General features: G+C 44.2%; 119 protein-coding genes, 2 tRNA genes and 3 rRNA genes (1 of these 124 only partly in view). 85 read left to right on the top strand and 39 right to left on the bottom strand.

Annotation, left to right across the window (positions count from 1 at the left end; translation table 11 throughout):
* Positions 1-30: 30 nt before the first annotated feature.
* Both GO620_RS10260 and GO620_RS10255 read right to left on the bottom strand, forming a co-directional pair.
* The gene (locus GO620_RS10260) at positions 31-432 is read right to left on the bottom strand and encodes a hypothetical protein (protein WP_157525178.1); all 402 of its coding nucleotides are present in this window, start codon (positions 430-432) and stop codon (positions 31-33) included.
* 11 nt (positions 433-443) lie between these two features.
* Positions 444-1001, bottom strand: coding sequence for an RNA polymerase sigma factor (locus tag GO620_RS10255; RefSeq protein ID WP_157525177.1), 558 nt, complete (start codon positions 999-1001; stop codon positions 444-446).
* Positions 1002-1172: 171 nt separating this feature from the next.
* Here GO620_RS10255 and GO620_RS10250 point away from each other — a divergent pair, with 171 nt between their 5' ends.
* A complete protein-coding gene (locus GO620_RS10250; RefSeq protein WP_157525176.1) occupies positions 1173-1538 on the top strand; it encodes a CoA-binding protein in 366 nt (121 codons plus the stop codon).
* Positions 1539-1649: 111 nt separating this feature from the next.
* Here the strand turns inward: GO620_RS10250 and GO620_RS10245 are convergent, their stop codons facing one another.
* Both GO620_RS10245 and GO620_RS10240 read right to left on the bottom strand, forming a co-directional pair.
* Positions 1650-2231: a C40 family peptidase gene (locus GO620_RS10245; protein WP_157525174.1), complete on the bottom strand. Its 582-nt coding sequence runs from the start codon at positions 2229-2231 to the stop codon at positions 1650-1652.
* The gene (locus tag GO620_RS10240) at positions 2228-3628 is read right to left on the bottom strand and encodes a methyltransferase RsmF C-terminal domain-like protein (protein WP_157525172.1); all 1401 of its coding nucleotides are present in this window, start codon (positions 3626-3628) and stop codon (positions 2228-2230) included. The genes GO620_RS10245 and GO620_RS10240 overlap by 4 nt, the downstream gene beginning before the upstream one ends.
* 652 nt (positions 3629-4280) lie before the next feature.
* Between GO620_RS10240 and GO620_RS10235 the strand changes: the two genes are divergently transcribed.
* From GO620_RS10235 to rrf, 5 genes are all read left to right on the top strand, one after another.
* Positions 4281-5802: ribosomal RNA gene (locus GO620_RS10235) — 16S ribosomal RNA — on the top strand.
* 402 nt (positions 5803-6204) lie between these two features.
* A tRNA-Ile gene (locus tag GO620_RS10230) sits at positions 6205-6279 on the top strand.
* Between the two features lie 104 nt (positions 6280-6383).
* Positions 6384-6457 (top strand) — tRNA-Ala (locus GO620_RS10225).
* Between the two features lie 287 nt (positions 6458-6744).
* Positions 6745-9631: ribosomal RNA gene (locus tag GO620_RS10220) — 23S ribosomal RNA — on the top strand.
* A gap of 193 nt (positions 9632-9824) precedes the next feature.
* Positions 9825-9936 (top strand): 5S ribosomal RNA (gene rrf, locus GO620_RS10215).
* Together the 16S, 23S and 5S rRNA genes with 2 tRNA genes alongside form the textbook arrangement of a ribosomal RNA operon.
* Positions 9937-10541: 605 nt before the next feature.
* Here the strand turns inward: rrf and GO620_RS10210 are convergent.
* Positions 10542-12584, bottom strand: a complete 2043-nt coding sequence (locus tag GO620_RS10210; protein WP_157526267.1) for a cellulose biosynthesis cyclic di-GMP-binding regulatory protein BcsB — start codon at positions 12582-12584, stop codon at positions 10542-10544.
* Between the two features lie 308 nt (positions 12585-12892).
* Here GO620_RS10210 and GO620_RS10205 point away from each other — a divergent pair, with 308 nt between their 5' ends.
* Complete coding sequence (locus GO620_RS10205) at positions 12893-13873, top strand: acyl-ACP desaturase (protein WP_157526266.1); 981 nt, start codon at positions 12893-12895, stop codon at positions 13871-13873.
* Here the strand turns inward: GO620_RS10205 and GO620_RS10200 are convergent.
* Positions 13870-14199 carry a hypothetical protein gene (locus tag GO620_RS10200; RefSeq protein WP_157526265.1) on the bottom strand — a complete coding sequence of 110 codons (330 nt, stop codon included), beginning with the start codon at positions 14197-14199 and terminating at the stop codon, positions 13870-13872. The two genes, GO620_RS10205 and GO620_RS10200, sit on opposite strands and share 4 nt — an antisense overlap.
* 89 nt (positions 14200-14288) lie before the next feature.
* Here GO620_RS10200 and GO620_RS10195 point away from each other — a divergent pair, with 89 nt between their 5' ends.
* A complete protein-coding gene (locus tag GO620_RS10195; protein ID WP_157526264.1) occupies positions 14289-15308 on the top strand; it encodes an aldo/keto reductase in 1020 nt (339 codons plus the stop codon).
* Between the two features lie 80 nt (positions 15309-15388).
* Here the strand turns inward: GO620_RS10195 and GO620_RS10190 are convergent, their stop codons facing one another.
* Both GO620_RS10190 and GO620_RS17230 read right to left on the bottom strand, forming a co-directional pair.
* The gene (locus GO620_RS10190) at positions 15389-15952 is read right to left on the bottom strand and encodes a pentapeptide repeat-containing protein (RefSeq protein ID WP_157526263.1); all 564 of its coding nucleotides are present in this window, start codon (positions 15950-15952) and stop codon (positions 15389-15391) included.
* Between the two features lie 121 nt (positions 15953-16073).
* Positions 16074-20117, bottom strand: a complete 4044-nt coding sequence (locus GO620_RS17230) for a methylmalonyl-CoA mutase family protein (RefSeq protein ID WP_244139398.1) — start codon at positions 20115-20117, stop codon at positions 16074-16076.
* A gap of 237 nt (positions 20118-20354) precedes the next feature.
* On the opposite strand from GO620_RS17230, the gene GO620_RS10170 reads away from it, so the two are divergent.
* Both GO620_RS10170 and GO620_RS10165 read left to right on the top strand, forming a co-directional pair.
* Complete coding sequence (locus GO620_RS10170; protein ID WP_244139397.1) at positions 20355-21308, top strand: TIGR01212 family radical SAM protein; 954 nt, start codon at positions 20355-20357, stop codon at positions 21306-21308.
* Positions 21309-21317: 9 nt separating this feature from the next.
* Positions 21318-22595 (top strand): acyltransferase family protein, encoded by a 1278-nt coding sequence (locus GO620_RS10165; protein WP_157526262.1) that lies wholly within the window; start codon positions 21318-21320, stop codon positions 22593-22595.
* Here the strand turns inward: GO620_RS10165 and GO620_RS10160 are convergent.
* The 3 genes from GO620_RS10160 to ettA form a co-directional block, all read right to left on the bottom strand.
* Positions 22588-23061: an SRPBCC family protein gene (locus GO620_RS10160; RefSeq protein WP_200229832.1), complete on the bottom strand. Its 474-nt coding sequence runs from the start codon at positions 23059-23061 to the stop codon at positions 22588-22590. The two genes, GO620_RS10165 and GO620_RS10160, sit on opposite strands and share 8 nt — an antisense overlap.
* Positions 23062-23107: 46 nt before the next feature.
* Complete coding sequence (locus tag GO620_RS10155) at positions 23108-23581, bottom strand: ribonuclease H-like YkuK family protein (protein ID WP_157526261.1); 474 nt, start codon at positions 23579-23581, stop codon at positions 23108-23110.
* Positions 23582-23813: 232 nt separating this feature from the next.
* Entirely contained in the window at positions 23814-25496 is a 1683-nt protein-coding gene (ettA, locus tag GO620_RS10150; protein WP_157526260.1) for an energy-dependent translational throttle protein EttA, read from the bottom strand.
* Between the two features lie 502 nt (positions 25497-25998).
* Between ettA and GO620_RS10145 the strand changes: the two genes are divergently transcribed.
* Complete coding sequence (locus GO620_RS10145) at positions 25999-27114, top strand: AAA family ATPase (RefSeq protein WP_157526259.1); 1116 nt, start codon at positions 25999-26001, stop codon at positions 27112-27114.
* A gap of 25 nt (positions 27115-27139) precedes the next feature.
* Here GO620_RS10145 and GO620_RS10140 read toward each other — a convergent pair whose 3' ends face one another.
* The 5 genes from GO620_RS10140 to GO620_RS17330 all read right to left on the bottom strand — a co-directional run bounded on the left by GO620_RS10140 (position 27140) and on the right by GO620_RS17330 (position 33087).
* The gene (locus tag GO620_RS10140) at positions 27140-29119 is read right to left on the bottom strand and encodes a gliding motility-associated C-terminal domain-containing protein (RefSeq protein WP_198173594.1); all 1980 of its coding nucleotides are present in this window, start codon (positions 29117-29119) and stop codon (positions 27140-27142) included.
* An 89-nt stretch (positions 29120-29208) separates the two neighbouring features.
* Positions 29209-31110 (bottom strand): gliding motility-associated C-terminal domain-containing protein, encoded by a 1902-nt coding sequence (locus GO620_RS10135; RefSeq protein ID WP_198173593.1) that lies wholly within the window; start codon positions 31108-31110, stop codon positions 29209-29211.
* A gap of 213 nt (positions 31111-31323) precedes the next feature.
* Positions 31324-31815 carry a hypothetical protein gene (locus tag GO620_RS10130; protein WP_157526256.1) on the bottom strand — a complete coding sequence of 164 codons (492 nt, stop codon included), beginning with the start codon at positions 31813-31815 and terminating at the stop codon, positions 31324-31326.
* 31 nt (positions 31816-31846) lie between these two features.
* Positions 31847-32692, bottom strand: a complete 846-nt coding sequence (locus GO620_RS10125) for a sulfurtransferase (protein WP_157526255.1) — start codon at positions 32690-32692, stop codon at positions 31847-31849.
* A gap of 266 nt (positions 32693-32958) precedes the next feature.
* Positions 32959-33087, bottom strand: a complete 129-nt coding sequence (locus tag GO620_RS17330; protein WP_262895007.1) for a hypothetical protein — start codon at positions 33085-33087, stop codon at positions 32959-32961.
* A gap of 271 nt (positions 33088-33358) precedes the next feature.
* Here GO620_RS17330 and rpsL point away from each other — a divergent pair, with 271 nt between their 5' ends.
* From rpsL to GO620_RS10100, 5 genes are all read left to right on the top strand, one after another.
* The gene (gene rpsL / locus GO620_RS10120) at positions 33359-33772 is read left to right on the top strand and encodes a 30S ribosomal protein S12 (RefSeq protein WP_128769576.1); all 414 of its coding nucleotides are present in this window, start codon (positions 33359-33361) and stop codon (positions 33770-33772) included.
* A gap of 21 nt (positions 33773-33793) precedes the next feature.
* Complete coding sequence (rpsG, locus tag GO620_RS10115; RefSeq protein WP_157526254.1) at positions 33794-34261, top strand: 30S ribosomal protein S7; 468 nt, start codon at positions 33794-33796, stop codon at positions 34259-34261.
* A 103-nt stretch (positions 34262-34364) separates the two neighbouring features.
* Entirely contained in the window at positions 34365-36476 is a 2112-nt protein-coding gene (gene fusA, locus GO620_RS10110) for an elongation factor G (RefSeq protein WP_157526253.1), read from the top strand.
* A 156-nt stretch (positions 36477-36632) separates the two neighbouring features.
* Entirely contained in the window at positions 36633-36938 is a 306-nt protein-coding gene (gene rpsJ / locus GO620_RS10105; protein WP_022830652.1) for a 30S ribosomal protein S10, read from the top strand.
* A gap of 300 nt (positions 36939-37238) precedes the next feature.
* A complete protein-coding gene (locus GO620_RS10100) occupies positions 37239-37457 on the top strand; it encodes a hypothetical protein (RefSeq protein WP_157526252.1) in 219 nt (72 codons plus the stop codon).
* 187 nt (positions 37458-37644) lie between these two features.
* On the opposite strand, the gene GO620_RS10095 is transcribed toward GO620_RS10100, so the two are convergent.
* From GO620_RS10095 to GO620_RS10085, 3 genes are all read right to left on the bottom strand, one after another.
* Positions 37645-37794: a hypothetical protein gene (locus tag GO620_RS10095; RefSeq protein WP_157526251.1), complete on the bottom strand. Its 150-nt coding sequence runs from the start codon at positions 37792-37794 to the stop codon at positions 37645-37647.
* A 62-nt stretch (positions 37795-37856) separates the two neighbouring features.
* Entirely contained in the window at positions 37857-38309 is a 453-nt protein-coding gene (locus GO620_RS10090) for a hypothetical protein (RefSeq protein WP_157526250.1), read from the bottom strand.
* Positions 38310-38318: 9 nt separating this feature from the next.
* Positions 38319-39083 carry a hypothetical protein gene (locus GO620_RS10085; RefSeq protein ID WP_157526249.1) on the bottom strand — a complete coding sequence of 255 codons (765 nt, stop codon included), beginning with the start codon at positions 39081-39083 and terminating at the stop codon, positions 38319-38321.
* A gap of 120 nt (positions 39084-39203) precedes the next feature.
* Here GO620_RS10085 and GO620_RS10080 point away from each other — a divergent pair, with 120 nt between their 5' ends.
* The 3 genes from GO620_RS10080 to GO620_RS10070 are packed head-to-tail and all read left to right on the top strand — an operon-like array spanning position 39204 to position 41029.
* Positions 39204-40463, top strand: a complete 1260-nt coding sequence (locus GO620_RS10080) for a prephenate dehydrogenase (RefSeq protein ID WP_157526248.1) — start codon at positions 39204-39206, stop codon at positions 40461-40463.
* Positions 40464-40494: 31 nt separating this feature from the next.
* Entirely contained in the window at positions 40495-40716 is a 222-nt protein-coding gene (locus tag GO620_RS10075; protein WP_157526247.1) for a hypothetical protein, read from the top strand.
* Complete coding sequence (locus tag GO620_RS10070) at positions 40706-41029, top strand: type II toxin-antitoxin system RelE/ParE family toxin (protein ID WP_157526246.1); 324 nt, start codon at positions 40706-40708, stop codon at positions 41027-41029. The genes GO620_RS10075 and GO620_RS10070 overlap by 11 nt, the downstream gene beginning before the upstream one ends.
* A gap of 19 nt (positions 41030-41048) precedes the next feature.
* On the opposite strand, the gene GO620_RS10065 is transcribed toward GO620_RS10070, so the two are convergent.
* Positions 41049-42923 (bottom strand): M1 family metallopeptidase, encoded by a 1875-nt coding sequence (locus tag GO620_RS10065; RefSeq protein WP_157526245.1) that lies wholly within the window; start codon positions 42921-42923, stop codon positions 41049-41051.
* Between the two features lie 278 nt (positions 42924-43201).
* Here GO620_RS10065 and rplC point away from each other — a divergent pair, with 278 nt between their 5' ends.
* The 29 genes from rplC to rplQ all read left to right on the top strand — a co-directional run bounded on the left by rplC (position 43202) and on the right by rplQ (position 58455).
* Complete coding sequence (gene rplC / locus GO620_RS10060) at positions 43202-43819, top strand: 50S ribosomal protein L3 (protein ID WP_157526244.1); 618 nt, start codon at positions 43202-43204, stop codon at positions 43817-43819.
* A gap of 1 nt (position 43820) precedes the next feature.
* Positions 43821-44450 (top strand): 50S ribosomal protein L4, encoded by a 630-nt coding sequence (gene rplD, locus GO620_RS10055; protein WP_157526243.1) that lies wholly within the window; start codon positions 43821-43823, stop codon positions 44448-44450.
* Between the two features lies 1 nt (position 44451).
* Positions 44452-44742, top strand: a complete 291-nt coding sequence (rplW, locus tag GO620_RS10050) for a 50S ribosomal protein L23 (protein WP_157526242.1) — start codon at positions 44452-44454, stop codon at positions 44740-44742.
* 6 nt (positions 44743-44748) lie between these two features.
* The gene (gene rplB, locus GO620_RS10045; protein WP_157526241.1) at positions 44749-45573 is read left to right on the top strand and encodes a 50S ribosomal protein L2; all 825 of its coding nucleotides are present in this window, start codon (positions 44749-44751) and stop codon (positions 45571-45573) included.
* A gap of 2 nt (positions 45574-45575) precedes the next feature.
* Entirely contained in the window at positions 45576-45842 is a 267-nt protein-coding gene (rpsS, locus tag GO620_RS10040) for a 30S ribosomal protein S19 (protein ID WP_066006044.1), read from the top strand.
* 3 nt (positions 45843-45845) lie between these two features.
* Entirely contained in the window at positions 45846-46274 is a 429-nt protein-coding gene (gene rplV / locus GO620_RS10035) for a 50S ribosomal protein L22 (RefSeq protein ID WP_157526240.1), read from the top strand.
* A 7-nt stretch (positions 46275-46281) separates the two neighbouring features.
* A complete protein-coding gene (rpsC, locus tag GO620_RS10030) occupies positions 46282-47124 on the top strand; it encodes a 30S ribosomal protein S3 (protein ID WP_157526239.1) in 843 nt (280 codons plus the stop codon).
* 43 nt (positions 47125-47167) lie between these two features.
* Complete coding sequence (gene rplP / locus GO620_RS10025) at positions 47168-47590, top strand: 50S ribosomal protein L16 (RefSeq protein ID WP_157526238.1); 423 nt, start codon at positions 47168-47170, stop codon at positions 47588-47590.
* A 94-nt stretch (positions 47591-47684) separates the two neighbouring features.
* A complete protein-coding gene (rpmC, locus tag GO620_RS10020) occupies positions 47685-47894 on the top strand; it encodes a 50S ribosomal protein L29 (protein ID WP_157526237.1) in 210 nt (69 codons plus the stop codon).
* Between the two features lie 20 nt (positions 47895-47914).
* Positions 47915-48169, top strand: a complete 255-nt coding sequence (gene rpsQ / locus GO620_RS10015) for a 30S ribosomal protein S17 (RefSeq protein WP_157526236.1) — start codon at positions 47915-47917, stop codon at positions 48167-48169.
* Between the two features lies 1 nt (position 48170).
* The gene (gene rplN, locus GO620_RS10010; RefSeq protein ID WP_157526235.1) at positions 48171-48539 is read left to right on the top strand and encodes a 50S ribosomal protein L14; all 369 of its coding nucleotides are present in this window, start codon (positions 48171-48173) and stop codon (positions 48537-48539) included.
* Between the two features lies 1 nt (position 48540).
* Positions 48541-48882 (top strand): 50S ribosomal protein L24, encoded by a 342-nt coding sequence (gene rplX / locus GO620_RS10005; RefSeq protein WP_157526234.1) that lies wholly within the window; start codon positions 48541-48543, stop codon positions 48880-48882.
* Positions 48882-49451: a 50S ribosomal protein L5 gene (gene rplE, locus GO620_RS10000; RefSeq protein ID WP_157526233.1), complete on the top strand. Its 570-nt coding sequence runs from the start codon at positions 48882-48884 to the stop codon at positions 49449-49451. The genes rplX and rplE overlap by 1 nt, the downstream gene beginning before the upstream one ends.
* Entirely contained in the window at positions 49444-49713 is a 270-nt protein-coding gene (gene rpsN / locus GO620_RS09995; RefSeq protein WP_157526232.1) for a 30S ribosomal protein S14, read from the top strand. The genes rplE and rpsN overlap by 8 nt, the downstream gene beginning before the upstream one ends.
* A 152-nt stretch (positions 49714-49865) precedes the next feature.
* A complete protein-coding gene (gene rpsH / locus GO620_RS09990) occupies positions 49866-50264 on the top strand; it encodes a 30S ribosomal protein S8 (protein ID WP_157526231.1) in 399 nt (132 codons plus the stop codon).
* Between the two features lie 20 nt (positions 50265-50284).
* A complete protein-coding gene (gene rplF, locus GO620_RS09985; RefSeq protein ID WP_157526230.1) occupies positions 50285-50842 on the top strand; it encodes a 50S ribosomal protein L6 in 558 nt (185 codons plus the stop codon).
* Between the two features lie 5 nt (positions 50843-50847).
* Entirely contained in the window at positions 50848-51198 is a 351-nt protein-coding gene (gene rplR, locus GO620_RS09980) for a 50S ribosomal protein L18 (RefSeq protein WP_157526229.1), read from the top strand.
* A 13-nt stretch (positions 51199-51211) separates the two neighbouring features.
* The gene (gene rpsE / locus GO620_RS09975; RefSeq protein WP_157526228.1) at positions 51212-51730 is read left to right on the top strand and encodes a 30S ribosomal protein S5; all 519 of its coding nucleotides are present in this window, start codon (positions 51212-51214) and stop codon (positions 51728-51730) included.
* 6 nt (positions 51731-51736) lie between these two features.
* On the top strand, positions 51737-51916 hold the full coding sequence (rpmD, locus tag GO620_RS09970) for a 50S ribosomal protein L30 (protein ID WP_157526227.1): 180 nt from the start codon (positions 51737-51739) through the stop codon (positions 51914-51916).
* A 2-nt stretch (positions 51917-51918) separates the two neighbouring features.
* A complete protein-coding gene (gene rplO, locus GO620_RS09965; RefSeq protein WP_157526226.1) occupies positions 51919-52365 on the top strand; it encodes a 50S ribosomal protein L15 in 447 nt (148 codons plus the stop codon).
* 6 nt (positions 52366-52371) lie between these two features.
* Positions 52372-53727 (top strand): preprotein translocase subunit SecY, encoded by a 1356-nt coding sequence (gene secY / locus GO620_RS09960; protein ID WP_157526225.1) that lies wholly within the window; start codon positions 52372-52374, stop codon positions 53725-53727.
* Between the two features lie 4 nt (positions 53728-53731).
* Positions 53732-54520, top strand: coding sequence for a type I methionyl aminopeptidase (gene map, locus GO620_RS09955; protein WP_157526224.1), 789 nt, complete (start codon positions 53732-53734; stop codon positions 54518-54520).
* A 91-nt stretch (positions 54521-54611) separates the two neighbouring features.
* On the top strand, positions 54612-54830 hold the full coding sequence (infA, locus tag GO620_RS09950) for a translation initiation factor IF-1 (RefSeq protein WP_074487406.1): 219 nt from the start codon (positions 54612-54614) through the stop codon (positions 54828-54830).
* A gap of 9 nt (positions 54831-54839) precedes the next feature.
* Entirely contained in the window at positions 54840-54956 is a 117-nt protein-coding gene (gene ykgO, locus GO620_RS09945; protein WP_022833269.1) for a type B 50S ribosomal protein L36, read from the top strand.
* Positions 54957-55023: 67 nt separating this feature from the next.
* Entirely contained in the window at positions 55024-55401 is a 378-nt protein-coding gene (gene rpsM, locus GO620_RS09940) for a 30S ribosomal protein S13 (protein WP_157526286.1), read from the top strand.
* A gap of 138 nt (positions 55402-55539) precedes the next feature.
* Positions 55540-55929, top strand: a complete 390-nt coding sequence (rpsK, locus tag GO620_RS09935; RefSeq protein ID WP_157526223.1) for a 30S ribosomal protein S11 — start codon at positions 55540-55542, stop codon at positions 55927-55929.
* A gap of 64 nt (positions 55930-55993) precedes the next feature.
* Positions 55994-56602: a 30S ribosomal protein S4 gene (rpsD, locus tag GO620_RS09930; protein WP_157526222.1), complete on the top strand. Its 609-nt coding sequence runs from the start codon at positions 55994-55996 to the stop codon at positions 56600-56602.
* 113 nt (positions 56603-56715) lie between these two features.
* Complete coding sequence (locus GO620_RS09925; RefSeq protein WP_157526221.1) at positions 56716-57708, top strand: DNA-directed RNA polymerase subunit alpha; 993 nt, start codon at positions 56716-56718, stop codon at positions 57706-57708.
* Positions 57709-57801: 93 nt separating this feature from the next.
* Positions 57802-58455, top strand: a complete 654-nt coding sequence (gene rplQ, locus GO620_RS09920; RefSeq protein ID WP_157526220.1) for a 50S ribosomal protein L17 — start codon at positions 57802-57804, stop codon at positions 58453-58455.
* 61 nt (positions 58456-58516) lie between these two features.
* Here the strand turns inward: rplQ and GO620_RS09915 are convergent, their stop codons facing one another.
* The 11 genes from GO620_RS09915 to GO620_RS09865 all read right to left on the bottom strand — a co-directional run bounded on the left by GO620_RS09915 (position 58517) and on the right by GO620_RS09865 (position 69381).
* Complete coding sequence (locus tag GO620_RS09915) at positions 58517-59299, bottom strand: FkbM family methyltransferase (RefSeq protein WP_157526219.1); 783 nt, start codon at positions 59297-59299, stop codon at positions 58517-58519.
* 77 nt (positions 59300-59376) lie between these two features.
* Positions 59377-60387 carry a glycosyltransferase family 4 protein gene (locus GO620_RS09910; RefSeq protein ID WP_157526218.1) on the bottom strand — a complete coding sequence of 337 codons (1011 nt, stop codon included), beginning with the start codon at positions 60385-60387 and terminating at the stop codon, positions 59377-59379.
* The gene (locus GO620_RS09905; protein WP_157526217.1) at positions 60388-62664 is read right to left on the bottom strand and encodes a glycosyltransferase family 4 protein; all 2277 of its coding nucleotides are present in this window, start codon (positions 62662-62664) and stop codon (positions 60388-60390) included.
* A 204-nt stretch (positions 62665-62868) separates the two neighbouring features.
* Positions 62869-64056 carry an aspartate aminotransferase family protein gene (locus tag GO620_RS09900; RefSeq protein ID WP_157526216.1) on the bottom strand — a complete coding sequence of 396 codons (1188 nt, stop codon included), beginning with the start codon at positions 64054-64056 and terminating at the stop codon, positions 62869-62871.
* 48 nt (positions 64057-64104) lie between these two features.
* Positions 64105-64611 carry a hypothetical protein gene (locus tag GO620_RS09895; RefSeq protein WP_157526215.1) on the bottom strand — a complete coding sequence of 169 codons (507 nt, stop codon included), beginning with the start codon at positions 64609-64611 and terminating at the stop codon, positions 64105-64107.
* 15 nt (positions 64612-64626) lie between these two features.
* Positions 64627-65346: a hypothetical protein gene (locus GO620_RS09890; RefSeq protein WP_157526214.1), complete on the bottom strand. Its 720-nt coding sequence runs from the start codon at positions 65344-65346 to the stop codon at positions 64627-64629.
* Between the two features lie 51 nt (positions 65347-65397).
* Positions 65398-65952, bottom strand: coding sequence for an RNA polymerase sigma factor (locus tag GO620_RS09885; RefSeq protein WP_157526213.1), 555 nt, complete (start codon positions 65950-65952; stop codon positions 65398-65400).
* Between the two features lie 50 nt (positions 65953-66002).
* The gene (bcp, locus tag GO620_RS09880) at positions 66003-66464 is read right to left on the bottom strand and encodes a thioredoxin-dependent thiol peroxidase (protein WP_157526212.1); all 462 of its coding nucleotides are present in this window, start codon (positions 66462-66464) and stop codon (positions 66003-66005) included.
* Entirely contained in the window at positions 66464-68185 is a 1722-nt protein-coding gene (locus GO620_RS09875) for a M23 family metallopeptidase (RefSeq protein WP_157526210.1), read from the bottom strand. Before GO620_RS09875 ends, bcp begins: the two co-directional genes overlap by 1 nt.
* Positions 68185-68796 (bottom strand): fumarylacetoacetate hydrolase family protein, encoded by a 612-nt coding sequence (locus GO620_RS09870; protein WP_157526208.1) that lies wholly within the window; start codon positions 68794-68796, stop codon positions 68185-68187. The genes GO620_RS09875 and GO620_RS09870 overlap by 1 nt, the downstream gene beginning before the upstream one ends.
* 81 nt (positions 68797-68877) lie before the next feature.
* Complete coding sequence (locus tag GO620_RS09865; RefSeq protein WP_157526206.1) at positions 68878-69381, bottom strand: T9SS type A sorting domain-containing protein; 504 nt, start codon at positions 69379-69381, stop codon at positions 68878-68880.
* Positions 69382-69573: 192 nt separating this feature from the next.
* Between GO620_RS09865 and GO620_RS09860 the strand changes: the two genes are divergently transcribed.
* Entirely contained in the window at positions 69574-71544 is a 1971-nt protein-coding gene (locus tag GO620_RS09860; RefSeq protein ID WP_200229824.1) for a KUP/HAK/KT family potassium transporter, read from the top strand.
* On the opposite strand, the gene GO620_RS09855 is transcribed toward GO620_RS09860, so the two are convergent.
* On the bottom strand, positions 71541-72029 hold the full coding sequence (locus tag GO620_RS09855; protein ID WP_157526204.1) for a VOC family protein: 489 nt from the start codon (positions 72027-72029) through the stop codon (positions 71541-71543). The genes GO620_RS09860 and GO620_RS09855 overlap by 4 nt on opposite strands.
* Before the next feature lie 111 nt (positions 72030-72140).
* On the opposite strand from GO620_RS09855, the gene yihA reads away from it, so the two are divergent.
* From yihA to GO620_RS09830, 5 genes are all read left to right on the top strand, one after another.
* On the top strand, positions 72141-72782 hold the full coding sequence (yihA, locus tag GO620_RS09850) for a ribosome biogenesis GTP-binding protein YihA/YsxC (protein ID WP_157526202.1): 642 nt from the start codon (positions 72141-72143) through the stop codon (positions 72780-72782).
* 532 nt (positions 72783-73314) lie between these two features.
* Positions 73315-73578: an endonuclease domain-containing protein gene (locus GO620_RS17480; protein WP_200231127.1), complete on the top strand. Its 264-nt coding sequence runs from the start codon at positions 73315-73317 to the stop codon at positions 73576-73578.
* Entirely contained in the window at positions 73575-74429 is an 855-nt protein-coding gene (locus GO620_RS09840) for a UbiA-like polyprenyltransferase (protein WP_157526200.1), read from the top strand. The genes GO620_RS17480 and GO620_RS09840 overlap by 4 nt, the downstream gene beginning before the upstream one ends.
* 114 nt (positions 74430-74543) lie before the next feature.
* Positions 74544-76250 carry a M3 family oligoendopeptidase gene (locus GO620_RS09835; protein ID WP_157526198.1) on the top strand — a complete coding sequence of 569 codons (1707 nt, stop codon included), beginning with the start codon at positions 74544-74546 and terminating at the stop codon, positions 76248-76250.
* Between the two features lie 341 nt (positions 76251-76591).
* Entirely contained in the window at positions 76592-77251 is a 660-nt protein-coding gene (locus tag GO620_RS09830) for a hypothetical protein (RefSeq protein WP_157526196.1), read from the top strand.
* Here the strand turns inward: GO620_RS09830 and GO620_RS09825 are convergent.
* A complete protein-coding gene (locus GO620_RS09825) occupies positions 77248-77904 on the bottom strand; it encodes a phosphatase PAP2 family protein (protein WP_157526194.1) in 657 nt (218 codons plus the stop codon). The genes GO620_RS09830 and GO620_RS09825 overlap by 4 nt on opposite strands.
* A 72-nt stretch (positions 77905-77976) precedes the next feature.
* On the opposite strand from GO620_RS09825, the gene GO620_RS09820 reads away from it, so the two are divergent.
* The 24 genes from GO620_RS09820 (at position 77977) to GO620_RS09705 (ending at position 102346) form a co-directional block, all read left to right on the top strand.
* Positions 77977-79692 carry an amino acid permease gene (locus GO620_RS09820; protein ID WP_157526192.1) on the top strand — a complete coding sequence of 572 codons (1716 nt, stop codon included), beginning with the start codon at positions 77977-77979 and terminating at the stop codon, positions 79690-79692.
* 113 nt (positions 79693-79805) lie between these two features.
* Entirely contained in the window at positions 79806-80537 is a 732-nt protein-coding gene (ubiE, locus tag GO620_RS09815) for a bifunctional demethylmenaquinone methyltransferase/2-methoxy-6-polyprenyl-1,4-benzoquinol methylase UbiE (protein WP_157526190.1), read from the top strand.
* The gene (porT, locus tag GO620_RS09810) at positions 80534-81271 is read left to right on the top strand and encodes a type IX secretion/gliding motility protein PorT/SprT (RefSeq protein ID WP_157526188.1); all 738 of its coding nucleotides are present in this window, start codon (positions 80534-80536) and stop codon (positions 81269-81271) included. Before ubiE ends, porT begins: the two co-directional genes overlap by 4 nt.
* Positions 81272-81313: 42 nt before the next feature.
* Complete coding sequence (locus GO620_RS09805) at positions 81314-82072, top strand: SDR family NAD(P)-dependent oxidoreductase (RefSeq protein WP_157526186.1); 759 nt, start codon at positions 81314-81316, stop codon at positions 82070-82072.
* Between the two features lie 87 nt (positions 82073-82159).
* Entirely contained in the window at positions 82160-82609 is a 450-nt protein-coding gene (locus GO620_RS09800; RefSeq protein WP_157526184.1) for a GatB/YqeY domain-containing protein, read from the top strand.
* Positions 82610-82718: 109 nt separating this feature from the next.
* Positions 82719-83477 carry an alpha/beta fold hydrolase gene (locus GO620_RS09795; protein WP_157526182.1) on the top strand — a complete coding sequence of 253 codons (759 nt, stop codon included), beginning with the start codon at positions 82719-82721 and terminating at the stop codon, positions 83475-83477.
* Positions 83478-83489: 12 nt separating this feature from the next.
* The gene (locus GO620_RS09790; protein ID WP_157526180.1) at positions 83490-84149 is read left to right on the top strand and encodes a CBS domain-containing protein; all 660 of its coding nucleotides are present in this window, start codon (positions 83490-83492) and stop codon (positions 84147-84149) included.
* 2 nt (positions 84150-84151) lie between these two features.
* Positions 84152-85030, top strand: a complete 879-nt coding sequence (locus GO620_RS09785; protein ID WP_157526177.1) for an NAD kinase — start codon at positions 84152-84154, stop codon at positions 85028-85030.
* Positions 85031-85039: 9 nt separating this feature from the next.
* A complete protein-coding gene (gene porG / locus GO620_RS09780) occupies positions 85040-85834 on the top strand; it encodes a type IX secretion system protein PorG (RefSeq protein WP_157526175.1) in 795 nt (264 codons plus the stop codon).
* A gap of 202 nt (positions 85835-86036) precedes the next feature.
* Positions 86037-86285 (top strand): hypothetical protein, encoded by a 249-nt coding sequence (locus GO620_RS09775; RefSeq protein WP_157526173.1) that lies wholly within the window; start codon positions 86037-86039, stop codon positions 86283-86285.
* On the top strand, positions 86282-86698 hold the full coding sequence (locus GO620_RS09770; RefSeq protein ID WP_157526171.1) for a hypothetical protein: 417 nt from the start codon (positions 86282-86284) through the stop codon (positions 86696-86698). Before GO620_RS09775 ends, GO620_RS09770 begins: the two co-directional genes overlap by 4 nt.
* A 288-nt stretch (positions 86699-86986) precedes the next feature.
* Complete coding sequence (locus GO620_RS09765; protein ID WP_157526169.1) at positions 86987-87727, top strand: isoprenyl transferase; 741 nt, start codon at positions 86987-86989, stop codon at positions 87725-87727.
* A 61-nt stretch (positions 87728-87788) separates the two neighbouring features.
* On the top strand, positions 87789-90341 hold the full coding sequence (bamA, locus tag GO620_RS09760) for an outer membrane protein assembly factor BamA (RefSeq protein WP_157526168.1): 2553 nt from the start codon (positions 87789-87791) through the stop codon (positions 90339-90341).
* Positions 90341-90871, top strand: coding sequence for an OmpH family outer membrane protein (locus tag GO620_RS09755; RefSeq protein ID WP_157526166.1), 531 nt, complete (start codon positions 90341-90343; stop codon positions 90869-90871). The genes bamA and GO620_RS09755 overlap by 1 nt, the downstream gene beginning before the upstream one ends.
* Before the next feature lie 49 nt (positions 90872-90920).
* Positions 90921-91433 (top strand): OmpH family outer membrane protein, encoded by a 513-nt coding sequence (locus GO620_RS09750; protein WP_157526164.1) that lies wholly within the window; start codon positions 90921-90923, stop codon positions 91431-91433.
* A 63-nt stretch (positions 91434-91496) separates the two neighbouring features.
* Positions 91497-92330 (top strand): glutamate racemase, encoded by an 834-nt coding sequence (gene murI / locus GO620_RS09745; protein ID WP_157526162.1) that lies wholly within the window; start codon positions 91497-91499, stop codon positions 92328-92330.
* A 128-nt stretch (positions 92331-92458) separates the two neighbouring features.
* Positions 92459-93532 (top strand): complex I subunit 1/NuoH family protein, encoded by a 1074-nt coding sequence (locus GO620_RS09740; protein ID WP_157526160.1) that lies wholly within the window; start codon positions 92459-92461, stop codon positions 93530-93532.
* Complete coding sequence (locus tag GO620_RS09735) at positions 93508-94116, top strand: 4Fe-4S binding protein (protein WP_244139395.1); 609 nt, start codon at positions 93508-93510, stop codon at positions 94114-94116. The genes GO620_RS09740 and GO620_RS09735 overlap by 25 nt, the downstream gene beginning before the upstream one ends.
* Entirely contained in the window at positions 94113-94664 is a 552-nt protein-coding gene (locus GO620_RS09730) for an NADH-quinone oxidoreductase subunit J family protein (RefSeq protein ID WP_157526158.1), read from the top strand. The genes GO620_RS09735 and GO620_RS09730 overlap by 4 nt, the downstream gene beginning before the upstream one ends.
* Positions 94661-94966, top strand: coding sequence for an NADH-quinone oxidoreductase subunit NuoK (nuoK, locus tag GO620_RS09725; protein ID WP_157526156.1), 306 nt, complete (start codon positions 94661-94663; stop codon positions 94964-94966). Before GO620_RS09730 ends, nuoK begins: the two co-directional genes overlap by 4 nt.
* A 2-nt stretch (positions 94967-94968) precedes the next feature.
* Entirely contained in the window at positions 94969-96993 is a 2025-nt protein-coding gene (gene nuoL, locus GO620_RS09720) for an NADH-quinone oxidoreductase subunit L (protein WP_244139394.1), read from the top strand.
* Entirely contained in the window at positions 96993-98591 is a 1599-nt protein-coding gene (locus GO620_RS09715) for a complex I subunit 4 family protein (protein WP_157526154.1), read from the top strand. Before nuoL ends, GO620_RS09715 begins: the two co-directional genes overlap by 1 nt.
* A 3-nt stretch (positions 98592-98594) precedes the next feature.
* A complete protein-coding gene (locus tag GO620_RS09710; protein ID WP_157526152.1) occupies positions 98595-100094 on the top strand; it encodes an NADH-quinone oxidoreductase subunit N in 1500 nt (499 codons plus the stop codon).
* A gap of 344 nt (positions 100095-100438) precedes the next feature.
* Complete coding sequence (locus GO620_RS09705; protein ID WP_157526150.1) at positions 100439-102346, top strand: amidophosphoribosyltransferase; 1908 nt, start codon at positions 100439-100441, stop codon at positions 102344-102346.
* An 82-nt stretch (positions 102347-102428) separates the two neighbouring features.
* Here GO620_RS09705 and GO620_RS09700 read toward each other — a convergent pair whose 3' ends face one another.
* Positions 102429-103088 carry a LysE family translocator gene (locus tag GO620_RS09700; RefSeq protein ID WP_157526148.1) on the bottom strand — a complete coding sequence of 220 codons (660 nt, stop codon included), beginning with the start codon at positions 103086-103088 and terminating at the stop codon, positions 102429-102431.
* A gap of 160 nt (positions 103089-103248) precedes the next feature.
* On the opposite strand from GO620_RS09700, the gene GO620_RS09695 reads away from it, so the two are divergent.
* Positions 103249-104883, top strand: coding sequence for an MFS transporter (locus GO620_RS09695; RefSeq protein ID WP_157526146.1), 1635 nt, complete (start codon positions 103249-103251; stop codon positions 104881-104883).
* Positions 104884-104960: 77 nt separating this feature from the next.
* Positions 104961-105428 carry a deoxycytidylate deaminase gene (locus GO620_RS09690; protein ID WP_157526144.1) on the top strand — a complete coding sequence of 156 codons (468 nt, stop codon included), beginning with the start codon at positions 104961-104963 and terminating at the stop codon, positions 105426-105428.
* A gap of 57 nt (positions 105429-105485) precedes the next feature.
* Here GO620_RS09690 and cmk read toward each other — a convergent pair whose 3' ends face one another.
* The gene (gene cmk, locus GO620_RS09685) at positions 105486-106160 is read right to left on the bottom strand and encodes a (d)CMP kinase (RefSeq protein WP_157526142.1); all 675 of its coding nucleotides are present in this window, start codon (positions 106158-106160) and stop codon (positions 105486-105488) included.
* Between the two features lie 106 nt (positions 106161-106266).
* Between cmk and arfB the strand changes: the two genes are divergently transcribed.
* Positions 106267-106677: an alternative ribosome rescue aminoacyl-tRNA hydrolase ArfB gene (gene arfB, locus GO620_RS09680; RefSeq protein WP_157526140.1), complete on the top strand. Its 411-nt coding sequence runs from the start codon at positions 106267-106269 to the stop codon at positions 106675-106677.
* On the opposite strand, the gene GO620_RS09675 is transcribed toward arfB, so the two are convergent.
* Both GO620_RS09675 and lon read right to left on the bottom strand, forming a co-directional pair.
* Entirely contained in the window at positions 106674-107636 is a 963-nt protein-coding gene (locus GO620_RS09675; protein ID WP_157526138.1) for a lipid A deacylase LpxR family protein, read from the bottom strand. The genes arfB and GO620_RS09675 overlap by 4 nt on opposite strands.
* A gap of 78 nt (positions 107637-107714) precedes the next feature.
* Positions 107715-110189 (bottom strand): endopeptidase La, encoded by a 2475-nt coding sequence (gene lon, locus GO620_RS09670; protein WP_157526136.1) that lies wholly within the window; start codon positions 110187-110189, stop codon positions 107715-107717.
* 344 nt (positions 110190-110533) lie between these two features.
* On the opposite strand from lon, the gene GO620_RS09665 reads away from it, so the two are divergent.
* Positions 110534-111154 (top strand): tetratricopeptide repeat protein, encoded by a 621-nt coding sequence (locus tag GO620_RS09665; RefSeq protein ID WP_157526134.1) that lies wholly within the window; start codon positions 110534-110536, stop codon positions 111152-111154.
* 36 nt (positions 111155-111190) lie between these two features.
* On the opposite strand, the gene GO620_RS09660 is transcribed toward GO620_RS09665, so the two are convergent.
* The gene (locus GO620_RS09660; protein ID WP_157526132.1) at positions 111191-111730 is read right to left on the bottom strand and encodes a hypothetical protein; all 540 of its coding nucleotides are present in this window, start codon (positions 111728-111730) and stop codon (positions 111191-111193) included.
* Positions 111717-113240, bottom strand: coding sequence for a 2,3-bisphosphoglycerate-independent phosphoglycerate mutase (gpmI, locus tag GO620_RS09655; RefSeq protein WP_200229821.1), 1524 nt, complete (start codon positions 113238-113240; stop codon positions 111717-111719). Before gpmI ends, GO620_RS09660 begins: the two co-directional genes overlap by 14 nt.
* Before the next feature lie 133 nt (positions 113241-113373).
* On the opposite strand from gpmI, the gene nadC reads away from it, so the two are divergent.
* The 3 genes in view from nadC to GO620_RS09640 are tightly spaced (at most 44 nt apart) and all read left to right on the top strand, a layout consistent with a single transcriptional unit that may run on beyond the window.
* Complete coding sequence (gene nadC, locus GO620_RS09650; protein WP_200229818.1) at positions 113374-114222, top strand: carboxylating nicotinate-nucleotide diphosphorylase; 849 nt, start codon at positions 113374-113376, stop codon at positions 114220-114222.
* Between the two features lie 44 nt (positions 114223-114266).
* Complete coding sequence (gene plsY, locus GO620_RS09645; RefSeq protein WP_157526128.1) at positions 114267-114914, top strand: glycerol-3-phosphate 1-O-acyltransferase PlsY; 648 nt, start codon at positions 114267-114269, stop codon at positions 114912-114914.
* Between the two features lie 5 nt (positions 114915-114919).
* Positions 114920-115343, top strand: the 5' portion of a protein-coding gene (locus tag GO620_RS09640) for a M48 family metallopeptidase (protein ID WP_157526127.1). Its footprint extends 377 nt past the window's final position; 424 of the gene's 801 nt are visible here — the first part of the coding sequence; it begins with the start codon at positions 114920-114922; its stop codon lies beyond the right edge, outside the window.

The following is a 115343-nucleotide window of genomic DNA, read 5'->3' as shown; positions in this document are numbered from 1 at the left end:
AGTTCGGCATGACGGTTAGCGGATAATCAATTACTGCGGATTCTGGGTTTCTGCGGCAGGTTTGTCATCACCCCAATCATAAGTTTTCCATCCGCGACCGCGGGGACCGCACATACGCTCTTTCATCTGCGCTTTAAAACGCTCACGCTCTTCGGGTGTCATGTTTTGCATTTTGTGCTGCATTTTCTGGCGCACCCATTCCTGTTTGCGTCGGCCACCGCCAAAGCCGCCGCCACCGCGGCCAAAGCCAAATAGTATTTTACACAGTACAAAAATGCCCAGGGCTTGCCAGAATGTAATGATGCCTACGTGCAGTATGCCGGGTAATAGAGCGTTCCAAAGGTTTTGCACTACAAAACCGGTTATCGTTAAAGCCGCTATGGCTATCAAAGGCACAAAAATGAAGCGCCTTTTATAAAATATTCTTTTCATTTTCTTTCTTCTTAAACGTTATTGATCTCGTCATACAACTGTTTCAACCGTTTGCGCAGATGCACAACCGCGTACCGTTTACGTGATACCAGCGTTTGCTCAGGCGCGCCGGTGATCTCGGCAATGTCTTTAAAAGATAGGCCATCCAGCTCATGCCAAATGAAAACCTGTTTCTGCTCATCCGGCAAGTCGTCTAAAGCCATGTAAAGTTCGTCCCAGAACAACTTGCGCAGGTATTCAGTCTCGGGCGTAGTGTTATCAGGCATCATAAATGCCGATAGGTCTACCTCTTCACCTTCCTCATCATCAGATACAACAAGATCATCAAGCAGCCACTCTGTGTGTTTTTTATGCTTGTCAGATATTTTGTTGCGGGCAACTTTATATAGCCATGCGCCGGTTTGCTCAATAGGTTCGGCATTTACCACTGAACTAAACTGGTACCAGACATCCTGCAGAATGTCTTCGGCATCGGCGTCGTTCTTTACCCGCTTGCGGATAAAAGACAACAAACTTTTACCATACGCCTTAATTGTGCTAAGCGTATCGTTGTGTTTGGTATCTGGCATCAGTGTCGCGGTGATCAATTGTATAGTTATATACCTTGAAGACGATTGTGGTTAAATAACATTTTAAAAAAAATGAAAATAATTTTTAAGATTTATTTTTGACGGCGCTGTTACACCAATTAGTAAACAATTTAAGCTATTTGCAGGTTAAAATACTACCAATTAAACACCATGGCCGATAAGAAGACATTAGTTTTAGGCGCCACTCCGGATACAAGCCGTTACGCTTATTTAGCCGCCAACCGTTTGGTACGCAGCGGCCACAGTATAGTGAACGTAGGTATCAAAACCGGCGAAGTAGCAGGGGTACAGATCGAGAAGCCGGAAACTATTCATGATGATATCGATACCATCACCTTATACGTTGGCCGACAAAACCAGGAGCCGCTTTATGACTATATTTTAGATACCCACCCGCGACGGATCATTTTCAACCCCGGCACCGAAAACAGCGAACTACGCAGAAAAGCCCATGAAAAAGGTATTGAAACGATATCTGCCTGCACTTTAGTGATGTTGAGCACTGGGGAGTATTGAAGACCTAACGAAAGAGCGTGTCATATTGAGGCTCTCGAAATATTACGCGCTCGATCATAAAACGCTTTATGCTTCGAGTGCCTCAGCATGACAGCGTTTTATCTGAGGATATTACCTAAACACCCTCACCACTTTCACAAATCTTTGCTGATAACCTTTAGTAAAGCCGGAAATAGTTACCCCGTTTGCCTTTCCGGATGTGGAGTGGATAAACTGCAGTGAATCTTTATAACCAGTAACCACAATACCCATATGCCCCACGGTACGAATGGTGCTATCCGTACCAGTAAATAAGATCAGGTCGCCCGGTAAAGCAGCGTTTATTGGCACCGCATGTTTCACGTTTGTAAAATCGGCAGAGGTTCTTGGTACGGCTATGCCGAAGTGATTGAACACATAAGTAATAAACCCCGAGCAATCAAAACCCGCCATCGGGTCAGATGAAGCGTATTTGTAAGGGATGCCATAAGCTGTTCGCGCAAAGTCTACCAGTTGTTTGGGTGTTGTTGTGCCGACATTGATAGTGTCCATTTGCGCCGTGCCATCGGTAGGTGCGATTATAACAGTTTTTATTCCCTTTGCATCGGTCACTGTGTCCTTTGGCGTAAAAACATAAGCGGGCTTTTCTGCAGGTCCGCAAGCCAGTAGAGAAATGTATAATCCAATCAATCCTATAAACCGGGATTTAATCATTGTCTTGGTTCTTGGCTCTTGATTCTTGCTTCTGTCGACAATATCCTCAACTCCTTCGGGTAGTAATTATTAACTCTGTTCGGCAATAGTTTTGCCCATCCTAAGATATGATTCTCAAAGGTCATCAAGCTCCACCCGGGTTTGGCAGTATTCAAGTTGTTAATATTATCGCGCCTTAAGTAAGCTATAGCCTGCTCCTTGTCTAAAGCTACGCTATTAAACTGATCCTCATTGATCAGCAAACTCATGGCCAGTTCATGGTCGGGCAGTAGGTCTTTACCGGCCATACGCCCAATGCGCACCCCCGACTTTTTAATATACAGCGCTTGTTGCAATGCTATCATGCTGTCGCGATGTACCTCCGGGATTGCTAGCCAGTCGTCCCCAACCTTAAAATAATGCAAACTATCGCTATCTAATAAATACTTTTTCAGCGGTTCTATCTCCTTAGGGTTCAGCTTCTGGAATTTGCTTTTATAGGTTGATGCGTTCAGTGCAGGTTCGCGTTTTATTAAACAGGCTGCAAAAAGGCCTTCGCCCTGTACCTTATCAGGATAGAAGCGATAGCCCCATGCTTTGTGCCGTTCGCTTTGTGTTTCAACAATACCCCATGACGGATCGATAGCTACGCGAACGCTCTCAATGTTATAGGTTTCGCAAAGCCAATCCAGGATCTGCTCGTTTTCTTCGGCAGAGTAAGAGCATGTGCTGTATATAAGGTGCCCGTCTTCCTTTAAAGTGGTATAAACATCAGCTAAAATTCTTTCTTGGCGCTGGTGACAAAGGGAAACGTTATTTTCAGACCATTCGTCCATCGCCGCGGTGTCTTTTCTAAACATACCGGAGCCCGAGCATGGCGCGTCAACAACCATTACATCAAAAAAACCGGGCAGCCTGCCAAAATCTTTTGGATCATTATTGGTGACCACAACGTTTGCATTGCCCCAGCGCGTAAGGTTGTCGGTTAGTATAGGTACACGTGTTTTAATGATCTCGTTTGCTACGAGCAGATCATTATTATTAATAGCCGATGCCAGCAGTGTACTCTTACCGCCGGGGGCCGCGCACAGATCGAGTACCTTTACAGGCGCGTCATAATCCCTTTTGATCTGACGAAAAATGGTATCAAGAAACATAGATGATGCTTCTTGTACGTAATAGCACCCGGCGTGAAACGCGGGGTCGAAGGTGAATGACGGGCGTTCGGTTAAATAATAACCTTCCTTGCACCAGGGTATGGGCTGGGTATTGGCGAAACCGGTTTTTTTATTCGGATTGATGCGGACAGATGTAGGCGGATTATTTTTTTTATGTACTTCGGTAAATTTTAACTCGTCAAAACCAGGCTGATCTTTTAAGCTTTCAATAAAATGTTCGGGAAATTTTAATTCGCTCATCTGCATCAAATATAGCTAATCGATGTGCATCCCTAAATTGTTTGCGTTAACCAGAAAAATATTTCAGCATATTTTGATTTGATAATCAATGGCTTATAACCCGTCCAAAAAATCTTTTATGAAATGGTTTGCAGATGTACGTTCTCTGTGTATATTTGCAGCCCCTTAGCGATTGAGGGACGTTTTTAGAAAGGTTGAAAGAAGAAAAATAAAATTCAAAATAATTTGGATTGATAGAAAACCTTCTTACCTTTGCACTCCCGAAACGGGATAAAATATCCAAAGCGATTTTGGATGACACAAATTGAAAGTTTAATCATCGCAATGATGAATAAATATACGAGCCACCCTGAGAAGCAAGTGGCGATAAAGTTCTTTTTTTAAGATAACATGTAGCGTAGCGGGAGGGTTTATCTACGGATAAGCTCACCACCGGAAGAGACCTTGAGGAAAAGGTAAAGAGATCAGCGATGATCACCAATAAAGATTCTGGGGATACTGTATAAAGATAATATGATGAGTGAATGGAGAGCGGTGAGTGGAGAATGGTTTTAGGACCAGGAACTACTTAACAACTCACAATGAACCACTCACCAACAAATACAGATTTCTATTTTGAGTGAATAGGGTCTGGATACAAACAAAACATTTTACAATGGAGAGTTTGATCCTGGCTCAGGATGAACGCTAGCGGCAGGCCTAATACATGCAAGTCGGACGGGATTCAGGAGCTTGCTTCTGATGAGAGTGGCGCACGGGTGCGTAACACGTATGTAACCTACCTTTATCAGGGGGATAGCCTCTCGAAAGAGAGATTAAGCCCGCATAAAATCACAGTACAGCATTGTACAATGATCAAATATTTATAGGATAAAGATGGGCATGCGGAACATTAGCTAGATGGCGGGGTAACGGCCCACCATGGCGACGATGTTTAGGGGATCTGAGAGGATGGCCCCCCACACTGGTACTGAGACACGGACCAGACTCCTACGGGAGGCAGCAGTAAGGAATATTGGTCAATGGGCGGAAGCCTGAACCAGCCATGCCGCGTGCAGGAAGACGGCCCTACGGGTTGTAAACTGCTTTTGTACCGGAATAAACCTCTTTTCGTGAAAGGAGCTGAATGTACGGTAAGAATAAGGATCGGCTAACTCCGTGCCAGCAGCCGCGGTAATACGGAGGATCCGAGCGTTATCCGGATTTATTGGGTTTAAAGGGTGCGTAGGCGGCCTGTTAAGTCAGAGGTGAAAGGCGGTAGCTTAACTATCGGAGTGCCTTTGATACTGACGGGCTTGAATACAGCTGAGGTAGGCGGAATGTGACAAGTAGCGGTGAAATGCATAGATATGTCACAGAACACCGATTGCGAAGGCAGCTTACTAAAGTGTGATTGACGCTGAGGCACGAAAGCGTGGGGATCAAACAGGATTAGATACCCTGGTAGTCCACGCCCTAAACGATGAATACTCGATGTTGGCGATATACGGTCAGCGTCTAAGCGAAAGCGTTAAGTATTCCACCTGGGGAGTACGCCCGCAAGGGTGAAACTCAAAGGAATTGACGGGGGCCCGCACAAGCGGAGGAGCATGTGGTTTAATTCGATGATACGCGAGGAACCTTACCCGGGCTTGAAAGTTAGTGAATGAGACAGAGACGTCTCAGTCCTTCGGGACACGAAACTAGGTGCTGCATGGCTGTCGTCAGCTCGTGCCGTGAGGTGTTGGGTTAAGTCCCGCAACGAGCGCAACCCCTATGTTTAGTTGCCAGCATGTAATGGTGGGGACTCTAAACAGACTGCCTATGCAAATAGAGAGGAAGGAGGGGACGACGTCAAGTCATCATGGCCCTTACGTCCGGGGCTACACACGTGCTACAATGGATGGTACAGAGGGCAGCTACCTGGCAACAGGATGCCAATCTCAAAAAGCCATTCACAGTTCGGATCGGGGTCTGCAACTCGACCCCGTGAAGTTGGATTCGCTAGTAATCGCGTATCAGCAATGACGCGGTGAATACGTTCCCGGGCCTTGTACACACCGCCCGTCAAGCCATGGAAGCTGGGGGTGCCTGAAGTGCGTAACCGCAAGGAGCGTCCTAGGGTAAAACCGGTAACTGGGGCTAAGTCGTAACAAGGTAGCCGTACCGGAAGGTGTGGCTGGAATACCTCCTTTCTGGAGCAGTATCCCAAACAGAATTACGCCTTAAGACAAGGTTATAAAGAAGGTAAAGAGCTGCGCCGCATGTTATACTTAAAAAGATATTAAAGTTTGGTAAATGGCCAAAGGTTAAAAGTGGAAAGGTAAACGCCAAACGGCGGTACCCATGAACTAATGACCAATGAACCAATAAACCAAACAAAAAGGAAACCCGGAAGATGAAGCCATCAGAGGGTGCTTGTGCAGACCATAGCCGATGGACGATAGATCATAGGATATACTGCATAATTAAACAAAGCACAAGACAATGATTGGCAGAAAGTAGTCGTAAAGTCAACGGTCAATAGTCGGTAGTCGGAAACAACATCGGGCTATGGGCTATAAGCTATGGACTATGGACTGCGAAGCAAAAGAAACAGTCTCGTAGCTCAGTTTGGTTAGAGCACTACACTGATAATGTAGGGGTCAGCAGTTCAAATCTGCTCGAGACTACAGCGAATGACAGAATGGGGTAATGATAGAATGATAGAATGGGCACTACGTAAGTAACCATTCACACATTCACTCATTATAACATTCACTCATTAATCTAACACGGGGGATTAGCTCAGCTGGCTAGAGCACCTGCCTTGCACGCAGGGGGTCAACGGTTCGAATCCGTTATTCTCCACTAGCCCAATGTGCGAATGAGGGAATGTGAAATGTGCGAATGATAATTCATTTACACATCTGCACATCATCAGATATGCACATCGGCGAACGTTCTTTGACATATTGGAAGAAGTAATTGAAGAAAAAACTGAGAAACAACAGTAGGGAAGTTGTTTAGTAGGTATCAAGTACTGAGTATCAAGTAGCAAGACTTCGGTCTTGATTCTTGTATCTTGATTCTTGACTCTGAAAAACGACCGAACAAATAATAAAGACATACCATAGCGAGCAAAAGCGTTATAGGTAGAAGAAAGTAAGAAAGGGTACACGGGGGATGCCTTGGCTCTCAGAGGCGATGAAGGACGTGATAAGCTGCGATAAGCTCGGGGGATTAGCAAATATGAATTGATCCCGAGATTTCCGAATGGGGAAACCTATCCATTTGAAGAATGGATGCATAAATGCGCGAACCTGCTGAACTGAAACATCTAAGTAAGCAGAGGAAGAGAAAACAATAGTGATTTCCTGAGTAGTGGCGAGCGAAAGGGAAGAAGCCCAAACCGTTGTTGTTACGGCAATAGCGGGGTTGTAGGACTGTGACATGGTACATTAACGTGAAGCTGAAGAGGTTGGGAAACCTTGCCAGAGAGCATGAGAGCTGCGTAAGCGTAAGCAATAATGACCTAACAGGATCCTGAGTACCGCGAGGTTGGAGACGCCTTGTGGGAATCAGCCGGCACCATCCGGTAAGGCTAAATACTACTGAGAGACCGATAGTGAACCAGTACCGTGAGGGAAAGGTGAAAAGAACCCCGAACAGGGGAGTGAAATAGAACCTGAAACCGTGTACTTACAAGCGGTCGGAGCCCGTAAGGGGTGACGGCGTGCCTTTTGCATAATGAGCCTACGAGTTACTCTTCTCTGGCAAGGTTAAGTGTTTAAGGCACGAAGCCGAAGCGAAAGCGAGTCTGAACAGGGCGTGCAGTCAGAGGAGGTAGACGCGAAACCTTGTGATCTACCCATGACCAGGTTGAAGGTGCGGTAACACGTACTGGAGGACCGAACCGATAAACGTTGAAAAGTTTCCGGATGAGTTGTGGGTAGGGGTGAAAGGCTAATCAAACTGGGAAATAGCTCGTACTCCCCGAAATGTTTTTAGGAACAGCGTGGCGGTAAAGTTATTAAGAGGTAGAGCTACTAATTGGGTGCGGGGGAGTCAAATCCTACCAAATCCAGATAAACTCCGAATGCTTGATAATATACGCTGCAGTGAGGCTCTGGGTGCTAAGGTCCAGGGCCGAGAGGGAAAGAACCCAGACCATCAGCTAAGGTCCCAAAATTACCATTAAGTTGAACTAACGAGGTCCGGCTGCACAGACAGCTAGGATGTTGGCTTGGAAGCAGCCATTCATTTAAAGAGTGCGTAACAGCTCACTAGTCGAGCGGCCGGGCATGGATAATAATCGGGCATTAAATGGTATACCGAAGCTATGGATTTGTACTTTACAGTACATCTGGTAGGGGAGCATTCTGTTGGCGGTGAAGCATGACACGACAAGTGCATGTGGAGCTTACAGAAAAGCAAATGTAGGCATAAGTAACGATAAGGCGGGAGAGAAACCCGCCCACCGAAAGACTAAGGTTTCCTGATCAACGCTAATCGGATCAGGGTTAGTCGGGGCCTAAGGATAACCCGGGTGGGGATTCCGATGGACAACTGGTTAATATTCCAGTACTTTTTACAACTGCGATGCAGTGACGGAGTAGTGACACATCCGCGTGCTGACGGAATAGCACGTTAAAGGCAGTAGGTATAGGTTTCATTGTAAAGTACGTGAGACTTGCTGAAAGCTGATAGTACCGCGAACCTTCGGGGGAGTGGATAGTGATGGTAATCAGACTTCCAAGAAAACCTGCTAAGCTTCAGGTTGTAAAAACCCGTACCGTAAACCGACACAGGTAGTCGAGGAGAGAATCCTAAGGTGCTCGAGTGAATCATGGCTAAGGAACTCGGCAAAATGGCCCTGTAACTTCGGGAGAAGGGGCGCTTGTAGCAATACAAGCCGCAGTGAAAAGGCCCAGGCGACTGTTTAACAAAAACACATGGCTTTGCAAAATCGAAAGATGACGTATAAGGCCTGACACCTGCCCGGTGCCGGAAGGTTAAGAGGGGATGTTAGTTAGCAATAGCGAAGCATTGAATCGAAGCCCCGGTAAACGGCGGCCGTAACTATAACGGTCCTAAGGTAGCGAAATTCCTTGTCGGGTAAGTTCCGACCTGCACGAATGGTGTAACGATCTGGGCGCTGTCTCAGCCATGAGCTCGGTGAAATTGTGGTATCGGTGAAGACGCCGGTTACCCGCAACGGGACGGAAAGACCCCATGCACCTTCACTACAACTTAACATTGATATCGGCTACAGGATGTGTAGGATAGGTGGGAGACTGTGATCTTGCTTCGCCAGGAGTAAGTTAGTCAACGTTGAAATACCACCCTTTCTGTATCTGGTGTCTAATCCTGCAAAGCGGGAGACATTGTTTGGCGGGTAGTTTGACTGGGGTGGTCGCCTCCAAAAAGGTAACGGAGGCTTTCAAAGGTAAGCTCAGTACGCTTGGTAACCGTACGCGGAGTGCAATAGCATAAGCTTGCTTGACAGTGAGACAGACAAGTCGAGCTGGGTCGAAAGACGGATATAGTGATCCGGTGGTTCTGCATGGAAGGGCCATCGCTCAAAGGATAAAAGGTACGCTGGGGATAACAGGCTGATCTCCCCCAAGAGCTCATATCGACGGGGAGGTTTGGCACCTCGATGTCGGCTCGTCACATCCTGGGGCTGGAGAAGGTCCCAAGGGTTGAGCTGTTCGCTCATTAAAGTGGCACGCGAGCTGGGTTCAGAACGTCGCGAGACAGTTCGGTCCCTATCTGTTGTGGGCGTTGGAAGTTTGAGTGGGGCTGACCTTAGTACGAGAGGACCGGGTTGGACTAACCTCTGGTGAATCTGTTATGCCGCCAGGTGTACTGCAGAGTAGCTACGTTGGGAATAGATAAGCGCTGAAAGCATCTAAGTGCGAAACTAGCCACAAGATGAGACTTCCATTGAGGGTCGTAGCAGACTACTACGTTGATAGGTCACAGGTGTAAAGGTGGTGACACCATAGCCGAGTGATACTAATTGCCCGAAGCTTTCTTCGACAACAGATAAGTGGTGCGGGTTTCCGCCCGCACCACCCAATCAAAAACAACAAGACTGTTGTTTACTCAGTACTTCAAGTACTTCTTTCAATTATTGTCATTGTTTGTGATAGTGAATAGTGAGCAGAGAATAGAGAGTGGTTGTAAACTACTTAACTACTCACCACTTAACCACTCACCAACTATAAAATATTCAGGTGCCTATATCGGCGGTGTCCACCTCTTCCCATTCCGAACAGAGAAGTTAAGCCCGCCAGAGCCGATGGTACTGCGGTAATACGTGGAAGAGTAGGTCGGCGCCAAATCTTATCTCCTTTATTGGAGCTACTTAAAGCCTCATCGTTCATTCGGTGAGGCTTTTTTGTTTGCCTTAGCTTCACTTATCACAGCAATCAGAAGATCTCCGACCAACAACCGGGCCTTAGACCTCTCCCGCCAACACTCCCTAATCAAGTTCGGGATAGGTCGCCGAAAGAGAGGAAGCCATGAAGCACCGAAATCGGATTAATCCTCTCGAGAATCGAATGAACAAGTTTTGATTTTGTCTATACCCCGACTTCCTATCAAATCTTTTTCAGAAACTAACACCTCTCCAATCATTCCTTTGATGATCTGCAATATTCCATCACTCGTGGATAAGCCGCGTTAGCGATTGCAGCGGTTACCGACATGGCCGAAGGCTATGGAGTATGAGCGTAAAGCGCGGGCCGTGAAGCGGCAACACCCTACCAATTGAACACAATTCCGTCGTAAAGCTGGATACCCGGTTAATTAGTCATGAATTCTTATTTTCAACTCGGGAGTGCATATGGTTCGTTATACAAGAAATGAGCGACGCCCTTAATTACATGTTGACACTAAGCGTACCAAAAAAAGGGCTGACGCCCCTTCTCTCATAAATTTTGTGACTTTAGTCGTCTGCGAATTTGGTGTTCTTTTTAACACGGGACCGGATAAAGAAAAATCCGCCGAGGATAAGTACAAGAAGAGCTCCTAATATATAAGCAGTATAATCTTCCCAGAATACCAGTATTGCATTTTTTGTATTCATAAACGCCGACTGTTCTGAGACACTATTAATATTAAACTGGTGTTTGTTTCCATACATATCGGCGATGCATACGTTATTGCTGGCAATACCTGACTGGTCTGTAATGGCTTTTGCAATTGACAGCAGGGACGCCTCGACATTCTTGCCTGCAACAGAGAGAAACAAGCAAGCATTGTCATTACGGGCTTTGAATATCTGGCCTAACCCGGTTGAAACGGTATCAGAAACGATATAAACGACCTGATTATTTTTGTTGTTATAAAGCCGGTACTTATTGTCGAACCTCACCGGTGCGTCCGGGAACTCGCCCATTAGCTGGTCTTTGCGTGAAACCAAGCCGATAATATTATACTTATCCAGGTTACTTTCGTCGCTTAAGAACTGATCGGCGTATACAAAAAATGGAAAATTATAAGCGTTGTTACCATTAAGCGCACTCAAAATCTCGCCCATTGCGGGCACAGCATAGTTTGCATAGTCGCGGCTTACGACAATACACGTCGTTCCCGAATTAAATACTTCGGGGTATTGGTAAAAATTAACCTCATTACCATACATGGAATTTTTAGCTTCGAGATATGACTTGTCTACGTCGATCTCAGAGAAAAAGCTCGAGAAATTTTTATCACAATTGTTGCCGGCCGGATAGAATTTAAATTCGGCAACCAGGTCATTATATTTTAAGTGTTGAAACCTGTCGACCGTAAAAGCGATATTTAATTTCCCGGTACCGTCAAGTTTTTCCGTTTGTTTTAAAACGCCGTTTAAGTAAATATTACAAAAACCTCTTTCATCAGGTTTTATCGGACTGTAGTTTCCTGCAAGATGGATGCGTATGTCGCGCGGTGTAGCGCTAAAATCTGCGTTTTTAAAACTGAATATACTTTTAGCCGTACCAACGCCCGATTGATAATTAGGCAGGCCACCCACCTGGCGTAGGGTAAGTTTGGCCCGGTCCTCATCGGTACGTTTAAAGAAACTGTTAGAAGCCGTATTAACGATCAGGAACTGGCCATACGCTGAATTCAGCATGCTGCTGTTGCTAAGGGTGGTTATTACCTTTTCGTAACCTACATCATCGCCGCCGGTAATAAACAATATCTGCTGAGGAACCTGGTGAGTGCCTGTAGCATCGGTAATGTTCACCATAGACTTTGCCAGGTAAAGCATCCCCTGGGTTGTGCCAATGTTAGTCTTTATGAGCGCGCGTTTATCTGCAGGTAACTGACCCAACGTGCCCACCATAACATAATCTGTAACAGAATCTGGCAACTGGTCTGCCTGGTATACTTTAATGTCCCTTACGCCTGCATCTTTTAACCTGGCATACATCCATGCCGAAGCCTTAAGGTCATGTATCGACGGCTTGGCAGGAAAGACTATTACATGCTTTGAATCATATGAATTTGCGATATTAACGCCATTAGTAAAATTGGAACCGCTGAAATTGTAAGCAAGCGATGACGTATTCTTGATCTTTATCCAAAGGGCGGGGTTATCAATGTCCTTACACTTATCGCCTGAAAGTGATAATAATGTGCGTATCTCTACTTTTAGCGTTTTATGATCGGCACTCAGATCGGCTTTGCTTAGTGTTGCGGTTATAGCCTGCAAACTGTCTGCGGTTAAAGAGCCACTGTAGTTTTGCTTACCGTTAATCAACAGGTTTATGTACGACCTGTCTTTTAATAATGCCTGCGACGGCTTGAAATTAATGGTTAAGCGGGCGCCATTGATCTCGGCCTGTGGGGGCATCCTTAAGTTGTAAGTTACGGCACCGCTCATGCCGGTGATGTCATAATCATTATGCCCTAATGATTTAAAGGTTTGAACGGTTTGCTGGGCATAACAAAGGTTACTGATAAGTACAATTAACAACAGTAATCTTAAAACTCTTCTCATCAATTTAAATTTTATGAAGCGTGTAGCAAATATAAATACCACACATTAAAAAGTCTCTTAAATATGTGCGTCGTTTACAACGCCGGGGCTTACAGGTTGCTGTCAATATAAATCAAAAAATTAAATTATTATAGTTTAAGAGTAGCACTAGGGCCAATTTGTGTATGTCATTTTCTTTAAAGTGATACAGTTGTTGTCTAAGTTTAATAGGTGGTGATAGTTGTGATTAATCCGCTTCGACCCATCCTTACTTTAAGGTAATTAAAAGCAGTTTAAAACTACTACCTTTGCAACCTGTTATAAACCATATGAAGTTTTACGCCGAGCAACGAAGAGAAGTTATGATGCATGTAGAAAAATACATGCTCGAAAAAATGTTCGACTTTTTGAAGCCGGTGGAAGAAAGCTGGCAGCCGTCTGATCTGCTGCCCGATTCTACCCGTGATTCTTTTTTTACTGAAATAAGAGAATTGCAGGAAAGCGCTAAGGGGTTATCGTATGACCTTGTTGCGGTGCTGATAGGCGATACCATAACAGAAGAAGCGCTGCCAACCTATGAATCATGGTTGACCATGGTTGAAGGTGTTGACAAAAGCGAAGATAACGGCTGGATGAAATGGACACGTTGGTGGACCGCCGAAGAAAACCGCCATGGCGACCTGCTGAATAAATATTTATATCTGTCGGGCAGGGTAGATATGCGGGCTATGGAGTTCTCTACCCAATATTTATTAGCTGATGGTTTCGACATTGGCACCGGTACAGATCCATACCGCAACTTTATTTATACCTCATTCCAGGAGTTAGCTACAAATGTATCTCACAGGCGTGTTGCTGCACTTGCAAAGAAAGATGGCGATACTTTGCTTGCCAAAATGTGCGGTGTTATCGCATCTGACGAAGCACGTCACGCGAAGGCTTATAAGCACTTTATGAGTAAAATATTTGAAGTGGACGCCAGCGAAGCCATGGTAGCCTTTGAAGATATGATGCGCCAGAAAATTGTGATGCCTGCACACTTTTTACGCGAGGTTGGGTTAAAGATCGGTCAGACATTTGGCCATTTTACAGATGCTGCGCAACGCTTAGGGGTTTATACCGCCTTGGATTACGTTGACATATTGAAAGGTTTGATAGAAGAGTGGCGTATTGAAAGTATGACAGACCTTAATGAAGCAGGTGAAAAAGCGCGTGACTATGTGGTAAGGCTTCCGGACCGCTTGATCAAGATAGCCGAGCGTATGAAAAATCCGGGGCTGGAATACAAGTTCAGCTGGATAGCAGGTTAAGAGCCTTCCTCAATTTCTTTGATCCTTCCCCTTCCCGGAAATTCCAGGAACAAGTTGTTCATGATGTCTTCGAGTGTAAGTACATTAACGTCGTCTGTATAATGTTCTGACTTAATAACGTGCATTTCTAATCCTTTTATCTCTATCCGGAACAAGAAACTATCGTAGTTTTCATCATTGCTGATTTCGACAGCGTAGCCATCCTGACGGATGTCGAACTTGAGGACCAATTGCCTTTGTTTTTCGAAAAGCGCATTAAGGTTTTCATCTAAAAACTTCTTTAGTTCTTCAGCTGTAACTGCCCTTGTAGTTTTAATGATCTTCATGGTGCTGATATTACATCTGCCAAAGTGAATTTGTTTGTGAAGATTAGCATTGGTAAAAACCACCGTCTGATATTCATTGTTGACAAGTTATGAAATACAAATTGCTTGGCCGCAGCGGCCTAAAGGTCTCGGAGTTATGCTTAGGCACCATGGGGTTTGGCACAGAAGGCGGCTGGGGTGCTGATAAAGACATCAGCTTTAAGATCATGGATGATTTTGCCAACGCGGGCGGAAACTTTCTGGATACGGCAAATATCTATAAACTAGGCACCAGTGAAAAGATCATAGGTGAATACTTGAGCAATCAGGACCGAGATTATTTTGTATTAGCGACAAAGTATACACTCAAAGATAACACTACCAACCCGAACGCGTCCGGTAACAACCGAAAAAATATGATGCGCAGCGTAGAGGAGAGCCTGAAAAGATTAAAGACAGATTTTATTGACGTGTTGTACTTGCACATTTGGGATGACGTTACCCCGATTGATGAGGTGTTGCGCGGACTAGATGACCTAATCCGCCAGGGGAAGGTAAATTATGCCGCGATAAGCGATACCCCGGCATGGGTAGTTGCCAAAGGCAATACATTAGCCGAATTAATGGGCTGGAGCCAGTTTATTGCTTTGCAGGTAGAATACAGTTTGATACAACGCACACCCGAGCGCGAACTAATACCCATGGCCAAACATTTTGGGATGACGGTTACACCATGGGCGCCTTTGGCCGGTGGCGCGTTGACCGGGAAATATCTGCGCGGCGAACAGGGCCGCATAAAAGCAGAAAGTGTGCGGCGTGACGAGAATAGCGAAAAGATCACTAAAGTTGTTATCGAAATAGCCGACGAACTTGGTGTCACACCTGCGCATGTGGCGTTAAAGTGGACTATGCAGCAAGGCTTTTCATGCATTCCAATTGTTGGCGCGACAAAGGTTGAACAGCTGCACGATAACCTGAAAACGGTAGACGTTAAACTTTCTGATGATCAGCTAAAACGCCTTGATGAAGTAAGTGCCATTAAACTGGGTTTCCCGGGCGATTTCCTTAAGGAAGAAGCCGTACGAACCAATTCATTTGGCGGATTTTATGACAGGGTAGAGAAACGATAAACTATGACTACACCGATTTTTGTAAGAGATTGCGCCGATTTTTTTCATAAATCGGTGTAATCGATCATGAATCAGTGAAATCATTTAACTACAATATCATACTTAGTCAACAGCCCAGGCAATCCATGGACTGAAAATTTGGTTTTCTTTAGCATGTTAGCATCCGGGTCGATGGTGAAATTATAGGAAGTAGTGAAGTCGGCATCTTTAAGGATTGTATTACCGAAAAACGCGCGATGCAGATTGCAATTGTCAAACAATGTTCCCGTTAGATCAGCATCTGTAAAGTCTGTTTCTGTACAAGAGCAATTTATAAACTTCCCGTTTTTGTTTTTCTTTCGGTAAAAGATCGCATTATCAAGCAGGCAATCCGCAAACCGTACTTTGAACAAAAAATCCCTTGTTTTGCTGAAATCCACACCGCTTAGTTTGCAGTGTGTGAACACTACATTTTGCAAACCAGTGTTCTTGAAGTCGCACAGCGCTATGTTGCAATCCTGAAATTCACAATCTATAAATACCAGGTTAGACAGGTAAGCGCCTTGAAAGTCGCAGTTAATGAACTTACAATGCTCAAATTCACTACCATGCTGCTTTAGATCGTCTGCTGAAAGGCGGTTAAATGTCTGATCTTCCGTGGGCATGTACAAATATAAGCGTCATGCCGAACTTGTTTCGGCATCCCATCCTAAAATTGACACTTGGCAAGTGATCCTGAAACAAGTTCAGGATGACGTATACCGTTGACCGTTGACCGTTGACCGTTTACATATTCCTTCTGTACTGCCCGCCGACCTCGTATAAAGCGTGCGAGATCTGGCCAAGGGAACAATACTTGCAAACTTCCATTAACTTATCGAAAGTGTTTTCGCCGGCTGTTGCGGCTTGCTGTAGTTGTTTTAGCAATGTTTCGGATTGTTCCGCGTTCCGTTGTTGAAACGCCTCAAGATTGGAGATCTGCGCCTGCTTTTCTTCTTCCATCGCGCGGATGACTTCGGACGGCACCAATGTGGGTGAGCCTTTTTTATTCAGGAATGTATTTACACCGATAATTGGGTATTCGCCGGTGTGCTTCAGGGTCTCGTAGTACAGCGACTCTTCCTGAATTTTGCTGCGCTGGTACATGGTTTCCATCGCGCCTAAAACACCGCCACGATCATTAATGCGCTTAAATTCTGTCAGTACGGCTTCTTCAACCAGGTCGGTCAACTCTTCTATAATGAACGCACCTTGCAACGGGTTCTCGTTTTTAGCAAGGCCCAATTCTCGATTGATGATCAACTGTATAGCCATGGCCCGCCGTACCGACTCTTCTGTCGGAGTAGTAATGGCCTCGTCGTACGCGTTGGTATGCAGCGAGTTACAATTGTCATAGATTGCGTAAAGTGCCTGCAACGTAGTACGGATGTCATTAAAGTCAATCTCCTGCGCGTGCAGCGACCGGCCACTAGTCTGGATATGATATTTCAGTTTTTGCGAACGCTCATTACCCTTGTACTTATTCTTAATGGCTTTTGCCCAAATGCGGCGCGCTACACGGCCAATAACAGAATATTCAGGGTCGATGCCGTTGCTGAAGAAGAATGACAGGTTAGGCGCAAAGTCATCTATATGCATCCCACGGCTTAAATAGTACTCAACATAGGTAAAGCCGTTAGATAATGTAAATGCCAGTTGTGTAACCGGGTTGGCACCTGCCTCTGCAATGTGATATCCTGATATAGAAACCGAGTAGAAGTTACGCACCTTTTCATCGATAAAATATTGCTGGATATCACCCATCAGACGGAGTGCGAACTCTGTCGAGAAGATACAAGTGTTTTGCGCCTGGTCTTCTTTTAAAATATCGGCCTGTACCGTACCGCGAACATTTGATATAGCGTAGGCTTTAATTTTAGCGTACACATCTGCAGGTAAAACCTGGTCGCCGGTTAAGCCCAGCAACATCAGACCAAGTCCGTTGTTGCCGGGGGGGAGAGTGACAGCCTCACCCAAACCCTCTCCAAAGGAGAGGGCTTTTATGTGCTGATTTAAATTTGCCTCACCCAAATGTTCTCCATTTTTGGCCTCACCCCAACCCTCTCCAAAGGAGAGGGCTTTCTCTTCATTGTTGGTGATTCTGTCGGGTTGTGATCCAAGTCGCCTTTTTATTTTTGATACTACGCCATCAGGGTCATTTAAGACTTCCAGATCTGTAAAGCGAATAACATCAAAGCCTTCATAGTTTAGAATGGCTGTACGAATTGCATCTTGTTCTCCAGTTTCGAGGTGATAACCACCATCTACCTCAATTACCAATCCTTTTCCTAAGCAGACAAAGTCAGCGATGTAGCCATCAATCGCATGCTGCCGACGAATTTTAAAACCTGTTTTGCTATCTCGTAACAGTTGCCACAAGATATTCTCCGTTTCCGTTTGTGACTGCCTGTTAGCTTTTGAATTTGCCTTTAGTGCCTCCCAAATCTTTAAATCAGCGGTTTTATAACCAAAATTATTTTCGTTTTCGAACTCCCTCTCCTTTGGAGAGGGTTGGGGTGAGGCAACAGATTGAGGCATACCGTCAACCTCTGCATTCTCTGGAGAGGTCTGGGATGAGGCAACAGATTGAGGCAAACCGTCAACCTCTGTATGCTCTGGAGAGGATTGGGGTGAGGCTTCATACCCCGGCCTTTGCAATCCCTTATCGTCATAAACCTCTTTAAATTTCGCTTCAACCACATGCTCAAGCTTGTGTTCAATGATGTATTTTTCGCATTGCTGGTCAATGGCGGCGTTCATAAAAAAGCCAAGCAGCATGGGCGCAGGACCGTTAATCGTCATGGACACAGAAGTAGACGGGCTGCACAGATCGAAACCCGAATACAGTTTTTTGGCGTCGTCCAGCGTAGCTATGCTCACACCCGAGTTGCCGATCTTGCCGTAAATGTCGGGGCGAATGTGCGGGTCTTCGCCATAAAGCGTCACCGAGTCGAAAGCTGTAGACAACCTGTGCGCCGGCTGCCCCATCGATACGTAGTGAAAACGTTTATTTGTACGTTCGGGTCCGCCTTCACCTGCAAACATTCGCGTAGGGTCTTCGCCTTCCCGCTTTAGCGGGAATACGCCCGCCGCGTACGGGAACTCGCCCGGCAAATTTTCTGTCAGTAACCAACGCAAAATATCGCCCCAGGCTTCGTATTTCGGTAAGGCAATTTTTGGTATACGTAATTGGGACAGTGAAGTAGTAGTAAGCGGCTGACGTATTTCCTTGTCGCGCACTTTATATACAAAATCTTCAGCCTGGTATTTGGCAACGGTTTCGGGCCATTCCTTTAATAAGCGTTTGCAATCGGCATGCAAATGATCTTCCAGGTGCTGATAAATTTCTTCAAGCCCACTTTTAATCCCCTCTTGAGAGGGAACAGGGGTGTGTCCTTCAACAAGGCCTATTGCACCCTTAACCTGGAACATTTGCTGCGCAATTTTACACTGCTCATTTACCCAGGCGTCATAAGCAACACTGCTCTCGGCAATCTCTGCCAAATAGCGGATCCTATCCGGCGTAATGATGTAAGTCTTTTCCTGCTGTATGTTTTCCTGCGGAATGTTCGGTTTAAAGTCGACACCGGTTTTTGTTTTGATGGTATCCATCAAAACGGTATATAAGCTGTTCATCCCCGGGTCGTTAAACTGCGAAGCCATAGTGCCGAAAACCGGCATGGCGTCGTCACTAGCGTCGAAAAGCTGATGGTTGCGTTTATACTGACGGCGAACATCACGGATAGCATCCAATGCGCCGCGTTTGTCAAATTTGTTGATCGCCACTACATCCGCGAAATCCAGCATGTCTATTTTTTCAAGCTGGGTTGCTGCCCCGAATTCCGGCGTCATCACGTATAGCGATACATCGCAATAATCGGTGATCATGGTATCGCTTTGTCCAATGCCGGATGTCTCGACTATAATGAGATCATAACCCGCGGCTTTGCAAATATCTATCGATTCCTGCACATATCCCGATAAAGCCAGATTTGCCTGCCTTGTCGCCAGCGAACGCATATAAATGCGGGGATTGTTTATAGCGTTCATGCGGATACGGTCGCCTAAAAGCGCGCCGCCTGTTTTGCGTTTAGACGGGTCGACCGAGATAATGGCCAGTGTTTTATCTGTTTCGGCCAAAAAGCGGCGTACAAATTCATCCACCAATGATGATTTACCCGCGCCGCCTGTGCCGGTAATGCCAAGTACAGGGATAGCTCCCTCTCCTTTGGAGAGGGCGGGGGGAGAGATGAATTGTTCCGGGTGGTTCTCTGCCAGTGTAATTAACTGCGCAATAGCCTTTGGATCTTTTTTCGGTAGGTGCTTTAACTCGCCATTCAGCACAGTTTTAGTTTCAAAATCGCAGATCTGCATCATGTGATTGATCATACCTTGCAAACCCATACGGCGGCCATCGTCGGGAGAGTAGATCTTCGCGATACCGTATTCCTGTAACTCATCTATCTCTTGTGGCAGAAACACGCCGCCGCCGCCGCCAAATATTTTGATATGCCCCGCGCCGCGTTGCTGCAGCAAATCATACATGTACTTAAAGTATTCGATGTGCCCGCCCTGGTAAGACGTCAACGCGATGCCTTGTACATCTTCCTGGATAGCGCAATTCACCACCTCGTCCACAGATCGGTTATGCCCCAGATGGATCACCTCGGCCCCGGTAGACTGCAGTATGCGGCGCATGATGTTTATGGTAGCATCGTGACCGTCAAAAAGTGAGGCAGCGGTTACAAAACGGACTTTGTGTACAGGACTATAAGCAGGAACGTTCTCCATCAGGCAGGACTAATTGGTAAGAAATCAAAATTACAGTTTTTCGGGCTAATGCTATGCACGCATAATAATTAGTGAATTAAAGAATGGTGAGTTGTTGAGTAGTGAGTGGTGAATCAGTAAATAGATTGCTGATCTGTAATAACATTGGCGTGATTCTTTCCTATCGGCGTAATCCCTTCTAATCAGTGAAATCCGTGACAATCAGTGAAATCCAAAATCAGTATCTTTGCACCTGTTATGATGTTAACACAATCGGCAGCGGCGCAGTGGGAGAAGGGCTACAATAATTATGGCCCCTGGCTAAAGGAAAAATACAATGGCCAGCGGGTATTTAAGGTTATTGTTGATGGAGGCTTCACCTGCCCAAACCGCGATGGCTCAAAGGGTTACGGCGGCTGCACGTATTGTAATGTCGACTCGTTTACACCATCTGTATCGCGTCAGGCACCAACCCTGCGCGAACAAGTTATCCAGGGAATGGAACGTGCCCGTAAAGGCAATAAAGCCGATAAATTCATCATCTATTTTCAACCCAACACTAATACTTACGCACCCGTGCATTATTTGAAAATGATGTATGATGAAGCATTGAGTATAGAGCCCGAAAACATTGTTGGTCTTTCTGTCGGTACACGGCCCGATTGTATCGATGCTGAGAAGATAGCCTTGCTGGAAAGTTATACCGACAGGTTTGATGTTGACCTGGAGATGGGCATGGAATCTATTTATGACGATACCCTGTTACAGATAAACCGCGGCTGTTTGCACGGCGACCTGGTGAAAGCGTTAGAACTTACCCGCAATAGTAAACTGGACATATGTGTGCATACCATTTTTGGCTTCCCATGGGAAACTAAGGAAATGATGCTGCGCTACGCGGATGAGATCAACCGCTTTGATCACATCAAGTTTGTAAAGTTTCATCACCTGCACATTGTTGAAGGATCGGTAATGGGTGTGAAGTATAAACGCGAGCCGTTTAAGCTTTTTAGCCTGGAAGAATACGCCGACTTTTTATGCGAGTTATTGCCGCTGGTGAGGCCCGATGTGGTGATCCAGCGCCTGTTCGGCTTGTCTGACAGGGAATTGTTGATCGCGCCTAACTGGCAGTTAAGAAAGTCTGAGATACAACATTTTATAGATCAGCGTATTTTAAGCAAGGGTGTGGTACAGGGATCTGCACTAATGTAAATTACCACCATGTCATTGCGAGGAACGAAGCAATCCCGGCATCCTGATCGACCTATCTCAAGCCATGCCCTAAATGAAGGGCGGAATTTACCCAACTACTTTCCCGTTTTAACCGGTGTAAGGGCTCTCGCAGCTTACCTGGTATTTATCTCGCATTATGAATACGCTTTTGACGGGAGCCTTCCTCAGGGCGTAAAGCGCTACCTGCAGGAGTTCCATTTCGGGGTGACCATATTTTTTGTGCTGTCCGGATTTTTGATCGCCTACAGATATTACAACAATTTTGAGCATAGCTGGCATTGGTTGGGTAAGTATATCCGCAACCGTGTGGCCCGAATTTACCCGATGTATTTCTTACTTACCATCGGCACTTTTATTTATTATTACTATTCGGGAGACAAAACCATTGTCGGTGATTTTTCCAATCCTTTGGGACTGCTGGCGCTCAACCTCACTTTTTTACGTGGCTTTTTCAACGACCTGAAGTTTACCGGCATTGCCCAGGGCTGGTCGCTTACGGTTGAAGAGTGCTTTTACATTTCCGCGCCGTTTATTTTCTATCTCGCCAAAAGGTATAAACTGTTTTGGGTACAGGTGCTATTGTTGACAGGTTTGGGTTTTCTGTTAGTGTTAATGTTTGGCCACACCGGTTGGTATGGCTTTTTCGGTAACGATACATTTATGATGGTCTATACGTTTTTAGGCCGGTGCTTCGAGTTTTTTGTAGGGGTGAAACTGGCTACGATTTTTCTTAAGAAACGTATTACGAGTTCTGAGACACCGAAATTCACTTATTCCGGATTGCTGCTTGTTTTTACAGCGCCGCTGATCATGTCATTACTCACCATCCCAAGAGGCTGGACTGCAGGTTTGCACAATCCACGGGGTATTATTACCAACAATTATTTTTTGGCTATTGCGATAGCATTGTTTTTCTATGGATTGTTAACTGAGAATACTTGGCTGAAACGTCTATTGGCAAATCGTTTTGTAGAATTGCTGGGCAAGAGCTCCTACATCTTTTACCTTATACATCTGGGCGTTGTTGCCCGTTTTCTGCAATGGGGTACGGATAAACTGAATGACCAAGTTTTTCAGCTATATGACAAGCTAAACCTCGATTGGCATTCGCCGTTTGAGAATGACACGCTCAATGTGCTTTGGTTGTTCATCGCGCTGAACGGCATTTCCACTCTGTTGTTCAAATTGGCAGAGGAACCGTTAAATCATTTGATACGTCAGACCCCACCCCAACCCCTCCCCAAAGGAGACGGGCTTTCTACATAACGAGATTGCCAAACCTTTCTATGATCGCTTTTTCGCGGTATTGGAATATTTGCTTTACTTTCTTACGGACTATCAGTGCATTAGCCAAACCACCGATGGGTGCCGGGGCAATGGCATAAGTTAGTTTATCTGTCATGTGCACACCACCTTCTATTTCTTTAAAAAAGTGTTCGTGGTGCCACATAGCGTATGGCCCAAAGCGCTGCTCGTCTATAAAATACTTGCGGTCTTTTATATGGGTAATCTCTGTAACCCAGTTCATCTTGATACCCAGTAACGGGGTGATCTTATAGCTAATGAGCATACCCTCGTACATCACAGTGTCTTCGGTATAATCAGACGTTATCTTAAAGCCCATTTCTTTAGGCGTTATCTTGGCTAGATTGAGCGGCGAGGAAAAGAATTGCCATGCTTCATCCAAAGTGATGGGCATATCCTGTTCCCATTTTAACTGATACGTTTTCACGTACGGCTAACAAGTGTTACCCGTTAAGGTTTTTTTAGGCCTCACGCTATTGCACCATCTTGTTTGCGCAGTATGAACTGGCAAATGCTTCGGGTTTAGCCTTAAATACAAAGCCCATGCTTAGGATGTAACCCATTGCCTCGTGCAGCGCCTGATTAGACTTGAACATCGGGTTGGTATTAATATCGGCATGCACTTCCAGGTCAACTTCGTAAAGGTCAAGCAAGTCGCAAAGTTTGTAGGCAATGTCGATAGACTTTTGCACCTCTGTGAGCATGCGTTCTTTGATGCTCATTTTAATGGAAGTACGCTCCTGGTGGATGTACATAAAACCGCCGCGCTGCTCGCGCAGGAATACGATCACGGTAGCAAAATCGGTTACCGAGCCTTTAACCTGCGAGTCTGTACCAATGCAAACTTTTAGTTTGTTGCCGGCAAGCGTTTCGCGCTCGATGGTTTTTTCTACTTCTTCAATGATGGGGGTTTGCAGCACTTCGCCGCTAAATTTTCTCCAGGTCATATCGTGTAATTAACTTTTGCCGAACCCGGTATTAGGTTCATTAAAAGTAAGCTATTACTTTCCCGAAAAACAGCGGTTTGTGGTTATTTATTTGTTAACAAATTGGTGGTTGTTAACAGGTTAAAAGAAAAGCCGCTCAATGAGCGGCTTTGAATATTTAGGCCCCACCCAACCCTCCCCGGAAGGGAGGGCTTTAAGATCGCCTTTTGCTTCTTGCCTCTTTTCTCTAACCCTACCCCACCAGCTTTTTATACTTGATCCGTTTTGGCGCTATATCACCCAAACGCTTTTTGCGGTTCTCTTCATAGTCTGAGTAATTACCTTCAAAAAAGTAAACCTGTGAATCTCCCTCAAAGGCCAGAATGTGCGTACAGATACGGTCGAGGAACCAGCGGTCGTGGCTGATGACTACAGCGCAACCTGCAAAGTTCTCCAATGCTTCTTCCAGGGCGCGCAAGGTGTTTACGTCGATATCGTTTGTTGGCTCATCCAGCAACAGTACGTTGCTGCTCTTTTTTAGCGTAATGGCCAGGTGCACGCGGTTGCGCTCACCGCCCGATAATACCCCCACTTTCTTTTGCTGGTCAGCACCGTTGAAGTTGAACTTAGAAACATACGCCCTTGAGTTGATGGTACGGTTACCCAGGGCAATATTATCCAATCCGTCGGTAACGTTTTCCCAGACTGATTTTTCGGGGTCAAGGTCGTCGTGGTTTTGGTCTACATAACCCAGGGCTACCGTGTCGCCTACGCGGAAGGTGCCTGCATCGGGCTCGGCTTGCTGGGTAATGAGGCGGAACAGCGTAGTTTTACCCGCGCCGTTAGGGCCTATAATACCTACAATACCCGCAGGCGGCAATGAGAATGTCAGGTTTTCGAATAATACCCTGTCGCCGTAGGCTTTGGTAACGTTATTGGCCTCTATGACCACATTGCCCAAACGCGGGCCCGGCGGAATAAATAACTCCAGTTTGTCTTCGCGGTCCTTAGTTTCTTCTGAAGCAAGTTTATCATAGTTAGACAATCGCGCCTTTGATTTGGCGTGGCGGGCCTTTGGTGCCATGCGTACCCATTCCAGCTCGCGCTCCAAAGTTTTCTGGCGTTTGCTTTCCGTCTTTTCTTCCTGTGCCAGGCGCTTGGCTTTCTGGTCAAGCCATGACGAGTAGTTTCCCTTCCATGGTATACCTTCGCCACGGTCGAGTTCCAGTATCCAGCCGGCCACATTATCCAGGAAGTAGCGGTCGTGGGTTACGGCTATCACCGTGCCCTTGTATTGTTTAAGGTGCTGCTCAAGCCAATCTATCGACTCTGCATCCAGGTGGTTGGTTGGCTCATCCAGCAATAACACGTCGGGCTCTTGCAGGAGCAAACGGCATAAGGCCACACGGCGCCGCTCACCGCCCGATAGTACTGCGATCTTGGTTTCCGGTTCCGGGCAGCGCAAAGCATCCATCGCCCGCTCCAGTTTAGTATCCAGTTCCCAGGCATTAACCGCATCTATCTTATCCTGCAATTCGCCCTGGCGCTGCATCAGCTTATCCATGGCATCGGCATCCTCATAATACTCGGGCAGGCCAAATTTTTCGTTGATCTCTTCGTATTCTTTCAAAATGGCGGTGATTTCGGCCACACCTTCTTCCACCACCTCGCGAACCGTTTTTTCCGGGTCGAGCTGCGGCTCCTGTGCCAGGTAGCCAACGGTATACCCCGGAGAAAAGACAACCTCACCCTGGTATGATTTGTCCAGGCCGGCAATGATCTTTAGCACCGATGACTTACCCGATCCGTTTAAACCAATAACGCCGATCTTGGCGCCGTAGAAGAACGAGAGGTATATGTTTTTTAAGACTTGCTTTTGCGGCGGGTAAATCTTGTTTACGCCGGCCATAGAGAATATGATCTTTTCGTCTGACATGGTAATATGTGTAGAAGCCAAATATCAGTTTTATAAAGATGGCTTACAAGGCAAATCCGCTGATCCGTCAGCTGACGGACGGGTGTAACATGTGACAGTTTTTATAACAATCCTGACTTATTGGTATCTGACAAGATCATGTCACCGCTGTAAGTAATTGTAAATCAGCGATTCACGATCACGTCAGTGTTTCAACTTTGCCTTTTTTTACTCAAAAAGTGTCACACACTGTCACATCATGTTACAGCGGTGTTGAAGTGTTAGCAAGTCCCTAAAGCGATTTTTCACTCCGGTATAATCGGCATACCCAATGGGACCTCACCCCAACCCCTCTCCAAGGGAGAGGGGCTTATGCAAATTTTGAAACATCTTTTTTACCGATTCTACGTTTGTTTTTTAAAGGAGGATTGGGGAGTTATCAAGAGATCTGTCTACTACTGACAAAACAGTGCCACGAAAAGGAATTTGCAGGCTGACTAAGTTTGTGCCATAGCAAACTTTTATGAGCAACAGATTTTTGAACATTACTACCAATAACGGCCGTGCTGACGACCACCTGTATATTGAAAGGCCGCCGCAAATTGAGATGATACGGTCTATGATTCGCGATGCGGCGAACCCGACAACGAGGCATAAGGCGGGTTGGCTTGACGAACAATATGATTGTGCGGACGACCTGATGGTGATCCGCCCGGCTAACGACTGGCATAGCGACACGCGAAACATACAGAAGCCCAAAATGGTATTTGATAATTTTTGGTTTGAGAACGAGCTTTGCGTATTATTTGCCGATACCAACGTGGGCAAGTCTATCCTGGCTGTGCAGCTGGGAAATACTATCGCTGCGGGCGGCGATGTCAGAGGTTTTCAAATGCAGATACCCGCGTGCCCGGTTATCTACTTCGACTTTGAGCAAAGCGGCAACCAGTTCGAGGCCAGGTACACGCTGGAGCGCGAGAGATTTAAGTTCAGCCCCAATTTTTACAGGGCAGAACTAAATGCCGCCGCCGGTGATGTGCGTAATTACCTTGACCGTGTGCATGCCTGCATTGAAGAAGGGGTAAAGAAAACAAAGGCGAGTGTGCTCATCATCGATAACCTTACCTACCTTGCCAACGAGGCAGAGAAGGCGCGCGATGCGATGGTGATGATGAAGTTTTTAAAGAAACTGAAGAGTAAATACAACCTATCGATACTGGCACTGGCGCATACACCAAAACGAAATACGGCCAAACCCATTACCAACAACGATATGCAGGGCAGCAAAATGCTGGTAAACTTTTGTGACAGTGTTTTCGCGATGGGCCGGAGCAGAAAGGAGCCCGATATGCGGTACCTTAAGCAAATTAAACAACGCAATGCAACAGAACTCTATGGCGAAGACAGGGTGTGTCTCCTGCGCATAATACGGTCCGGCGATGGTAATATTTTTATGGACCATGCCGGCTACGATGCAGAACAGGAACACCTTGACAAGGAAAAATATGTATCTGTAACCGATAAGCGGCATATAGCAGACCTGAACAAAGAAGGCTTATCATGCCGCAAAATTGCCATGCAGATGGGGCTATCGCATACTACCGTGTGGCGGGCGTTGAGCAAGATGGCCGAAGACTAAACAAAGAGTTTTATTACCCTGACTTTTACAGCAAACTCACGTAACCGGAATAAGGCTTAGAACCGTTTTTTAGATCGATCACATAGTAATAAGTGCCTGCCGGTAACTTTTGCCCCTCATAGGTGCCGTCCCAGGGTTTACTGTAACCGATGGAGTGGAAAACCTGGCGGCCATTGCGGCTATACACATCAACCGTGCATTTATTAAAGCCAACCAGTATGGGTATGTTCCAAAGATCGTTATAGCCGTCGCCGTTAGGGGTAAAGGTGTTTGGCGGAGGTACAAAGGCGCTGATCACTTTTACGGTTACCGGTCCTGAAGTGGTATAACACCCCAACGCCGAAATAACGGTAAGGGTGTATTCGGTAGTTGTACCGGGCGCGGCAACCGGGTTGGCAATGTCCGTGCGGCTTAACCCTGCCGCCGGCGACCACTGGTAGGTAGCCCCTCTGATCACATTTACCGGGCTGATGGTAACGCCATCGCCTGCTATTACCGTATAAAGCGTGTTTGGAAACCGTACAATCGGAGGGCTTTCAACCGTTACCGATACGGCGTTTGCTACCACCGTAACCGGTACGTTGCAAATGTTTGTTGTGCTGGTGATAGCGCATGTAACTGCATCCTTATCGGCAAGGCCTGCGGCAATAAATGTAGTGCCTGTCTCACCTGTAGTTTTTCCGTTTATAAACCATTCGTAACTCAGGCCTGTAGCAGTACCGCCGGCCGCCGCTGTAAAAGTTATAGTTCCGCCGGCGCAAATTGTTGTCGACGACGCACTTACAGTGGCTGTCAGCGGGTTGAGCAAATTTACAACCAATGCGTTTGATGTTACTGGCACGCTGCATGGCAGGTTAGTGATTAGCACGCAGGTTATTACATCGTTATCCTTTAATGCAGCAGTAGTGAACGTGCTATTGTTAGCTCCGGCGTTTACACCGTTAACCTGCCATTGGTAAGCGGGTGACGTACCGCCGTTCACCGTAGTTGCTGTAAATGTAACCGGTACGCCGGGACATGTGTTATTCGCAGACGCAGTAATATTTACTGCAGACGCCGCCGGAGCGTTTACTTTTACCGTTAGCGCGTCTGATACCACCCTGCATGATGCAAAGCCTGTATTGCCGTCATCTGCCACCAGTACCCGGTAAAGGTAAGTGCCGGCAATTAATGCAGACGTAGTGTAGGTTGCCGTTGTTGCAGTGGCGATGTCTGTCCACGTAGTGCCATTGTCTGTGCTCTGCTGCCATTGATAGGCAGTTTTCAAGTAACAGGCATCGGCAGTGGCAACTAATTTGAGGCCGCTGCTTGCCGACTCGCACACAGTAGCTGTATTGCCCGTTACATTTTGGATGCCCACACTTATGGCCGGCCCGCTGGGCCTAAAGGTAATATCATCTAAAGCCAGGTCATTTCCTACACCCCCGGGTGCATTGTTACGCATACGCAATACAACCGAACTTACACCGGCCGGCATGGTAAAGTAAAATGAAAATGGTAGCCAGGTTGGTGTAGACGACATGGGAATGTCCTGAGTGTCAAGACTTTTAAGTAGGGTACCATCTGTTTTTTCGATACGAAACGTGATACGCGGAGGAATTCCATATCGACCTACCATATTCATGATCCATGCACCAAACTGGTATGTAGTACCGCTGCAAAGTCCGTTAACTGTTTGCGTATAAAAGTCGCTTGGCGCAATAGATGCGTTCGCCACCATAAATCGCCCATCGGTATCGCCGGTATGATCATAATACACCAGGTGCCAGTTGTCTGTAAAGCAGGTATTCATGCGGCTGGTAATGGTGTACTGCCCGTCTTCGGGGCAACCGGTTACGTAGGTCAGGTTAGTAGTACCAGCGGGTAAAGCCGGCCCTCTGCCTGCACCGGCGCCAAACGTAATATTTATTACAGGATCGCCCAACGTGCCCGAGCATTGCGCGTTGACATCAACACTAAATCCCAATAGCATCAGCATGCAGATGAGCAATTTGCTTAATGACATGAGATTTGTTTTTGATAACGGTTTGGACAACATTAACTGCAGCATTACATGATCAACCCGGGCAAGGCGTTTAAAAGTAAGCAAATCTTTTAAAGCAGGCTTACATAACCCGCGTAAGGCTTAACGCCATTCTTAAGATCGATAACATAATAGTAGGTGCCAACAGGCAGTAGCTGTCCATCAGCCAATCCGTCCCAGGGTTTGCTGTAACCAATGGAATGAAAAACCTGCCTTCCGTTGCGGCCGTAAATATCTACGGTACAGTTTGGATAATCTGCCAGGCCGGCCACATTCCAGGTGTCATTTACACCATCGGCATTGGGGGTAAAGGTGTTTGGGCTGACGATGAAATTCTTGATAACCTGCACAGTAACCGGTTGGCTGATGGTGGTACAGCCGCCGGGTGTTGTAACGGTTAAGGTGTAACTGGTTGTTTTTAGCGGAAGGGCTATAGGGTTTAATACCTCGGCACGGTTTAAGCCTGTCGCGGGCGTCCAGCTGTAAGTAGCTCCGGGCACATTTACAGCGGCATCTATCTTTACAGAACTTCCCTCGTCTATAGTGTAAGTAGTTACAGGCAGTGTGATCACTGCGGGGTCTTGCACGGTTATAGCAGGCGCGGTGGCCGTAATACCTATTGGTGCACTGCACGCCGCAATGGTTGCAGTAACTGTGCAACTCACGACATTGTTATTTGCCAGAGAAGTGCTGGTAAATGTTGGTGTGGTGTTACCGGTGCTAACGCCATTGATCTGCCATGAATACGTAAGGTTAGTGGTCGTAGCGTCAACAGCCGCCACGTAGGTTACAGGCTCATTTTTACAGATGGTATTTGCAGTAGACGAAACAGTTACTTTTTTGATGGGACTTATAACACCAATTGTGATGCTATTAGATGTGGCAGGCGGACTGCAGGTATTTTCACCCGTAAGGATACAAGTTACCTTATCATTGTCTGCCAGGTTGCCCGGACTAAACGTGGCGCTATTGGTACCCGCGTTTACGCCGTTGATCTGCCATTGGTAAACAGGGGCCGGGCCCGGATTGACCGGCGTTGCAGTGAATGTTACCGGTGTGTTCTGGCAAGTAGTTGTTGTTGATGAAACAATTGACACAGACGAAACAGTTGCCGGCACTACATGCACCGTTAACACATCAGATATGACACGGCATGATACGATCTCTGTATTGTTATCGCCGGCCACCAATGTGCGGTACAGATAAGTGCCTACGCCAAGCAGTGACAAGGCCCTGGTGCTTTGGGTGGCGCCGCTCACGTTTACCCACGTAGTGCCGCCATCAATGCTTTGCTGCCACTGGAACGAAATGTTATTGGTTAAGATACAATTGTCTGTTTTTGCTACTAAAGTCACCTTATCGCTGGCCGGCTGGCAAACGGTTATTTCTTTGCCGGGCTGATCTTTAAAACTTACATCGATACCCGGCCCGGCAGGGCGGAAGGTAATATCATCAAGCGCAAGGTCATTACCCTGCCCGCCCAGGCCATTGTTGCTCATCCTGATCACTACAGACGTAATGCCTTGCGGCATGGTAAAATAAAACGGATACTGTTTCCAGGTTGGCGTCGCCGTTGGCATGATCTCGCCGGTGTTGAAACTCTGCAGTACCGTACCATCCGGTTTTTCGAGGCTGAAGGTAATATCGGGGTTTCGCTCTGTCAATGTCACCAGGTTCATTACCCACGAGGCAAATTCATAGGTAGTTCCGCCGCAGAGGCCGTCTATCTGCTGCCGAAAGAATGTGCTTGGCTGATAATCGGCATTGATAACCATGAACCTGCCGCCCGGGTCGCCGGTATGGTCCTTTACCAACTTATGCCAGTCGTTGGTATAGCAAAAATCCATCTTGTTGGTAATGGTGTAGTCGCCGTCATTAGGACAGCCCTCGTAAGCGTAGTTAAGCGTGGTAATTCCGGGTGGAAATGGGTCGCTGATCTGAGCAGCCCCGGCGCCAAACGTAATGTCGACCACTGTGGCCCCGAGTGTGGGTGTACAAGTTTGTGCTTGTGACAATGCCGGAACAATTGACTGGAGCAAAAACAGTAATCCCGATAGCCAATGAAAGCTCGCTTTAAAGTTAACTGAGGGTAATCCGGCGCACATTAGGGTAGGTGCAAATATCCGCAAAAATATTGCACCGCCGAAATTTAACCGGCTCATTTGCACACGTATAAGTGCTACTGATTACTTGTGTAGCTTCTCTGCAGTCTTATAAATAACAGAGTAGTCGGCTGAGTTATCTGTTTGCTGCCGCCCGGTTTTTGTATTCAGTTTTAATGGTTTCTGCGCAAGTGTATTGTTGCTTACACGAAAGGCCACATTCATGGTATCGGTCATACCTTCCTGCATAAAAGTCCATACAGCATTAATGACGCTGTCTTTTACCGTACCATCTAATTTGCCTTTGCGACTGTCTTTCTCATATGGCAGCCAGTTCATTACACCGCTTACTTTATTGCCCTTTATCACTAACTCTACGCTTGTGCTGTCCTTACCCTGGGTATGCAAATAACAAAGTGAAGAAACGGTAGGCGTGTTATTAGTGGTTTTGGTGTCGCTGCTTTTGGCTAGTGTATCGCCGGCAACAACAGTATCTGTCTTTGACGTCTTATCGGCAGGTGCAGAACAAGCAGTTATTACGGCGGCGGTTGTAAACAGCAGAAGCAATCTTTTCATAGAGGTAAGACAGACCAATTACAGAATGGTTTTAATACCGGCTTTCTTTGCCGATAGGCAGCTCGGGCCTGCGCGACCATTCGCTCCATGAGCCTACGTAAAGTTTTGCGCCGGTTAGTCCGGCTTGTTCTAAGGCCAGCAAGGTATGGCAGGCGGTAACGCCGGATCCGCAATGCACGATCACATTCTTCGGGCTGATGTCGCCAAGCTGTTGGGCATATTTATCATGTAATAACTCGTCCACCAGGTATTTGCTGTCACTATCCATATTACCTGCATAGGGTATATTAATTGCACCGGGTATGTGGCCTGCAACCAGGTCTATTGGCTCCGTTTGCCCCAGGTAACGCGCATTCTCCCTTACGTCTATTACAAGATGACTATCGTCATTTGCTGCCAGTTTAACCTCTTCTATAGATGCTGTGCCGGCAAACCCTGCGGGCACAGGGTAAGACTCTACAACGTTCGGGGTAACTTCCTCGAAGCTTAGAATAATTCCCTTATCTATAGCTGCTTTCAAGCCACCGTTTAACACCTGCACTTTCTGATGGCCAATGGCTTTTAGCATCCACCACAAACGGGCCGCGCCCATGGCATTAGCTTTATCGTCATAGATCACCACATGTGTGTCCGGAGTGATGCCAAGCCTGGTTAACAAGTCGGCAAAATCTTTAGTCGACGGCAGGGGATGGCGCCCGCCGAAGGCGGCGTCTTCAGGATGCAAGGCAAGATCATCATCGAGGCTGGCAAATACGGCGCCATCCAGATGGCTTTGCTGATAGCGTTCGTGCGCGTCAGCGCCCCCGCGCACGTCGACGATCACGGTTGTCGTTTTGTCTAATGCTAGTAACTTGGGTAAATCTATAAGTGGCTGCATGATCAAATGTAATTGTCTGAACCCGAATTTACAGGATTTTAGAATGAACAGAATATTAGTTTATAACTTCCAGCTGTTTTGTTGTGCTGAAAAGGGTGAAGCATCTGAAAGGACATGCTCCTTAAGCGCTAAGTCGCCGCTAAGGCTTGTTACTTTTTGGCCGTCAAAAAAGTAACCAAAAAACTCGCGGCTGCACCCTGTGCTACAACGTTACTGCTGTTTTCAATAATTGTGGTTCCCGCACAGACTGATGCCGCATTTTTCGGTTATGTCAATACAGTGCTACCATTGTCGATAATATTTGCGTTAAGGATAGGAGCGGCATCCTGCGCAGCAGATACAGCGGATAGCCTGACCCGAGCCAACGAGGGGAACGCCCAAAGAAAGCTTTTCATCAATTAGTAGCTAATTCAATAAACAACTATTCTTTTTTGAAGCCACATATTTGGGATTGCTTCATCATTACGTTCTTCGCAATGACGCGCAAGTTCACACAGTAATTTTTATAATTACTTAACCTATTGATAATCCTGCCAAAGCCACTTGCAACTGCTGCTTAAACACATCTGCAAAAAACTTTACCAAACCCCTTGAAAATCAAAATAGAACTTCGTACTTTTGCAGTCCTTAAAATAAGGATAAAACTGTAAAAAGAAAAAGCAAAGAATGCCTACTATTCAGCAATTAGTTAGAAAAGGTAGAGTAGCTCTGGAAGACAAGAGTAAGTCACCAGCGTTGGACAGCTGTCCACAGCGAAGAGGCGTGTGTACCCGTGTATACACCACTACCCCTAAGAAACCAAACTCAGCAATGCGCAAGGTTGCGCGTGTACGTTTAACCAATGGTAAAGAGGTGAATGCCTACATCCCTGGTGAAGGCCACAACCTTCAGGAGCACTCTATCGTGTTGATCCGCGGTGGCAGGGTTAAAGATTTACCGGGTGTACGTTACCACATTATCCGTGGTGCATTAGATACATCAGGTGTTAACGGCCGTAACCAACGCCGTAGTAAATATGGTACTAAACGCCCTAAACCAGGCCAGGCAGCTGCCGCACCTGCAAAAGGTAAAAAGAAATAATTAATAGGAGGATAGTATACAATGAGAAAGTCGAAACCAAAAAAGAGAATCCTTCTTCCTGATCCAAAATTCAATGATGTTTTGGTAACCAGGTTTGTAAATAACATGATGTATGACGGTAAAAAATCTACCGCTTACAGCATATTCTACAACGCAGTTGACATTGTAGAGAAAAAAACCAGCGAAAACGGGTTAGATACCTGGAAAAAAGCTTTGAACAATGTAATGCCTGCCGTTGAAGTTAAAAGCCGCCGTGTGGGTGGTGCTAACTTCCAGGTACCTACAGAAGTTCGTCCGGAGCGTAAAGTGGCTTTGGGTATGAAATGGCTTATCAGCTATGCACGCCGCCGTGGTGAGAAAACCATGATGGAGAAACTTGCCGGCGAGATCATCTCTGCAAGCAAAGGCGAAGGTGCTGCTGTTAAAAAGAAAGAAGATACGCACAAAATGGCCGAGGCCAACAAAGCGTTCTCGCATTTCCGTTTCTAAACAAAAGATTACACCGATTAAAATAAGATTGCACCGATAAGTTGATGAAACCATTGATTTATCGGTGTAATCATTAAATAATCAGAGAAATCAAAAAAATATTATGTCAAGAGATCTTAAATACACAAGAAACATAGGTATTGCCGCCCACATTGATGCCGGTAAAACCACTACAACAGAGCGTATCCTTTACTATGCGGGCGTTAGCCACAAAATAGGCGAGGTACACGAAGGTGCTGCAACAATGGACTGGATGGCACAGGAGCAGGAGCGTGGTATTACCATTACCTCTGCTGCTACTACCGTATTCTGGAACTATCGCGGCAGCAAATACCAGGTAAACGTTATTGATACCCCGGGCCACGTGGATTTTACCGTAGAGGTAAACCGCTCGCTGCGCGTATTAGACGGTTTGGTATTCCTTTTCTCTGCTGTTGATGGTGTTGAGCCTCAATCTGAAACTAACTGGCGCCTTGCCAACAACTACAACGTACCACGTATTGGTTTCGTTAATAAAATGGACCGCTCTGGTGCCGACTTCTTAAAAGTTGTTAAGCAAGTGCGCGACATGCTGGGCAGCCACGCTGTGCCATTGCAGATCCCTATCGGTGCTGAAGACGGCTTTAAAGGTGTGGTTGACTTGATCAACTTCCGTGGTGTGGTTTGGAACGAGCACGATAAAGGTATGACCTTTACCGAAGTGCCCATCCCTGATGATCTGATAGACGAAGCTACCGAGTGGAGAGAGAAATTGCTGGAAGCAGTAGCTGAGTACGATGATACATTGATGGAGAAATTCTTTGATGATCCTACTACTATCACAGAGCGCGAAGTGCTTGACGCTTTACGCCAGGCTACGTTGGCTGGCAAGATCGTTCCGATGACTTGCGGTTCTTCTTTCAAGAACAAGGGTGTACAAACCATGCTTGATTATGTGATGGAGCTATTGCCTTCGCCGCTTGATTCAAAAGGTGTTGTTGGTACAAACCCGGAAACAGGTGCCGAAGTAATGATCAAACCGGATGTTAAAGAGCCGTTTGCTGCTTTGGCGTTTAAGATCGCTACAGACCCGTTTGTGGGCCGCTTATGCTTTATCCGCGTTTACTCGGGTAACCTTGACGCGGGTTCTTATGTACACAACATGCGTTCTGACAACAAAGAGCGTATATCACGTATATTCCAGATGCATGCTAACAAGCAAAACCCTATACCTAACGTAGGTGCAGGTGATATTGCTGCTGTTGTAGGCTTTAAGGACATCAAAACAGGTGACACTCTTTGCGACGAAAAACACCCTGTAGTGTTAGAGTCGATGGTATTCCCGGAGCCGGTTATCGGTTTGGCTATCGAGCCAAAAACACAAGCCGACGTTGATAAATTAGGCCTTGCATTGGGTAAACTGGCAGAAGAGGATCCAACCTTCCGCGTAAACTCTGACGAAGAAACCGGCCAAACCGTAATTTCAGGTATGGGCGAGCTTCACCTTGATATCATCATGGACCGTTTGAAACGCGAGTTTAAAGTTGAGGTTAACCAAGGCGCGCCGCAAGTGGCTTACAAAGAAGCAATTACAGGTACTACCCAACACCGCGAAACTTACAAAAAACAAACCGGTGGCCGTGGTAAGTTTGCCGATATCCAAATTGTTATTTCTCCATCTGATGAAGGTAAAGACGGTTTACAGTTTGTAAATGAAATTACCGGTGGTGCAATTCCTCGTGAGTTTATCCCATCTGTAGAGAAAGGCTTTGCCGCGTCAATGTCTAACGGTGTGTTAGCAGGTTATCCGCTGCAGAACATGAAAGTAAGGTTGATCGATGGTTCATTCCACGCGGTCGATTCAGATGCGCTTTCTTTCGAGATAGCTGCTAAATCTGCTTACCGCGAAGCATTGGTAAAATGTAAACCGGTATTGCTTGAGCCGATCATGAAAATAGAGATCTTAACCCCTGAAGAAAACATGGGTGACGTTATCGGTGACATGAACCGCCGCCGCGGCCAGCTTTTAGGTATGGACACCCGTGCAGGCTCTCAGGTGATCAAGGCTACAGTGCCATTGTCAGAAATGTTTGGTTATGTAACCCAGTTACGTACCATCACATCGGGCCGTGCAACTTCTACCATGGAGTTTGACCACTATGCCGAAGCACCACGCAACGTACAAGACGAGGTTGTTGCCAAGTCTAAAGGCCGCGTTAAAGGCGCGATAGCATAAAATAGAAAAGAGATTACACCGATTGGTTTGTGATTTCACAGATGATCGGTGTAATTAAAGATAATTAACCGTTGCCATAATAAATAGCTCTTATGGTAGCATAACAAATCAGTGAGATCATCTTAAATCGGTGAGATCACAAATAACAAAAACAAGATGAGCCAAAGAATCAGAATTAAACTAAAGTCTTACGACTACAACCTGGTTGACAAATCAGCAGAAAAGATCGTTAAGACCGTAAAGCCAACCGGCGCTGTAGTAAGCGGACCGCTGCCTTTGCCAACTGAAAAGAAAATCTTTACAGTATTGCGTTCACCGCACGTTAACAAAAAAGCACGCGAGCAATTCCAGCTTTGCAGCTACAAACGTTTGTTAGACATTTATAGCTCTAACTCCAAAACGGTTGACGCGCTGATGAAACTTGAATTGCCAAGCGGCGTTGAAGTAGAGATCAAAGTGTGATAAAAGCCTCACTCCGGCCCTCTCCGAAGGAGAGGGAGGTGAAAATTATAAAAGCCACTCGTTTACGGGTGGCTTTTTTTGTAACCTCACCCCAACCCTATCCAAAAGAGAGGAGCAAAAGTCAAGACATCTTCGCGAGGCGTGTAACAACAACAATCTCCAGGAGTAGTAAACCCATTGTCATTCAATAAAAACCGATGGCTTTTTTATTTAATATCTGTGCCAGTTAGCGTCATGCCGAACTTGTTTCGGCATCTCAAATGGACAGTCTTCGAATTAATTAAATCATTATATTTGAGTATGAGCACGTTTGTAGTATACCCAACAGCAGAGCAGGAAAAAGCGGTCGAGGATTTTTTGGAGTCGCAAAACGTTTCTTTTGACAAAGAAGAAGAAAGTGTTGAATTGCCACAACATGTGCTGGATGGGATAAAAAGAGGGCAGGAAGATTTTAAAGCAGGTAGGTTTATTTCTTACGAGGAATTTAAAAAGAGACAAGTGTATTCCAAGCCTCTTTAAATAAATCAGTATTGTCATGCCGAACTTGTTTCGGCATCCCAAATTGCAAACATATCTTAAATCTCATCAGGTTAATTGTGCTGTGAGATGCCGAAACAAGTTCGGCATGACTTCGCGCAAATTAATAAAATACCAAAGGCCGCCCTTGCGGCAGCCTTTGGTAAAAGTCAAATCAAAACAAAAAATTTTAGTAGTGGTGGTAACCGCGGTCATAACCATTATAATGATGATAACGATCGTAATGGTTGCGGTAACCATAATCTGCACGTACTGCGCAGCTAGACAATGTGCCTGCAAATGAGGCTAACAATGCGATGAATAATATGCTCTTTTTCATGATCTCTATCTCTTAAGTTTATAATATATAGATAGAAATCGAAGAGGAAGGATTAATCGATATCAGACAATATCGTCAGCGGTGTGTCTGTTTTCCAGGAAGTCTTGCCATAGCCCCTCTAGCTCATCCACCAGGTGCGGTTTGATGTTGATTCCCGATGCTTGGGGTGTCCATAGCTGACCTGCAAGGTTACCTGTCTTTAAAATGTCGAACGTGAGGATACGCCCGGTATCCGGGTTAAGCAGCGTGTCGATATTAATGTTAACACGGTGGTAATGCCGCCCTTTCCGGAATGCAATGAAAGGTTCTGATGCCAATGTGCCCGACGCGAAGATACCTTTGGGCTCAACAGCTACCCGCACAAAATAAGCCCGGTCGCCGGGCTTCGCAGCTTTATAGGCGGCTATACTCCAGTCTTCGGTGATGCTGCCTTCTTTGTTTAACCTTTCGATATCATGCGGTAGCTCGATCCACGGCCACTTGATTGGGTTCCACCCAAAGAGGAAGGCACCCATTAATCAGAATTAATAATTTGGGTTACCTGTAAGTTCTTCCAGTTTGTTGCGGGCAGTTTGCAATTCGCGGGCCAGTTTCTTTTCTTTTTCTCCGGCTTTGGCTTTATAGTTTTTATGCTCTTCTTCCAGCTCTTCATAAGCCTGAACACGGTTTTTAGCCTCGCGCGCATAAGCACCAGAACGTGTAATCACTACAACAGCTATCACGCCAAAAACCACAACAAGTCCCCACATCAGCATGTTGTAGCTGCTTTTGGTCATGGGTATGCCAGCCAGGCTAATGCTATCTTGCTGTGAGGTTGATTTGTTTAACTCTTCCTGCTGACCTGCCAGTTGCTTATGCAACTCTTTAGCGGTATCCTGCAAGGCTGCAACATTACTTTCTAAAGGCTTTATGCGCTTTTGAACACTGTGCAGACTGTCGCTAACACTTTTGTAAAATGCCGAAGCCATTGGTCGCTGGTAGTTGTAAAGCTTGGTAAGCAGGTACTGATATTGCCCGTTTATGCTGCGGTCGGTTGGGGCCGGGGCAGGTGCCGCGTATGGATTTGCTGCCGGCGTGGTTGTAGCCGGGGCAGGAGATGCAGTTTTTGGAACGGTGATCGCCGGCTTTGCAGGGTATTTATTTGCCGGCGGAGTAGCAACAGGCTTAGCTATCGTTTTAGGCTTTGCTCCTGTTTTTCTGGTAGTATCTTGTGCAAATACGCAAATATTTACTGACAACAAGATCAATGTTGTGAGCTTCAGTGCCTTTTTAAAATTCAAATTTACCATATCAATAGAGGTCGGTAATTTTTAACTTGATGGTTTGCACTAAGGTATCAAATTTTAAAACGGCTCACAAATAAGTTGAAAACTGCCTGCTACGCTGCTTAATCATTTATATTAGCGGTTATGAATATCGGGATTATCGGCCTGGGCGATATGGGTAAGGTTTATACAAGGGCTTTTGCCAAAGCAGGCTACACGGTTTGCGGGTGCGACTTACCGCACAATCGCCAGCGATTGGAAGAAGAGCTTGCCCATTTAAGCATCAGCATTTACGATGACGGAGCAGACGTTGCCGCAAAAAGTAATCTGCTTATCTACTCAGTCGAAGCCGAGAAGTTGGAGCAGGTTGTTGCACAAAGCTGTAAAGCAATCCGAGCAAATACCATTGTCGCCGGGCAAACATCAGTAAAACAGCCGGAGATTAATATTTTTGAACGCTATCTGGAGACTGACACGCCTATCATTACTTTCCATGCCATGCACGGCCCGGGTTTCGAACCGAGAGGCCAGAAGCTGATATTAATACGCCATCGCAGTAGCAACAGCGATTATAAACGCATGTATGACCTTTTTAAGAGTTTGGGTACAGACATTGTAGAACTTACCGACTATCATCAGCACGATAAGATAGTTGCCGATACGCAAGCTGTGACACACGTCGGTTTTGAAAGCATGGGCACTGCCTGGAAGGCAGCGGGCTTTTTTCCTTGGGACAATGCGTCATATACAGGCGGCATTGATAACGTAAAGATTTTAACTACTCTTCGCATATTTGGTTACAAAGCCCACGTTTATGCAGGTCTGGCAATTCTTAACCCTTACGCAAGGGAGCAAGTGAAACGTTATGCTTTGTCAGAGTCAGAACTATTTAAGCTGATGATCATGGAAGAGGCAGATGCTTTTAAAAAGCGCGTGTATGCCGCCCGCGATTTTGTGTTTCATGAAAGCCGCAAGCTTATTATGTTTAACGACAAAGTGATGAAGGATTTCTCTTTATCAGATCCGGCGATGCACCCAAAACCTAATTCGCACTTAAGCTTGTTAAGTATGGTTGACGCCTGGTACCATTTAGGCGTAAATCCTTACGACAATTTAATCGCGCAAACCCCGCCCTTTCGTTTACGGCTTGGCATAGCCGAGTATTTATTTAAGAATGAAGCGTTGCTGGAGGAATCTATAGAAACGGCGTTATATGACAAGTCCATTCGCGGCGACGATCTGGAGTTTCACTCAGCCGTTCGCGAATGGTCGTCCATCATCGGCTACGGCGACATGGAGGGTTATAAGAAGCATTTTAACGATGTGCAAACTTTCTTTGCCGGCAGGTTAGAGGAAGGCAAAAAGCAAAGCGCAGAGTTGATCAAAAGATTGATGATGGATTAGGGTTGAAATTTAATTCACTATTTTTGTTTATATGACTACACTTACAATCGAAATACCTGAAAATGTGGAAACGACATTATCTGACCTCATTGAGAAATTAGGTGGAAAAGTCATCTCAAAAGATCTGGAAAATAAGGCAGCAAAAAAAAATGAAGTCCTAAACGCTCTTGAAGAATCAGTTAAGTTTATTAAATCGCATCAAGCTGGTAACGGGGATGCGAAGTCATTAGAGCAGTTAATGAATGAGCTTTAAAATAATCCCGACTCCACCATTTGAAAGAGAATTAAAACGTCTTGCAAAAAAGTATATTTCTTTAAAGACCGACTTTCAGAATTTAATAAATGAAATCCAAGAAGACCCTAATATTGGCCAGCCAATTGGCAACAATTGCTATAAAGTGAGGTTAGCAATAAATTCTAAAGGCAAAGGAAAGTCTGGTGGGGCAAGGGTCATTACATACGTAGTTATAGTGAAAGAGGAAATTTATTTACTATCGATTTACGACAAGTCAGAAGTTGAATCGATTTCTAATAAGGAGATCTTACAACGCTTAAAAGGGTTATAAGATCTCTTTACGTCTAAACTTATTTCTTCCAGCTGTTATTGCTTTCATCAGCATCCATGAAAATGCCGTTGTCTAATTTTACCGAACTTATCGCTTGCGTGCCAGTAAGATTTACTGAGAATCCTGTTTGGTTATTTTGCCATACTGCCGGCGTCTGATGGAAGGTTTTACTGCTGCCATCGGCATAAGTAACCACCACATCAAAAGGTATCGCGAAGCCGCCAATGTTTTTAATGTCAACCACACCGCCCGTAGCAGAAGTTGTGACTTTATCGATAGCTATATCGATGTAATTGTTGGTAAAGAACCAGTTTTTGAAAAACCAGTTCAGGTTTTTACCGGAGCCCGCACTCATTGAGTTGAAATAGTCCCACGGAATTGGGTGCTTGCCATGCCAATTATCCATATAAGTATGCAGCGCTTTTTTAAACAGCTCGTCGCCCAGCATATCTTTCAACGCCAGATAGCTTAAAGACGGTTTGCCATACTCGTTATTACCTGCGCCTGCCATTAATTCACTGGTTGGGGTAATGATCGGCAGATCTTCAAAAGTCGACGGGTCATGGGTGTAGCGGTTTACCCTAAAGCCTTTGTATAGTCTTTCAGCAGCATCTTTACCAACCTCGGCCCCGCCGATCAGCAACTCAAAAGTTGTTGCCCAGCCCTCGTCCATATAGCCATAACGGGTTTCATTGATGCCCATGTAGAATGGAAAGTAAGTGTGCGCTATTTCGTGGTCCTGTACAAACTGCGCAAACCTTACATCAGGGGTGTGGCTGTCATTCACCATCATAGGGTATTCCATGTCGGCAAAACCCTGAAACGCTGTCATCTTTGGGAAAGGGTAGGGCATGCCCGGCCAGTTTTCAGAAAACCAGCCTAAACTGTTACGGCCATATTGTACTGAATGATGAAAATCTTGCGAGGCATCTGCAAAGGCGGCCTGCATGCTGGCGCGTCTGCCGGTTTTCTTATCCACTACAACGCTTGCAGCATCCCACACATAATGGTCACTAATGCCAAGGGCAACGTCGGTTATATTATCTGCCGTCCACACCCAGGTATTCATGTCCTTTTGCGCAGTTACTTTTTTAGATGCCAGGTCTTGCGCAGTGGCGATGTGAATGGTCGAGTCGCTTTTAAATGAAGCCTGCAAACGTTTTAGATATTCCGGCTGTAGAACCTGTGACGCATTTTGTAAAGTACCGGTGCTCCACACTATGTAATTTTTCGGAATAGTTACACTTAGCTTGTAGTCATTAAAGTCGTTATAGAACTCAAGCGCGTCATTAAAAGGCAAGCGGTCCCAGCCATTGTAATCATCATAAACAGAAACTCGTGGGTAGAAGTAGGCCAGGTAATATGTGGTAGAATCTATCATTCCTTCGCGCTCGCTTTGGAGGGAAACCTGGTAATGCCATGCTATGTTCAACCGCACAGAATCGTGCGGCATCAGCGATTTAGGCAAGCGCACGGCGTCATTTGTTGCTCCGCGTGCTGCATTATCCCAATTTATCATAGCGTCATTAACTTTAAAGGTATCAATCTGTACACCATCTGTCAGATACCGGTTGCTTACCGGTGCCAATCTCACCGCTCCCGGGCGATGGATATTGACGATCAGTTTCATGTTTAAGCTTCTTAGGGTATCCGGGCTATTGTTGATATACACTATTTCTTCTGTTCCGGTAATGGTGCGGTTTGGCGGCGCAGCGGTTATATGAATATTATAACGGGCACGGTTTTGCCAGTAGTTTTTACCGGGCTTTCCGTTTACATCGCGTGTGCCTTTATTAAAGGCTTTAGTGATATCACGCGGGATGTAAAGCGTTTGCGCAGAGACGGTTTGAACAACAATTATCGCGAGGATAACAGGCAGCAATTTTTTAAACATGATATTTATAGATGAGATTGCAAGATTAACATATTAGTAATACTTAGGTTGATTTTATTTAAAAAAAGCGGGTTTGCACCGCGCACTTTTGCTATCCGAAAAATTAAAAATTTCTCAGCACAAACACCACAAAATCAAGGTCTAAAATTCTTTAAAAATTATTTACCTAACTATTTGAGACTTAATTATTAATTTCTATCTTTGCCGTCCCTTTCGGGGGATAAAATGCTTTGAACGAAGCCCTACTGCTTCGATGAGCGTAACAAAAGAAAAATAAAATGTCAGGAATTATTGGTAAAAAGGTAGGGATGACCAGTATATTCGATGAAGCAGGCAAGAACATTCCTTGTACTGTTATCGAAGCTGGTCCTTGTGTGGTAACACAAGTTAAATCTGCAGAATCAGACGGATACGCAGCTGTTCAGCTGGCGTATGATGAGAAGAAAGAAAAAAACACTTCTGCACCTCTTAAAGGTCATTTCCAAAAAGCCGGTACTACCCCAAAACGTAAACTTGTTGAGTTCAAAACTTTTGAAGACGACAAGAATTTGGGCGATACCGTTACCGTAGACATCTTCAACTCAGGCGATTTCGTTGACGTTGTAGGTACATCTAAAGGTAAAGGCTTTCAAGGCGTTGTAAAACGTCATGGCTTTGGTGGTGTAGGTATGCAAACACACGGTCAGCACAACCGCTTAAGGGCACCAGGTTCACTGGGTGCATCTTCATGGCCATCACGCGTATTTAAAGGTATGCGCATGGCTGGTCAAACCGGTAATGTACGTGTTAAAGTGCAAAACCTCGAAGTGGTTAAAGTTTATCCAGAACAGAATTTGTTAGTTGTTAAGGGTTCTATCCCCGGTGCTAAAGGATCGTTCGTAATCGTTGATAAGTAAGATGGAAGTTAATGTATTAAATGTTTCAGGTAAAGAAACAGGAGCCAAGGTGCAACTGCCTGAATCTGTATTTGCTATTGAGCCCAACGATCACGCAATATATCTTGACGTAAAGCAATTCCTGGCAAACCAACGTCAGGGTACGCACAAAGCAAAACAACGTAATGAAATTGCAGGTTCAACCCGCAAGCTTCACAAACAAAAAGGTACAGGCGGCGCCCGTGCCGGTAGCATCAAATCGCCATTGTTTAATGGTGGTGGCCGTGTTTTCGGTCCGCAGCCACGCGACTATAGCTTTAAGCTGAACAAAAAGCTTAAATCATTGGCACGTAAATCTGCCCTTACATATAAAGCACAAGACAGCAGCATAGTAGTTTTGGAAGACTTTGCGTTTGACGCGGTTAAAACTAAAAACTATGTGAAGCTGATGGCCGACCTGAACATGACCAATGAGAAAACTTTATTGGTACTGCCTGCGGCTAATAACAATGTTTATTTATCAAGCAGAAATCTTAAAAAGAGCAAGGTGATCACTGCAGACCAGTTAAACACTTATGATGTGTTAAACGCAGGTAAGCTGATCTTAACCTCTGGTTCTGTTAAAACTTTGGAGGAAGCGTTTGCTAAGTAATATGGAAATTTTAAAGAAACCCTTACTTACAGAAAAAGTTGCTCAGTTAACTGATAAACTTAACCGCTATGTGTTCAAAGTAGGCCACAGGGCAAACAAGATCCAGATCAAATCTGCGATAGAGAACATGTATGGTGTTAATGTTACGGCGGTAAACACCATGAAATACGTTGGCAAATTAAAGACCCGCAACACTAAAGCAGGTGCCGTTAGCGGCCGCGCTGCTACTTACAAGAAAGCGGTTATTTCTTTGAAAGACGGAGAAACAATAGATTTTTATAGCACAATATAAAAAGAGATGGCAGTTAAAAGATTTAAACCGGTTACGCCCGGTACCCGCTTCAGAGTAGGTGCCGATTATTCTGACGTAACAACCAACGTTCCGGAAAAATCGCTGGTTGTATCACACAAGAAATCAGGCGGTCGTAACAACACCGGTAAAATGACCATGCGTTACATCGGTGGCGGACACAAAAAGTCGTACCGATTGATCGACTTTAAACGCAACAAATTTGACATTCCGGCAAACGTTGCAACTATTGAGTACGATCCTAACAGGTCTGCACGCATCGCATTACTAGTATATGCAGATGGCGAAAAACGTTACATGATAGCCCCTGCGGGTTTAGAAGTTGGCCAAGTAGTATTATCGGGCGAAGCGGTAGCTCCAGAAGTTGGTAACACTTTACCATTGAAGAGCATCCCTTTGGGTTCTATTATCCACAACATCGAGCTTAACCCGGGCCAGGGTGGTACCATTGCACGTTCTGCAGGTACTTATGCCCAGCTATCGGCCCGTGATGGTAAATATGCCATCATCAAATTGCCTTCTGGCGAAACCCGTATGATCTTAGCTACTTGTTTAGCTACTATTGGTACAGTTTCAAATGCAGAGAAAGCAAATGAGGTGTTGGGTAAAGCCGGCCGCAAACGCTGGATAGGTCGCCGCCCACGTGTACGTGGTGTTGCAATGAACCCGGTAGATCACCCTATGGGTGGTGGCGAGGGCCGTTCATCAGGTGGTCATCCACGCTCACGCAAAGGTTTATTAGCAAAAGGCTACAAAACCCGCTACAAGAAAAAGACATCGGATCGTTATATCATTGAAAGAAGGAAGAAATAGTAATGGCTCGTTCAATTAAAAAAGGACCTTATATTGATCATAACCTGGAAAGAAAAGTTCTTACCCTGAATGATTCAAATAAAAAATCTGTTGTAAAAACATGGTCAAGACGTTCTATGATTTCTCCGGATTTCGTTGGGCATACATTCGCTGTTCACAACGGTAATAAATTTATACCTGTGTACGTAACAGAAAACATGGTAGGGCACAAGCTGGGAGAGTTTGCACCAACCCGTACATTCCGTGGTCACGCAGAAAAGAAAAAATAAGCAATGGAAGCAACACAAAAAGTAAAAAAATCTGTGCGCATTGCACAGCTTAAAACTGAGCAAAAAGCCCAACAAGGCGGCCAGGCAGTTGCCAAGTTGAATGACTGCCCTACCTCTCCGCGCAAAATGCGTTTGGTAGTTGACCTTATACGCGGTATGAACGTTGAGCAAGCTTTATACACTTTAAAGTTTACCAACAAAGAAGCTGCTATACGTGTAGAGAAGTTATTGCTGTCGGCCATTAAAAACTGGGAAGCAAAGAACGAAGGCAAACGCGTTGAAGAAAGCGGCCTGTTTGTAAAAGAAGTTTCTGTAGGTGGCGGCCGCCAGTTAAAAAGGTTGCGCCCGGCCCCGCAAGGCCGCGGTTACCGCATACGCAAACGCTCTAACCACGTAACACTTATCGTAGACAGTAAATCAGAAATCAACTAATCATAAAATGGGACAAAAAGCACATCCAATAGGTAACAGGTTAGGCATCATCAGAGGATGGGATTCTAACTGGTACGGCGGTGACAACTACTCCGATAAATTAGTTGAAGACGAAAAAATACGTAAATACCTTTCGGTACGTATCGCTAAAGGCGGTGTATCCAAAGTAGTTATAGAGCGTACGTTAAAACGTATCACTGTTACAATCCACACTGCCCGCCCGGGTATCGTTATCGGTAAAGGCGGCCAGGAGGTTGATAAGATCAAAGAAGAGTTAAAGAAACTGACAAAGAAAGACGTTCAGATCAACATCTTCGAGATCAAACGCCCTGAGCTTGACGCGCAGCTGGTTGCAGAAGGCATTGCCAAGCAATTAGAAGCACGTATCTCTTTCCGTCGTGCAATGAAAACTTCTATCGCTTCTACCATGCGTATGGGTGCAGAAGGTATCAAAGTAATGACCAGCGGCCGTTTAGGTGGTGCAGAGATGGCACGTACCGAACAGTACAAAGAGGGCAGGATTCCGTTGCATACCTTCCGTGCAGATATTGACTACGCTTTAGGCGAAGCTTTAACTACCTACGGTAAAATTGGTATCAAGGTATGGATCTGTAAAGGCGAAGTTTACGGTAAACGCGATCTTTCTCCAAACATTGGCCAAACTAACAGCCCAAGCGGCAAAGGTGGCAGGCCGGAAGGTGCGGCATCATTTGGTGCACGCGGCGAAAGAGGTGATAACCGTGGCGGCGACCGCAGAGGTGGAAATAACGACCGTCGCGGCGGTGGTAACAATCGTCCGGGTGGCCCAGGCCGTCAGGGCGGTGGTAACCGTCCGGGTGGAAACAGATAATCAAGTCGAGAAGACATCGTTTTAACGAATAAAGTATAAGATAATGCTACAGCCAAAAAGAACGAAGTTCAGAAAGATGCAAAAAGGCAGGATGAAAGGCAACGCCACCCGTGGTGCTGAGCTTTCATTCGGATCTTTCGGTATAAAATCACTCGAAGCGGCCTGGATCACCAGCCGCCAGATCGAGGCTGCACGTATTGCGGTTACACGTTTTATGAAACGTGAAGGCCAGGTTTGGATAAGGATTTTCCCTGACAAGCCGGTTACTAAAAAACCTGCAGAGGTACGTATGGGTAAAGGTAAAGGTGCACCCGAGTATTGGGTTGCTGTTGTACGCCCCGGTCGTATGATATTTGAGGCCGAAGGTGTGCCTTTGGAAGTTGCAAAAGAGGCATTACGCCTTGCAGCGCAAAAATTGCCGGTGCAAACCCGCTTTGTAGTAAGAAGGGATTACGCAGAGGCATAAATAAAAGGGTTGAAGTTTTAGTTGTAGGTTATAGAGAAAACATGCTTGCAACATATAGCTTTCAGCAGTAGAACTATAACAACACAAAGAAGAAATGAAAAACTCAGAAATTTTAGAGCTATCGACTGAGCAGTTGACTGCAAGAATTAACGAGGAGAAAAATAACCTCACTAAGCTGAAATTCGCTCACGCGGTTTCTGCTATTGAGAATCCAACCCGCATTACTAAAGTGCGCAAGGATATTGCCCGTTTAAACACAGAATTAACAAAGCGTAACGCTACGGTAGCTTCTGAAAAAGAATAACAATCAGTCGACAGAAGAAAATGGAAAGAAATTTAAGAAAAACACGTACCGGGCTGGTAGTAAGCAACAAGATGGAGAAATCTATCGTGGTGGCTGTAGAGCGTAAGGTAAAGCACCCTATCTACGGCAAGTTCTTGAAAAAGACTACCAAATTTATGGCTCATGATGAAGCTAATACCTGTGGTATAGGTGATACCGTAGTGATTATGGAGACACGCCCGTTGAGCAAAAACAAAAACTGGAGATTAGTTCAAATTTTAGAAAGGGCTAAATAAGATGGTACAACAGGAATCAAGAATGAACGTGGCCGATAACAGTGGCGCTAAAGAAGTTTTAGTGATCCGCGTGTTAGGTGGTACAGGTAAAAGATATGCCTCTATTGGCGATAAGGTGGTGGTTACCGTTAAAAGTGCTATCCCATCTGGTAACGTTAAAAAAGGTACAGTATCAAAAGCAGTAGTTGTTAGAACTAAAAAAGAGATCCGTCGTAAGGATGGTTCTTACATCCGTTTTGATGACAATGCAGCTGTTTTGTTGAACAACCAGGACGAGCCTCGTGGTACACGTATATTTGGCCCGGTTGCAAGGGAACTGCGTGAAAAGCAATTCATGAAGATCGTTTCATTAGCACCGGAGGTATTGTAACATGGAAAATAAAAAGAATAAACAACCAAAACTTAAGGTTCGCACCGGCGACCTGGTTAAGGTTATTGCCGGCGACTCTAAAGGTTCGCAAGGTAAGATAACAGCGGTTAACCGCGAAACAGGCCGTGTAACTGTTGAAGGTGTTAACATGGTATCTAAACACACCAAGCCAAATGCAGCTAACCCTAACGGTGGTATTGTAAAGCAGGAAGCTGCTTTGCACGTATCAAACGTTGCGTTGATTGATGCTAAAACAGGCGAGACTACCCGCGTTGGCCGCAAAGCTAACAAGGATGGTAAATTGGTTAGGTTCTCAAAAAAATCAGGGGAGGAAATTAAGTAATGACCTACACACCACGATTAAAATCGAAATATCAGGACGAGATACGCACTGCACTGAAAGAGAAATTTCAGTACAAAAGCGTAATGCAAGTTCCTAAACTGCAAAAGATAGCTATCAACCAGGGTGTTGGTGGTGCTACTACCGATAAGAAACTTATTGACGTTGCGATAGGCGAAATGAGCACTATTACCGGTCAGCAGGCGGTTGCGTCACGTTCTAAGAAAGATATATCTAACTTTAAATTGCGTAAAAACATGCCGGTAGGCGTGCGTGTAACTTTGCGTGACAACAACATGTACGAGTTTTTAGACCGTTTAATTGCTGTTGCATTGCCACGTATCCGCGACTTTAAAGGTATTAACGATAAAGGTTTTGATGGCCGCGGTAATTACACTTTAGGTGTTACCGAGCAGATCATTTTCCCTGAGATCAATATCGACAAGATCAATAAGATCATGGGTATGGATATTACCTTTGTAACCTCGGCACAAAATGATGTTGAAGCATTAGAGTTGCTTAAACAATTTGGTTTACCGTTTAAAAATCAAACTCCAGTTAACAATGGCTAAAGAAGGTGTAAAAGCACGTGAACGTAAACGTGAGAAATTAGTAGAGAAGTTTGCTGAAAAAAGAGCAGCTCTTAAAGCCGCAGGTGACTATGTTGCCTTAGACAAACTGCCTAAAGCAGCATCGCCGGTAAAATTGCACAACCGTTGCAAGCTTACAGGCCGCCCAAGAGGTTATATGCGCCAATTTGGTATTTCGCGTGTAACATTCCGCGAAATGGCACTTGCCGGTAAGATCCCGGGAGTGAAAAAAGCAAGTTGGTAATTGCTATATCGGATTTCGGAATTTTTATTTCGGAATTTGATCTTTAGAAAAAATAAATTCGAAGTCGAAAATTCGATATTCGAAATCAAGTTAACGACGGAAGGTCGCCTGGGATAGGCCCGGGAAGGAAACCACCGCCAAATTTTATAAAAATGAATACAGATCCAATCGCAGATTATCTTACACGAGTAAGGAATGCTATTAAAGCCAACCATAGGGTTGTTGAAATTCCTGCATCAAATCTGAAGAAGGAAATCACTAAAGTGCTTTTCGACAAAGGTTACATTGCAAATTTTAAATTTGAGGATAATGGTCCCCAAGGCACTATCAAAGTTGCTTTGAAATACCACCCGGTAACCAAAATTTCTGCTATCCGCACATTGTCGCGTATCAGTAAACCAGGTTTGAGAAAATATGCCGGCGCAGAGAACCTGCCACGCGTATTAAATGGTTTAGGCATCGCTATCCTGTCTACTTCTAAAGGTGTTATGTCTGATAAAGAGGCACGCGCTCAGAACGTAGGTGGCGAGGTTTTATGCTACATCTATTAATCTTTTAGGAGGAACAGAAAATGTCAAGAGTAGGAAAAGCACCTATAACAATACCTTCAGGCGTTACTATTTCAGTATCAGGTGATAATCTGGTAACTGTTAAAGGCCCTAAAGGCGAGCTGCACCAGGCTATTGATGCAGACATTAAGTTAGAGCAGAACGAGGGTATCTTAACAGTAACCCGCCCGTCTGATCAGAAACGTCACAAAGCATTGCACGGTTTATACCGCGCTTTGTTAAATAACATGGTTAACGGTGTTACCAATGGTTACAAACTTGAACAAGAGCTTGTAGGTGTGGGTTACCGTGCAACTAACACAGGCAATACATTAGACCTTGTTTTAGGATACTCTCACCACTATGTGTTTGAGTTGCCTAAAGAAATTAAAGTTACAACCACTGCTGAGAAGGGTAAGAACCCAACTATCATCCTTGAATCAATTGACAAACAATTGATCGGTCAGGTAGCTGCAAAAATACGCTCGCTGCGTGCACCAGAGCCTTACAAAGGTAAAGGTATCAAGTTTGTTGGCGAAGAGTTAAGAAGAAAAGCAGGTAAATCAGCATCTAAAAAATAATCGTCATGGCAGCTAAGTTATCAAGAAGAGACAGAATAAAACAAGGGATCAGAAAACGTCTTTCTGGTTCTACAGAACGTCCGCGCTTATCAGTATACCGTAGCAACAAAGGCATTTATGCCCAGGTTATTGACGATGTAAACGGAAAAACATTAGTATCAGCATCATCTTTGTCAAAAGATTTTTCAGCATCAGGCACCAAAGGCGAGCAAAGCGCCGCAGTTGGTAAACTGGTAGCACAAAAAGCCATTGCAGCAGGCATTACATCTGTTGTGTTTGACAGAAATGGTTACCTGTACCACGGCCGTGTTAAACAACTGGCAGAAGGTGCACGTGAAGGTGGTTTAAAATTTTAATTGAAGCAAAGAGATGTCAACAATAAATGTTAAAAGAGTAAAAACCAGCGAGATCGAATTAAAAGATCGCCTGGTTAGCATACAACGTGTTGCCAAAGTAACCAAAGGCGGCCGTACTTTCAGCTTCTCTGCCATTGTGGTAGTAGGCGATGAGAATGGTGTAGTTGGTTACGGCCTTGGTAAAGCTAAAGAAGTAACAGAAGCTATTGCCAAAGGTGTAGATGATGCAAAAAAGAACCTCGTAAAAGTGCCTATAATTAACGGTACAGTACCTCACGAACAATACGGTAAATTCTCAGGCGGTTTCGTATTCATTAAACCTGCTTCTACCGGTACCGGTGTTATTGCAGGTGGTGCAATGCGTGCAGTATTAGAGTCTGCAGGTGTACACAACGTATTGGCAAAATCAAAAGGTTCATCAAACCCGCACAACGTGGTAAAAGCAACTGTATCTGCCCTTGCGCAACTGCGCGACGCACATACTGTAGCCAACCACCGTGGTATCAATTTAGGTAAAGTTTTTAACGGATAATCGGTCATGGCGAAAATAAAAATAACTCAGATCAAGAGCGTCATTGATAGAAATGAGCGCCAGAAAAGGACCATCGCCGCTTTAGGTTTGCGCAAAATAAACCAAAGCGTTGAGGTTGAAGCTAATGATGCCATCATTGGTATGATTAGAGCAGTTAATCATTTGGTAGCAGTAGAAAAAATTTAGTCATGAATTTAAGTAATCTTAAACCTGCAAAAGGTTCTGTAAAAGATAGCAAACGTATTGGCCGTGGTACCGGTTCTGGTAAAGGCGGTACTTCAACACGTGGCCATAAAGGTGCAGGTTCACGCTCTGGTACTTCAACCAAAGTTGGTTTTGAAGGTGGCCAGATGCCGTTACAACGCCGCGTACCTAAAGTGGGCTTTAAAAACCCTAACCGCGTAGAGTATGTATCTGTAAACCTTGATGCTTTACAGCAACTGGCAGATAAATTCTCATTAAGCGTTGTTAATTTTGACACTTTCAGAGAGCATGGTTTGGCTTCTAAAAACGACCTGGTAAAGATCCTTGGCCGTGGCGAAGTAAAAGCTAAGCTTGATGTTACAGCACATGCTTTTTCTGCAACTGCGCAGAAGGCAATTGAAGCAGCCGGTGGTTCCATCGTTAAGCTATAATTTTAAATGAAAAGATTTTTCACCACATTATCTAATATCTGGAAAATCGAAGATCTAAGAGTGCGTATCACAAACACACTCTTATTTCTTTTAATATACCGGGTAGGTTCTTTTATAGTGTTGCCCGGTGTAGACCCGTCTTCACTTAATACCCAGCGTGCCAAAGAAGGCCTTTTAGGTTTGCTTAACATGTTTGCAGGCGGTTCGTTTTCACGGGCGTCTATTTTTGCGTTAGGTGTTATGCCTTACATCTCTGCATCTATCGTAGTGCAGCTTTTGGGTATAGCGGTACCTTACTTTACCAAGTTGCAGAAAGAGGGCGAGAGTGGCCGTAACAAGTTAAACCAGTGGACCCGCTACCTGACAATCGCTATTACAGCGGCTCAGGCTTTGGGTTATGTACGTACGCAGATCACTCCTAACGCTATCAGTCCTGTTTTAGGCTCAACCTTATTTAACATTACATCTGTATTTGTATTAACCGCAGGTACGCTGTTTGTAATGTGGTTAGGCGAAAAGATCACTGATAAAGGTATCGGTAACGGTATATCATTGATCATCATGGTGGGTATCATTGCCCAGCTACCAACTGCATTAGTGTCTGAGTTTGAAGGCCGCGTAACCGGTGGTAACAGCGGTGGTTTATTGCTGTTCATTGTAGAGATAGTTGCCCTTATAGCTGTAGTGATGTTTACCATTCTTGTGGTACAAGGCACACGTAAGATCGCTGTTCAATATGCAAAACGTATCGTAGGTAACAAACAATATGGTGGTGTACGTCAATATATCCCTTTAAAGGTAAATGCTGCCGGTGTAATGCCTATCATCTTCGCGCAGGCGCTGATGTTTATCCCAACCACTATTGGTTCGTTCTTCCCTAAAATGGCTTCGAACGCAACAATGATCTTGTTGTCAAACTATACATCATGGTTACACAACCTGGTGTTTGGTTTGTTGATCATCGTATTTACATACTTCTACACTGCTATTACGGTTAACCCTAAGCAAATGTCAGATGATATGAAAAAGAACGGTGGCTTTGTTCCGGGTGTTAAACCTGGTGAAGCAACCATCAGTTTCATTGACGATGTGATCTCTAAGATAACTTTACCTGGTTCGATATTTCTGGCTATCATTGCTATCATCCCTGCGTTTGCTAACGTAGCTGGTGTTAACCCTGCATTTGCAAGGTTCTTTGGTGGTACATCATTGATCATTTTGGTAGGTGTTGTTTTAGATACCTTGCAGCAGATAGAAAGCCACTTGTTGATGCGCCATTACGACGGATTGATGAAGACCGGCAGGATCAAAGGTCGCACCGCGATCCCGACTGCTGCAGGCACTACGCCACCGACTATTTAATTGCATGGCGAAGATCCATTTTAAATCGGCCGATGAAATTGAGCTGATCAGGAAGAGCGCACAACTTGTTTCTAAAACCCTGGCCGAGGTGGCAAAGGTGATAGGGCCGGGCGTAAAAACTGCATCGCTTAACAAAATGGCAGAAGAGTTTATACGAGATAATGGCGGGGTTCCCGCCTTTCTCAATTATCACGGTTTCCCTTATTCGCTGTGTATATCACCTAATGATCAGGTGGTGCATGGTTTCCCTAACGAAAAGGAACTGCAGGACGGCGATATCATATCTATTGACTGTGGTGTTATCCTTAATAAATTCTACGGCGACTCGGCTTACACTTTCGCCATTGGCGAGGTAAGCGAAGAAACCCAAAAGCTTCTGCGAGTAACACAAGAGTGTTTGCGATTAGGCATTGAAAAGGCGGTTACCGGTATGCGTGTAGGTGATATAGGTTTTGCCGTGCAGGACCATGCCGAGCGTTGTGGTTTTGGGGTGGTCAAAGAATTGGTAGGCCACGGCGTTGGACTGCAATTGCATGAAAAGCCCGAAGTGCCTAACTATGGTAAACGCGGATCGGGCGTGAAACTGGAAGAAGGAATGGTGATCGCTATTGAACCGATGATCAACGCCGGTAGGGCAGGGGTTAAGTTTTGGAACGATGGCTGGACGGTATCTACTACAGATGGCAAACCTTCCGCACATTTTGAGCATACTGTAGCAGTAAAAAAAGGCCGTGCCGACGTCCTGTCTACCTTTTCATACATCGAAGATGCTTTGGCCGCTAAGGCCTTATAATTAATGCAAATAATTTAGATTATTTACATGAAAATTTTTAACTTTGCGCTCCGCTTTAGTGGGCAGATAAACAAGTAACTATCAGTAAAATATGGCGAAACAATCATCGATTGAGCAAGACGGTACAATAAAAGAAGCATTGTCTAACGCAATGTTTAGAGTTGAACTGGAAAACGGCCATGAGATAATTGCACACATATCGGGAAAAATGCGTATGCACTACATTAAAATTTTACCGGGCGACCGTGTAAAATTAGAGATGAGCCCATATGATTTAACAAAGGGGAGAATAACCTACAGATATAAATAATAAACAGAGATGAAAGTTAGAGCATCCATTAAAAAACGTAGCGCTGATTGCAAAATCATTCGTCGTAACGGCAAGCTTTACGTTATTAACAAAAAGAACCCTAAGTTCAAACAACGTCAGGGATAATTAAAAATGATATGTGATCGTACAACGGTGGACCAGCCGTTCGGTTGCATTTAAACACATTACAAATATGGCAAGGATATCGGGTATTGATTTACCAAGAAACAAAAGAGGCGAAATTGGCCTAACCTACATTTACGGCATTGGCCGTTCTACTGCTCAATCTATCTTAGACCAGGCTGGTATTGATCGTAACACTAAAGTACAAGACTGGACAGATGACCAGTTAACTGCTATACGTACCATCATTAATGACGATATTAAAGTTGAGGGTGCTCTACGCTCAGAAGTTCAGCTTAATATCAAACGTTTAATGGATATCGGTTGCTACCGTGGTACACGTCACCGTAAAGGTTTACCATTACGTGGTCAGCGCACTAAAAACAACTCACGTACCCGTAAAGGTAAACGTAAGACAGTTGCTAACAAGAAAAAAGCTACTAAGTAATAAATAACAGATGTTAGATGTGAGACATGAGATCTCTCACAGCGTTTACATCTAACGGATTTAAAAATAGGATCAAAAGTTTTTGAAATGAGAAGTATCTCACATCTCAAATCCCTGATCTAAAACCTTAAAAAGAAAATGGCTAAAGCTAAAAAAGTAACCAAAAAGCGCATTGTAGTTGTAGAACCTGTTGGCCAGGCACACATCAATGCAACATTTAACAACATCATTATCACTTTGACTAATTCTACCGGTCAGGCTATCTCTTGGTCTTCTGCTGGTAAAATGGGTTTCAAAGGTTCTAAAAAGAACACGCCTTATGCTGCCGGCCAGGCTGCATCAGATTGTGGTAAAGTTGCTTATGACCTGGGCTTGCGTAAGGTAGAAGTATTTGTTAAAGGCCCCGGTGCCGGTCGCGAATCTGCTATCCGTACTTTGCAAACTACAGGTATTGAGGTTACTATTATAAAAGACATCACACCGCTTCCACACAATGGTTGCCGTCCGTCTAAACGCAGAAGAGTTTAATTAATCAAATTTTAAAGCTAAGATTCGGCAGCTGCGGGCTGCTCGATACTTTAAAAACACAACAATGGCTAGATACACAGGACCAAAATCCAAAATTGCACGCCGTTTCCGCGAGCCCATCTTCGGCCCGGACAAAGTGCTCGAAAGAAAGAACTACCCACCGGGTATGCACGGCGTTTCTAAACGTCGTGGCAAACAGTCAGAATATGCTGTTCAGTTAATGGAGAAGCAAAAAGTTAAATACACTTACGGTGTATTGGAGCGCTACTTCGAAAACTTGTTCCATAAAGCATCTTCTAAAGAAGGTATTACCGGTACAAACTTGCTTCAATTATTAGAAGCCCGTTTAGACAACGCGGTTTACCGTTTGGGCATCGCTCCAACACGTTCTGCAGCACGCCAGCTGGTAGGCCACAAACACATTACCGTTAACGGCGAAGTAGTGAACATTGCGTCTTACACTTTACGCCCGGGTGATGTTATCGCGGTACGCGAAAAATCAAAATCTCTTGAAGCTATCAGTAACTCTGTTGCAGGCCGTAAGATCAATAAATACAGCTGGTTTGAGTGGGATTCTGCCAACCTTAGCGGTAAGCTTTTAAACTACCCTAACCGTGATGAGATTCCTGAGAACATTAAGGAAAACTTAATCATCGAGTTGTACTCTAAATAATAGAATAGATTTGAGATGTGAGATATTAGATTTGAGAGAGGTAGCCAAGGTTATCTCATGTCTCAAATCTCAAGTCTCACATCTATCATTAACAATAAATTAAAAGGATATAAATGGCAATTTTAGCATTCCAAAAACCAGACAAGGTTATTATGCAAAAGTCAACCGACTTTGACGGTACGTTTGAATTTCGTCCGTTAGAGCCGGGTTTCGGTATTACCATTGGTAATGCTTTACGTCGTATTCTGCTTTCATCATTAGAGGGTTATGCCATTACATCTGTACGTTTATCAGGTGTATCGCACGAGTTCTCGACCATTAAAGGTGTTGTTGAGGATGTTACCGAAATTATCCTTAACCTTAAACAGGTACGTTTCAAAAAAACCGGTACCTCTGGCGACTCTGAGAAGATCTTTGTGATCATCAACGGTCAGGATAGCTTTAAAGCCGGTGATATCACCAAGTTTTCTAACAACTTCACTGTTCTTAACCCGGAGTTGGTTATCGCGAACATGGACTCATCTGTAACTTTAGAAGTAGAGCTAACAGTGAATAAGGGCCGTGGTTATGTAGCCAGCGAAGAAAACAAGAACCCTGATGCTTTGGTAGGTGTTATCGCGATAGATTCTATCTACACGCCGATCAAAAACGTAAAATACACTATCGAGAATTATCGTGTTGAGCAAAAGACTGACTACGAGAAATTGGTTCTTGATATCGTAACAGACGGTTCTGTACATCCTGAACATGCTTTGAAAGAAGCTGCTAAGATTTTGATACAGCACTTTATGTTATTCTCTGACGAGAACATGATGCTTGAAGCACAAGCTAAAGAAGAAACTAAAGAAGTTGACGAGGAAATCTTACATATGCGTAAGATCCTTAAAACTGAGCTAGTTGATCTTGACCTTTCTGTACGTGCTTTGAATTGCTTGAAAGCTGCAGACATCCGCAGCCTGGCAGATCTTGTTTCTTATGATGTTGCTGACATGTTAAAATTCAGGAACTTTGGTAAGAAATCTCTTACAGAGATACAAGACCTGGTTAAATCAAAAGGCTTATCTTTTGGTATGAACCTGGCAAAGTTTAAACTTGACGAAGAATAACCTTCGCAAACTATAATAATAAGCGAGGGCATAATTCCGCGGGCTTGACTTAAAAGCCGCCCAACGGTATGCACGTGCACAAATTAACAAACAATGAGACACGGAAAAAAACACAATCACTTAGGCCGTACCGACAGTCACCGCAAGGCAATGTTGGCTAACATGGCTTCATCGCTTATCGAGCACAAGCGTATCACTACTACTTTAGCTAAAGCAAAGGCTTTACGCGTTTACGTTGAGCCGATCTTGACTAAGGCTAAAAGCGATAACACACACTCACGCCGTACTGTATTCTCTTACTTGCAGAACAAAGACGCGGTTACAGAATTGTTCCGCGATGTAGCGGTTAAAATTGCTGACCGTCCGGGTGGCTATACACGTATCATCAAAATGGAAAACCGTTTAGGTGACAACGCTGAAATGGCATTGATCGAGTTAGTAGATTACAACACTGTATACGGTGCTACAACTGCTGCTCCTGCTAAGAAAGCAACCCGTCGTCGTGGTGGTTCTGGTAAGGGCGCTGCTGTTGCAGGTGCTACTACTGCTGAAGTTACTCCTGCTGATGATGCAGCTGTTGTTGACGAAAACCCTGTTGCTGAAACAGCGGTTGAAGAAACACCTTCTACTGAAACACCAAAAGCTGAAGGTAATACTACCGAAGCTGTTGCTACCGAAGAAACTCCTGCTGAACCATCTGCAGAAGAAGCTGCAAGCAACGAAGACCAGGCAGAAAAAGGAGAATAATTTTTGCTTAAAAAATAGAAAAGCCCCGATCAATTTGATCGGGGCTTTTCTATTTTTGGCGCTATTCCATAGGCAGTTCCGCGTGTGCGATGAACTCATTCTCGCGGTGCACCTGATAACCAAGTTGGATAAGCTTATCGACCGACTCATCGGGGTGTAACATTAGTTCGACGACCATCTTTGGATAGATCAGCGCTGTCTCAGGCGTCATCGCGTTGATTATTTCATACTCTGCACCCTCGCAATCAACCTTTAAGAAATCCGCGCGAGTGATACCTGTAAGATCTTGAATTTCATTTATGCTGACCAAGTCGACGTTCGCTACCTGCGCATGGTGAGGGACCACCTCCTCGTAAATACTATGCGCGCCGGGGTTTATACCATGGATGTATAACTTCTCTGATCTGGTGTTAGCGGCAACACCTTTTTTATAACAGGTTACACCATTAAACTGGCTGGTATTTTGCAGCAGGTGTTCAAAATTCTCTTCAAAGGGCTCAAAGCAATAGATAGTGGCATCGGGGTATAGCTGTTTCATCCTGATGGCGAACATGCCGCTGTTGGCACCGATATCAACAATAACGGGTTTGGCTCCTAACTTTGTTGTGTCATAACAGCCATCTATGAATATCTCGTGAAAGATAAACAGGTCCATAAACTTATTTATCTGAACAAAGTTGCCGTCCTTAAGCCGCAATTTCAACGGCTTCTTATGCAAATTTGGGATAAACTTTAGTGCAAGGGCTTTCCAGAAATTGCTGCTGCGTTTTAGCTCACGCTTAAATAAAGCGTGATTTTTAGATTTAAGGACATACCAACTCCATTGTACACGAAAAGGGACCATTTGCTTAGATAATTTATCCAAATATAACCATCTGGTCTACTCTATTTAGATGTAAACTAACAACTTAGCCATTTAAACTATTTCTGCAATATCTGCTGGTATAACTCGTAGTAGTCATCTACCATCTTTTCTTGCGAAAATTGAGATGATGCCCATTCGCGGCAGAGGGAGCGACTAATCGATGGTAATTGCTTTACGGCTTCCACTGCTTGATCAACTGTTTCTACTAAAAAACCGGTTTCTGTATTTTTAATGAGCTCAGACATCGAGCCTCTATTAAAGGCGATCACAGGTGTACCGCACAGCATAGATTCGGCGATGCTCATTCCAAATGGTTCATCGAAACTAATAGGATGCAGCAGGGCCGCTGCGTTACCTAATAATTCGTTACGCTGGGCAGGGCCGGCCTGGCCAACATAGATGATCTGCTCATTATCTACATAAGGTTCTACCTCGCGTTTGTAATAACCTTCATCCTGTATGATGCCGGCTATAATCAGTTTTCTGTTAGCTGTCCTGGCAATTTGTATTGCCTCGGATGTTCCTTTATGTGGGTGGATGCGGCTAAAGCAAAGCAAATAGTCGTCAGGTTTTTCTACAAAATCAAACTCTGCTGTGTTTAGGCCATTGTAAACTGTAGCAAGATATTTCAGTTCCGGGCTACGGTCAGAATTGCTTATAGATACGTAGTAGCCACGATCATTATATTTCTTATATACCGGGACAATCCGCTCGGAAGAGAAGCCGTGAATTGTTGTAATAACAGGCGTTTTGATCAACCCCGAATAGGTGAGGGGCAAAAAATCGAAATTGTTATGGATGAGATCGAACTCGCCGGCACGTTCCATCAGGTTGCTGATGTGCAAGCATTCCAAAACTTTGGCATCCTGCGAACGATCTTCTTCATAGCCTGTCGCGCATATCGAGGATAACTTTCCGGCAGTAACGGAGTCGCCCGTGGCGAAAAGTGTCACATCGACTCCTTTTGCCACCATCCCCTCGGAGATATTGGACGCAACCTGTTCCCACGGGCCATAGTGACGCGGCGGTGTACGCCAGGCAACCGGCGATAGTATAGCAACCTTCATTTAGCAGATCTGTATACTTTGACCGTATTTTTTGTATTCATACTCCAGCTCAAATGCTTTAAGCACGGTGAGATGGGAGATAAGATAGGCCAACGTACTTTCTGCCCCTTGGTTGCGGTTAATGCCGGATGGCTGAAGGCCGTCGCAACCACCCTTAGTTTCGTAATCGTAAAGTGGCGCGCGCAACGAGTTTTCGCCAAGGAACCATTTGTAACTTAAGAACATTTTTTCGATATACTCAGGCTCGCGGAAAATCTCGTATGCCTGGAAATGCATCAGCACCATGGCCATAGTCTCAATTGCTTGCTGATCGTAAATAGGCATCTTTCCGCCCTTGTGGAACCATCCGTCGTTGCCAACGGGGTTTAGATAACCGTTAGACAGCGTATGTTTATCAAGGAACGCCATAGTATTCATGGCAACGCGTTTTACATTTTCATTGCCTGTAATTTCGTATGAGTGCAGCAACGCCAACGGAAGTATGCCGTTATCGTAGGTCATCTTTTCTTCGAACCATTGCCAATCCTCTGTTTGGTGCTTCTCATAGCCATCGATCAAAGGCTGTGTCATACGTGCCATTTGTGCCATCATGCCTTCGTCAGTTGGATAAACCTTCAGGTATAAGCAAATACCGATGATCGTATTGGCCATGCCCCGTAAGTGCACCAGCGTTTCGAAATGCGGATAGGAGCGGTGGAACAGTTCCATCGCGAATTCACGATATGAGTTGTTAGATGCGCAACTGATGAGATGACCTAATGCCCATATCGTACGGCCGAACGAATCTTCTGTACCTACTTCATCCAAGTAGCGGCGATCGAAGCTGAGGAAATTACGGAAGTTACCGTCCTCGCGCTGCATGTAGTGGATATAGCTTAGGTATATTGGCAGCAGGTCTAAGGCTTCCTGGCTTTTATTACGCTGGTAAGCCATAAGCGCCATGATCAACGCTCGACTGTTATCATCAAGGCAGTAACCTTCTTTTAAATTCGGAATGCCATATTTAGCGTGTTGAACTATACCGGTGTCGTCTGTTAAACGTCTTACATGTGCCAGGCTGAATTTTGGTAATATCTCCGGATCGACAATACTATTCTTAAGTATCTTGTCGCTAAAATCATGATTAATTAAAGCATCTTGTGCTGTGGCTATATACTCACCGCCAATTTTTGGCCAGCGAAGATTAAGGCCATATTGATAAGCGTTTTGTTTTAGTTTTTGAAGCTTATCTTCATTATCAAGCAGATCGTTTACGTTCGCTGCCAAACCATCGGGGTCTTTAAAGTCGAACAAGCGGCCGCGGTTTTCTGCTAATAGTTCTGTAGCATGCCAATAAGGTGTAGATACAACCGCGGCACCGGCGCCAACTGCATAAGATAACGTACCGCTGGTGATCTGCGCCTCGTTATGGTACGGTGTTACGTACAAGGTAGCTGCGGTTAGATAATTGATAAGTTCTTCTTCGGTTACAAATTTATTGATGAATGCAAGATTGTCTGACACGCCCAATTTAGCTGCCAGGCTTTTTAAACTGTCGCGGTATTCCTCGCCCGAATGTTTCACCACACCCGGGTGTGTGTTACCCAATATCACATACATCGCATCCGGATGTTTTTCTACAATTTTTGGTAAAGCTTTTACCACTACCTCTAAACCTTTATTACGGCTGATTAGACCAAAAGTTAACAGCACCTTTTTGTTTTTAAAAGCAGCCAGGCTTTTAACCGGATTGGGTTCAGGTTCTTCCAGATCAGGTACACCATGCTCTATCAACTGTATTTTTTCGCGAGGGATGTCATAAACGGTAGTCAAAAATTCTACAGCTCTTTTGCTCATAACCACCACTTTGGCCGATTGCTCTGCAATTTCGCGGATGATTACGCGCTGCACATAGTTTGGCTCTTTTAAGATGGTGTGCAAGATAGAGATCAATGGCTTTTCTAACCTGTTAAGCAGAGGCAAAATATAGATGCCGCTTTCACCGCCGTAAATACCAAACTCATGCTCCAGTATTACTGCATTTACGTCACTGGTATTGATATAATTTGCCGCGCGGATATAATCTTTTTGATGGTTCTGTCGGATTACATATTTAACCTCTTCGGGGTATTCGTACTGGTTAGTATCGTCAGAATCATTTAACGCTACAACAAAGCCGTTTTGCAAACGTGTAGTCCTTTCAGGGAAGTTTGCACTGATGGCCTGCATCAGGTTGTTGTTAAAGGTAGCGATACCGCACTCGCGCGGCAGGTAGGTTGAGATATAAGCTATTTTCATGTGGTAGTGTAAAGTTTGGGAAGCAGCGTTTAGGCACTTACTTCCGGGCATTTTAAAGGGCGGGCAAATTGTTGCGCTGTGCTGATTTTAAAACGCTTTTCGCATGTAGAAACTGGTTAAGGTGCTAAAATGTTTTGCAAAGCACCCTAAAACTGAAGAATTACTAAAATGATAACAGACTTGTGACACAGATTAGCCGGTGTGCTAAACGCACACAGCTATAGCATCATCGATAACTCCGCAAGCCTGAATGATCTCGTCTGTTGTGATAATAAGTGGAGGAGCGATACGCATAGCGTCATCGCAATGCAGGAACCAATCGGTTACTACGCCATTCGCTATGCAATGGTTTATTATCTTTTTATTGAGTGCGAAATCTTTAAATCCCACAGCGAGCATCAGCCCTTTGCCGCGTATTTCTGTAATGGCAGGGTGTTGGAGCGACGACTTTAACAGCCGGCCTTTTTCATCAACGCCTTTTACCAGATCTTGCTCCAGCAAAACCTTTAAAGCAGCTAAACCGGCAGCGCAGCTAACGGGGTGGCCGCCAAACGTAGTAATATGGCCAAGCATGGGGTTATCTTTTAAAGCACCCATAATCTTTGCCGACGAGATAAAGGCGCCAAGGGGCATACCGCCGCCCAAGGCCTTGCCTAACAGTAAAATATCAGGCACAATATCAAAATGCTCAAAGGCGAACATTTTCCCGGTTCGGCCAAAGGCGGTTTGGATCTCATCAAGTATGAGCAGGGCACCTGTTTCATTGCACCGCTCACGCAATGCCAGCATGTAGTCAGGATCCGGTGTACGAATACCGGCCTCGCCTTGTATAGTTTCTAAAATAACACACGCGGTGTCGACTGTGATCGCGTTTAATTGATCGGTTCGGTTTAGTTCTATGAAGTCAACATCAGGCAGTAAAGGGCCGTAACCACGTTTAAACTCGTCGCTGCCCATAATGCTCAGCGCGCCGTGGGTGCTGCCATGATAAGAATTTTTAAACGCTATTATGCCGCTACGGCCTGTATGCCGCTTAGCTAATTTGAGTGCACCTTCTGCAGCTTCTGCCCCAGAGTTGACGAAATAGACGGAATTAAGTGTCGACGGCAGCAGGCTGACCAACTTTTCTGCAAACAAAACCTGCGGCGACTGCACATATTCGCCGTAGACCATCAGGTGCATGTATTTACTTACCTGTTCAGTTACCGCGGCAACCACCTCGTCATTACAGTGGCCAATGTTGCTCACGCCGATGCCGGATATCAGATCTATATACGGCTTGCCGTTGGCATCATACATATACACACCTTTGGCTCGCTCAAACTCGAGAAGAAGAGGGAAGTCTGTGGTTTGCGCGTTATTGGCTAAGAAAAGCTGTCGAAGTGTAAGCATGGTTCCAGCATGCAAATTAACGCAACTGCAGCTTAATATCCGGTAAAATTAATTGTCGGGTTGCCCGCGTTCCTGTAACTGTTTGAAAAGCTCGCCCCTGAATTCGCGCTCGCTCTGGTAAAGGCTAACAACCTTATCTGCCGGAAGTACTTTTAAAAACAGGTCTTTATAATGCGACCGGACGGCAACTAATTGCTGATCGTAGTACATGTCCTGGTTTACCCTGTCTATACTACTTTGCTGCATATTGGCGTTATTTTGCCTGCGCAAAGCCTGAATGCTTGCAAGTTCGTTCTGATACTGGTTATATAAAGGCCAAAAGCGATCGGCTTCTTCAGGCGTTAAATTAAGACGCTTGTTAATGTAGTTGTTTCTTATCGCGTTCAGCTTTTTGATACCCGGGCGGCTTTCTGCTATCTGAGGCCTGTTAAAGCGCCTGTCGACACTATATGGCGAGTTATAACGAAATGGCATACCCATGCCACGCTGCGCCCTGGCGTTGTAGCCGGTGCTGATCAGCAATGTAAAACACAGGTATTTTAAAACACTTTTCATTTCTTAAAGAACCCGTTAATTGCTGCTTAAATAATCTTTCATATCGTCTGTACTCACATTGCTTAAGTCAGACTGGCTGTTCTCGTCGATTTTACCGTTAGCATCATTAGCATCTACACGCATTTCAAGGTAACCTTTAATATCCGCGTTAGGCACTTCGGACAATGCCTTATGCAGGTACGTTTTATCGTGCAATGCTCTTGGCGAATTTTGCTGACTGATTATGATACCCGCGCCCACTATCAATGCAAAACATGCCGCACTTGCATATTTGAAAGCAGCAGTAGAAACCAGTTTACGTATTACGCCACGACGCTGTATAGCCTCTAAACCGGCAGTTTGGTTTAAGATCTCGCGGTTAAGCGTTTCAAAATATCCTTCGGGAACAGTAAACGGTGCCCGGGCAGCTTCTTCAACAGCAATACGGCTGGTGATCTGCTCATGCATGTCTGTAAAATAATTATCCGGAACGGTAAACGAATGATCTTTGCCTAATACTTCTTCTATCTTAACCCTGCTTAAAATATTGCTTTGTAAATCTTCGAAGTAGTTACCCGGTACGCTAAACGCTTGTGTATCTGATTGTATAGTGCTTAAAATATTTACTGACGATAATATCTGCTCTTCACTGGCGTTAAAAAAACCATCGGGCACAACAAAGGGGTTGCCTTTCGCAACACCATCAAGTGCGGGATAGTCTTTAAGCCATTCCTTATTCTCTGTATCGTTATTCATATCTAAGTGTAGATACTTTTAATAGCCAAAGGTTTAAATTGAATTGCAAAATTAGTCGTTAGAAGTTAAAAAAGTTTCGATTTTTTTAACCGCCAGGTGGAAAGATGCCTTCAATGCACCGACACTTGTCCCAAGCACGTCAGATATTTCTTCGTACTTCATGTCATCATAGTATTTCATGTTAAATACCAGCCTTTGTTTATCTGGCAGGGTTAACAATGCTTCCTGTAATTTGCGTTGCGCTTTATCCCCGTCAAAGTATGCAGACTCGGCCAAAGTATCTGCCAGGTCGTAAGAAACCTCATCCAATGGAACGTTATTTTTCTGCTTCTTCTTATTCAGAAAGGTAATGCACTCGTTGGTGGCAATGCGGTACATCCAGGTGTATAATTGCGCGTCGGCCCTAAAGCCCGGCAGGTTCTTCCAAACCTTTATAAAAACATCCTGGGTAATATCATCAGCATCGTCATGGTCAATTACCATACGGCGTACGTGCCAATAGATCTTTTGCTGGTATTTTTTTAGCAACAGGGTAAAAGCCTCATTGCGGGTGCGTTCTTCCCGGAACTTGCTTAATATTTCTTCATCTTCTACCTGTGCAGACATTCAGTATTATTATTTAACGAAGGATAACCCTTAAAACAGAAATTTTGTTTTTAACCTACCAGGTCTAACACCTGCTGCGAAGCCGCTTTGGTATCAACCTTGGTGATAATGTGTTTGATAATGCCGTCGCCGTCAATAATAAATGTCGAGCGGTTGACACCCATGTAAGTTTTGCCATACATGCTCTTTTCGCCCCAAACGCCATAAGCTTCAACAATCTCGTGGCCGGTATCAGCTATCAAGGTAAAAGGCAGGCTGTATTTGGTCTCAAATTTTTTGTGCGATTTTTCATCATCCACGCTAACACCTATCACCTCATAGCCCTGGCTTAACAACGATTGATAATTATCCCTAAAGTCGCAGGCCTCTGCCGTGCAACCAGGGGTATCATCTTTTGGGTAAAAATATAGGATCACTGTTTTGCCTTCAAAATCACTCAATGAAACGGCATTGCCGTTTTGGTCCTTAGCTGTAAACCCAGGGGCTTTGTCGCCTTGTTGTAGTGTTGCCATTATCTGTAGAATGTAGCGTTGTACTGCGCCGTGTTGTCTTTATTGTCTGTCACGGTAAGCTCTAAGCTGTGCTTGCCCGATGACAGCGTACCATCAAATGTATGATTTAACAACTTGGTTTTGAAATCCCATTCAAATAGTACCCACTCGCCGTCTATTTTAGCCAGGTAAGATTTAATTCCGGAAAGGTTATCGCCAATTCGAAAGGTCATTTTCGACTTGCCGGCCATGCTGCCACCATTCACTAAATTAACCGGACGAATGGTTGGGGGGATGGTATCAACTCTGATATAGAATTCCCCGAAATCACGCGGAGCGGATTTGATATAGCCATCTTCATATACTCCACCCACTGATCCCCTGTATGTATTGTAGATGACCGCTTTGTTTACAAGGTTGCCTAAAGTGCTGTCGGGTTTTATCCAAACGTTAATGCTGTCGTGAATGGGTGTTAAGTGGTTATGAATTTTATATACGGCCGAATATGCACCGGGGCGCTTTGGCAGCTCGGTAAAAGTCATGTCCAGGTTATCGTAAAGGTTGTAGGGATTGATGGTGAGTTTTAGTTTATCGCGGGTGAATACCGTGGTTTGGTTGTAATTGACGCGCGTGGTACCTGCACCTGGTGGCATCTCAGCTTTAACAAGCCCTCTTTTAATTTTTAGATTGACCATGGACGTATTGCCGGCAACATCCTTTACCACGTACTGCAGGTCGTGCACTTCATCGTCCGTCAGTTTGATGAGGCCACGATTCACGGATTGCGGATAGACTGTAATGCGGCTGCCCGGAAGTATGAAACATTTTTGTATCCATCGGCCCGAGGATAAAAATAGGGGATAGTCTATGTAGGCGTTTATGGCATGTGTTTGATCGAATGCGAAGCGCTCGGCCATGAAAGTATAGATTGACTTGCCGTCTAGCAATAATTGAATGGAAAATGCACCGTTACGGTTAGCAGAGGCACTGTTCATGTCGTTTACGGCAATGCCCATAGCGGCCTCTTCGCCAATTTCCAAAACAGATGGATGAACCGGATGATAATTGCCGCCCGCGCCAGTCACCTGGAAAATTGCTTTCTCTGTTTTTTCACTAAAAGGAGCACCATTAAGATGGTAGACCGCAACAGACATGATGGTGGGCGGTACCCTGTCTGGAATGGTTAAGCCAAACAATTGCGGATTAATGGTCTGCTCTGTTTCGCTATCACGCAATTCAAAATGCAGATGCGGCCCGGCAGAGCCACCGGTATTACCAGACCATGCTACAATTTGCCCTTTGTAAACCGGAAACTGCAAGGGGTTGGGGCTAAAATCTACCACGTCTTTTTGCTGGCGCTTTTGTTCTGCACGTAACGCCTGCAATATTTCCGGGCTGAAGCGTTGCAAATGCCCGTACACAGATGTAAAACCGTTTGGATGGGTGATATATAAAGCGTTTCCAAAGCCGCCAAACTGCACCCGTATGCGAGACACATACCCGTCATAAGCAGCATGAACAGGGTAGCCCTCGCGTTGATTGGTACGGAAATCAAGACCTGAATGAAAATGGTTTGACCTTAACTCGGCAAAACCGCCGGCAGTGCTCGGCGGCAGATCAAGCGGATATCGAAAAATATTTTGCGGGTATTGCCTGGCCGGTGCAGGCCCCGGTTGAGCAAATGCTGAAAAACTTAAGATCGAAAATGCCAGTGCTGCTAAGAATAACCTCTTAAACGCCATCACTTGATATGGAAGTCTAATAATTTTTCATTTTCCAGATAGCCCTCCAGATGGTCGCCTATTTTAACCTGAGATACACCTTCGGGGGTTCCGGTAAATATGAGGTCGCCTTTTTTTAAGGTTACATATTTTGAAACAAAGGCGATAATCTTTTCGAACGAAAACAGCAGGTCTTGCGTGTTGCCTTTTTGCCTGGGCTCTCCATTAATATCTAAATGGAAATTCATATTGTAAAGATCTGCAAATTGCGATTTAGGTAAAAAGTTGCTTACCGGCGCAGAATTATCAAAAGCCTTGGCCAGTTCCCATGGCAGGCCTTTTTCTTTGTGCTTGCTTTGAATGTCTCGGGCTGTAAAATCAATTCCCAACCCAATTTCATCGTAATAGGCAGATGCAAACTGCTCTTCTATGTGTTTGCCTTCTTTGCACACTTTCAAAACGATCTCGATCTCGTGGTGCACATCCTGCGAAAACTCAGGCAAATAAAATGGCTTATTGTCTTTAAGCAAGGCTGTGTCCGGTTTCATAAATATAACCGGGACAGTCGGAACGGGATTGTTTAATTCTTTGGCGTGTTCGGCATAATTACGGCCAATGGCGATGATCTTCATAGTGGTTTTGTAATACTGCCAAAACTAACACTATATGCACCAAGAAGTTTAGTGCAACATCATTTTTGCAAAACGTAACGCTTAGAGGACAGATATGCGCCTGATGACAGACTCGGCGCCTGCATTGACGCGTACAAAGTAGAAGCCGCTGGTTAACTGCTTGTTAAGGTTGTAGGTAAATTTTTGTTCGCCTGGATCGAGGCGTTGCTGCAACAACGTAAGTACGCTGTTGCCTAATACATCCATTACAGAAATAGTCACCATCGTATTTTTGGTGATGGTATATTTAAGATTGATCTGATCTGTAACCGGATTGGGGAATATCTGTACGTTGTTAAGCACTTTTTCATCCGCGGCAGATTTTGCAGCAGCGGCTTTTACAGATGGCGTAAATGCTTTAAAGGTTGGGAAAGAAACGTGAAACCCGTTTTTTAGGTATGAGCCTTTTCCTGAGGATTTGCTTCGGAGGCGAATGCTGGTGGTATCGGGGCGTGTTTGGCTCGCTTGGGCAGGGGCAATAATTGCACTAACCGTTAACGCGGTTAAGATACACCCACAATACCAAAACGTAAAAATTTTCCCCATAGATTGGTTTATGCTACAAACCTATGAATAAACAACCTTATTGTTGTAAATACAATATGAATTTGCAATTAGTTTTAACAAAATTTAACAAATACCTTTAAGACGTGTATACGCAGGCAATCGTTTAATAGTTTAAAAAATAATCGTTTATTAATCAAACATTAATATTTTTGCAGCGTTTTTTTCTGAATAGTGGGCCATCACAAAGACTTGAACCGGCTAACAGCTGCCGGTGTATTAATCAGCCTCGGTATCATCTACGGTGATATAGGTACTTCCCCTTTATACGTTTTTAAAGCGATCATCGGCACAGGTCCGGGCATCGAGACCCGAACAATTTCAGAAACACTCGTTTTAGGTGGCGTGTCGCTTATATTCTGGACGCTTACTTTTCAAACCACATTAAAATATGTTATCATCACCCTAAGGGCCGATAACAAAGGCGAGGGTGGCATATTCTCTCTATTTTCGTTAGTGCGCAGGCGAGCCAAGTGGCTCATCGTTCCCGCTGTAATAGGTGGTTGTGCTTTATTGGCCGATGGTATCATCACCCCACCTATTACCATATCATCCGCTATTGAGGGTCTCAAAAGCTATTATCCCGAGCTGCATACTGTCCGCATAGTAATTATCATCATAGCCGCGCTGTTCTTTATACAGCAGTTTGGTACATCACTGGTGGGTAAAGCCTTTGGGCCAATAATGTTCCTATGGTTTGGTATGATGGGTGTTTTGGGGATCATCAATATTGCTGATGCACCTTATGTATTTAAAGCGCTGAATCCATACTACGCAGTTCACTTGCTTACATCGAGTTCAAGCCATGTAGCGTTTATTATCCTCGGCGCAGTGTTCCTGTGTACTACCGGGGCTGAAGCATTGTACTCGGACCTTGGCCATTGCGGGCGCGATAATATCCGGGTAAGCTGGGGCTTTGTTAAAACCTGTTTGATACTGAACTATTTGGGCCAGGCTGCATGGTTATTAAAGTTTCAGGGCCAAAGGGTGGATATGAACCTGCATAACCCGTTCTTCGCCATCATGCCAACGTGGTTTCTTATTTATGGTATCAGCATAGCTACGATCGCGGCTATCATTGCCAGCCAGGCATTAATTTCAGGTTCTTTTACACTGATAGCAGAAGCCGTAAGGCTGAATTTGTGGCCCAAAGTAAAGATCAATTATCCGTCTGAGCAAAAAGGCCAGTTATATGTACCAAGCGTTAACTGGCTGCTTTGCGCCGGTTGTATTGGCGTGGTGTTGTTATTCCAGGAGTCGTCAAAGATGGAAGCTGCATATGGCTTAAGTATTACCATCGCTATGCTGATGACCACCATCCTTGTTTCAAGGTTCTTAAAACGCAAGAAAGTCCCTTCATATATCATAAACGCGTTCCTGGTGGTGTATATCCTTATCGAGGGAACTTTCCTTTCGGGTAACATGGTGAAATTTGTCAGCGGCGGCTGGTTCACCCTATCTGTCGGTTTACTATTGTTTGGTGTAATGTGGAGCTGGCATGTTGCCCGTAAGATCCGTAACCGGTACATCAAGTTCATCGAGATTGAAGATTACTTCACCATATTAAAAGAGCTAAGCGACGATACAAGTGTAGCTAAGTATGCTTCACAGTTAGTTTATTTAACCAGTGCCAACTTCAATTCAGAAATTGAGTCGAAGATCATTTATTCGATTCTGCAGAAACAGCCCAAGCGAGCAGATATCTATTGGCTGGTGCACGTAGATGTAATGGACGAGCCTTATACCCGCGAGTACGAAGTGGACTTTTTAGTACCTAATAAGGTTATCCGCATCGATTTTAAGCTCGGTTTTAGGGTAGAGCAGCAGATCAATCAACTGTTTAGAAAAGTGGTTGAAGAACTGGTAAAAAAAGGCGAGGTTGACATTACTAGTAAATACGAGTCTTTAAACAAACACAAAATTGTTGGCGACTTCCGTTTTGTGGTGATTGAAAAGGTAATCTCAAGATCGGGCTTCTTATCGTTCTACGAGAAAGTGGTTATGGCTATCTACGGTCAATTAAGAAAGATCAGTTTATCAGAAGAACGCAATTTTGGCCTCGATCTGAGTTTCGTGACGGTTGAAAAAGTGCCTTTAGTACTTTCAGATCAGCAACCTGTAGAGATCCATAGGGTAAATAACTAATCCAATTCTTTTAATAAATCCTCAATGTTTAGCCTCCGCGTAAACATGGTTAAGTTGCCATGCTCATCCGTTGGCCATTGATCTTTGGGGCGGTCCCAATATAATTCAACGCCATTACCATCCGGGTCATTGAGGTACAAAGCTTCAGATACGCCGTGGTCAGATGCGCCGGTGAAAGGGTACCCGGCGTCGGCCAGCCTCTTAAATATGGCAGCCAGATCTTTGCGCCCGGGATATAAAATAGCCGTGTGATATAAGCCGGGATATTGCTCAGGCGCGGGCGGAGAATTTTTGCTGTGCCATGTATTCAAGCCAATGTGGTGGTGATAACCACCGGCAGAAATAAAAGCTGCAGAATCGCCATACATGAGCTGAAGTTCAAAACCAAGTAATCCGCAATAGAAATCTATTGAACGCTGCAAATCGGCAACCTTTAGGTGCACATGTCCAATACGCGTTTGAGCAGGAATTTTATACTTAGCCATCGCTTAAATGTTTAAACATATAAAAATAGATTTTTTATTTTTGTACACCATTGCCTGCGTGTTAAATCTGTACAAAGGCATCGATAATTACAAAAAGTATAACTTTGCAGCATGATCGTAAAGTCGGCAGAATTTATATGCAGTAATACGCAGGTTTCAAAACTGCCGCCGCCAACTAAGCCCGAATATGCTTTCATAGGCCGCTCTAATGTGGGTAAGTCATCGTTGATCAACATGCTGACGGCTAAAAAGGGCTTGGCTAAAACATCGCAAACACCGGGTAAAACGCAACTCATCAATCACTTTTTAATAAATGACGATTGGTTCCTGGTTGATTTGCCCGGTTACGGTTATGCACGCATATCTAAAAGCAAAAAGGAAGACTGGAATAAGTTTATCCGTTTTTATCTCGACAAACGGGAGAGTTTGCAATGTGTTTTGGTATTGATAGACAGCCGCTTAGAACCACAGAAAATCGACTTAGAATTTTGCAATTGGTTAGGCGAAAAAGGCCTGCCGTTCGTTATTGTATTTACCAAGGCCGATAAGCAATCAAGTGTAAAAACAGATCAGAACGTTGCCCAGTTTAAAAAGGCACTTACCAAAACCTTCGATGAAATGCCGCAGTACTTTATCACGTCGTCTGAAAATAAACTCGGCCGCGACGAGGTGTTGGGTTTCATAGACGAGGTTAACAGCAGGTTTGAAGGAATTGATGCGAATAATCAAAACTTTCCGTTTAACGAAGACTAACTTACAAACACACCCCTAATTTCTTTCTCAAGATGGGAGATATGGCTGTCGAAATTCGTCCCCTCTTAGAGGGGGAGTGTCGGGCCGTGCGTTGTCAGGAGTGTGTATATTAGGCCGTGTGATATTATTTATTTAAGAAGAATTATACCATACAATTCTAAATTAAACCTTTAGCTAAGCGTCTGCAGAACAACATTACAGCATGAGGGTAAAGACTATGAAAGCATTTAAAGAAAAAGCTTAGGATACCAAACTTACAAACACACCCCTAACCCCTCTCAAGAGGGGAAGTAAGCAATTGAGATTTATCCCCTCTTGAGAGGGGGTGTACGAGGCAGTGCGTTGGCAGGGGTGTGTTATTTAAAGCGATAGTTGAAATTGAGAAAAATCATTCCATACGATCATCGTCTCAAAGTGCTCGCCAGAAAACTTAGGAATGATAGCACGCCGGGAGAGATCTTACTGTGGAAACATTTAAGCGGAAAGCAATTATGGATTTGATTTTCACAGGCAAAAGCCATTATTAGATTACATTGTCGATTTTTATTGTAATGAATTAGATTTGGTAATCGAATTGGATGGTCGCTATCATGGTTCTGAAGAAAAATATAATGAGGATAATTTGCGTGATGCGCTTCTGCGAGAACATAATCTAATCATCATGAGATTTGACGAGTCAGAGGTTCGAGATGATATAGACAATGTTATAAGAACTATTGAAACTTACATTTTAGGACATCAATCTTATAAACATACCCCTAACCCCTCTCATGAAGGGAACTTAACTTATACATGAAAAAATACTTCTCTTTAGTGACATTTTCGCATACCATATTTGCCATGCCGTTTGCCTTTATTGGCTTCTTTCTGGCGGTAACAACAACCAATGCTATATTTTCATGGCAGAAGTTGCTGCTGATGGTACTGTGTATGGTGTTTGCTCGTAATTCGGCAATGGCATTTAACCGTTTTCTGGATAGGGACATTGATGCTAAAAACCCGCGTACCAAAGTGCGTGATATACCGTCGGGAAGAATAAGTCCGCGGGCGGCTTTGACATTTACCATCGTTAATTGCCTGTTCTTTTTAATAACTACCTGGTATATTAATCCGCTGTGTCTTTACCTGGCCCCTGTGGCGCTTCTGGTAGTATTAGGTTACAGTGCCACCAAACGGTTTACCTTTCTTTGTCATTTGGTTTTAGGATTAGGTTTGTCTTTGGCACCTATAGGGGCCTACCTGGTGGTGACCGGGAAATTTGACCTGCCACCACTATTCTTCTCGCTTGCTGTGCTTTGCTGGGTAAGCGGCTTTGATGTGATCTACGCTTTACAGGATGAAGACTTTGACCGTGGGGAAAACCTGCATTCCATCCCCGCAAAAATGGGTAAAGTGAATGCGCTGCGGTTATCGTCGTTCTTGCATGTGCTATCTGCCATATTCATTATTTTGCCTGTACTGGTAATTCAGGTGGGGCCGGCGTATTATGTTGGGATCGTGGTGTTTTGTAGTATGCTCGTCTATCAGCATAGCCTTGTTAAGCCGAATGATCTTAGTAGGGTAAACTTCGCCTTCATGACCACTAACGGTATTGCAAGCGTTGTTTTCGCGGTACTTTTTTTAGCAGACAGGCTTTGGGTGCGGTAGTGCGCAAATGAGTAAATATGCGAATATGCAGATAGGATGATGAGCAGTTAAGCTTATATTAAAGATCATTACTTAATCTGCATATTTGCACATTAATAATCTGCACATCTAACCATGATCCTTAAAAAAGAAAAACACTATATCCCCGCCGGCCTCGAAATGAAATGGGAAGCTCTGGAACCTATTTTAATAGAATTACGCGACAGGCAGATCAATTCGGTATCAGAACTCGAACAGTGGCTCCGCGACAGAAGTGAATTTGAAGCTGCCCTTGAGGAAAACTTCGCGTGGCGCTATATTAAAATGACCTGTGATACCACCAGCGAACAATTACTGCAGGATTTTCAATATTTCGCTACCGAGATAGAACCAAAGACTGCACCCTACAGCAACGACTTAAATAAGAAACTGGTAGACAGTGAATTTTTTAATGAGCTTGATCACGATAAATATTTCATTTACCTGCGCGGCGTTAAAAAGTCGCTCGAATTGTTCAGGGAGGAGAACATTCCTATCCAGACAGAGATCCAGGTAGAGCAGCAAAAGTACCAATCAATCACAGGCGCCATGTCTGTTCACATTGGCGATAAGGAATTTACACTCGAACAGGCCGGCGCTATCCTTAAGGATCCTAACCGCGAAAAACGTGAAGAGGCCTGGCACAAGATTACCGCGCGCCGCTTACAGGACAAATTTGAACTGGATAAGCTATTCGACCTGCTGCGTACCCTCCGCCATAAAGTTGCGCTTAATGCCGGGTTTGAAAACTTTAGAGATTACATGTTCCAGGCGTTGGGCAGGTTTGATTATACCCCGCAAGATTGCTATGCTTTTCACGAAGCGATACAATTGGAAGTAGTACCGGTTGTAAGAGAACAGGCCGAGAAACGCAAGGCTGCACTGGGTCTGGAATCTTTAAAGCCCTGGGACATGGATGTAGATACATCCGGCCAGATGCCTTTGAAACCGTTTAGTAGTGGTGCCGAGCTGATCGATAAATCCATTCGTTGCTTCAATAACATTGGCACTTATTTGGGCGAGCGTTTAGAGATCATGAAAGAAAACGGTTTGTTTGACGTGGAAAGCCGTAAAGGTAAAGCACCGGGCGGCTACAATTACCCATTGGCAGAAACCGGGGCGCCTTTCATATTCATGAACTCTGCCAATACCTTCCGCGACCTGACGACGATGGTACACGAAGGCGGCCATGCCGTACATACTTTTTTAACTGCCGACCTGGAATTGAACGACTTTAAACATTGCCCGTCTGAAGTTGCCGAACTGGCATCCATGTCTATGGAATTGATATCTATGGACAAGTGGGATGTTTATTTTGATAACCCCGAAGAGTTGAAGCGTGCTAAACGCGACCAGTTGATCGATGTAATTAAGACGCTGCCATGGGTGGCGGTTGTAGACCAGTTTCAGCATTGGATTTATACAAACCCAGATCATAACGACCAGCAGCGCCGGGAAGCGTGGGTACAGATCTACGAAAGTTTCGGGGCGGGTTTTGCAGACTGGAGCGATCATGCAGATGCCGAAGCTAACTTATGGCAAAAGCAACTACACATTTTCGAGGTGCCGTTTTATTATATAGAATATGGTATGGCACAATTAGGGGCTATCGCCGTTTGGAAAAATTATAAAGAAAACCCTGAGAAAGGACTTTCTCAGTACCTTGATGCACTAAAACTGGGTTACACCAAAACCATTAAGGAGATTTACGAGACCGCAGGGATCAGGTTCGATTTTAGTGCTGATTATGTAAAAGAATTGGTTGGCTTCGTAAAATCGGAACTTGATAAATTGAGCGACTAAGGACGTGATCGATTAGCAGTTATTTGGCCTTGGGTGACATGATAATGCCATTGTAACAGGTGTTACAAACATGAAACAGTTTTTCACGAATTTTGACAAGTATGAAACACTGACATGGTCATGCCTTTTTGATAATCAGTCACTTACAGTGCTGACATTATACCGTCAGATACTAATAAGTCAGTTTTTAGTGGGGAAAGTGTAACGTGTTACACCCGTAACCTTGAATCACAGAATTTATAGTAAAACCGCTTTCTCCAATTGTAAATTTTCGGGCCAACATAACAACTGCACTCCTTTTAAGATTAAAACCTATTGGTAATTCTGAGGTTATAACAGCTATGAAAAAATTACTGATAGTTTTTTATTTAACCATAGCAGCCGTTGCAACCCAGGCGCAGGACCTTAAGCCTGTAAAAATAGATAGCCTTGTTACCGTTTCACTCCCAACAGAATTTCAAAAAAAAGATACATTAGGCCAAACTATCTATTCGGGCACGGCATCTTTAGGGTATGTGCTGGTTATTAAAGCGCCAAATCCGCCGGGGAAGGTATTAAAGAAAGAGAAGGACCTCAACAAGGTCTTTAAGGAATACATCAGCAAATTACAAAAGAGTGTAGGCAACCAGCAAGCCGTAATCCTTAATGATAAAGATACTATTGTAAACAATGTTGAGGTAAGAGATTTCATCCTGAGCACCACCAGCGATGCCGAAGGTGTGCAGCTGCGAAGGTTCAGGATATTGTATACCAAACCAACAACCTATACCTTCCAGTTTGTATATACCGAGGCGCGTAAAGACATCGCCAAAAAAGAAGCTGACGCGTTCTTCGCTTCTATTAAAACTGCACCAACTTTTGATGGCTCGGATCAGTACTCCATGTACGGTAGGTTCACCGGCATGAGCACTACGCTTAAAACTATCATCATTGTGGCCGGAGTGCTGGTAATCGCATTGGTATTGTGGCTCATTTTCCGCCCGAAGAAAAAGAAAGATTAGCCGCGCAGCGAACCGCGGGTCCATTTTTTGGTGTGCAAAAACTCTTTGCCATCTATAAATGTGATCCACATAACCGTACACATCACACCGATCATAGACCCGGCGGTTACATCCTCGAAAAAATGCTGGCTTAGGTACATGCGCGAATAGCCTATAAAAATGGCAACTAACAGGTAGACAAAACCCAGCCATCTATTCGGTGTGATGTAAGTTAGCACCGTAGCTAAGGTAAAAGCCTGTACAGTATGGCCGGATGGAAAACTGTTCCAACTGAGCATGTGTATGCCTTTTACCAGGTAAAGTTTGCCTATCTGTGCCTTAAAATACATGGTTGGCCTGGGTGCGTGATAAGCAAACTTAATTGCCTGACTGACGATCACCGTCAGTATAAAACTGCTCACTAATAAGAAAGCATTGCGGTAACTGTAAAAAAGCAAAATGCAGGCGATGACCGGAACGGCTAAACCGCTGCCAAAGTCGGTAGCATAGCTAAAAAAGTAATCCCCAAAAATATTGTGGTGTTTATTTACCAGAAAGTAGATGTCCTCCCGCGATTCTGTAAGCTTAATGATCAGACAAATGGTAAGGATGATCAAATAAGGAATAAAGAAAAATCTAAGCTTGTGCAGAACAACGTGGAGGGGCATTTTCATGGCGCAATTTAAGCATTTACGGTATCGGCTCAGAAAAAATGGCTATGTTTACTGCCTGCTTAATCAAATTAAATGTCTGATAACGTATTTCGAAAAAAATCTATCGAGAAAATCTTGCAAGATGCAGAGCAAGGCTTTAGTGATGCAGAGCACACGGGCCCAAATGCACTCAGGCGTTCTTTAAAGGTTAAAGATCTTACGTTTTTAGGTATTGCAGCGGTTATTGGCACAGGCGTTTTTACAGCTATTGGTTCTGCAAGCTACCACGGTGGTCCTGCCGTTACCTTATTGTTCCTTTTTACCGCAATTGCCTGCGGTTTTGCAGCTTTTTGCTATGCCGAGTTTGCCTCGGCAGTACCGGTTGCCGGCAGCGCGTATACCTACTCATACATCGCCTTTGGTGAAATATTTGCCTGGATAATAGGGTGGGATTTACTGATGGAATACGCCATTGGTAACATCGCAGTTGCCATATCCTGGAGCCAGTATTTTGTAAGGGTTTTGGCGGGTTTCGGCGTTCACTTGCCGGGCTGGCTTACAATGGATTATGTGTCGGCGCATACAGGTTACCTGCATGCGCAGGAAGCTATCAGCAAAGGTGGGTCCCCAGCCAAGCTTGATGCAGGAATGAAGTATGCTTACGATGCCTGGACTACCGCGCCCGGTGGTGACAGTATCAAGTTAATTATGAATTTCCCGGCGCTGCTTATTGTAGCCATCATCAGCTATATTGTCTACATAGGGATCCGTGAATCTAAGCGGGCTAATAACATAATGGTGATTACCAAATTAGGGATCATCGTTGTGGTGATCATAGCAGGTGCTTTTTATGTAGATCCGGGTAATTGGAGCAACTTTATGCCTAACGGTTTTTCCGGAGTTATGAAAGGTGTTTCTGCAGTATTCTTTGCGTATATCGGTTTCGATGCTATATCCACCACTGCAGAAGAATGCGAAAACCCTCAGCGCGACTTGCCGAAAGCTATGTTCAATACGCTGTTTATTTGTACTGGCCTGTACATCGTGTTAGTACTGGTGCTCACCGGCATGAGCCATTATACCAAGCTAAACGTGGCGGACCCATTGGCCTTCGTGTTTGAAGACCAGCATTCTAAGGCTGCTACCTGGGTAGCCGGAGTTATATCCGTTAGTGCAATAGTTGTAATTGCTTCAGTATTGCTGGTTTATCAGTTAGGACAGCCACGCATATGGATGAGTATGAGCCGGGATGGTTTATTGCCTAAAATATTCTCGCGTATACATCCAAAATATCATACGCCATCTTTTTCCACAGTAGTAACCGGCCTGGTAGTGGCAATACCGGCATTGTTTTTAAACCTTGATGTGGTATTAGCGCTGACAAGCATTGGCACTTTGTTCGCCTTTGTTTTGGTATGCGGCGGTGTGTTAATGCTCAATAGTGATAAAAAGAACGATCAATACGCCAAGTTTAAAGTGCCCTATGTTAATGGTAAGTATATTGTGCCGCTAGCATTCATCATCATTTTAGGCTGCATATTAAAATTTGCACCGGGTTACTTTACCCAGTTAATGACATCTGAAGGTGTGCCGATGATCATATTCTTGGTCGTCGCCATTGTTGTTACCATCCTCACTTTCGTAAAAAGCTATTCTCTTATTCCTGTATTAGGCTTATTAAGTTGTTTCTACTTAATGGCGCAAGAAAGCGCAACTAATTGGGCCAGGTTTGTGATTTGGCTGGTAATAGGACTTGTGATCTATTTCTTTTACGGATTTAAGAACAGCAAGTTGTCGGGAAGGATTTAGTTATTATACTTGGCGCGACGACTCATTTTTTGCAAAAGGGCGTTGCGCATAAGATTCTTCACTTCATTCAGAATGACAAAACGTAGATAAACTAAACCATTATCTTTGCCGCAATGGCTAATACGGTTACCCCCTACAATACTCCTCAATCAACAAAAAAAGAACAGGTGGCAGATATGTTCAATAACATATCGGGCACGTATGATTTTCTTAATCACTTTCTTTCTTTAGGAATTGATATCATCTGGCGAAAAAAGGCCATTAACGAACTAAGGGCATCAAAGCCTGCACATATCCTGGACGTTGCCACCGGTACCGGCGATTTCGCATTCGAAGCAATAAAGATATTGAAGCCACAAGAAGTTACAGGCGTCGACATATCGCAAGGAATGTTAAACATTGCTCAGCAAAAGATCGGGAAACGTGGTTTGTCCGACATATTTAATGTCAAGAAAGGTGATTCTGAAAAATTACCATTCGAGGATAATACTTTCGATGCTGTTACCGTGGCTTATGGGGTGCGTAACTTCGAGAACCTGGAAACCGGTATCGCCGACATGCTGCGCGTACTAAAACCGGGTGGTAAGGCCGTTATCCTGGAATTTTCGAAGCCGAAAGGTTTTCCCATCAAACAGCTTTACAATTTCTACTTCCATTATATCACGCCGGGTATTGGGAAGTTATTTTCAAAAGATTCGAGGGCCTATTCATATCTGCCCGAGTCTGTTGCTGCTTTTCCCGATGGTAAAAATTTTACCGCTTTAATGGACAAGGTAGGTTACCGCGATACCAAACACAGATCATTAACGTTTGGTATCTGTTCTATCTACACCGGAGTTAAATGATTAAAAGCGCTTACTTAACATTCGTCTTCCTGGTTTTAAGTAGGTTTTTCGTTTACGCGCAAGACCGTGTTCCCTCCTGGGGAGGTGGTAACGATACGCGCGACTTAAGCTTCGGGTTTGTATTCCAAAACATTAATTCTGATTTTAAGATCATTAAGAACCCAAATTGGCGCGCACCTTTTTACGATGCAGACCTTGGCAGAAACGCAACCGATTCGCTTAGGTCAATGAGTTCCAACAGTTCTCCGGGTTTCGCCGTAGGCTTTATCACCCGTTATAACCTCACAGAACATTTAGAGCTGCGCACCACACCGACGTTGGTTTTCTCCGACAAGTCAGTTCAATATAACTATGCAACAGAAGCGCAAAATGCAAACAGGCCTGTTTCAACAACATCTGTCGATATTCCTTTGGACATAAAGATCAAGTCGGACCGTTTAGGCGACTTCAGGTTTTACCTTATTGGTGGCGTGAAATACAGTATGGCCATTAGCAAGAAGCCGGTTGTAAAAGATTTTGCGCCGGTAGATCGCCCTTTGCAGATCATGCGTAACTTTGGCTCATATGAAGCCGGCATCGGTTGTGATATCTACTTTGAATATTTTAAGTTTTCGCCCGAGATAAAGATCAGTAACTCTTTTGCGGATGTACTTTATCACGAAAACACGCCCTATTCAAATCCTATCAGTAAATTATTTCTGCACGCCATCTCGTTCAGCATATATTTCGAATAGCAGAATAAAAAAACATAATTTCGCAGCGATAGTTAGAAACCTATGGCAAACATCGCTCTTATAACCGGTGCCACATCAGGCATTGGTGAAGCCTGCGCAAAGCTGCTTGCAGCGCAGCAATACAATCTAATACTCACAGGCCGCCGCGAAGACCGTTTAGAAAAGCTGGCCGCCGATCTGAATAACGGTTATAATGTTGAAGTGGCGATTGCCGCTTTTGACGTCCGCAACCGCGAGGATGTGGTGAAGAACCTGGACAGCCTTCCTCCGCATTGGAAAAATGTTGATGTGCTGATAAACAATGCCGGCCTTAGTCAGGGTTTAGATCCGATAAATGCGGGGAGTTATGAGGATTGGGATACCATGATAGATACCAATGTAAAGGGACTGCTTTACGTTTCAAAAGTTGTAACTAATTGGATGATACACAATCGCGGCGGGCAGGTAATCAATATAGGGTCTATCGCCGGTAAAGAAGTTTATCCAAATGGTAATGTTTATTGCGCCAGCAAACACGCTGTAGACGCTTTGACCAAAGGCATGCGTATAGACTTGCTTAATCATGGCATACGTGTAACCTCAGTGAATCCCGGCGCAGTAGAGACAGAATTTTCTGAGGTTCGTTTTAAAGGCGATAAGGCCCGTGCAAAGAAAGTTTACGAAGGTTTTGAACCGTTAATAGCCAAAGACATTGCAGACACCATTTGGTTTGTAATATCGCGCCCGGCGCATGTTAATATAAACGACATAACCGTAATGCCAACGGCGCAGGCATCAGCAACTTTGTTTAATAGGAATTAGACCTCACCCCGGCCTTCTCCCAAGGAGAGGGAGTAAAAACTTAATATCTAATAACTCAATAACCGATAACTTAATAACCAATCACACATGTCACTTACAACACAAATAGACCAGGATATAAAACAAGCAATGTTGGCTAAAGACCAGGCAAAGCTTAGAGGTTTACGTGCCATAAAATCGGCTTTGCTGCTGGCACGCACAGAAAAGGGCGCGGCCGAAGAAGTATCAGAAGAAGCAGAGATCAAAGTGTTGCAAAAACTGGTTAAGCAACGCAAAGAATCGGCAGAAATTTACAAAACGCAAAACCGCGATGACTTATACCAAATAGAAGTTGAGGAACAGGAAATTATTGAGGGTTACCTGCCAAAGCAAATGGGTCGCGACGAGGTAAAAGCGTTTCTTCAGGGCGTGATCTTAAGGGTAGGTGCAGCGTCTGTAAAAGACATGGGTAAAGTGATGGCGATAGCTAATAAAGAATTAGCAGGGCAAGCTGACGGCAGAACGATTTCGGAGCTTGTAAAGGAGCTGCTGGCGTAAATAAATTACCAACATTATTGCAACTCAAAATCTTAAAAGTATCTTTATGGCGGTTGGGTAATGTTTTTTATACTAAAACGGTATCCGGTACAAATATTTCTAAATAGTTATGAGTTACGTGCTTAGGGAAGAAAATGGTTTCACATACGTAGACGAAGGTAAAGGCGAAACCCTTTTGTTACTGCACGGCCTGATGGGCGCATTGAGTAATTGGGAAAAGGTAATAGACGAGTTTAAAGACCGTTACCGTATACTAATTCCTATCCTTCCGATATATGACCTGCCGCTTATTACCACCGGTGTTAAGTCGCTTTCTAAGTTTGTACACAAATTTGTAAAGTATAAAGGCCTGGAAAACATCACTCTGCTGGGCAATTCGCTTGGTGGGCATGTTTCGCTGATATATAGTCTGGCTCATCAGGATAGATTGAAAGCGCTTGTACTTACCGGTAGTTCGGGCTTGTATGAAAACGCATTTGGCGGCTCTTTTCCGCGTCGCGAGAATTATGAATTTGTTCGCGAAAAAGTAGCTTATACTTTCTATGACCCGGCGGTAGCAACCAAAGAACTGGTTGATGACGTATATGCTACTATAAATGACCGCAACAAGGTGATCAGAATATTGACGATGGCAAAATCTGCTATTAGGCATAATATGGCTAAAGACCTTCACAAGATAAAAATTCCGGTAGGGTTGATCTGGGGCAGAGATGATAAGATCACTCCGCCTGAGGTGGCTGTAGAATTTCATAATTTGCTGCCAAATTCAACCCTTGAATGGATAGACAAATGCGGACACGCGGCCATGATGGAACGCCCCGAAGAGTTTAATGTACTTTTGGGCAAATTTTTAGAGACGATCAAATAAACAGAAAGGCTTATGATAGCTGCCGAACTGATAAACGATGCCATACCACCACTAAGGACAACTGACCCTATACAAAAGGCGCTCGACCGTATGGCTGAGTTTAAGGTTAGGCATCTTCCGCTGGTTAATGAAGATCAATACCTTGGTTTGGTTGCCGAAGAAGAATTAACAGAGCCCGATCATACTATCTTATTAAGCGAAATTCACTTAGATCTGCTTAACCCATACATTATGGAAGAGCAGCATTTGTATGAGGTGGTACGCTTAATGTATGAACGCCAGATAAGCGCGTTGCCTGTACTTACTACTGCCAAAACATATGTTGGAGTGATACCGAAAAATGCGTTGGTAGATTCTTTTGCAGAGTTTGCTGCGGTTACGGAACCGGGCGGTATTATTGTGCTTGAGGTTACTAACATAAATAATTCTTTAGCTTACATGGCGCAGATTGTCGAAAGCGACAATGCGAAAATACTTAGTGCCAATTTACAGTCGTTCCCGGATTCTACCCGCATGGAAATGACATTGAAGATTAACAAACCTGATCTATCTGCCATTTCTGCATCCTTTGTACGATATGGTTACGATGTGAAGGCTGTATTTGGCCAGACGGACGGCGACGATGATACGATGGACCGGTACGACTCGCTGATGAACTACTTAAACATATAAATATGAAAATTGCGGTATACGGCAGGCAGTTTAATGATATGGCGTTGCCCTATGCGCAAAAAGTATTTGAGGTTTTAGCCGAAACCGATGTGGAGGTATATGTTCCTCAGGATTTTCACGATTTTCTTTCCCAAAAGCTTCCAAACTTTAAATATGCCATTCTTGATAAGGACAAACGTTTGAAAGGATATATCGATATGTTCTTCACCTTGGGTGGAGACGGCACACTACTCGATACTGTATCCGTGATAAAAGATTCGGGCATACCTGTTTTAGGGATAAATTTCGGCAGGCTAGGATTTTTAGCCGTGGTAAACAAAGGCGAGATAGAAGGGGCTATAAAAAGCGTGCTAAAAGGCGAGTATAGTATAGACAGCCGCACACTGATGTGTATCAGTTCTGAGAACGATGTGTTTAAAGACCACAATGTAGCTTTGAACGACATTACCTTCCACAAGCGGGACGACTCCGCGATGATCACCATGCACGCTTACCTTAACGGAGAATTTTTAAACACGTATTGGGGGGATGGAATTATCATATCTACATCTACCGGTTCAACTGCCTATTCGCTAAGCTGTGGTGGCCCTATCATATTTCCACAGTCAGATACCATAGTTATTACCCCGGTGTCTCCGCATAATTTAAACGTACGCCCGATTGTATTGCCAGATAGCTGCACACTATCCTTCGAGGTAGAAACCCGCAGTGCCAACTATTTAATATCGTGCGACTCACACACTGCGGTTATCGATAAGAACATGAAATTCGAGATCACAAAAGCCACTTACGACTTCAATTTGGTGCGCTTAAATAATGAAACGTATTTAAACACGTTAAGAACTAAATTGCTTTGGGGACTTGATGCCCGCAATTACTAAACGTTGTTGATGCGCAGGTTAATCTTTACGCTTTTTCTTACCGGTTTAATCTCCTTTGCAGCTAAGGCACAGCTTTGGGAAGTTGGCGTTAACGGTGGCGGTGCAGGTTATATTGGCGACCTTAATCAGCATAACCCGTTTAAAATGTCGGGCCCGGCCTATGGTGGCTTTATTAAACATAACTTCACTTCGCATTATTCATTAAAAGTGCAGTATATGCACGGCATCATCGCCGGCGCCGATAGCACATCCAAATATCAGGAAGATTATAACCGTAATTTAAGTTTTCGTACGCCGATTGATGAGGGCGCATTGATAGGAGAGTTTAACCTGCTGAGTTACCGGCCGGGCTTAGACCGCAATGCGTTTACTCCTTACTTCTTCATCGGGGTGGGATTTGTCAGCTACAACCCGACGGCGAAGTATCAGGGCGACGTATATGAATTGCGAAGTGTGATGACAGAAGGCCAGGCTGCGCCATACAAAAACGTTGCTGTTACTGTGCCTTACGGCGTGGGCTTTAAATATAACTTTCTGCGAAACATGAGCGTAATCGCCGATATGGGATACCGTACAGCTTTTACAGACTATCTGGATGACGTAAGCGGCAATTACGCCGATAAAACCAAGTTTACCAATCCGGTATCGCTAGCGCTGTCAGACCGTACCGGTGAGCGCAGCGGCCTTTACACCGGCTCTGTTGGCACCCAGCGTGGCGACGGCCGTGCTAAGGATGGCTATATGTTTTTTACCCTGTCGCTTACTTTCACTTTCCTTAACGACAAGTGCTATTTTGAGCGTTAGCGCTCAGCACTTAAAACGGATTTTCCAAACAGTTTACTCGCAATGCGGTGTTCAGTCGAATTCATTCACCGTGTCTTCAGTCAAATTGGTGCAGTTACTTTTGTCGCTGATAATCTGCTGTTTGACGAATTAATTGTTCGTTAAAGTTAATTACAAAGAAAGTTTGGCAAGATGTTTGATTTTGGGTTAATGAATTAGCATTATGACCACTATCATCACAAAAGAAGCGCTAAAAATGGCGATCGAAAAGTTTTTCGACGGCTTCTTTGATTTCATTGAATTTTATATGCTTCCCCGCGGAATCGGTTTTACCGGTCATCGTTTTGACGAAGAGCACACCGCATATGTTGAACTTAAACAAGAACTGGTAGAAGAAGCGCGCCTAAACGAAATTTTAGGAAATTTTAAATCGCAGTTCTTAAAGGATAAAGTTACACCCATAAAGTTATGAGCGTAATTTTTCATGTAAACCAAAAGCATAAACAGCTTTCAGACAATCCCGAGGGCAAATATCTTCTTATTGTGATACTTTGTACTGCGAGTGCTATCTGGCTGGGCATTGCGATAAACAGAATTAGTAACCGTTTGGCGGCTAATCCTAAAGCTGTGGTCATGTCTGTTGAATCAGGTTCGGATCACGGAGCTACAGAAGTTGTGCGCGCGGCTCAAAATGATCCGGCTATATTAAAGCCGACATTGAGAAAAGACGGCACTTTAATGCTGGGTGTCTCCAACGCGGTTGATAATAAGCAGCTTATTGCAGTTTCTTACAAGAAACTAGCAAGGTTAAAACGTTCAACCACTATTAAGACGGTAATTGTTGAAAGCGCCGACGGGGACAGATCTTCGCCAGAGTTCCCGTAAGTCCTAGTAAAATGTTTCTAAAAATTATGGAAACTGCCATGCGTATGCATCTTTAAAGCATACAATCGCGCTACATACCTTCGATAGGAAGGAATTCAGATTTCATACGGTGATACCGGGGAAGGGACATTTATTTCTTTGCCAACTTATAATAAAAAAAATCAAAGGAAGTTTTACCTTTGTACCCTGAAAATTTGAGGTTTGCATAACGATGCTAGGTTTATAAGTTGATGAATCACGCAGCAAATTTCGGGTCTGGCAAGGGCTTATCAGCCTTCCCCGGTTAAGATGGATTATTTAGAACAAATAGATAAAACGCGCGTGCCGCAACATGTAGCCATTATAATGGATGGCAATGGTCGGTGGGCAAAGAGTAAAGGCAAATTGCGCGTTTTTGGCCATCACAACGGCATTAGTTCTGTAAGCGAAGCGGTTGAAGCTGCTGATGATGCCGGGGTTAAATTCCTTACTCTCTACACTTTCTCTTCAGAAAATTGGAACCGCCCAAAATATGAAGTAAACGCCATTATGGAACTCATTGTGTCGGCACTCACCAAAGAACTGCCCAACATGATGACCAACAATGTGCGTATGCTGATGATAGGCGATGCAGGTATGCTGCCTAAACGGTCAATCAAGGAACTTAATAATGCCATCAGCAAAACAGCTAGTAATACCGGCTTAACGTTAGTATTGGCAATAAGCTATAGTTCGCGCGATGAAATATTAATGGCAACCAAACGCATTGCTGCAAAGGCCGAAAGTGGTGAGTTAAAAGCTGACGATATTACTGACGCTGTCTTTTCAGAGAATTTATACACCTCAGAAATCCCCGATCCGGAACTTCTGATTCGCACCAGCGGCGAATACCGTATCAGTAATTTCTTGCTATGGCAGATAGCTTATGCCGAATTGTATTTCACCCCTAAACTATGGCCCGACTTTAAGCGCGAAGATTTTTTTGAGGCGCTTTTAGACTATCAAAAGCGCGAGCGCCGTTTCGGTAAAACCAGCGAGCAGGTCAATTAATTTTACATTTAACAATTTTTAACAACTGATTAAACTAATTTTAGCCCAGTCAAATATTCGGATGAATAAACTCTTTTTTGCACTTCTTTTTGTTCTTTTCGGCACTGCGGCTTTTGCACAAGTAGCTCCACAGCGGCAGCCGGCGCTAAGCAGATCACTCCCGGCTGATAGTTTAAGTTACCTTAACCCAAAAGATTATATTATTGGCGGTATCAACATCGTAGGCGCGCAAAACCTCGACAAGGATGTATTGATACAAATATCAAAACTCAACAAAGGCGATAAGATCAACCTCCCAGGCGAAGCTTCTGCAAACGTTATACGTAACCTTTGGTCGCAAGGATTGTTTGACGACGTGCAATTAAATATTGCCAGAATGAACGGCGATACGGTATACTTTGATATTGTAATCACCGAGCGCCCTCACTTATCGCGTCTGCATTTATTGGGCTTAAAAAAGGGCGACGTAGAAGATGTTCAGAAAAAACTGAATGACAAGACTGGTAAGATCGTTAACGAGAACCTACTAAGTACTACTACTGCCATAATCAAGAAACATTTTAACGATAAAGGTTATCTTAATACTACTGTTGATATCGCCCAGCGCAAAGATCCGGGAGATGCGAATAGTGTGATATTAGATGTAACGGTTGATAAGCATCAAAAAGTTAAGATCAATGAAGTGATATTTGAAGGAAATAAAAACTTTAAAGCTTCCACCCTTAAAGGTTTTCTTGGTAAAACCAAAGAACGTAAATTCTATCACATATTTGGCTCTAAGAAATTTAAGCAAGATCAGTTTGAAGAAGATAAACAAACGCTTATTGAAAAAATGCAGGCCCGTGGATACCGCGATGCTGCCGTGATAAGCGATTCGGTTTGGCGCCATGATGATAATACTGTCAACGTGAAACTTAAAGTTTACGAAGGCCCTAAATATTACTTCGGTAACATTACCTGGTCTGGTAATGCAAAGTATTCAAGCCAAATACTGAACCGTATCTTACGAATACAAAAGGGCGATGTTTTCAGCGAAGAAGAACTAAGCAAGAGATTAACAGGTGGCGGCCCGCAGGGCGATGACGTTTCATCATTGTACCTTAACGACGGTTACCTCACATTCAGTTCAGACCCTGTGCAAACCCGTATATCTCATGATACAGTAGATTTGGACATCCGTATCTATGAAGGCCCGCAGTACACCGTTAACCGTGTTATTGTAAAAGGTAATGACGTAACAAACGACAAGGTGGTTATGCGTGAGATACGTACAAAACCGGGCCAGAAATTCTCTAAAGAGTTGATCATCCGCAGTACACGTGAGATAGGCCAACTGGGTAACTTTGACGATCAGAAAACTGAGCCAAAACCAACAAATATTAACCCTTCTGATGGTACTGTAGATATCATTTATAACGTGGTAGAGAAACCGTCAGATCAGATCGAGCTTTCGGGTGGTTTTGGTGGCGGTCAGTTGGTAGGTACTGTTGGTTTAACATTCAACAACTTCTCGCTGCGAAACATCTTTAATCTTAAGGCTTACAAACCTTTGCCAAAAGGCGATGGCCAAAAGTTGAGTTTACGTGGACAAGCTAACGGTAAAAACTATCAGAACTATTCGTTCACATTCTCTGATCCATGGTTCGGTGGTAAAAAACCTATTTACTTTGCATTAACGGCTTATACACAATTAAGCTCGACAGGGCAGTATTATGCTAAGGATAACCCATTGTATAACTACCTGCGCATTAACGGTTTGGGTATTACTTTGGGTAAGCGTTTAAACTGGCCTGATAACTATTTCCAGTTAAATTACTCGCTTAACTTTGACCACTATCAACTGGATAACTTTACAGGATACATTTTCAGCAATGGTTCTTCTTACAACATTAAGTTAACCCAAGAGTTGAGCCGTAACTCGCTGGATGCGCCTATTTTCCCAACATCAGGGTCAAACATTAAGTTCACGGTGCAGGCTACACCGCCATATTCGGCGTTTAACAATACCAACTACCGCATTGCAACACCAGAAGAGCGCTACCACTTTGTTGAGTATCACAAATGGAAATTTGATGCGCAATGGTTCGAGCGTTTGGCTGGTAAATTTGTTATCATGTCGCAGGTAAGGTTTGGTTTCTTGGGATACTATAACCACCTGGTAGGCCAATCACCATTTGAGCGTTTCAAAGTGGGTGGCGACGGTATGCAATCATACCAGTTCTTGCAGGGTAGCGATATCATCGGCTTAAGGGGTTATCAAAACTTCTCTATTGTGCCGGTGGGTTCAAATTACAATGAGACTAATAACCCGGGCAGCCCCATCTATACCAAATACACCCTTGAGTTAAGGCACCCTGTTATTGCCAGCCAGTCTGCAACAATATTTTTGTTAACTTTTGCAGAAGGCGGCAACACCTGGAACAATTTTGGGTCATATAATCCGTTTAACATTCGTCGCTCCGTTGGTGTGGGCGCGCGTATATTTTTACCTATCTTTGGTTTGCTTGGACTTGATTATGGTTATGGTTTCGACGCAATTCCGGGCATCCCGGGCGCTAATAAAGGCCAATTCCACTTCTCGATTGCGCAAAGCCTAAGCGGAGGATTCAATTAATGAAAAAATTACTGTTAACCCTATTTATTACATTTAGTGCTATTGCCGGCGCCTTTGCGCAACGTTTCGCTTACGTAGATTCTGAGTATATTTTAAAACACATACCAGAATATGCTGCGTCGCAAAAGCAATTGGCTGCCATGCAAGAGCAGTGGCAAAAAGAAGTTGATGGTCGTTTCGGCGAGATAGACCGTCTATACAAAGCTTATCAGGCAGATCAGGTTTTAATGACCGCTGACATGAAGAAACGCCGCGAGAATGAGATCGTGGAAAAGGAAAAAGCAGCTAAGGATTTCCAGCGTTCTAAGTTCGGTCCAGAGGGCGAGTTGGCTGCTAAAAGTACACAGTTGATAAAACCAATTCAAGAGCGGGTTGCGAAAGCCATTCAGGCCATTGCAGAGAACGATAATATCGATATGATTTTCGACAAAAACAGCGAAGTGACCATGCTTTATGCCAGCCCCCGTTATGATAAAAGCGCCGACGTTATTACCCGTTTAGGCCTTAAGCCGGGCGTATTTGCCAAATAAAAAATTTAAGTATTTTCGCACAAATTAAAAAAGAACAAAAAACAGAAAAATGAAAAAACTATTGAAGGTTGTTTTAGTAGCAGGTTTTGTATTGCTTGCCGGAAACTTTGCAAAGGCGCAATCAAAAGTAGGTTACTTAAGCTTCAACGCTATTGTTGACCAAATGCCTGAAACAAAAACCTTGCAAAAACAGGTTCAGGACTATCAGCAACAATTTATAACAGTATTGCAAGGCATGCAAACCGAATTGCAGACTAAGGGTGCTGCTTTTGAATCTGAGCAAGCAAAAATGACTGATGCTGTCCGTACCCAAAGAACATCAGAATTGCAAGAACTACAAAAACGTATACAAGATTACCAAAACCAGGCTTCTCAAAAAGTGCAGGACAAATCTGCCGAGTTGGGTAAACCTTTGTTTGATAAAGTAAGAGGCGCAATTGCCGGTGTTGCTAAAGAAAAAGGTTATACCCTGGTAATCGATACCAGCGCTGGTGAGCCTCTGTATTCACAACCAACTGACGATCTTAGCGCAGCGGTTAAATTGAAATTAGGTTTAAAATAATATTGTTTTAAAATGATATGGAAAGCGTCCGTTAACTAACGGACGCTTTTTTTATTTTTGATTATGTTGACAAACGGGCCGATTGGAGTTTTTGATTCGGGAATAGGCGGATTAACCGTTTTCGGCTCCATCGCGAAACTATTGCCGCAATACGACTATGTTTATCTGGGCGATAACAAGCGATCGCCATACGGCGACCGCACTTTCAACACCATACACGAGTATACTTGGGAATGTGTGCAGTGGCTATTTAAACAAGGCTGCCCCTTAGTGATTTTAGCTTGCAACACGGCTTCTGCAAAAGCATTACGCACTATTCAGCAAAAAGACTTAAAAGATGATTATGCCGATAGGCGCGTTTTGGGCGTTATTCGCCCCACGGCAGAAGTAATAGGTGATTACTCATCATCAAAAAAGATCGGGGTTTTAGGGACAGCCGGCACCGTGCAATCGGGATCGTACAAATTAGAGATCAATAAATTTTTTCCAGATTTAAAAGTTTATCAACAGGCTTGCCCGCTGTGGGTACCATTGATCGAAAATGGCGAGTACAATAAGCCGGGCTCGGATTATTTTGTGAGATTATATCTGGATGAATTGATGGCCCAATCACCCGATATCGACACCCTGCTATTGGCTTGTACACATTATCCGCTGCTTCAAGACAGGATACAAGCAGCTTTGCCACAACACATTAAAGTAGTTGGTCAGGGAGAAATTGTTGCGCACAGTTTGGCAGATTATCTACAACGCCACCCCGAAATGGAAACGAAGATCACCAGGGGTGGTACCCGTAATTTTTTCACCACCACAGATGATACGGAGCAATTCGATAAAACAGCCTCTATCTTTTTCCCCGATGCTGTGAAGGCGGGATTTGTAAATGTGGAAGGATAGTTTTCAGGTACTGGGTTGCGAGTGGATGAAGTCTCCAATTACTACTGGCTAAAGACCTTCTAATAACTCAATAACCTAATAACTCAATAACCAAAATTGAGTAGATTTGCCGGTCAACAATTACGCAATTGGGTAGCTATGCAATATTCTTCGGCGTTGCCATAGGTTTGTTCGCTTTTGCGGCAACGTTCGCGTTATTTGCTGTATATGCCGAAAGAAAATTGTCGGCCTTTATTCAGGATAGGATAGGCCCCAATGTTACCGGGAAATATGGCACGCTGCAAACTATCGCAGATATTCTGAAACTTATACAAAAAGAAATGATAGATCCTGCAGCCGTCGACAAATGTCTGTATGCGTTGGCACCTGCCATTATCTTTATTGCTGTATATCTGGGTTTCGCAGCTTTACCGTGGGCACCAGGCCTGGTTCCGTCTAAAATCAATATCGGGCTTTATTACATTTTCGGCATTATATCAATCGAAACGCTTGGCATACTTATGGCCGGTTGGGGATCAAACAATAAATACTCGATACTTGGCGCTATGCGGTCTGCCGCGCAAATTATCTCATACGAGATTCCGGCAGGGTTCGCGCTTATTGCAGCAGTTGTAATTTGCGGGTCTTTGGATTTACAGGCAATCTCAACGCAACAGGGGATCATAACTCAAGAACACATCAAATTCTTAGGCATTTGGGACGTAACCGGCATGGGGGGGATTTTGGCCTGGAATGTTTTTCGCGCACCGCATTTGCTTGTAGCATTCGTGATATACTTCATTGCATCCCTGGCCGAAAGTAACCGTGCGCCGTTTGATATCCCCGAAGCCGAATCTGAGTTGGTATCCGGTTTTCACACCGAGTATACGGGCATGCGTTTCGGCCTGATATTCCTGGCAGAGTACTCTATGATGTTTTTGGTATCAATGGTAGGTGTGATCCTTTTTTGGGGATCGTGGAATACGCCGTTGCCAAATCTTGGAACAATGCAACTAGCGGCCTGGACAACGGGCGCTGTTTGGGGTATCTTCTGGATATTTACTAAAACGTTGCTACTGGTGGCATTGCAAATATGGATACGCTGGACTTTACCCAGATTGCGTGTAGACCAACTAATGAATTTAAGCTGGAAGATATTAACGCCGCTGGCATTTTTGTGTATGATAGCATCTGCACTGTGGCGGGTATATGTAATGAACTAAGATTGATAGGCAAACCATTAAACGGATTACTAACGGCTTGGAAAGGTTTATCCCTTACCATACAGCATGCGTTTGGATTTAAAAAGCGCGAGACAGCTTTTGTAAGCGAGCCTAACTATTTCGACAAGCAAAATGGTACTGCCACTATAGAATATCCTGCTCAAAAGTTGCCCGTGCCCGAAGTTGGGCGTTACCAGTTGGACGTGGAAATGGACGATTGCATTGTATGCGATCTATGCGCCAAAATTTGCCCGGTCGATTGTATTACCATTGATTCCATCAAAGCTACTGAAGCCATAGGCCAAACATCTGACGGTACCACCAAGCGCCTTTATGCCGCGAAGTTTGATATTGACATGGCTAAGTGCATGTATTGCGGCCTTTGCACAGTAGTGTGCCCAACTGAGTGTATTGTGATGACCGACAATTACGACAAAACAGTATTCGACTTGGGTAAATTAACTTATCACTTCTCTGATATGACAGCGGAAGAGGCAGATGAAAAGCGTGCATTACTGGAAAAGCAAAATGCCGAGAAACAGGCCGCCAAATTAGCCGCCATGAAAAAGAACGACCCGCAATGACCTTAGAAAATATCATATTCTACTTTCTAAGCGCCGTTGTTGTCGGATCAGCATTGATGATCGCTTCGGGCAAAAACCTCGTGCGCTCTGTATTTCTGTTTTTTGTAACACTGTTTGCGCTCGCCGGAATTTATGTGTTGGCTTTGGCCGATTTTGTCGCCATTACGCAAATAGTTATTTATGTAGGCGGCATCTTGGTGCTCATCATTTTCGCCTTTATGCTCTCCGGCAAAGAGGCATTAAGCACCCTTCAGAAAGCAGATAATACTTGGTTTAGGATTGGGAATTTGCCGGCGTTACTTATCTCTGCCTTGTTTTTACTAGTATTAGTAAATCTGTTTTTAAAGACAGACATTGGCAACTCTGCGTGGCTCAAAGAATCTGTTTCAGATAACGACTTTATTACCGACTCGGGGGAAATGACGGCCAACATAGGCACTAATTTAATGACGCGCTACCTGCTGCCGTTTGAAGTGATCTCGGTATTACTGTTAATGGCGCTTGTTGGCGCGGCGCATCTGTCGAGAAAAGAGGAGGGCGTACAATGATCTCTTTAACTAATTTCCTGGTGTTAGGCGCAGCCTTGTTTTGCACTGGCCTTTACATAGTTATGGCAAAGCGCAACGCCATCCAGGTTTTAATAGGCATTGAAATGATGCTGAATGCTGCCATTTTAAACCTGGTTGCTTTTGGCCGATTTGACAAGAGCGCCAACGGCGGGCAGATATTTGCATTATTTGCCATTGTTTTAGCAGCGGCAACTACTGCGGTTGCATTAGCCATTATTCTAAACGTGTATCGCCGTTACAAAACCATTGAGCCGGATAAAATTGATCAGTTAAAGGATTGAACTTGACTACACCCATTACATACGAAGAAACGAAGATGGCTTACCATGCCTTAGCCGCAGTGGTGCTGCCGCTTTTGGCATTTGTGGTCAATTGCTTTATCAGTAAAAACAAGGCAGCGGGTTGGGTATCCACCATTGCGGTGTTGCTTGGTAGCTGCCTGAGTATTATAGTTTTCAACCACACTTTTAACGGCGCGGATATTCATGTAGGCGGGGTTTGGTTTACCGTTGGCAACACCAACGTTAACTACGGTATATTACTAAATAACCTGTCAACTATTATGTTGCTACTGGTAAATTTGGTAGCGCTGCCGGTGCATATTTTCTCCATGGCGTACATGAAGCATGATCAGCATTATGGCAAGTATTTCCGTTACCTGAGCTTGTTCTGTTTTAGCATGCTGGCTTTAGTAATAGCAGATAACTTTGTTCTGTTATACGGTTTTTGGGAATTGGTAGGCTTCTCTTCTTATCTGCTTATAGGTTTCTGGCACAAGAAAGAAGTCGCCGTTCTGGCTAATAAGAAGGCGTTTATCGTGAACCGCATAGGTGATATCGGCTTACTAAGTGCAATTCTTTTGCTTTTTAACCAGTATCATACTTTCGATTTACAACAACTGTTTGGTCAAGGCGGATTGGTTCAGCAAGCAGGCAATCAAACAAATGTTTGGCAATGGGTGGCTTTCGCCGGAATATTTTTTGCGGTTTGTGCCAAGTCGGCGCAGTTTCCATTACACACCTGGCTGCCCGACGCAATGGAAGGCCCTACCTCGGTGTCGGCGCTTATCCATGCAGCAACGATGGTGGCCGCGGGCATCTTTTTACTCGGTAGGGTTTATCCCTTCTTTAACACTACTGAGCTTGACATTCTTGCAGTAAGTGGTTGTTTTACGGCTTTTATGGCAGCGACTATTGCACTTACACAGAACGACCTGAAACGTATTCTTGCATTTTCAACGATCTCGCAACTGGGCTTTATGGTGATGGCAATGGGTATTAATGCCTACGCTTCGTCGCTGTTTCATTTGATCACCCACGCGTTCTTTAAATGCTTGCTATTCCTTTCTGCAGGAGTAGTGATCCACGAGATGCAGCATATCAAAGATGATAACAAGCTTGATATAGATCCGCAAAATATACTGTACATGGGCGGTCTGCGTAAAATATTGCCGGTAACTTTTATTGCTACACTAATTGGCGGGTTGGCGTTGGTAGGTTTACCACTAACGTCTGGCTATTTGTCCAAGGATGGCATTTTAATACAAGCTTTTGAATGGTCTGACACTAAAGGGGGCGCAGCTATTATAGTCCCCTTATTCATGCTTGTTACTAGCTGGTTAACAGCTTTTTACATGGCGCGACTGATCTTCAAAGTATTCTTTGGCAATTGCAGGCTGGATGCTGTTTCGGGCATAAAATTCCACAACAGTGACCGTGACTGGCGGTATTGGCTGCCACTTATTGTACTAAGCATTTGTTGTTTGTTTCCGGTGTTCTCACTCAACCCTGTGCTTTACGAACAGTCATGGATTTACAAGTTATTTTCGCCCTCTAACTTTTTAGAGCGGATGAATATTTACCACACCATCATCCCGGTGGGGCTCAACATCATCAGCGTGGTAGTTATCTATTACGCTTATGCAATCTATATTCGGGATAAAAAATTCAAGCCTTTTCCGCAGCACAACAAGATGTTCGCGTTAAGTCACAATCAGTGGTATTTTAATTCTGTTTATAATTCTCTTTTTGTGAAGCCCGTTATCGTCCTCGGGAACGCATTATTCTGGACAGACCGTACTGTTTTAGACGGCTTTATAGGGCTTTTAAAAAAAATCACTCTTACGTTAGCCAATATCGCAGCTGCTTTTGACAAATACATCATAGATGGATTACTCCATTTGTTAACGCAAATAGTTAGCTATATTGGTAATTTTATCCGCAGCTTTCAAACCGGCAAAGTGCAGTTTTACCTGGCTAGTATGCTTGCTATTGTTGTTGCTTGGTTTATATTTAAAACCCTTATCTGATGCACCTGCTTACTTTACTCATATTTATTCCACTTGTTGCGGGTCTGCTCATCGCGTTACTGCCGTCGTCTCTTAGAAGCAGTTTTAAATATATCACGCTTATGACTGCCATAGCTCAATTGGTAATCAGCATTGTGTTATACCTGCAATTTAAGACTGGTGCCGGCACAGGAGGTATAAACGCAGAGTCTCAGTTTCAGTTTGTTCATAAGCTGCCGTGGATCAATTTAGATCTTGGTACCGTTGGCCGTATGCAGATCGATTATTTTGTTGGGATTGATGGTATTTCCATAACACTATTGGTGATGACGGCCTTAGTACTGGTGGTTGCTGCAATATCCTCCTGGGAAATAAAAGCAAACCTCAAAGGCTTTTTCGTGCTGTTCTTGATATTAGATATGGCGGTATTCGGCGTATTTAGCGCGCTCGATTTTTTCCTGTTTTATATCTTTTATGAACTGATGCTGCTGCCGTTATATTTCCTTATCGGCATGTGGGGCGGTGCCAGGCGCGAGTACGCGGCCATTAAGTTTTTCTTGTATACCCTGTTTGGATCAGTGTTTATGCTGCTGGTGATGGTGGGTTTGTATCTTTCAGTAAAAGACCAGGCTACCGGGAACCATACCTTCAATATCATTCAAATGATGAACCCCGCAAATTTTGATTCAGGGTCATTATTTTCAGCGGCGGCACATCAAACCATATTAGGTTTTCCGGCGCGCACTGTTGGTTTTGTAGTATTGTTCATCGCCTTTGCTATTAAAGTGCCGATAGTACCACTACACACTTGGCTGCCCGACGCACACGTAGAGGCGCCAACACCGGTGTCTATCATATTGGCCGGCATTCTATTAAAGATTGGCGGATATGGTATTATCCGTGTTTGCGCAGGCATCTTCCCGGACGTTGCAATAAGCGGCAGTTACTGGCTGGGGCTTATCGGCGTCGTTTCTATCATCTATGGTGCCCTGAATGCGCTTGCCCAGCGCGACCTTAAACGTATGATCGCTTACTCATCAGTTTCGCACATGGGTTTTGTGTTACCAGGCATTGCATCATTAACCGCCGAGGGTGTAAGCGGAGCAGTTATGCAGATGGTGAGTCATGGTTTTTTATCGGCGATGTTGTTCTTCCTGGTCGGTGTTATTTACAACCGAGTACACGACAGGGATATTTATAACTTCCGCGGACTGGCGACTCAAATGCCTGCTTACACAGTTTTCGTAATGATCGCTTTCTTTGCGTCACTCGGCCTGCCGGGATTTTCGGCGTTTGTAGCAGAAGCATTTTCTTTGGCAGGTGCTATTAAGTCGCCCGGGTTGCCACACTGGATGGCTATCTGCGGTTCTGTCGGGATTCTATTAAGTGCTGCCTACTTTCTTTGGACATTGCAGCGCATGTTCTTCGGCACAGAAAGATTCAAAGGCGGAACCGATTGGCAGTTGGCATTAACAGACGTTAATTGGCGCGAACGCGCAGCCTTACTACCCCTTGCTGCAATGGCGTTAATACTTGGTTTTATGCCATCGCTTGTTTTTAACAAGATCAATGATAGCGTGCTGGCATTTATAGACTATACCAGTCACGTAATTAAATAATTGATGCAAGCCGCAGAAAATATATCTCAACAGCTTTCCGGCGTTTTGCAAAGCTTGCCTTATGTCAGTCCAGAAGTTTGGCTAACTGTGCTGTTGATTCTGGTGATTGTTACTGATCTGCTGTTCGGCAAAACGTCCGCGTGGATATGCCGGACTTTAGCTGCAGTCGGGATGGCATTTGTACTATTTAACTGTCTGCAGCAATTGCATTTGGTGACTCATGAAGGCAAGTTTCTATTCGGTGGCATGTTGCTGCTGCATAAAACAGCTGTAGTTTTTAAGTCATTCATTGATGTATTTGCCATTGTACTGATCCTGTATGTTAAACAAGACAAAAAATTTAATAGCCATAAAAAGGGCTTGTCAGATCTGTATACAATTGTAATCGCATCTGTATTAGGGTTGCATCTGATGGTGATGGCAGTAAACTTGTTGACGGTTTATACTGCTATTGAGATGGTCTCGCTGGCATCGTACTTGCTGGTTGCTTATCATACTGAAAGCGGGTTAGGCAGCGGTGCCGGATTGAAATATGTATTGTTTGGTGCCGCGTCTTCAGCGGTGATGTTATATGGAATTTCGCTGATCTACGCGCTAACGGGTTCTTTAAATTATTTCGGAAGCAATTTGTTAACGGGACTTGCGGCTAACCCAACTGTTGCGGTCGTGGCCATTGTGTTAATGTTAGTTGGGATCGGGTTCAAATTATCATTTATACCAATGCATTTCTGGGTGCCCGATGTTTACCAGGGCGCGCCGACCCCTGTAACCGCCTACTTGTCGACGTTGCCAAAAATTGCCGGCTTTGCCATGCTGATCAATTTTTTAACTCCGTTTGTGTTTTCTGCAGGTTGGCACGCCTTCGATTTTAGGTTAACCTTGTCTGTTATTGGTATAATCACGATGATCGCAGGTAACTTTGCGGCAGTATGGCAAACAAATATTAAGCGCTTATTAGCGTATTCTTCTATCGGACATACAGGTTTCGCTTTGATGGCCCTGGTTACCTTTACCAACCAGGGTATTAGTGCATTAGTTTTCTACCTGGTTGCATATGCTATTGCCAACATTGCAGCCTTAATGTTAGTGAGTTGGTTTGGCAACGTAGCAGGGACTGAGGATATCGACGGCTACAAAGGTTTGGGATTAAGACATCCTGCTGCAGGCGTATGCTTCATCATTATACTGATATCGTTAACAGGTATACCTGTCTCTGCCGGATTTAACGCTAAGTTGTTAGTGTTCTCTTCTGTTTATGCGGTTTATGAGGAGACTAAAAGTCTACCGTTATTATTATTACTGATCACAGGTGCGGTAACAACGGTAATATCATTATTCTACTACATCAAAGTGCCGTTAAACTTATTCCTCAGAAAGGGTAATGGTGAAAAAGCATTCCATGATACTCGCTCATCTACCGGTCTTCTTTCTATAATTTTATTTTTGACAGCGCTTACACTTGCGCTGGGCCTTTTCCCAAATTTGTTAGCGGGGTTATTGTAAAAACCTCTTCTCTGTCCTTAAAAGAGAAGAAGTGACGTGCGTTAGCGATTGCAGCGGATAGCCCGCAATAGAGCGTAGCGGAATGAGAACTAATAGCGGAAAGCGCGACCCGCAGGGAAACGCCCAAACTACTTAAAGATTCAAATGCACAATAAAATCAATAAATGTTACGCGTCTTTTATAAAATCTATTTGTCTTTTCGCCACCTGCCAACACCTAAACTAAATTCCTGCAATACTGCTCACCTGTAAAGGCATATTTCGCTTAAATTTTACCATTAAAATGACTGAACCACAATCTACTCGTCATTTTAAAATCTTACTTTTGCGTTCTCTTTCCCACACATGAGCGACCAGATAAAACACGAGTGCGGCGTAGCTTTTATTCGCCTTTTAAAGCCTTTATCATTTTATCAAAAAAAATACGGAACAGCATTATACGGCTTAAACAAACTGTATCTGTTAATGGAAAAGCAGCATAACCGCGGACAAGACGGGGCTGGCGTTGCCACCATTAAGCTGGACGTTGAGCCGGGCAAACGTTATATAAGCCGGCACCGGTCAATGGCATCAAACGCGGTTGCTGATATTTTCGAGTACATATCTAAGAAATTTGCGGAGGTAGAAAAAGAGCGACCTGAGAAAATGCAGGACGCCGATTGGTTAAAGGAGCACATGAGTTTTACCGGCGAAGTGTTGTTGGGGCACCTTCGATACGGCACCCATGGTAAAAATAGTATAGAGAGTTGCCACCCTTTTTTGCGGCAAAACAACTGGATGACCCGTAACCTGGTTATTGCCGGAAACTTTAACATGACGAATGTGGATGAATTGCTGCAGCAATTGTATGACCTCGGTCAGCATCCGAAAGAGAAGGCTGATACCGTTACCGTTTTAGAAAAGATCGGGCATTTCCTGGATACAGAAGTTCAGGGACTATTTGACCAGTTTAAGCGTGAGGGCAATGACGACAATATAGCCATCAGTAAAATGATCGGCGAGAATATGGATGTTGCCAAGATCCTGAAAAAATCTGCCAAGAACTGGGACGGTGGTTATACTATTGCCGGTATTTTAGGCCACGGCGACGCGTTTGTAATGCGCGACCCGGCGGGCATCCGCCCGGCGTATTATTATCACAATGATGAGATCGTAGTCGCTACATCAGAGCGCCCCGCTATTCAAACTGCCTTTAATGTACCGTTTGAAGATGTTAAGGAAATAAAACCCGGTCACGCATTGATCGTGAAAAAGAATGGCACTATAGAAGAAGAACAAGTTAGTGAGCTGGTTGAGAAAAAATCTTGTTCGTTTGAACGCATCTACTTCTCCCGTGGCAGCGACGCCGCTATTTACCGCGAACGCAAACAGTTAGGCAGATTATTGGTACCGACCATCCTCGAGGCAGTTGACCATGATATAAGGAACACGGTTTTTTCATATATCCCAAATACAGCCGAGATCGCCTTTTATGGATTGGTTGAAGGCGTAAATAAATATGTGAAAAGTTTGCAGCATGAAATGCTGGCTAACAAAACGGAAACGTTAACAGAGGAGCGCATTAACGAAGTGCTGAACTTAGCACCGCGTGTTGAGAAGATCGCTATTAAAGATGTAAAGTTACGCACATTCATTACCCAGGATGCCGACCGTGGCGAAATGGTGGCGCACGTTTACGATACAACTTATGGCCTTATTAAAGAAGGCACAGATACGTTGGTTGTACTCGATGATTCTATTGTTCGTGGAACTACCCTTAAACAAAGCATCCTTAAAATACTTGACCGTTTAGGACCAAAGAAAATTATAGTTGTATCATCTGCGCCGCAGATACGTTACCCGGATTGCTATGGCATCGACATGTCGCGCATGGGAGAATTTGTTGCTTTCGAAGCTGCTATAAATCTGTTAAAAGAATCTGGTCAGGAAGATTTGATTGTTGATGTATATCAAAAATGTAAGAATAGCCACGATTTGCCTAAAGAGCAGGTAAAGAATTATGTTAAAGCCATTTACGCGCCCTTTACAGATCAGCAGATCTCAGATCGCATAGCAAAGATCATTACGCCTAAAAACATTACCGCAGAGGTTCAAGTGATCTATCAAACTTTAGATAACCTTCATAAAGCCTGCCCCGACCATCTGGGCGACTGGTATTTTAGCGGCGATTACCCAACCCCGGGCGGCAATAAGGTAGTGAACCGGGCCTTTGTAAACTGGATGGAAGGCAAGAACCAGCGAGCTTATATGTGATTTGCGGCTAACGGTGAAAAGGCAAACTAATAACGGTGATTCAGGACTGCCGTTTCCAGTTGAAGCGTTTCCCGTTTCGCCTTTAATCGTGTGTTGGCAGCGGCGGGAAAACAAAGTGTGTTACCAGCCTGTCAAGGATGACAAATGAAGCAATGATCAAGGCTACGCCGGCTACGTAATTAAGCCTGTGCACAAATTTTACAGAGATTTTTTCGCGGAGTTTATTGGCGTAAAAAGCCTTTGTAAGATCTGCACCAAACTGCACCACCAAAATCGTTAAAAACATTACAGCAATCTTTAGCTGCCTGTGCGGCACGCCTAAATGGTAAATAGTACTGGCGGTACCAATAACCGTTATCCAATGAAACAAAAGGGTAGGGTTGAAAATGCACATGGCAAAGCCCTTAAAAAAGTAACCTGCCCGATTAACGCTGGCCGGCGTATGTGGGTTGTAATCTACTTCCGGCTTTTTAAACATGTAATAAATGCCAATGATGAACAGGATGATACTACCTGTTACGCCCAGCCAAACCTTTACATTGGGGGGTACATCAAAAAATTGGGAGCCGAAGATTATTGCGCCAACGAACACAATGTCGCTGCTTACAACGCCTAAAGCTAAGGCAGCACCTGCATGGAAGCCTTTCTCTATACTGGTTTTAATAAGCGCGAAGAAAACCGGACCGGTTAGAAAGATCAATACAAACCCAAACCCCAGGCCCGAAAATATGGCTTCTATCATTTATGCTTTATAGCGCCCAAACCGCGTAGCGATACAGGCATTACAATTTTAGGCATTTAACAACCAAAGCAGCTAATTGTCTGCATTTATTTTTTGAAACCATAACCGTAACAAAAAAAATATTTATGTTAGTGGTTCTAAACGCCAATTATTTAAACTGATGGAACAAAAAAACACAAAGAGCTATGCCTCGGCATTGTACTCCCTGGTACTTGTATTCTTTTTCTGGGGTTTCTTAGCCGCTTCTAATGGGATATTCATTCCCTTCTGCAAAGCCCATTTTCACTTAACACAATTTGAATCTCAACTTATAGACTTTACTTTTTACGGCGGCTATTTCATAGGCTCGCTTATCCTGTATTTTATCTCGCAATTACTAAAACGCGACTTGTTGAACGAGATGGGTTACAAAAACGGTATCGTTGTTGGTTTGGTAATTTCGGCAGTTGGCGCTTTAGCTATGGTTCCGGCAATTAATTCAGGTTCGTTTCCTCTAATACTTGGGATGTTCTTCGTGATAGCACTTGGTTTTTCTCTGCAGCAAACCGCGGCCAACCCTTTCGCTGTTGCTTTGGGTACACCAGAGACAGGTTCAAACAGATTAAGCCTGGCAGGTGGTGTAAACAACTTTGGAAGTATCCTTGGCCCGATCATCGTGAGTATCGTATTGTTTGGTGCTGCGGATAAACTGATAGATCCGGGAGCGGTACAAATATCATCTGTAAATACGCTATATTATGGATTAACAGTATTGTTTCTTGCAGTTGCGGCTTTCTTTTACTTCGCAAACCTTCCGAACGTTACCATCCACGAAGAGTTGGAAACCAGCAAAAAAGCAAACCTTCCATTGTTTATTATTTTCCTGGCGTTCTTACTCATTTTAGCAGTAGACAAAATTGCTAATGCAACAGGCGTTGACAAAGCTTATATCGTCTATGCTTCTTTGTTCATCATATTGCTTACCCTTATAGTTACTTCACAAGCTGCTTCGAAAAGCAAACAAGGATGGGGCGCAATGCAATACCCACAGTTGATCTTTGGCATGCTGGCTATCTTCACCTATGTGGGTACAGAGGTAACTATTCAAAGTAACATGGGCGCCTTGTTGGAATCTAAAGATTTTGGGTCACATCTGGCCAGCGACATTGCTCCGTTCATTTCTTTGTACTGGGGTGGCTTAATGATTGGCCGTTGGACGGGTGCTATTGGTGTTTTCAAACTTTCTAATACTGGTAAAACGGCATTTACTATCATTATTCCGTTGATCGCTTTTGGCGTAGTTCTATTAGCAAACTATCTAAGCGGCGCGCAGATATCACAGTTTTACAGTTATATCATATGTGTAGCTGTTGTCATTGCAGGGTTCTTGATCGGCAATCAAAAACCTGTACGTACCCTGGCGCTATTTGGTATTTTAGGTGTTATATTTATGCTAATAGGCTTATTAACTACCGGACAAATTGCAACATTCGCTTTCCTAAGTGGCGGACTTTGCTGTTCTATCATGTGGCCGTCTATATTCTCGCTGTCAGTTACAGGCTTGGGTAAATATACAAGCCAGGGTTCTGCATTCTTGATTATGATGATCCTCGGTGGATCGATAATCCCACCGGTGCAGGGTATTTTGGCCGACCGAAGCAACAATGTTGTTTCGGGCATGAGCGGAATTCACTTCTCTTACATTATTCCGCTTATCGGTTTTGCCTACCTTGCGTTCTTCGCTTGGAAAGCAGGCTCAGAATTGCGCAAGCAAGGTATCGATGTAGACCATATGGAGACAGAAGGAGGGCACTAAAAAGACCATTGACGATAGTCCATAGACCATGGCTTCGATTATGCTATGGTCTATGGTCCATCAAACATCGCCTATAGATGAAACCCAGTTTCGATTATATTTTTATGAACCTGGCAACAGACTTGTCTAAACGCAGTCATTGCGTAAAGGCTCATGTCGGGGCGGTGCTTACAAAAGATACCCGTATTATTTCTGTGGGATATAATGGTCCGCCGGCAGGCACACATAATTGTGACGACGAGTGGCCGGATACAGGCTGTCCGCGCGATTCAAAAGGTAGTTGTTCGTTAGCACTCCATGCCGAAGAAAACGCGATACTTTACGCAGTAAAAAATGGTGCAAAATTAGATGGTGCAACAATGTATACAACATTATCTCCATGCTTGCCGTGCGCGCGACTGATTTTCTCTGCAGGGATAACTCAGGTACTTTACAAAAATTCTTATGCCGAGTACAAAGGCTTATTGAGCGATGAAGGCGTAGATTTTCTAAACCGCTTTGGCGTGGAAGCACGCAAGTTTGAAGAGGCTGAAAGTATTTTATAGAGGCAGGTACTACAAGGCGCCCTTAAAGCCTACCACGTGAGCTTAATTTTTACGAATCTATTTTAGAAAAGGTTTTAATTTTTCCAGGGCGAAATCTAGTTGCTGTTCGGGTGTTAGGTTTGTATTATCTAAAATAATAGCATCGGCAGCCCGGGTAAGCGGGCTTTCTGCACGGGTAGTATCAGCATAATCCCTGTGAGCTAGGTTTTCAAAAACATCTTCTAACGTAAGATCAGGATTTGCCGGGCTCAATTCCTTGAAACGGCGTTCGGCACGCACTTTGGGATCTGCAGTCATAAATACTTTCACCTGGGCATTGGGGAACACAGCAGTACCAATATCGCGGCCATCCATCACAATGTTTTTAGAAGCGCCCATGCGTTGCTGTTGCTTCACCATTTCGTGCCTTACGCTTTTAAGGGCTGCTACTGCACTCACGTTTTCTGACACGGGCATAAGGCGTATCTCGTCAGACACCTCTTCATCGTTCAATAAGATATGGCTGTTATAATCGCGCGAATGGAAATTCAAATGAACATCTTTTAATGCGGCTAATATTGCCTCCTCATCCTTAAGATCGACATTATTACGCAGAAAATATAAGGTAACCGCCCGGTACATTGCCCCGCTGTCGACATAAATAAAATGAAGTTTTTTGGCTAAAGCTTTGGCCAGCGTGCTTTTACCACATGACGAATATCCGTCAATGGCCACTACAACGTTACTGCTCATTATGGCACTAAAATACTAAATCATTGTGATTTGAATCATGATTACACAAACGTTAATAACCTATACATTTGAGGAAGCACAATCTGTAAATTGAATAAGATCACAAATGGATATCAGTAAACAACAGTTATCAGCAGAAACTACTTTTTGTGCTTCCCGGAGCAGCGGTAAGGGCGGACAGAATGTCAATAAGGTTTCATCAAGAGTAGAACTGATATTTGATGTTAATGCGTCTGACTTATTTAGCGATCAAGAGAAACAGTTATTGCTTAGTAAACTGGTGTCGAAACTAAATAAAGACGGTGCAGTTCACGTTGTATGCGATGAAGAAAGGAGCCAGTACCTTAATCGTGAAAAGGCCCTTGAAAAGCTTTATCAAATTATAATCAAAGCCTTCGAAAAACCTAAACCAAGAAAGCCAACTAAAATTAGTAAGGCGGCTAAGGCTAAACGTACTGAACAGAAACAGCTACAGTCAGTCAAAAAGAACAGCCGGAGAAAGAACTTCGATTTTTAATTAAAGTGATACAGTAAGGCTATAGATCCCCACTGGTGGGCATCAACCATAGTCTTAACATCTTTAGTATGAAAGATTACCGAAAAATCTATTGTAAGACGATCGTAAGTGTAATCGCCGCCTAGCTGATTGCTGAACATCAAGTGGTTAAGTGCCCCGGTTATTTGCGGGGTGTTACCAGTATCATCACTGTTGCCAAAGATGTTGCCTTGTACGGTGGCATCATAACCCACGTAATTGTATTGAGGTTTGTAATAAAAAAACAATTCGTGCTTTGCAGTTGATGCGTAAGCACTTCCGTTTTTTATGGATGAGCTTTGTGTTGCTGCCGAATTAAAAAGCTTGTTGAATGTTCCTAATCTTAACATAGGACCAACGCCTGCACCATCAAAACCGGTACCCGCATTGCCATATGCGCTTAAGCTTACATCAAAAGCACCTGAGCGATATAGCAGTTTATTATATTCTGCAGATAGATTGACAACAGCATTGTTTCTGATCTGATATTCCCAGCCGGTTGGCGGGTAAAAGCCAAACGTTCTGTGTATGAATTCTTGAATTTGCTTTGTATATGAGGCCGGGCCAATAACACCAGCCTGTAAACCAAGCTTTAGATTGCTTTCATTTTTGTATAAAAAATTCAACGTCGCGCCCGCATACAAATAGCCTGCAAAAGGGCGGTCTATATATAACGCGGATGGTACGCTGCCCGATTGTGGATTGTACATTTTTTGGCCTATCTCTAAACCAAGTACCTTATTGGCAAGTTTAGATTTTGCATTGACAGTAAGTGCATGCCTGTAGTTGACAAAAATGCCGTTAGTGTAATAACGGTCAGACCCTTGCGCAAGGTATCCGTCATTGTCAGATTGGAAACCCATCTCGTGCGAATGCGTTTGTGCTTGCGTTAAAGTATAAGAAGTAAGCAGCAGAAGCAGGGCAGTTAAAAATTTGGTCATTTATGAGTGGGGTATTTTAATCGGGCTAAAATAAAAAAAGCCCTGCTATTTCAGGGCTTTCAATTTACGGTGTTTCAACTAATTCAGCACCGGCTTCGTGTCTTCTTTAATGGTAAGTTCTAACGCGTCACTTACTTTTTCTTGTAGTAAGGCCAGATCTATCACTTCACGCATTTCAGTAACGTAATGGAACTGCAAGTCCTTTATATAATGTTCTTTGATCTCGAGAATGTCTTTTTTATTCGACTTACACAAAATGATGTCCTTAATGTCGGCACGTTTGGCAGCAAGGATCTTTTCTTTGATGCCACCAACCGGAAGTACACGGCCGCGGAGCGTGATCTCGCCAGTCATGGCTAGGTTTGGTTTTACCTTACGCTGTGTAAACGCCGAAGTCAATGCGGTAAGCATAGTAACGCCTGCAGACGGACCGTCTTTCGGCGTTGCACCGGCCGGCACGTGTATGTGCACATCCCACTGCTCAAACAGCTTTTGGTTGATGTCGAAATATGCAGCGTGTGCCCGCAAATAGGCAAGCGCAATAGTTGCCGATTCTTTCATAACATCACCTAAACTTCCGGTAAGCGTTAACCGTCCTTTGCCGGGGCTTAAACTTGCTTCAATGAAAAGAATATCGCCACCCACTTGTGTCCAGGCCAGACCCGTAACAACCCCCGCTACGTTGTTATTCTCATAAATATCCTTATCGTAAATAGGGGCACCCAAAATTGTCTCCAGGTCTTTTTTACTGACAGCGGTATTGTATGCTTCTTCAAGCGCAATGCTTTTGGCAACCCCGCGTACCACCGATCCCACTTTTTTGTCTAAAGCACGCACGCCCGACTCGCGGGTATAATCTTCGATCAACTTCTCCATCACATCATTCTTAATTGAAATCTGTTTCGAAGTTACACCATGCGCTTCGCGCTGTTTTGGCAGCAAGTGCTGTTTAGCTATTTCTATCTTCTCTTCAATGGTATAGCCATTCACTTCTATGATCTCCATACGGTCAAGCAACGCAGGCTGTATAGTGCTAAGCGAATTGGCTGTGGCGATGAACATTACGTTAGATAGATCAAAGTCCATCTCAACATAATTATCGTAGAAAGTGCTGTTTTGCTCCGGATCTAAAACTTCTAAAAGTGCGGAAGACGGATCGCCTCGAAAATCGGCGCCAACTTTATCAATTTCATCCAAAATAAATACCGGATTGGCAGCACCCGCCTTTTTAACCGATTGTATAACCCTGCCCGGCATAGCGCCAATATATGTTTTACGGTGACCGCGGATTTCTGCTTCATCACGCAAACCACCTAGCGACATACGAACATAACGCCTACCCAATGCTTTTGCAATAGATTTTCCTAACGAAGTTTTACCAACGCCGGGGGGGCCTACCAGACAAAGGATAGGCGCTTTCATGTTGTGCTTTAGCTTAAGCACCGCCAGGTACTCTATGATACGCTGTTTAACTTTATCCAGGCCAAAATGGTCTTTGTCTAAAACCTTCTGTGCGCGCTTAAGATCAAAATTATCTTTTGTGTATTCGTTCCAAGGAAGGTCTAAGAGCAACTCAAGGTAGTTGATCTGCACAGAATAATCGGCTGCGGCCGGATTGATTCGCGCCAGCTTATCCAATTCTTTACTAAAATGATCGGCAACTTCTTTAGCCCATTTCTTCTTCTTAGACCGCTCGCGTAAATTGTCCAATTCCAGATCAGGCGTGTTGCCACCCAGTTCTTCCTGTATGGTTTTTAGCTGCTGGTTCAAAAAATAATCGCGCTGCTGCTTGTCCAGATCGACACGCACTTTTGATTGTATCTGGTTTTTCAACTCCAGCATCTGTATCTCAGTGGTCAAATGTTCCAATACCAATCGGGCGCGGTCACGAAGGTTTACCGTTTCCAGCATACGTTGTTTCACTTCCATATCGGCGTTCATGTTTGACGATATAAAATTTATGAGGAATGAAGTGCTTTCGATGTTTTTTATCGCGATGCCAGCCTCAGTCGGAATGTTAGGAGATAGCTGGATAATATTCATCGCCATGTCTTTAACCGACGACACCATCGCTTTAAACTCTTTATCCTCTCGTGGCCTAACCTCTTCGAACGGAATTATCGAAGCCTTTATGTAAGGCTCTGACTGTATTTCTTCCTGAAGCGTAAAACGCTTTTTGCCCTGCAGGATAACGGTGGTGTTTCCATCGGGCATTTGCAGCATTTTAACAATAAGCGCTGTGGTGCCCACACGGTTCAATTGAGAGAATGTCGGGTCTTCTATACCAACATCTTGTTGAGAAACCACACCGATTATTCGAGAACCACGGTTAGCTTCTTTAACCAATTTAATAGATTTATCACGCCCTACGGTAATGGGAATAACCACACCAGGGAACAATACTGTATTTCTTAGCGGAAGAATAGCTAACACTTCGGGCATCTCTTCATTGTTCATTTCCTCCTCGTCTTCTGTAGACATCAGCGGAAAGAACTCAGAATCCTCATTTATTACCGGTAAAGCGTTTTTAAAATCAAACGGATCATAACTCATCAAATACCCTTTCTATATTATAACGTCATATTGGCAGTTATTCATTTGAAAACTGCGATGCAAGCGATAAAAGTTGATACCTGTCGCTGCAACTGTATAGGGTTCAAGACCTATGCCAAGATGAAAGGCATCTTTAAGATCTGCTAAAGACAAAGGTAGATTTTGTTTTATGTGCTGAAAAACAGTTACTTTTGTTTAAACCGTGCAACCTGACGTAGCGGACTGTTAAATCGTCAGCATATACTTCTGCGGTGATGGATTATAAAGAAAAACAAAAAGAGCGATAATAATCTTTAGGTTTAGCAGTTTAATGTCTGTCAATCTTTGTTAGCAAGACCTGGTAAATGAGGTTTCCATTTTTACTTTTCTTAATTGCAATTACTTCAGCAAACGTTTCGTTAGCACAAAATGCCTATGTAAAATTGGGTCAGCAAGCGTTTCTTGAGGGTGATTTTAAAGTTGCGATTACACGATTAGAAAAAGCTTGCGTGCTGGATACAACCAATACAGATGCGCTTTGGATGTTAGGTTATTCTTATTATCACAGCGATAATTATAAAAAATCTATACAGGCTTACAGCAGGGTAATTAATATGAAACCTGCAGATGCGACGTCTTATTACTATCGTGCCCGGGCAAAGGGGTTTATAGGGAAAGATGCTGGGTATTCTTTCACTGAACGCGAGAAATATTTGCTTGGCGCTATCCTTGATTACACTAAAGCTATCGGTATAGAGCCCGAATCTAAAACCTATCAGAACAGGGGTATAGCGTACCGCGAATATGGCTTATTTAAACTAGACCCGGCGAACCGGTGTTTTGACCGTACAATAGCCGTAAAAGCACTTAGAGCATCAATCGCAGATCTGGAACGGGTGCTAAACGATAACCCGTCGCGATCTGATATATCTTCTCAAATAGATATCTCTAAAGAAAAGTTGGCTCTTGCAATAGGACGCAGGTAGGACTAAGCTATATGTTTTCTAAACAGCGAGCCGAAGTCACTTAATTATCCTTCCCTTAACCAGATAGTTATTGCTACCCAATATCAGCACTTGTTGTTTCTTGCTGATGATATATAGCGAATCGGGAACATAAGTTAGATCTTCGTTGGCTTCGAAAAGCAGATTTTCTGTATGATTTACGATGTGAATAGACGCAACTTTATCACCATGTTTAACGATGATTAGTCTTTTGGTTTTGAGATCCGGCTCATTGGAGAGGTAAATAGTAGAATCGCCTAGTGTTTTAGTTTGATAACTGTTGCGCCAGGCCGGGCGGTTTATGTCAGAATTGGTAAACATACTTAGCTCGTTACCCCAGTTAGCAATTTTAAGCTGACGTGTTTCTACAGCACCGTTATGGCTTACAGATTTATCTACTAAAGGATTTGAAGCCACCAGTCGGGCAGAATCTGTGCGCATAAAGCCTTTAAGGTCGAAATACTTATATTGACCTTTAAACTCCTTAACATCGGGTTTGCAGCCATAAATGCAAAGCAAACCCAACGTTACAATCAATGCCTTTTTACACCAATACATTACCGGTCATTTCGGGCGGAATAGCTACGCCAAGTATAGTCAAAACAGTTGGTGCAATGTCGCCCAGTTTACCGTCTTTAACTTCTTTTACATCATTATCTATTACAATGCATGGCACCAGGTTGGTTGTATGCGCAGTGTTAGGCGAGCCGTCATCGTTAATCATGTAATCGGCGTTGCCGTGATCGGCAATGATGATAAACGAGTAGCCATGCTGCAATCCGATTTCTACCACTGCTTTCGTTGTCGCGTCTACCGTTTCGGCTGCGGTTACTACAGCACTAAATACGCCGGTATGACCAACCATATCTGTATTAGCAAAATTAAGGCAGACAAAATCAGGCCATTCAGCCTCAAGCTCTGGCAATATTGCATCGCGGATAGCTACGGCGCTCATTTCGGGCTGCAGGTCGTAAGTTGCCACTTTTGGTGATGGCACTAACAAACGTTTTTCATTAGCGAATTCTTTCTCACGCCCCCCGGAAAAGAAGAAAGTCACATGCGGATATTTCTCGGTCTCGGCGATGCGGATCTGGTTCTTACCAGCATCCTGCAGAACTTCGCCTAAGGTTTTAACCAGATCATCTTTTGTAAATACAACGTCGACATCTTTAAAAGTTTCGTCGTAAGTGGTCATGGTTACATAGCGCAACTTTAACGGCACCATGTTTTGCTCATGAAAAGCTTTTTGTGTTAACGCGACAGTGATCTCGCGACCACGATCTGTACGGAAGTTAAAGCAAATTACCACATCGCCGTCTTTGATTACGGCGATAGGCTTGCCGTTTGCATCAACTTTAACAATTGGTTTCACAAACTCATCTGTAACGCCTTCGGCGTACGATTCTTTGATAGCGCCAACTACATCTGCGGTGTTTTTACCTTCAGCATTAACCATAAGGTCGTAAGCCAACTTTACACGTTCCCAGCGATTATCGCGGTCCATCGCATAATATCGCCCAATAGCAGATGCGATCTGCACAGGCTTGTTGGCAATGTAGTTCTCTAAATCACTGATATATCCGACACCTGAATTTGGATCAGTGTCACGGCCATCTAAAAAAGCGTGTATATACACTTTCTGAAGTCCAAATTCACCTGCAGCATCACACAAACCGCGTAAGTGTTTTGTATGGGCGTGCACCCCACCATCGGATACCAAGCCTATAAAGTGTACATCCTTATTATTTTGCTTAGCGTAGGTAAAAGCGTCTGCAATTATCTTGTTTTTTGGTAGTTCAAGATCGTCGACCGCTTTATGGATACGGCCAAGTTCCTGGTACACTACTCGACCCGCGCCAAGGTTCATGTGGCCAACTTCAGAGTTGCCCATCTGACCATCCGGCAAACCTACCGCCATACCCGATGCTTCTAACTTAGAGTGCGGGTAAGTTGCAAGTAAGTGGTCAAAAAATGGCGTTTTGGCGTTAAATATCGCATTAGACTTGTCTTCGCGGCCGTATCCCCAGCCGTCGAGTATCAATAAGGCTACTTTTTTTCGTTGTTCCACAGGGCAAATATAATCTAATGATAGAATGAGTGAATGATAAAATGAGCGAATGCCAAATGAATAAAAATCAACAACTGACGACCATGGACCAAATTCAAACAATGTTTTTACTTTTGGCGTATAACCTACTACCGTGGATAAAACAATTATAGACGATTTTATTAAAAACGCCCTGACAGAAGATGTTGGTGATGGCGATCACACTTCACTTTCAACCATTCCGAAAGGCACTCGAGGTAAGGCTAAATTACTGATCAAAGACGAAGGCATTTTAGCAGGTGTTGAGTTGGCGCAAGAGATCTGCCGTATAGTCGACGAAAGTTTGCAACTCGAAATATTTTTAAACGATGGCGTGGAAATAAACCCTGGTGACATAGCCTTCACCATTGAGGGCAGTGTTCACAGCATATTAAAGGCAGAACGTTTGGTACTTAACTGTATGCAGCGCATGAGCGGTATCGCTACCAAAACCCACGAAATAACCCAATTGTTAGAAGGCACAGGAACGAAGCTGCTGGACACGCGTAAGACAACTCCCGGTATGCGTTACCTTGAAAAATGGGCTGTCAAAATAGGAGGAGGGGTGAACCATCGTTTCGGGCTATACGACATGATACTTATCAAAGATAACCACGTAGACTATTCTGGCGGCATTGCCAACGCCATAAACAATGCAAAGGATTATTTGGCAGAAACGGGCAAAAATTTGCAGATAGAGATAGAGGTGCGTAACCTTGATGAGTTGGAAGAGGTTTTCCAAACGGGTGGCGTTAATCGCATTTTGCTAGACAATTTTAAGCCCGATGTTTTGCAACAAGCCGTTGCCATGAATAAAGGCCGTTTTATTACAGAAGCCTCAGGTGGTATCACTATTGATAACATCCGCGATTACGCCAACTGCGGCGTAGATTATATCTCCGTAGGCGCCTTAACCCATTCTGTTAAAAGTTTGGACATGAGTTTAAAGGCCGTTAAAGCATAATGAGTGTAGTTACTAACGTTTCTATTTATTAATATTGTGCTGGAATGATATCTATCTACTCTATTTCAGCGCTTATTCTTGCCTACTTTCTCGGCTCTATACCAACAGCCGTATGGATAGGTAAAGCGTTTTACAAGATAGACATTCGTGAGTACGGCAGCGGTAACGCAGGAGCAACTAACACCTTTAGGGTATTAGGGAAAAAAGCTGGAATACCGGTAATGCTCATAGATATCCTCAAAGGGTATGTTGCTACCAACCTGGCCTATTTTATAGGCGTTTCTACTACAGGCAATGTACAATCGGTTGTATTTATCAACTATATGCTGGCATTGGGCATAACTGCAGTTATGGGCCACTTATTCCCGATTTTTGCAGGGTTTAGAGGCGGTAAAGGTATTGCCACTTTGTTTGGAATGGTTTTAGCTATTAACCTGCATGCCGCTTTACTTTGCGTAATAGTGTTCATTGTTATTTTGCTTATAACCCGCTATGTATCATTAAGTTCTATTGTGGCGGGTTTTGTGTATCCTATTGCTGTTGCATTCATTTTCCCGGTTTACATAAAATCGGTAGTGATATATGGCATGTGTATGTGCGTACTCATTTTGGTTACACATCAAAAAAACATAGAGCGATTACTTAAAGGCAAAGAATCAAAAGTCAACCTCTTTAAAAAAAAGGCGGCCTGATTTTTATGAAGATACCTACACTTCTTAGCTTGGCAATTTTAGCCGTTGCGCTAAGCTCTTGCTCAACCGTTCCGCTCACAGGCCGCAGTCAGTTAAATGTGGTCAGCGATGCAGAGATCAATCAATCGGCGGCTACCAGTTATCGCACGTTGCTTTCAGATCCTAAAACCAAGGTTATAGCCAACACAGCCGACGCACAGCGGGTGCAACGTGTAGGGTCAAGACTGGCACGCGCGGTCCAGAATTATCTTCAGCAGAACGGTTACGCCAATCAGTATAATTTTGACTGGCAGTTTAACCTTATACAAAGCGGCGAAATAAATGCTTGGTGCATGCCAGGTGGTAAGGTTGCAGTTTATAGCGGCATTTTGCCTTATAGCCGCGACGATGCCGGTTTGGCAACTGTATTGGGCCACGAAATCGGCCATG

This window comes from Mucilaginibacter ginkgonis (genome assembly GCF_009754905.2).
Lineage (GTDB): Bacteria > Bacteroidota > Bacteroidia > Sphingobacteriales > Sphingobacteriaceae > Mucilaginibacter > Mucilaginibacter ginkgonis.
This window is presented reverse-complemented; position numbering and strand designations above follow the sequence as displayed.

Excerpts from the sequence above, each read along its gene's own strand:
- GO620_RS10210 (WP_157526267.1), bottom strand. The coding sequence starts at position 12,584 with ATGAGAAGAGTTTTAAGATTACTGTTGTTAATTGTACTTATCAGTAAC.
- GO620_RS09900 (WP_157526216.1), bottom strand. The coding sequence starts at position 64,056 with ATGCTTACACTTCGACAGCTTTTCTTAGCCAATAACGCGCAAACCACA.
- GO620_RS10200 (WP_157526265.1), bottom strand. The coding sequence starts at position 14,199 with ATGAAGATCATTAAAACTACAAGGGCAGTTACAGCTGAAGAACTAAAG.
- ettA (WP_157526260.1), bottom strand. The coding sequence starts at position 25,496 with ATGTCAGACGAAAAGATCATATTCTCTATGGCCGGCGTAAACAAGATT.
- rplX (WP_157526234.1), top strand. The coding sequence starts at position 48,541 with ATGGAAAATAAAAAGAATAAACAACCAAAACTTAAGGTTCGCACCGGC.
- GO620_RS09885 (WP_157526213.1), bottom strand. The coding sequence starts at position 65,952 with ATGTCTGCACAGGTAGAAGATGAAGAAATATTAAGCAAGTTCCGGGAA.
- arfB (WP_157526140.1), top strand. The coding sequence starts at position 106,267 with ATGGATATCAGTAAACAACAGTTATCAGCAGAAACTACTTTTTGTGCT.
- rpsQ (WP_157526236.1), top strand. The coding sequence starts at position 47,915 with ATGGAAAGAAATTTAAGAAAAACACGTACCGGGCTGGTAGTAAGCAAC.
- rplF (WP_157526230.1), top strand. The coding sequence starts at position 50,285 with ATGTCAAGAGTAGGAAAAGCACCTATAACAATACCTTCAGGCGTTACT.
- GO620_RS09820 (WP_157526192.1), top strand. The coding sequence starts at position 77,977 with ATGTCTGATAACGTATTTCGAAAAAAATCTATCGAGAAAATCTTGCAA.
- map (WP_157526224.1), top strand. The coding sequence starts at position 53,732 with ATGGCGAAGATCCATTTTAAATCGGCCGATGAAATTGAGCTGATCAGG.
- GO620_RS10085 (WP_157526249.1), bottom strand. The coding sequence starts at position 39,083 with ATGGTAAATTTGAATTTTAAAAAGGCACTGAAGCTCACAACATTGATC.
- rplQ (WP_157526220.1), top strand. The coding sequence starts at position 57,802 with ATGAGACACGGAAAAAAACACAATCACTTAGGCCGTACCGACAGTCAC.
- GO620_RS10245 (WP_157525174.1), bottom strand. The coding sequence starts at position 2,231 with ATGATTAAATCCCGGTTTATAGGATTGATTGGATTATACATTTCTCTA.
- plsY (WP_157526128.1), top strand. The coding sequence starts at position 114,267 with ATGATATCTATCTACTCTATTTCAGCGCTTATTCTTGCCTACTTTCTC.
- rplR (WP_157526229.1), top strand. The coding sequence starts at position 50,848 with ATGGCAGCTAAGTTATCAAGAAGAGACAGAATAAAACAAGGGATCAGA.
- bamA (WP_157526168.1), top strand. The coding sequence starts at position 87,789 with ATGAATAAACTCTTTTTTGCACTTCTTTTTGTTCTTTTCGGCACTGCG.
- GO620_RS10205 (WP_157526266.1), top strand. The coding sequence starts at position 12,893 with ATGAAGTTTTACGCCGAGCAACGAAGAGAAGTTATGATGCATGTAGAA.
- rplB (WP_157526241.1), top strand. The coding sequence starts at position 44,749 with ATGGCAGTTAAAAGATTTAAACCGGTTACGCCCGGTACCCGCTTCAGA.
- GO620_RS09700 (WP_157526148.1), bottom strand. The coding sequence starts at position 103,088 with ATGATAGAAGCCATATTTTCGGGCCTGGGGTTTGGGTTTGTATTGATC.
- GO620_RS10250 (WP_157525176.1), top strand. The coding sequence starts at position 1,173 with ATGGCCGATAAGAAGACATTAGTTTTAGGCGCCACTCCGGATACAAGC.
- rplP (WP_157526238.1), top strand. The coding sequence starts at position 47,168 with ATGCTACAGCCAAAAAGAACGAAGTTCAGAAAGATGCAAAAAGGCAGG.
- bcp (WP_157526212.1), bottom strand. The coding sequence starts at position 66,464 with ATGGCAACACTACAACAAGGCGACAAAGCCCCTGGGTTTACAGCTAAG.
- GO620_RS09895 (WP_157526215.1), bottom strand. The coding sequence starts at position 64,611 with ATGAAAAGTGTTTTAAAATACCTGTGTTTTACATTGCTGATCAGCACC.
- GO620_RS09805 (WP_157526186.1), top strand. The coding sequence starts at position 81,314 with ATGGCAAACATCGCTCTTATAACCGGTGCCACATCAGGCATTGGTGAA.
- GO620_RS09905 (WP_157526217.1), bottom strand. The coding sequence starts at position 62,664 with ATGAAAATAGCTTATATCTCAACCTACCTGCCGCGCGAGTGCGGTATC.
- rplV (WP_157526240.1), top strand. The coding sequence starts at position 45,846 with ATGGAAGCAACACAAAAAGTAAAAAAATCTGTGCGCATTGCACAGCTT.
- rpsS (WP_066006044.1), top strand. The coding sequence starts at position 45,576 with ATGGCTCGTTCAATTAAAAAAGGACCTTATATTGATCATAACCTGGAA.
- GO620_RS10100 (WP_157526252.1), top strand. The coding sequence starts at position 37,239 with ATGAGCACGTTTGTAGTATACCCAACAGCAGAGCAGGAAAAAGCGGTC.
- GO620_RS09695 (WP_157526146.1), top strand. The coding sequence starts at position 103,249 with ATGGAACAAAAAAACACAAAGAGCTATGCCTCGGCATTGTACTCCCTG.
- murI (WP_157526162.1), top strand. The coding sequence starts at position 91,497 with ATGTTGACAAACGGGCCGATTGGAGTTTTTGATTCGGGAATAGGCGGA.
- GO620_RS09770 (WP_157526171.1), top strand. The coding sequence starts at position 86,282 with ATGAGCGTAATTTTTCATGTAAACCAAAAGCATAAACAGCTTTCAGAC.
- GO620_RS09915 (WP_157526219.1), bottom strand. The coding sequence starts at position 59,299 with ATGGTCCCTTTTCGTGTACAATGGAGTTGGTATGTCCTTAAATCTAAA.
- GO620_RS09840 (WP_157526200.1), top strand. The coding sequence starts at position 73,575 with ATGAAAAAATACTTCTCTTTAGTGACATTTTCGCATACCATATTTGCC.
- rpsC (WP_157526239.1), top strand. The coding sequence starts at position 46,282 with ATGGGACAAAAAGCACATCCAATAGGTAACAGGTTAGGCATCATCAGA.
- rpsE (WP_157526228.1), top strand. The coding sequence starts at position 51,212 with ATGTCAACAATAAATGTTAAAAGAGTAAAAACCAGCGAGATCGAATTA.
- GO620_RS10125 (WP_157526255.1), bottom strand. The coding sequence starts at position 32,692 with ATGCAGCCACTTATAGATTTACCCAAGTTACTAGCATTAGACAAAACG.
- nuoK (WP_157526156.1), top strand. The coding sequence starts at position 94,661 with ATGATCTCTTTAACTAATTTCCTGGTGTTAGGCGCAGCCTTGTTTTGC.
- rpmC (WP_157526237.1), top strand. The coding sequence starts at position 47,685 with ATGAAAAACTCAGAAATTTTAGAGCTATCGACTGAGCAGTTGACTGCA.
- GO620_RS10065 (WP_157526245.1), bottom strand. The coding sequence starts at position 42,923 with ATGTTTAAAAAATTGCTGCCTGTTATCCTCGCGATAATTGTTGTTCAA.
- GO620_RS09665 (WP_157526134.1), top strand. The coding sequence starts at position 110,534 with ATGAGGTTTCCATTTTTACTTTTCTTAATTGCAATTACTTCAGCAAAC.
- GO620_RS10145 (WP_157526259.1), top strand. The coding sequence starts at position 25,999 with ATGAGCAACAGATTTTTGAACATTACTACCAATAACGGCCGTGCTGAC.
- GO620_RS10095 (WP_157526251.1), bottom strand. The coding sequence starts at position 37,794 with ATGAAAAAGAGCATATTATTCATCGCATTGTTAGCCTCATTTGCAGGC.
- cmk (WP_157526142.1), bottom strand. The coding sequence starts at position 106,160 with ATGAGCAGTAACGTTGTAGTGGCCATTGACGGATATTCGTCATGTGGT.
- GO620_RS10260 (WP_157525178.1), bottom strand. The coding sequence starts at position 432 with ATGAAAAGAATATTTTATAAAAGGCGCTTCATTTTTGTGCCTTTGATA.
- rplN (WP_157526235.1), top strand. The coding sequence starts at position 48,171 with ATGGTACAACAGGAATCAAGAATGAACGTGGCCGATAACAGTGGCGCT.
- rpsD (WP_157526222.1), top strand. The coding sequence starts at position 55,994 with ATGGCTAGATACACAGGACCAAAATCCAAAATTGCACGCCGTTTCCGC.
- GO620_RS09705 (WP_157526150.1), top strand. The coding sequence starts at position 100,439 with ATGAGCGACCAGATAAAACACGAGTGCGGCGTAGCTTTTATTCGCCTT.
- fusA (WP_157526253.1), top strand. The coding sequence starts at position 34,365 with ATGTCAAGAGATCTTAAATACACAAGAAACATAGGTATTGCCGCCCAC.
- GO620_RS10255 (WP_157525177.1), bottom strand. The coding sequence starts at position 1,001 with ATGCCAGATACCAAACACAACGATACGCTTAGCACAATTAAGGCGTAT.
- GO620_RS09855 (WP_157526204.1), bottom strand. The coding sequence starts at position 72,029 with ATGGCTAAGTATAAAATTCCTGCTCAAACGCGTATTGGACATGTGCAC.
- GO620_RS09730 (WP_157526158.1), top strand. The coding sequence starts at position 94,113 with ATGACCTTAGAAAATATCATATTCTACTTTCTAAGCGCCGTTGTTGTC.
- rpsG (WP_157526254.1), top strand. The coding sequence starts at position 33,794 with ATGAGAAAGTCGAAACCAAAAAAGAGAATCCTTCTTCCTGATCCAAAA.
- GO620_RS09790 (WP_157526180.1), top strand. The coding sequence starts at position 83,490 with ATGATAGCTGCCGAACTGATAAACGATGCCATACCACCACTAAGGACA.
- GO620_RS09870 (WP_157526208.1), bottom strand. The coding sequence starts at position 68,796 with ATGAAGATCATCGCCATTGGCCGTAATTATGCCGAACACGCCAAAGAA.
- GO620_RS10195 (WP_157526264.1), top strand. The coding sequence starts at position 14,289 with ATGAAATACAAATTGCTTGGCCGCAGCGGCCTAAAGGTCTCGGAGTTA.
- GO620_RS09800 (WP_157526184.1), top strand. The coding sequence starts at position 82,160 with ATGTCACTTACAACACAAATAGACCAGGATATAAAACAAGCAATGTTG.
- GO620_RS17230 (WP_244139398.1), bottom strand. The coding sequence starts at position 20,117 with ATGGAGAACGTTCCTGCTTATAGTCCTGTACACAAAGTCCGTTTTGTA.
- rpsK (WP_157526223.1), top strand. The coding sequence starts at position 55,540 with ATGGCTAAAGCTAAAAAAGTAACCAAAAAGCGCATTGTAGTTGTAGAA.
- secY (WP_157526225.1), top strand. The coding sequence starts at position 52,372 with ATGAAAAGATTTTTCACCACATTATCTAATATCTGGAAAATCGAAGAT.
- GO620_RS09865 (WP_157526206.1), bottom strand. The coding sequence starts at position 69,381 with ATGGGGAAAATTTTTACGTTTTGGTATTGTGGGTGTATCTTAACCGCG.
- rpsJ (WP_022830652.1), top strand. The coding sequence starts at position 36,633 with ATGAGCCAAAGAATCAGAATTAAACTAAAGTCTTACGACTACAACCTG.
- rpsH (WP_157526231.1), top strand. The coding sequence starts at position 49,866 with ATGAATACAGATCCAATCGCAGATTATCTTACACGAGTAAGGAATGCT.
- GO620_RS09830 (WP_157526196.1), top strand. The coding sequence starts at position 76,592 with ATGAAAAAATTACTGATAGTTTTTTATTTAACCATAGCAGCCGTTGCA.
- GO620_RS09710 (WP_157526152.1), top strand. The coding sequence starts at position 98,595 with ATGCAAGCCGCAGAAAATATATCTCAACAGCTTTCCGGCGTTTTGCAA.
- infA (WP_074487406.1), top strand. The coding sequence starts at position 54,612 with ATGGCGAAACAATCATCGATTGAGCAAGACGGTACAATAAAAGAAGCA.
- GO620_RS10140 (WP_198173594.1), bottom strand. The coding sequence starts at position 29,119 with ATGTCATTAAGCAAATTGCTCATCTGCATGCTGATGCTATTGGGATTT.
- rplC (WP_157526244.1), top strand. The coding sequence starts at position 43,202 with ATGTCAGGAATTATTGGTAAAAAGGTAGGGATGACCAGTATATTCGAT.
- GO620_RS09775 (WP_157526173.1), top strand. The coding sequence starts at position 86,037 with ATGACCACTATCATCACAAAAGAAGCGCTAAAAATGGCGATCGAAAAG.
- GO620_RS09715 (WP_157526154.1), top strand. The coding sequence starts at position 96,993 with ATGCACCTGCTTACTTTACTCATATTTATTCCACTTGTTGCGGGTCTG.
- GO620_RS10155 (WP_157526261.1), bottom strand. The coding sequence starts at position 23,581 with ATGACCTGGAGAAAATTTAGCGGCGAAGTGCTGCAAACCCCCATCATT.
- GO620_RS10190 (WP_157526263.1), bottom strand. The coding sequence starts at position 15,952 with ATGCCCACGGAAGATCAGACATTTAACCGCCTTTCAGCAGACGATCTA.
- GO620_RS10075 (WP_157526247.1), top strand. The coding sequence starts at position 40,495 with ATGACTACACTTACAATCGAAATACCTGAAAATGTGGAAACGACATTA.
- ykgO (WP_022833269.1), top strand. The coding sequence starts at position 54,840 with ATGAAAGTTAGAGCATCCATTAAAAAACGTAGCGCTGATTGCAAAATC.
- GO620_RS09925 (WP_157526221.1), top strand. The coding sequence starts at position 56,716 with ATGGCAATTTTAGCATTCCAAAAACCAGACAAGGTTATTATGCAAAAG.
- GO620_RS09835 (WP_157526198.1), top strand. The coding sequence starts at position 74,544 with ATGATCCTTAAAAAAGAAAAACACTATATCCCCGCCGGCCTCGAAATG.
- GO620_RS10240 (WP_157525172.1), bottom strand. The coding sequence starts at position 3,628 with ATGAGCGAATTAAAATTTCCCGAACATTTTATTGAAAGCTTAAAAGAT.
- GO620_RS09910 (WP_157526218.1), bottom strand. The coding sequence starts at position 60,387 with ATGAAGGTTGCTATACTATCGCCGGTTGCCTGGCGTACACCGCCGCGT.
- GO620_RS09785 (WP_157526177.1), top strand. The coding sequence starts at position 84,152 with ATGAAAATTGCGGTATACGGCAGGCAGTTTAATGATATGGCGTTGCCC.
- GO620_RS10080 (WP_157526248.1), top strand. The coding sequence starts at position 39,204 with ATGAATATCGGGATTATCGGCCTGGGCGATATGGGTAAGGTTTATACA.
- rpsL (WP_128769576.1), top strand. The coding sequence starts at position 33,359 with ATGCCTACTATTCAGCAATTAGTTAGAAAAGGTAGAGTAGCTCTGGAA.
- GO620_RS09675 (WP_157526138.1), bottom strand. The coding sequence starts at position 107,636 with ATGACCAAATTTTTAACTGCCCTGCTTCTGCTGCTTACTTCTTATACT.
- GO620_RS09825 (WP_157526194.1), bottom strand. The coding sequence starts at position 77,904 with ATGAAAATGCCCCTCCACGTTGTTCTGCACAAGCTTAGATTTTTCTTT.
- lon (WP_157526136.1), bottom strand. The coding sequence starts at position 110,189 with ATGAGTTATGATCCGTTTGATTTTAAAAACGCTTTACCGGTAATAAAT.
- rplE (WP_157526233.1), top strand. The coding sequence starts at position 48,882 with ATGACCTACACACCACGATTAAAATCGAAATATCAGGACGAGATACGC.
- rplW (WP_157526242.1), top strand. The coding sequence starts at position 44,452 with ATGGAAATTTTAAAGAAACCCTTACTTACAGAAAAAGTTGCTCAGTTA.
- GO620_RS09765 (WP_157526169.1), top strand. The coding sequence starts at position 86,987 with ATGGATTATTTAGAACAAATAGATAAAACGCGCGTGCCGCAACATGTA.
- GO620_RS10170 (WP_244139397.1), top strand. The coding sequence starts at position 20,355 with ATGATGTTAACACAATCGGCAGCGGCGCAGTGGGAGAAGGGCTACAAT.
- GO620_RS17330 (WP_262895007.1), bottom strand. The coding sequence starts at position 33,087 with ATGAAAAGCTTTCTTTGGGCGTTCCCCTCGTTGGCTCGGGTCAGGCTA.
- rplO (WP_157526226.1), top strand. The coding sequence starts at position 51,919 with ATGAATTTAAGTAATCTTAAACCTGCAAAAGGTTCTGTAAAAGATAGC.
- GO620_RS09690 (WP_157526144.1), top strand. The coding sequence starts at position 104,961 with ATGAAACCCAGTTTCGATTATATTTTTATGAACCTGGCAACAGACTTG.
- GO620_RS10090 (WP_157526250.1), bottom strand. The coding sequence starts at position 38,309 with ATGGGTGCCTTCCTCTTTGGGTGGAACCCAATCAAGTGGCCGTGGATC.
- rpsM (WP_157526286.1), top strand. The coding sequence starts at position 55,024 with ATGGCAAGGATATCGGGTATTGATTTACCAAGAAACAAAAGAGGCGAA.
- rplD (WP_157526243.1), top strand. The coding sequence starts at position 43,821 with ATGGAAGTTAATGTATTAAATGTTTCAGGTAAAGAAACAGGAGCCAAG.
- GO620_RS09755 (WP_157526166.1), top strand. The coding sequence starts at position 90,341 with ATGAAAAAATTACTGTTAACCCTATTTATTACATTTAGTGCTATTGCC.
- GO620_RS09750 (WP_157526164.1), top strand. The coding sequence starts at position 90,921 with ATGAAAAAACTATTGAAGGTTGTTTTAGTAGCAGGTTTTGTATTGCTT.
- GO620_RS09890 (WP_157526214.1), bottom strand. The coding sequence starts at position 65,346 with ATGAATAACGATACAGAGAATAAGGAATGGCTTAAAGACTATCCCGCA.
- yihA (WP_157526202.1), top strand. The coding sequence starts at position 72,141 with ATGATCGTAAAGTCGGCAGAATTTATATGCAGTAATACGCAGGTTTCA.
- porG (WP_157526175.1), top strand. The coding sequence starts at position 85,040 with ATGCGCAGGTTAATCTTTACGCTTTTTCTTACCGGTTTAATCTCCTTT.
- GO620_RS09875 (WP_157526210.1), bottom strand. The coding sequence starts at position 68,185 with ATGGCGTTTAAGAGGTTATTCTTAGCAGCACTGGCATTTTCGATCTTA.
- GO620_RS09660 (WP_157526132.1), bottom strand. The coding sequence starts at position 111,730 with ATGTATTGGTGTAAAAAGGCATTGATTGTAACGTTGGGTTTGCTTTGC.
- GO620_RS10130 (WP_157526256.1), bottom strand. The coding sequence starts at position 31,815 with ATGAAAAGATTGCTTCTGCTGTTTACAACCGCCGCCGTAATAACTGCT.
- ubiE (WP_157526190.1), top strand. The coding sequence starts at position 79,806 with ATGGCTAATACGGTTACCCCCTACAATACTCCTCAATCAACAAAAAAA.
- porT (WP_157526188.1), top strand. The coding sequence starts at position 80,534 with ATGATTAAAAGCGCTTACTTAACATTCGTCTTCCTGGTTTTAAGTAGG.
- GO620_RS10070 (WP_157526246.1), top strand. The coding sequence starts at position 40,706 with ATGAGCTTTAAAATAATCCCGACTCCACCATTTGAAAGAGAATTAAAA.
- rpmD (WP_157526227.1), top strand. The coding sequence starts at position 51,737 with ATGGCGAAAATAAAAATAACTCAGATCAAGAGCGTCATTGATAGAAAT.
- GO620_RS10165 (WP_157526262.1), top strand. The coding sequence starts at position 21,318 with ATGTCATTGCGAGGAACGAAGCAATCCCGGCATCCTGATCGACCTATC.
- rpsN (WP_157526232.1), top strand. The coding sequence starts at position 49,444 with ATGGCTAAAGAAGGTGTAAAAGCACGTGAACGTAAACGTGAGAAATTA.
- GO620_RS09795 (WP_157526182.1), top strand. The coding sequence starts at position 82,719 with ATGAGTTACGTGCTTAGGGAAGAAAATGGTTTCACATACGTAGACGAA.